The following is a 115,343-nucleotide window of genomic DNA, read 5'->3' on the forward strand; positions in this document are numbered from 1 at the left end:
GGCAGCCTGCAGAAGGCGCCTGCGCCCAACGGGTCGGCTTGCCCCGGCGAGCGCTCGGAGGTGGAGATTCGCCGAACCTGTACCACTGTCTCGCCGAGCCCCCGAGCCTCGTCCGCGGCCAGACCGAGCCCCGCGACGAGGAGTTCGACGGTACGCCGCTGCGGCTTGCGCGTACGGCCGCTCTCCAGGTAGCTGATCGCGCGAAGGCTGATTCCCGTGCGGTCGGCCAGCTCTTCCTGGGTCATGCGGCGGCGAATCCGGTAGAACCGCAGAACATCACCGAAAGCGGAACCGGTCGGCAGCTCCGGCTCTCCCCCTCCCAGAACCAGTGCCGTACGCGAATTTTCACAATCGTTGACAACACTCGTCACAAGCCCATCTCCAACCCTGACGTCACGCCTCGTCCCGGCTGCCGGTATTCAAGGGCCGCTCCTGGCAAAGCCGACCGACTCGCCGGCAAACCCTCGACGACGCTGACACTGGTCGTCGATTCCGGGAACTACCGGATCAGCGACGAAGCGCACTCCAGCCGCGAAAGCGCTTGTTTCCGGCCAGGTCGACGGTCTGCGCGCAACGACGCATGCCTGGATCACCGTCTATACGTAATCATTACCTTTCCTTTACCCTTACGGGCACGATTACATCACGCTGCCAGCCTGTGCCGCCACGCAGAAATACCGGCAGACTGGCGGCAGATCCGCAAGTTTGGACGTCAAACGCGTCAGCATGGGGGTGCAACGGTGCAGATGAGCCCCCGCCCGGATGAGTCCGCCGACCGGCAGCCGAGGGGCCTGTTACGGGTTCTCGCGCACCGAACTTCCTAGCAGATTCGGGGCCACCGAGCGCCCACTGGTTCGCACCTTCGAAGCAGGGTCCGGCCCGTTGACTCGTGATGCGACGAGGGAGAGAGTCCGCCATCCGCCGTGCGCTCACGCCGGCTGCTTCCAGTCACGCCTGCCGAACCGTCAAGTGCAGTTGTCTCGGCAATTCCCCATGGTGTTCGCGCTTGCTCGCTGTCTCTGTCGCGCTTCCGTGCCCAGTCCGATTCCGGAGGGGAGGTGACAGCTGGTGCCTCAGACGCGGATGCTCGCACGGTGAACGGGGCGAGAGGGCGCGAGAAATCGCCCTCGCTCCGCTGCCGAAGAACTCACCCGGAACTGCCCGGTCTCCCCGCTTGCGACAACGTCCGATCTGGACTGCTGAGACCCAGGTCAGCAGCAAGCAGGTGAGCAGTGCGCCGGACCGCCGGCGCGTCGTAACGCGAGCATTCGGCAAGGGCACGCATCCGGTGCTCACGGGCGCGGGCGGGCTCACCGCATTTCTCGCACAGCTTCGCCAACTGCACCAGTATCTCGATCCTGGTCTCCGACCAGCGCGCTTCTTCCAGTGCCGACATCAGCTGGTCCCTGGCCTCCTCCAGGCGGTCTGCCCTGGCCAGGGCCAGGCCGCGAAGGTGCCGCGCCCTGGCCACCCCGATGCTGGCCTGATGTTTCCGGTACAGCGATTCCGCCTCGTCCAGGAACTCGAGCGCGGTCGGCACGTCCCCCGAGACGGTCAGGCTCTCGGCGAGCCGGGTCAACAGGAGCGACAGCAGCTCGTCGTTGCCCGGAGTACTGGTGAGGCCGCGGTGGTGCGCGACAGCCTGCCGGTGCGCCGCCACTGCCTCGGTGTACTCACCCGCCGCGTGCAGCTGCTTACCCAGCAGCGACAGGGCCAGGTGGTACTCGTCGGGAAGCCGGGCCTCTTCGAACAGCTCGGCGGCACGCCTGCCGTGCCGGACGGCATCGCTGGCCGAACCGAGCCGCAGGTCGATGATGGACCGGTAATACCAGGCCCAGGCTTCGAGCACGAGATCACCGACTTCGTGCGCCGCAGCCACCGCGCGTTGGTGGACCACAAGCGCCTCACGCTGTTGCCCGCACAACGCGGACAGTGCCCAGCACAGATAGTTCGCCTGCTCGGCGACAGCACGGAGGTCTCTCAGCGCTTCCGCCGCTTTCAGACCGGTGCCATAGACTTCTAGCCACAGGTGGCCAGACCCGCGCAGATCCGAGTACCAGTGCAGGGCGGTGGCCAGATCGAGGACCCGCCGATGTTCCCCCTGCGCCTGGGAAAGGCGCAACGCGTGGCACCAGTTCGACTGTTCCCGCGCCAACCATCGCGCCGCGGAATCCCTGTCGTGCAGAGGATCCGGCCCGTCGATCTCGATCGTCGCTTCGGTCTGGCCGCGGTCGAAGTACCGGGCCGCCTTCGTCGCGACCGCGAGCAGCCAGTGCCGCGTCCGGTCGAGGGCGGCCCGCACGTCCTCCTCGCTCTCGCAGAGTTCCAGCTGTTCCTTGGCGAACACCCGGACCAGGTCGTGGCTGGTGTACCGGCCGCAGGTACCGCTGAGCCCGAGCAGGCTGGCATCAGCCAGCTTCTCCAGCATCGCCTCGGCGACGTCCGCCGTGTGCCCCGAGACCACGGCGGCCAGCTCGACCGAGATGTCCGGACCCTGCACGAGAGTGAGTCTCCGGAACATTCTCGCCACCGAGAGTTCCAGGTTGCGGTAGGAGATCTCGAACGCGGCGCGCACCTGAAGGTCGCCCGCGGTGAGGACCGAAAGCCTCCGGCGCTCGTCCTCCAGCTGGTCCGCCAGGTGCGCCACTGTCCACTGGCTCCGGCTGGCAAGCCGATTCCCCGCGATCGCCAGTGCCAGCGGCACCCCACCGCACATCTTCGCCACCCGCCGCACCGCCTCGGGTTCGGCCGCCACCCGCTCCTTCCCGACCGCCTGAGCCAGCAGTGCTACCGCGCATTCCTCATCGAGCAGCTCCACCGCCAACCGGTGCCGCGCATCGAGGCCGGCCAGCGTATTGCGGCTCGTCACTAACACCATCGAACCGTTGCTGGCGGCCAGCAACGACCGGACCTGCGCTTCGTCGGCGGCGTTGTCGAGGACGAGCAACACGCTCCGGTCCTGCTGCAGCGAGCGATACAGGGAAAGCCGGTCGTCGAGTTCGGCGGGGATCTTCCGCTCGTCGACGCCGAACGCGCGCAGCAATCGGTACAGCGCTCGGTCCAGCGACAACGGCTCCGGACCCATTCCCTGCAGATCGAGGAACAGTGCGCCGTTCGCGAACCGGCCGGCCAGTCGATGCCCCGCGGTCACCGCGAGCGCCGTCTTGCCCGCCCCCGGCAGACCGTGCACCACCGTGATCTGTAACCGGCAAGAAGAAATCGCGTCCTGGGCGTACTCGTCCAGGACGCTCAGCTCGGCGTCACGTCCGGTGAGTTCGGTCAGCGTCGGAGGCAATGCGCACCCTGCGCGCGCCTGCACCGCTCCGGGAAGCCCGGGCTTGTCGGCCATGGTCGCCATCCGCCGCCCGGCGCGCGCGGCGTCGGTGAACCGATCGGCCTCGTCCTCGGCCAACTCGAGACCGTCGCCCAGAAGTTCCACGGTGCGCCGCTGCGGATTACTGACCAGTCCGCGTTCCATATCACTGATCGCGCGTACGCTGATCTTCGTCCGCTTCGACAGCTCTTCTTGGGTCAGCGAGGAACGCAGCCGATAAAAGCGCAATAATTCACCGAAGTTCATAGTTGCGCTCACGCGGCCGAACTCCTCTCCAGGGCAGACGGGGTAATCCCGGCGACGAATCACCAGTACTGAGATCATCTTGCCACGAAGGTGTGACATCACCTCCCGATGAACGGGACGACCAGCTGCCGCAACCCGATCAGGTGAAATCTCGCGCCAACGGCGAAGCCCTGGAATCAACCAGATCTCACCTGGTGCTGTCGTGATTCCTGGGCGGCCGGTTTGCCGGCCTGTCCGGGAAGGGCCCCTTGCGGGAATCCAATTCCCGCAAGGGGCCCTTCGGGGACGAGACCAGCGAACCGTCCGGCGCGCAGCACCCGAGACAAGCTCTTGCGCCGCGTCAATCACCACGGGAGATACCCACATAAGGGGCGTGCGGCGGCGGCCGTTTTGCTCATCGAAATTGCCGGTGCTTCTGCCTGGTGCACACAGACGTCGGCGGTGTCTACTTCTCAACGTCAGACGCCCTCCTCCCGGCCCGACGCACCGGGAGGAGGGCGGCACTCACGGACGTGAAGATCGGCCTGGCCGGAAAGGTGCTCGACGGTTGCCGGGCCGATCCGCCCCGGTCGCTCGGATCATTCGCGACGCGATATGCGTCCGCCGAGAAGGAGCGTCGGTGCGAGTCATCGCCGTTCCGGCGGATGATCAGTTTTTGATGCAATGAGCTCGGCGTAATCGCCGGAAGGTGTATCGATGAATTCTGTCTTCAAGCGCAGCATAACTACGACATTGGCGGCAACCGGACTACTGGTCGGCCTCTCGACTGGCACGGCATCGGCGGACGACAACCCGCCGGGCATCAAATGCGATTACTCTATCACGACCAAAAAAATGCAGTGCGACGGCAGTTCGGATCAGGTGCGCGCACCCGGCGACGTCGTCGCGGCCGCACTTTTCAGTGCTTACAACTACGAAGGCTATGCAGTGCGGATCTGGGTGGATCAGAACTGCAAGACCGGTGCGACCTACTGGTTCCGTCCCGATCGGCGCTGGTACAAGAACGTCAGGTCGCTTCAGGCGTGGAACCAGTGCGGCGTGTTCCTCGTGGACGAGAACGGGCAGCGGGAAGGCCCGTACACCGAGAACCGTCCCACCGTCGGGCGGTTCGGCACCCAGACCGTGAAGATCGATCTCGAATGAGAGGTGGACAGGTGAATTTCAACCCCGGCCCTTCAAGGATTCTCGGCGCGCTCGCGCTGTCGGTCGCCGTCGCCGGCGGTGTGCTCGCCACCCCGGCGAACGCCGCACAGGCCGCGGACCCGACGCCGCAGCAGGTTCTGCGGTCGTGCGGCAGCGCGAAGTGGTGCAAGTTCCACCCCAAGGGCAGTCTGATCCCCTTCCTGGGCCCGGCCCAGTACATTGGCTACCACGAGAACTGCAGTTCTTCCGAAGCCACCAAGGTGTTCCGGAAGAACGTCTCATCGACCACCACGGACCGGTACAACATCGAAATCGGAGTCGAGGCCGGTCTCGAAGGCGTGCTCAAGGCCTCCGTCCGGGCCAGCTTTGGCCAGGAATGGTCCACCACCGACGAAACCACCCACGAGGTCCGGCAGAACATCGGGCCCAAGAAGAGGGTCGACCTGTGGGCGGTGAAGCACAAGACGAGAGTCACCGGCGACTGGGAGATGTGGCACGAAAAGCAATGGAACGGCCATAACCAGTGGTACGTGTGGGACGACGTCGTCGAAGGTCAGCTCTCCGGTGCGGAATGGAGCTCGAAGTCGTCCGAGCAGGCGGCTCGCTGCTGAAAACCTGAACGGGCCCCCGGTCACCCCCTTGCCGGGGGCCCGTTCTCCTTTTCGGCTGGTTCCCGCCCAGCCGTGATGTTCCGTAGCAAGGAGGTCCCGTGAAAGGGTTCGCCGCAGTTCTCGTGGCATTCGTGCTGGCTCTGTTGTCCGCCCCGCCCGCCACGGCCGACCCGGCGCTGGCCAGGTCTGTTCCGCAGGCCGGCTCGCGCGTCGCGGCGGCGCCGAGCGTCGTGCGCCTCGTGTTCGACCAGGCCGTGGGCGGCGGGGGACCCTACCGGGTGCGCGTGACCAGCGAGAGCGGCGAGATCTGGGACCGGTCGATGGCTGCAGTCGACGGCAAAGTGGTGACCGTGCCGCTGCGGGAGTCGCCGGGCAGCGGCGTCTACGAGGTCCAGTATCAGGTGACCCCGCCAGGTAAGGCCGCGCTGACCGGTTCGTACCGCTTCACCGTCGACCTTCCGGGCCCGACCCCGCCTTGGGTGTGGGTCGCGGTGTTCGTCGGCGTGGCGGGTCTGGTGCTGGCGGCAGTTCGGCTGGCGCGACGCTAGAGCCTGCCTCGGGTTAGCCCCGAGGCCGCCACGCGCGGCCCCGGACCGCCGCCAGTGACGAGCAGCGGGTGCGCGGCGCGGTGGAGCGGACATACCGGCTGCGGTGCGAGCGCGCGGTGATCGACCAGGACACTCCCGCCGAGTTCACCCCGGACGACCACCGGCGCGGGTTCGCCGCCGCGATGGCCGCCCTGGTCGCCGAGTTCGACGCCTATTTGGGCCGTGCCCAGGCGGATCCGGTCGACGATCTGGTCGGCTACCGGCAGCACGCGGTCTGGCTGAGCCGCGACGAACTGCTCGCGATGATCCAAGGCAGGCGGGAGGCGATCGCGCCGATGCTCGGCAGCGCGCCGGCTCCGGGCCGGGCCCGGTACCTGCTCAGTCCGATTCTCTTCCCCAGCGAAGACTGAGCCCGCGAACGCGCGACGCCGGGCGGGGAAGGTCCCCGCCCGGCGTCGCGTCCGTCTCGGTCAGGCCAGCGCGCGCAGCCGCGGCAGCACGTCCTCGGCGAACTGCGACAGATAGCGCTCCTGGTCGTGGCCGGGGCCGTGGAACACGAGGTGGTTCAAGCCCGCGTCCAGGTAGGGCTTGATCTGCGCGACCGCCTCGTCCGGGTCGGACGCGACGATCCACCGCTTCGCGACCTGCTCGATCGGCAGCTCGTCGGCCAGCCGCTCCATCTCCTCCGCCGAGGAGACCGTGTGCTTCTGCTCCGCGCTCAGCGACAACGGGGCCCAGAACCGGGTGTTGGCCAGCGCCTTCTCCGCGTCGCGGTCATACGACATCTTGATCTCGATCATCCGGTCCACGCCCGCCGCGTCCCGCTCCGCCGCCGCGGCTCCCTCGGCCATCGCCGGCATCAGCTTGTCGGTGTAGAGCTCCATGCCCTTGCCCGACGTGCAGATCATGCCGTCGCCCGCGCGACCCGCGTACTTCGCCACGACCGGCCCGCCGGCCGCGACGTACACCGGCACCGGCCGCTCCGGCCGGTCGTAGATCTTCGCGTTGACCAGCTGGTAGTAGTCGCCCTCGAAGTCGACGCTGTCCTTCGTCCACAGCTCGCGCATCAGCCGCACCGACTCGCGCAGCCGCGCGAACCGCTCCTTGAACTCCGGCCATTCCCGGCCCGACACCGCGATCTCGTTCAGCGCCTCGCCGGTGCCCGCGCCCAGGATCACCCGGTCGCCGGACAGCAGCGCCATCGTCGCGAACGCCTGCGCGATCACCGCGGGGTTGTACCGGAACGTCGGCGTCAGCACGCTCGTCCCGATCAGCACCCGGCTGGTCCGCTCGGCCACCGCCGGCATCCACGCCAGCGCCCACGGCGCATGCCCGCCTTCATGGCGCCACGGCAGGAAGTGATCCGACACCCACACCGAGTCCAGCCCCAGCTCCTCGGCGCGCACCGCGAACTCCACGAGCTCGCGAGGACCGAACTGCTCCGCCGACGCCTTGTACCCGACCTTCAGCTCCACGATCGCCCTTCCCCGTCCGCCTGAAACCACGCAGCATTTCCCGTGGCGAGTCCAACCGTACCCGGAGAGGCCGACACAGGACGGGTGTGCGCTAGGTCACCCGGCCAGGAGTCCACACGGGACGTTCAGCCGCGCGCGGACGATTCGGCGGTCCCGACCCTGCGCACCCCGGCGCCGACACCCGCACGATGCTGGCCCGGCGCGGCGTACGCCGGACACCAGCCGAGGACCTCGATCGTGAATGCGCTCCGAGAGCTGCTCGCCGGTCGTCGCGGACCCGTGGATCGTGCTCGGCTGGTGCGTCGGAAAACCAGGGGGTCGCGTTCATCAACGCCAGCCCGCTCGGCCGACAGCCCGGCCCCTTGTCGCCGCTGCCCGACCACTCCCGCGAGTACCGGTCGAAGTCGTTGCGGGAGTGCGCATACGCCGAGTCCGGCTGCCGCGTCAGGAAGCCGTGGTACGGCGCTCCGCCGACCGCGGCGTCCAATTCGGACACTCCGCGGACGAGGCCGGCACCCGGGACAGCGCGGTGAGGCCGGACATCAGCACGCCCTGGTTGTAGGTGTAATGGTTCCCTACCGGGGTGCAGCTGGCGCCGTCGACGCCGTCCACGACCAGCCCGTCCGCGCCGATGATTCCCTTGTCCCGGAACCAGTCCCGCCGTGTTGCGCCCGAGACCGGTAGCGGTGGTAGGCGTCGATCCACGCCATCGCCCACCAGCCGGTGTCGTCGGAGAACTCGTTGCGGAACTGGCCGCGGCCGGCGTTGACGTTCTTTTCGTACGTCGTGGAAATCGCGCAGTCGTAACTGCCCATCCCGGTGACCGCGGCATCGCGGATGACGCCGGTCAACGAGACCGCGCTCCCCCACCAGCCGGCACCGCGGAACTGACCGGTGCCGTTGTCGTACAACGCCATCATCGCGGTCGCGGCGGCTTCTGGGTGCGCCAGCCGCCGACCCCGGACGGCGCGGTGGTGACGCCGAGCCGGGCCCCGCCAGGGTAAGCGCCGACATCGTTGTCAGGGCCGCCGTGAGCATGATCCGCACCGCTGCCTCCTTGGGGTTCCCCGCCTTTCGGACGAAGATCCCGGCGGCGGCCGCGCGCCGTCGATGACAAAGACCTGGCGCGCGAATGCCGCCGAACGGCCGGGCCCGAGCATCGCAGGACCCGGCCGTTGGGCTCACTGCGCGGCGGGCAGGTCGTCGAACTCGACGACCTGGCGCACCTCGACCTCGATCTCCTCGAACAGCCCGGCGTACTCCTGCGCGTACGCCACCGCCTGGGCCCGGTCGTCCACGTTGATCAGCGCGAACCCGCCGATGACCTCCTTGGCCTCGGTGAACGGGCCGTCGGTCGCTACCGGCGTCGCGCCGCGCGGTTTGCGGACGATCGCACCCTTCTCCGACGGGTGCACTCCTTCCGCGGTGATCAGGATGCCGCGTGCGGACCAGTCCTGGATCATCCCGCCCATCTTCTCCATGAATTCCGGGCTCGGGTTCCAGGCTTCCGGGGCGCTCTCGTCCAGCCGGTGCATCATCAGGAAACGCATGACCGCTCCTCGGGTTCAGGCCGGGGCCCGGTCGGCTCCGGGCGCGTTCGCCGGCCTCTGGATACTCGTCGGGCGGGCTCGGCCTGCTTCGACATCGTGCGCCAAGAATTTTTCCGCACGCCTAGATCAGCACCGATGCGAGGGCGACTTTCGCGGCCTGACCAGGCAGGCAGCCGCGCCGACCGTCACGCCGGCGACCGCCAGCCCGGCGACCGGGCTGTCCATCAGCACCAGTCCGGTGAGGAACGCGGTGCCGGCAAGCAGGAGCACCGCCATCCGCAGCACGGGCGCCCAGACGAGGACGAAATCCGCCGCGAGGGACGTCCAGGGGTCGCGAGTGTCGGGCTTGCGGTGGCGACCGTGCCGATTGCGCGCGAGTACCTGCTTGGCGGAGGCGATCATCTCGTCCCGCGAGGCGATCCGCCGAGGCGGACGGGAGCAAGGCGTCCAGTCGACGATGACCCGGACCCGAGCCGGCGGCGCGGAGGAGCTGGGGTGGCGCGGGCTGGGTCGGCCGCGGACGACAGGGGCCGAGGAGGAGCGGGGCCGAGGCAGGCTGCCGGTCGAGGCGGGGTTCCGCGGGAGAGCCGGGGTGCCGCTCCGTCCCCCGGCAGCCGGATCTGCTGGAGCACCACCGTGAGCGTCGCCCGGGGCGGCACCGACGGCGTCGTCCGGCCGAGCAGGTTCGCGGCGGCCGCCAGCGGTCTCCGGCCCCGCTGCCCCGGCCGGTCGCGCCGACGTGCCCGGCGGCAACGCTGTCCTCGGCGGCCGCACCGGCGCGGCCGCCGTTTCCGCGCGGACCGGCTTCGCGTCCGGCCCGGCGCCCTCGTCCGGTCGGCGCGGCCCGGACGGCAGCGCGCTTCGAGGCGACTGGTCGGCGAGGCAGGGAAGTAGCGTCACGAAGATCGTCGTCCCTTTCTCTTCCGGCCCGGCGGACCGGCGCTGACAGATGTCCAGGCGTCCCGGCCGCCGCACGGGCGGCCTCGGATGCGGCCATCCTGGCGAAAACCGTGCGTCACCGACCAGCTCTACTGCCAGTGTCGCGGTGAACGGTCCTTCATCGTCGCCCAGCGGTTCGAGTGACGGCTTCCGTCACTCCCTGCGGTCGCCGTTGCGGCCGTTCCGGAGCCGAACCAGGAAATCTTGTCCAAACCACTAGGCACGTCCGGAGCCGTCCGGCCCCTGGCCGGAAACGGGAATATGCACGTTCATTCGCACGGTCATCCCGGACCGCCGCCCGGCGGCCGGCCTCGGGTCACGACGCTGTAGACACGGAGCGTCACTGCCAATGGTCGCTTCAGCTCACCCATACGAGTGACACGGAGAGTGATGATCGTTCGAGTGAATATCGATCGACGCCGGCCTGCGCTGGGGCGTCCGGAACGACGGTCGGCTGCCGGGCAGCACCGCGGCACGTCGCCGGGGCGAGGGTCAGAAGAGACGGCCCGCGTCCTCGGCCGGCGGTTCTTCCAGGTGCAGCAGGAACCGCTTCCGCTCGACGCCGCCCGCGTAGCCGGTGAGGCCGCCGCTGCTGCCGACCACGCGGTGGCACGGCACGACGATGCTGATCGGGTTCCAGCCGTTCGCGTTGCCCACAGCCTGCGCCGCGCCAGGTTCGCCCAGGTCGACGGCGAGGTCGCGGTAACTGCGGGTCTCGCCGTACGGGATGCGGGTCAGCAGCTGCCAGACACGGAGTTCGAACTCGGAGCCGCGCAGGTCCAGCTCCAGATCGAAGGTCTGGCGGCGGCCGGCGAAGTACTCGGCGAGCTGGCGGGTCGCGTCGGAGAAGCCTTCGTCGGTGCGCGGACCGAACTCGGGGAACCGCGGGGTGCGGCGGTGACCGTCGAAGTAGACGCCGACGAGCGCGCCGCCGTCCGCGACCAGCGTGAGGTCACCGACCGGCGAGGCGGCGACGGTGTGCCGGAAAGCCATCTGTCCTCCGTGATCGGTGCCACGGAACGGTATCCGGGCGGCTCGCGCGTGAGAGCATCGCCGTCCATGGACGACGGTTTCGCGGATATCCCGACCACGACGCTCGCCGACATCCTCGGCCGCGGCCAGGTGCTGGACCACGGCGTGCGCCCGCTGTGGGCGCCGCTGCCGCGGATCGCCGGGCCCGCCTATCCGGTCCGCTGCCCGCCGGGGGACAACCTGATGCTGCACGCGGCTATCCACCGCGCGCCGGCGGGCTCGGTGATCGTGGCCGAATCCGGCGACCTCGACTACGCGCTCGCGGGCGGCAACGTCTGCGCGACGGCTCAGCGCCGCGGCATCGCCGGGTTCGTGCTGGACGGCGTGATCCGCGACCTGATGGAGGTCCGCGAGATGCGGTTCCCGGTGTACGCGCGCGGCGTGATCCCGATCCCCGGCACGAAGGCCGCGGTGACCCCGCTCGGTGAACCGGCCCAGTGCGGCGGGGTGACGATCGCTCCCGGCGACATCGTGGTGGCTGACGAAGAGGGCGTGGTCGTGGTGCCGGCCGGGACAGCGGAGCAGGTGCTGGCCGACGCCCGCAAACGACTGGCGAAGGAAGAGGCGCAGACGCTGGACGACTGGGCGCAAGCGCACCGCGCGAAGGTCGACGCGGCGCTGGCGGCGGGCGGGTTCTCCGGCTGACGCTCAACGGCTCAAGCCGGTGAGCGGGCCGCCGGCTGACACCGCCGCCTCGCCCCGGCGAACGGTTCTCCGGCCGGAGCGCGCTGCGACAGCTCGCCGCCGACCGGACTGAATCGGTTCGTCGTTCAGCCCGATCGGCGCGCCCGGCAAGCGTTCACTCCGGCCGTAGAGTCCACATCGGACTGAATCCGGCGGGTCCCGGTTCCGAATCGGGCGGGGGCGGTTCCGGGTCGGGCAGCGGTCGATCCGGTGCCGGCGACGGCAGCACCGGGTCCGGATCTGCCGGATCGGCGGGCCCGGGCGGTACCGGTTCGGGCGGGGCGGGCGGCGCGGTCAGGCGGATGCTGGGCATCGACTGCTCCTTTCCTTCTTGATGGGCTGCCACGGACCGGCGGAGCCGAAACATCCGCCCCGGCCGGGCGAGGTCGGCTAGGGTCGATGACGGAGCCCACGACCGAGAAAGAGGCGAGACGATGAGCGCGGACAAGCCCGGCGAACAGGAACCTCTCGACGCCGAGATCGTGGAAAGCCCGGCCTCGCCGCGGGTCGCCCCGATGCCGGCCGCGCCGCCCGACCCGGCCGCTCTCCCCGAACCGGACTACAGCGACACCGGCGCGCCGTCCTTCGACTACGTGCGGGACCGGATCGAGAAGCGGTACACCACGTCGGTCGGCGCGCAGGAGCTCGCCGGGATCGGCGGTCCGGAGAACCTGGAGTCGCTGGACAAGAAAATCGCCGACCGCAAGGAAGCGGCCAAAGACAAGCTGGCCGAGATCCGCCGCGCGATGGGCAAGGACTAGCGGCTCGACACCATCCTGCCCGGGGCCTGGCCGGCCCGCTGCGAGGCAGTCCGCGCACGTGACCGGCGCGCTCACCGTCCACAATAGACTCCACGGGCAAACTGCCTGGCCCGCCGGCCGTGGATTCTGGTTGGATCGCGGACATGCCCAGCACCGTGCGCGTTCCCGGTCTCGTGCTCACCGAGCACAAGTTCTCCGTCCCCCTCGACCACGCCGATCCCGACGGCGCGAAGATCACCGTCTTCGCGCGGGAGGTCGCCGATCCGGACGGCCTCGACCGGCCGTTTCTCGTCTACCTGCAGGGCGGTCCCGGGCACGAGGCGCCGCGGCCGTCGGCAGGTGCGCCGGGATGGCTGCCGCGCGCGCTGCGGGAGTACCGGGTGCTCATGCTGGACCAGCGCGGCACCGGCCGGTCCACCCCGGTCGGCACGCTGCCGGGCACCCCGTCCGAGCAGGCCGGCTACCTGACCCACTTCCGCGCCGACGCGATCGTTCGCGACGCCGAGTTCATCCGGCGGGCGCTGGGAGTCGAGCGGTGGAGCGTGCTCGGCCAGTCGTTCGGCGGGTTCACCACGCTCGCCTACCTCAGCCAAGCCGCCGAGGGCCTGGCCGAAGCCTTCTTCACCGGCGGGCTGCCGCCGATCGGGCGGCATCCGGACGAGGTCTACGCGGCGACGTTCGTCAACCTGATCGAGCGCAACCGGCGCTACTACCTGCGCTATCCGGGCGACCGCGACCGGGTCGAGGCGCTGCTGCCGCTGCTCGACGACGGCGCCGTCGCGCTCCCCGACGGCAGTCCGCTGACCGCGCGGCTGTTCCGCCAGCTCGGCCACACCCTCGGTGCCAGCGGCGGCCAGGAAACCCTCCACTACCTGCTCGAACGTGACCCGCTGTCGCCAGCGTTCGCGCACGACGTCGCCAGCACGCTTCCGTTCACCGCCCGCAACCCGCTGTACTCGGTGATCCACGAGTCGTCCTACTCCGACGGGTTCGCCACCCGCTGGTCGGCCGAGCGGACGCTGCCGGAGGAGTTCCGCACCGACCGCACGCTCTTCACCGGCGAGCACGTGTTCCCCTGGCTGTTCGACGACCTGCGCGGGCTGCAGCCGATGAAGGAGACCGCCGAGCTGCTCGCCCAGCACGAATGGCCGAAGCTGTACGACGCGGACGTCCTGAGCAAGTGCACGGTCCCGGCGGCCGCCGCGATCTACGCCAACGACATGTACGTCGAGCGCGTGTTCTCCGAGGAGACCGCCCGCTTGATTCCGACGCTGAAGCCCTGGCTCACTGACGAATACGAGCACAACGGGCTCCGTGCCTCCGGCGACCACGTACTGGGCCGGCTGATCGACCTGGTGCGCGGCCGGGTCTGACCTGACCGGGAGGGGAGTCCCGGCGGGATTCCCCTCACGGCTGGGCCAGGATCACCGCCCGGACGGCCAGATGCAGCGCAAGCCGCTCGTCCGGGCGGGACAGATCCACTTGCAGCAGCTGCTCGATCCGGCCGACGCGCGCGGCCACGGTATTCCGATGGACTCCCAGCACCGTCGCGGTCTCCGCGAGCGAAGACTCCGCGTCGAGGTATGCGCCGAGCGTGCGGATCAGCTCGCCGGGCGCTGAAACCAGCGGAGCGAGCAGCGCCCGCGCCGCGGGCTCGAAGGTGTCCGTCCGGGTCCATTCCAGCAGCAGCTGCGCCATCCCGAGCTGGTCGACGTGCAAGAAGTACCCGGTCTCCGGCCGGGTGGCGGCCAGCCGTGCGGCATCCGCCGCTTCGGCGACAGTCGCGGCGAGACCGTCCGCGTGCGGACGCCCCACCCCCAGGTGCGCGTTCAACGTCCGGCGCAGGCTCCGATGCGCGGCACGCAATCGCGCGGACAACGCCCGCACCCGCTCCGCCGTCGGTTCCTGCTCGAACGTAACCCACCCGGTCCAGCCGTCGCCGTGTTCCACCGTGACGGCGTCCACCGACTCGGCGCGCAACGCACGAACCACCTCCCGCGTACGCGAAACGGTGTCGACGCCCGCCGGTACGCCGATCCGCAGACCGACGTGCCATCCGCCGAGCCGCCAGCCAGCGTCGGCGGCTCGGCGGCGCAGATCGGCTCCGGGTTCGGTGTCCTGCCGCAACAGATCGCCCAGCAGTGCCGTCCGAGACCGGGCATCGCGCTCCAATTCCAGCCGATGCGCCAGCAGCCACCGCTGCACCGCACCGGCGGCCACCGCGAGCGTCGCGGCGACCACGTCCGCCCGCGGCGCTTTTGCTCCGGTCAGCTCCGCCGCCAGCCACACCGACGGCTGCGGCACCACCGCCGGATGCGCGAGCAGCACGCCATCCGGAAGAGAAACCCGTTGCGGCACGGGCTCCTGGAACCGCACCCGGGCCGCCTCGGCGAGCTCCCCCGCCAGCACCTCGCCTCGATCGTCCAAGACCGCGACCGGGGCGTCCAGCAACCGCCGGAGCACGGTCACGATCTCTTCCGGCGGCCGCAACCGCTCCCCCAGCGCCCGATGCGCGACAAGCACCGCGTCGGCGCGAGCGGCGTCCGGCGCCGCCAGCGCAAGACGGGCGTCCACCAGCAGATCGAGCGGATCCGCGGCCGTCACCAGCAGCGGCACCGAAAGCCGGTCCGCCAGCAATCGGGACGCGGCAAGAGGTTCCTCGCCGGGCAACAGCACGCCGGCCGCCCGGCTGTCGGCACACCGCCGCAGGAGCGCATCGACCTGCCAGTCCCCCGACAGTGGCCGCACCAGCACCACCAACGCGCCCGCGGCCGGGGTGCCGGCCGCGTCCAACGCCGCCGTGACCATACTCAATGGACGGTCCAAACCAGACTCTCCGGCGCAGACCCGGACCTGATCTGTCCACGACGGCAAGGCCAGCAACCCGCGCAGAATCATCCCGCCACCACCGGATCGCAGTCGATTCCGTACGCCCGCGGCTCCAGCAACGGCCGCCGCCGCGGATCAGTCCAGAACGGCGCCGCCGCCAGGCACACCACATCGACCTCGACCCCGGCGCGAATCAAGTCGCACTGCAACGGCACCCCGGTGCGCCGGTCCAGTACCGACAAGATGTCCGGGGTGGACGCCACCGGCAGCCCGTCCCGCAACGCCAGCAGATATTCGTTCTCCATCTCAAGCCGCAGCAGCGCGCCGTCGCGGTGATCGGCCAGCGTCGCCGAGCCGCGGCCGAAGCCGGGCCGTCCGCGCTCGCCGGGGCCGACGTGACGGGACACTTCCAGCACCCGTCCCCTCGCCAGGACCCGGCCGCGTAGCGCCGTTTCCAGCGTCGGCAGGTCCGGATTCTCCCCGGCGGCCAGGGCGCGCCGGCCGAGAGCGAGGGCTTGGCTGGTCGTGGCCAGCACGGTGTTCTCCGCCAGTTCGCCCGCCGGGATCGGGGCCAGCGCGATCGCCGCCCAGCCGCCGGAGCTGACCAGGAACGCGCGAACGCCGTCCTCCACCGCCGCGTCGCTCGCCGAAGCCAGCACGACGACCTGGCCGCCGGGCTCGGCCATCGCGGCCGGGGCCATGCCGCGGCCGGTCGCGGCGACCGACGCCTGGTCCAGCCGGGGCAGGCCGCGGCCGCACAGGTCCGCGTCCGCATACGGCAGACCCAGCTCCGCGGCGGCGGCAAGCGGCAGCAGGCCGTTGAGCCCGCCGATCTCGATCGTCATCAGGGCTTGCGCGCGCTGCCCGGTCCACCGCTGGATCGCCGCCACCGCGGAGGCCATTTCGTCGCCGCTCGGCAGCTTTTCGGTCAGCGCGGCGGTCGCGCCGACGATGCCGATCGGCACGACCAGCGTGTCCGGCGGCAGGTCGGCGACCCCGACCACCGCCGGTTCGCGACCGGATTCGAGCAGCCGGCGCAGCAGCACCGCGACCGTGACGGTGTCGCCGCCTCCGCCGGAACCGAGCAGCGCGACCCCGCGTTCGAGGGCCGGCACGTCCGCGGCGGTGATGCGCATGGCTGGTCAGGGTATCAGCGGAAGCTGTATCCGCCGTCCGGATACAGCGTCGAAGCGGTGGGGTGAGCGCGGAGGCTCAGCTCGCGGGCGAGCCCAGCTCGGCCGCCGCCGCGCGCGGCTTGTCACCGCTTCTTCCCGCCGCCGAGCACCACGACCGTCCGGCCGTCGAGCGAAGTCATGAAGCCAGCTCCACCGGGACGAAATCATGCGCCAGCCCGAAGGCGGCCGGGCCGAACGTGGCCAGCGCCTCGGCAGTGCGCATGAGCGGCGGCGTCGAGATCCCGACCACGGTCACCCGCTGGCCGTAGCGCAGCGTCTCGGTGGTGATCGGTTCGGCGGACTCCGCCTCCAGCACGCAGATCAGGTCGGGCACCAGGCAGCGCATCTCGCCGTCCACGAACGCCACCAGGTTTTCGTTCTGGAACTGGATTTCCAGCTTGTGCTCCCCGTCGAACGACGTCGCGGCGGCACGCCCGCGGGCGAACCCCTCCTCGGTCCGGCGTTCCACATCGGACACTTTGCCGCGGAACAGCACCCGCAGATGAGAGTAGAGCGTGTCGCTCAGCGCGACCGCGAGCGCGGCCACCGGATCGGCATTCGCCTCGCGCGCCAAGCGAATCGCCCGTCCTACGCTCAAAGCGAGCGACAGCGTCCGCGGCACCGCGGTGCGTTTCACGTCCGCACCGCTCATCGAGTACTCGGCGATGTGCGCGACGCCGCCGAGCCGGATGGTGACCCCGCGCGCGAGCCATTCCATCCGCCGGTTGTCGGCACCGGTGTCGATCACCGTGGTCTCGCCGCGCTCGCCGGCGATCCCCATCGGCGAGCCGGGAACGCCGTAGACGCCGAAGGTCTCCATCTGCAGTTCCGGGAACGCCCGCCCCATCCCGTCCGCGTCCACCACCGGCAGCCCGAGCCGCGCGCCGACGACCAGCGGGATCATCGAGTTGATGCCGCCGCATTCGATCGGCATCGTCGCGTCGGCCTTCCGGCCGAGGTGCTTTTCCAGCGCCCGCAACGCGAGTTCCGGTTCCGCACCGTTCGGCAGCTTCTCGTGCACCACGGTCGGCGCGCCCATCTGCGCGGTCGGAATGACGAACGTGTCGTCGGCGAGGCCGGCCGGGTCGAGGATGGTGACCGGGCCGTGCTCGCGGATCGCCTCGCGCACCAGGAGGCGCCCGACGTAGGGATCGCCGCCGCCACCGGTGCCGAGGACCGCCGCGCCGCGCGCGAGGTCTTCGAGATGGTCCTCGGTCAACGTCCAGCTGCTCATTCCCGCACCGCCCGGAAAAGAGCTTCGCCGACGAACTGGAGGACAGCGCGGACCTCAGTCTCCGCGATCCGCTCGCGAGCTTCGCTCATGCGTTCACCCCGACCGGGTCGTGGTCGTAGCCGAAGTAGCGCGGACCGGCCAGCTCGATGCCTTCCGGCGTGTGCCAGCGCGGATCCGCCGGGGCGGCGATGACCGTCACCCGCTGGCCGTAGCGCAGGCCCTCGGTGGTCACCGCTTCGCCGGACTCGCGGTCGAGCGTGCAGATCAGGTCCGGCACCGAAGCCCGGACCTCGCCGTCGACCTCGGCCACCAAATGCTCGTTCTGGAACCGCAACATCATCTCCGAACCGGTGTCGCCGTCGGTTCCGGACAGCCGGGCATCGCCGCGAGCGAAGCCGGTCACGGTGCGGCGGGCGACGTCGACCACCTTGCCGCTGAACAGCTTTTTGCCGCTCAGCCGCGCCACGACCAAGTCCACCGGGTCCGCGTGTTCGGCGCGCGCCTGCCGCACCAGTGCGCCGAGTTCCGCGCACAGGCTCAGCGTGCCCGGCACCATCGACTCGCGCGCCTGCTCGCCGGACATCGCGTAGTTGCTGATCATCGCCGAGCAGCCCATGTCGATCGTCGCCGAGCGGGCCAGCCGCTCCGCCCAGCGGTTGTCCACAGTGTCCAGTACCCCGCGGTTGCCCTTCTCGTCCGCGATGGACATCGGGGTGGCGCGGATTCCGTACAGCGTCGGCAGAACCATCTGCAGTTCCGGGAACGCCCGCCCCATCCCGTCCGCGTCCACCAGCGGCAGGCCCAGCTGCGCCGCGGCGACGACCGGGATCAGCGAGTTCACCCCGCCCGCTTCGGCGCACGCGATGTGCGTCAGCTCCTTGCCCAGATAGGCCGCCAGCGTCCGGGCCGCCAGGCCGACCTGTTCGGCGGACGGCAGCTTCTCCACCATCACCGTCGGCGCGCCCATCATCGCGACCGGCAGCACCACCGCGTGGTCGTCCAGTTCGGACAGTTTCACCAGCGGCACCGGACCGTGCTCGCGAACCGCCGCGTGCGCCAGCAGCCGGCCGATGTAGGGGTCTCCCCCGCCGCCGGTGCCGAGGATCGCCGCGCCGCGGGCGATGTCGTCCAGGTCGTTCGCCGTGATCTCCGCCATCGTTCAGGCTCCCAGCTGCAGGTCGCCGACTGCCTTGGCCCGGATCCGGGTGGCATTGCCGGGCAGGTACGGAATGGGCACCTCGTCGAAGTCGACGATGGCCACCGACGACGGGCTCGCGCCCGCCGCGACCGCGCGGTCCACCGCCTCCTGCTTCGCCGCGGCCACCACCTCTTCGCGGCGGCCGGCCTCGATCACGTAAACCCGGTCGACCTCGCCGCCGATCTGCGCGATCGCCGCGCCGATCGCGTTGGCCACCGCGTAGTGGCCCGGCCGGTGCACCCGGCCGGAGCCGGCGAGTTCGTCCGGCAGCAGCACCGAGCCGCCGCCGACGGCGACCACCGGGAGCGGTTCGGACGACGTGCGCATCCGGTCCACGACGTCGGAGACGTCCGCGGCGATCTTGTCCAGAGCGGCCCGCACGAACGCCCGGTCGAGATGCGCGACCAGCGACGGGTCGCCGATCTCGGCGCGGCCGGCGGCGACCGCGATGTCGGTCGCGGTCACCGTGTCTCCGCCGAAGACGAGCGCCTTCGAGGTCAGTTCGTAGCCGACCGAATCCGGTCCGACAGTCACGTTCGCCGCATCGCCGCGGACCCGGCTGCCGCCGCCGATTCCGATCGAAAGGACGTCCGGCATCCGGAAGTTCGTGCGGATCCCGGCCACGCTCACGTCCGTGGTCGCCTCGCGCGGGAAACCCTGCCGCAGCACACCGACATCGCTGGTGGTGCCGCCGACGTCGACCACCGCGCAGGTGTCCAGGCCGGACAGCACGGCCGCGCCGCGCATCGAGTTCGTCGGACCGGAGGCGAAGGTGGCGACCGGGTACCGGCGGGCGAAGTCGACGTCCATCAGCGTGCCGTCGTTCTGGCTCAGATACAGCGGCGCGGTGATGCCCGCGCCGGTGACCGACGCGGCCAGTCCGTCCACGATGTGCGCCGCCAGCTCGCGCAGCGCCGCGTTGATCACGGTCGCGTTTTCCCGCTCCAGCAAGCCGATCCGGCCGATCTCGTGGGAGAGCGAGATCGCGACGTCCGGCAGCTGGGCGGAGATGATCTCCGCCGCCCGCGCCTCGAACTCCGCGTTGACCGGCGAGAACACCGAGGTGATCGCGACACTGCGGACGCCGGCCGCGCCCATGTCGTCGGCGGCCTTGCGCAGTTCGCTCTCGTCCAGCTCGGCGATGTGCCGTCCGTCGAACTCGTGGCCGCCGTGCACCAGGTAGCTGCGCCCGGACACCGCGTCGACCAGCCGCTGCGGCCAGTCCACCATCGGCGGCAGCGAAGCCCCGGCGGGCAGGCTGAGCCGGACCGCCGCGGTCGGGGCCAGCCGGTGCGCCTCGACCAGTGCGTTGATGAAATGCGTGGTGCCGATCATGACCGCCCGCACCGACGCCGGGTCGAACGCCCGTTGCCGCTGCAGGCCGTCGATCGCGGCGACGATGCCCGAGGTGACGTCCTCGGTGGTGCTGGTCTTGATCGAGGCGAGCACCTCGCGGCCGTCCAGAAGAACCGCGTCGGTGTTGGTGCCGCCGACGTCGATGCCGATGCGCACGAAGAAATCTCCTTCCAGGGGCTCGGGGGCGGCAAGGCCGGTTCCGACCTGCCTTGCCGCTCCCGAGGGATCAGGCGGCCGGGACCGGTTCGGCGTCCGCGGTGCGGCTCTTGCCGACCCCGCGGACCAGGCCGAGCTTCCCGGCGGCCACGTACAGGACGAACGCGACGACGAGCGAGTTGATGCTGGGCAGGCCCCAGCCGACGAACTCGCCGAACAGCGCGGCGGCGATCCAGACGACGATCGTCGCGGGCACCCACACCGGGGCCTCCTCCGGAACCGCGCCGCGGGCCCGGGCCTGCGCCAACGCGCCGCGCCACTGCTTCACGACGAAGTACTCGGCGACCATGATCCCGGCGATGGGCGGGAACGCGACCCCCAGCACGGTCAGGAAGTCGGTGAACTTCGAGAGGATCCCGGCCGCGGCCAGCAGGCTGCCCACCACGCCGATCACCGCCGTGACCAGGCCGCGGTGCGCCCGCTTGCCGGTCACCGTGCCGATGAAGTTCACGACGCCGAGGCCGGAGGAGTACAGGTTCCAGTCGTTGATCTTCATCGTGCCCGCGATGACAATCAGCAGCCCGATCCAGCCGACCGACGAGGTGACGATCGTGGTGATCTGCGCGGTGCCGACCGCGTGCGCGAGCAGCACGCCGGCCAGCCCGATCACGTACTCGCCGAGCGTGACCCCGACCAGCGTCTGTTTCACCACGTCGCCGGTGGTGCGGTTGAACCGGGTCATGTCCGGGGTGATGACCGCGCCGACGATGAACCCGCCGGCCACCAGCGTGGTGCCCTGCAGCAGGGACAGCGGCGGGCCGGGCGGCGCGGACGAGACCAGCGCGCCCAGATCGTGCCGGGTCAGCTCGGAGATCACCGACCAGCCGACCAGGACCAGGAACGCGGGCACCATCAGGTACGCGGTCCACGCCATCGAGTGGAAGCCGCGGACCACGACCGCGGTCACCACCAGGCCGAACACCAGCGCCCAGCCCCATTCCGGCAGGCCGCCGACCAGCGAGGCCAGGCCCTGCGCGGACACCGCGGACTGGATGCCGAACCAGCCGATCAAGCTGATCCCGATGGCCAGCCCGATGAGCGCGGAGCCGCCCCGGCCGAACCCGGTCCAGCGCGCGATCATCGAGGTGGTCAGGCCCTCGCGGACGCCGATGACGCCGACGAGGATGGTGATGAACTCCAGGATGACCGAGCCGAGGGTGAACGCCAGCACGGCGTTCCCGAAGCTCATCCCGAAGCCGATGGTGGCGCCGAGCAGGAACTGCGAAAGCGCGGAGACCTGGCCGAACCGCTGGACAGCGACCGACCACCACGAGTAACGAGCGGAGTCAGGCACTCTGGTAAGCGCGTAGTCGTCGACACCGACTGCTGAGGCCATGGCGACCTCCTAATCCGGGAGGGGGACGGGTTCCTCAGACCGTAAGCAGGGCTTACGGCGAGGTCACCGTGCGATCCGCACAGTCTGACCGGCAGCACTGTGCGAATCGTCCGGTCACCCGATCAAGGCATGGACCGCCTGGTACGCGAACGCAGCCGCGCCGACGCCCGCTGCGACGCTCACGACGACATTCGCCGCCGCCGCGAAGTAGGACCGGCGTTCGACCAGCCGGACCGTCTCGTAACTGAACGTGCTGTACGTCGTGAGCGCACCGCAGAACCCGGTGCCGAGCAGCGAATACACCGCTGGGGGCAGCGCGGTTCCGGCGCCGGCGAGGCCGCCGAGCAGAACACAGCCGATCAGGTTGACGGTGAAGGTCCCCCACGGGAACAGGCTTTGGTGCCGGGACTGGACGGCCCGGTCGGTCAGGTACCGCATCGGTGCGCCGACGGCGGCGCCCAGGAACACGAGAACGACGGTCATCAGACGGCCACCTCCACCGGGACGAGCTTGCGCGTGACCGCGTGCCCCAGCAGGACCGCCAGCAACGCGGCCAGGAGCGTTCCGCCGAGGTAGAGGAAAGCCAGCGGCACAGTATCCGGCTGCAGGAGATTGCGCGCTTCGACGGCGTAGGTCGAGAACGTGGTGAAGCCGCCCAGGATCCCGACGCCGAGGAACGGCCGGACCAGCCGGTGCGCCGACCACGCCTCGGTGACCAGCACCATCAGCACGCCGATGAGGAAACAGCCGGCCACGTTGGTCCAGAACGTCGCCCACGGGAAGCCGCCGGACGCGGCCGGTACCGCCTTCGCGAGGCCGTACCGGGCCAGCGCGCCGAGGCCGCCGCCGAGCGCGATCACGCCGAGGACCGAGACATGGTGGCGGACGAGTTCCCGTTGCTGCGCGGGATCCCTGAGGTCGACATCAGGGTCAAGAGGCTCTTCAGGCACAGTCTTCTCCTACTCCACGGACCCGGAGGTCGCAGTTCGAGTAGGGACTGTTGGCGGCCTCGACCACAGTTGCCCGGCACTATCTCCCGGAGCGGCGAGCCCCACCGCCGCGCTGACCCGAGCCTACCGGATCACTTTCCGGGCTCCCGCAAGGCGGCCAGCGCCGGGCCGAACATGGTCGACTTGATCGCCTGGAGGGTGCCGCGGTCCTTGCCGGCCAGCGGGGCGACCCGCTCGATCGCCGCGGCCGGGAGGTTCTCCAGGCTTTCCGTCGCGTCGACCAGGCCGAGCGCGGCGGCCTGCGCTCCGCCGAACCGCTGTCCGGTGGTCATCGACGCGACCGCGGCGGCCGGGGTGAGCTTGGCCTGGACCAGCGCGGCCATGCCAGCGCTGAACGGAAGGTTGAGATCGGCTTCCGGGAAGCAGAAGTAGCCGCGGTCCGCGCGCATCAGCCGGAAATCGTGCGCCATCGCGAGCATCGCGCCGCCGCCGAACGCGTGGCCGTTCACCGCGGCGACGGTCGGCACCGGGAGGGACAGCACGCGGGCGAGCAGGTCGTGGATCGAGGCGACGTACTTGACGGCGTCGTCCGGATGGCTGGTCAGCCAGTCCAGGTCGAGACCGTTCGAGTAGTACTTGCCGCTGCCGGTGGTGACAAGGGCGGCCGGCTCTTTGCCCGCGGTGACGGTGTCGAGGTGGACGTGCACTTCGTCGAGCCAGGCCGGGGCGAACCGGTTTTCGTCGGCGCCGAAGTCGAGAACGTGGACTGGGCCGGTGGTGGTGAGAGTGGGCATCGCTGCTTAGTCCTTCCTGCGGGGCGGTGGCGGCGGGTTGAGCGCGAGTACGCCGCGAACGGCGGCGGCCAGGCGGTCTCGGGCGTGCTGGCTGGCTGGTCCGGTGGCCAGCTCGCGGCGCAGGAGCGCGGTCGGCAGGTCGACGACGCAGGCGGTGACGACTTCGACAGCCGGTCCGTCGCCTCGGTCCCAGAGCTGGCGGGCGAGCCGGACGAGGAGGCGGACGAGGCGTTTGTCCAAGGCGTGCAGGGATTCCACGAGATCGTCGGGCAACTGCGGGCCGAGCACTCGCCGCGACGGGATCGCGACCATCATCCGCGCGGCGTCCGGGCGGGCTTCAGCCACGACCGCCGAGGTGTCCGCCGCCGCCACGACTGCCTCGATCGGGTCGGGCGCGGCGTCGGCCAGGCGCTCCTGCTCGTCGAGGAAGAAGGTCGCGGCTCGCAGCCAGGTGCGGCCGACGAGCGCGGGGAGCGAGGTGAAGGCGTGATAGATCGAGCTGTTCGGGACGCCCGCCTCCTGCGCCAGCCGCCGGACGGTGAGCGCCTCGGGCCCGACGTCGGCGAGGAGTCGCTCGGCGGTGTCGAGGATCAGCTCGGGGTCGTGGATCCGAGGACGGGGCATGACGCCGAGCATAATGGAGCGCGTGTTCCAAAACTAGAGGGCACGTTGTCCGTGAAGGGAACATTGCGGGACTCAGAGTCCCTCAATGTTCCCTTCACGGACAAACGGGAACTCCGGGCCGGGATCAGTCGGCGATGTAGAGGCAGTCTCGCCCGTCCCGGGCCGGGACCTCCGGGTCGTCCAGCCACCGGCCGCCGTCGGCCAGGTAGCGGAAGCGCAGGCGGGCGCCCGGCGAGACCTCCACCGCGGCGGAGCGGGTGCCGTTCGAGCGTTTGCGCAGTTCGTGCCGTCCGGGCTGCCAGTCGTTGAAGTCGCCGACCACGCTCACCGGTCCGGGCGGAGCGTCGAGCGGCAGCACGAACGTCACCCGGCGCACCTCGGGCCTGCGGCCCCGGCTGGTCTTGATCACGCGTTTCCCCTTCCGGCAGGTGCGGTCGTTCTGAATCGTTTCATGACCGCCGCCGGCCACCCGGACGCGGAACGTGCCGCGTCCGGGTGAAAACCGGGGTCAGGTGGTGGAGACGTCGTCCAGCTGCTCGGCCGCCGGGCGGACCGGGAACAGGTCCCCGCCGGGCGGGACCGGGATCTGGCCGATCGCCGCGCGGGCCTTCCAGTCGCCGGCGTCGGCGGCCGCGTGCACGCTGTCGAGCGCCGCGTACTGGATGAAGTGGATGTCCGGCAGCGGCCACTTCTCCTTGCCGGTCGCGGCAGGCAGCAGATGATCGACCGCGGCGAAGATGCTGCCGCCCTTCGGGTTCCGGTACGCCCACAGGTTCACGCCGAGATGCAGGCCCAGCTGCGCGAGCCGGGTCATCGCGACCAGGTTGAACGTGTGGTAGTGGTAGGTCCGGGTCCGGGTGGACTCCTCCGGCTGGCTGCCGTCGGCGTCGATCTGGTGGTCGATCCGGGCCTTGCCCGAGTCGCGGACGATCTGCCGGGCCAGGTCCCGCTGCCCGGCGTAGCTCGCGGTCGCCGCGGTGAGCAGGTCGTAGAACGTGCCGTGGTTGTTGGCCGCCTTGGCCTCGTCGGTCCCGTTCTTGCTGGTGCGCAGCCACGTCAGGAAGTCGCCGGACCAGTCGCGGAACGCCTTGGCGTCGGCGGAGGACCAGCCGGGCGCGCCGGCGTCGAGGATCCGGGCGGCGTCGAGCACCTGGGTGAAGGTGTAGGAGAACTCGATGATGCCGATTCCGCGTCCGTCGGTCTGGCACGGGATGCCCTGCGCGAAGTTCAGGTTCGGGTTCATCTTCGTGGCCGGGTCGAGGAACCAGGTGCGCAGGTCGAGTGCTGCGCGCTGGGCGTATTCCTTCTTGCCGGTGTAGAACCAAGCGAGCGAGAGCTGGTAGATCGCGTTGAACGCGACCAGCCGCGAAGCCTTGTCCGGGACGTTCTTCATCTCGGGATTGACCTCGCCGTCACGGCTGACGTAGGGGCAGCCCTGCGGATTGTCCGGCGTCTTCGGCTGGCTCGGCCAGTAGTACGGGGCAAGGCTCAGGTAGTCGTGCTTGTCGCCACTGGGCGGGATCCGGTCCTTGGCCATGACCGTCCAGGGCCCCTTGGCCATCGCGTCGTCGGCCTGCTTCAGCAGATTCGACAGCGACGTGCGCAGAGTCCGGTCCCCGGCCAGCAGGCCGATCTTGTTGCCTGCCAGGTGCAGGCCGTCGAGCACGACCGGGTCCGGCACGCAGACGAACGAGCACGATCTCGCCGCCGGAGCGGCCGTCGCCGCGCCCGCGGCGGACGCGAGCAGTCCCGCGACCGTCGCGAAGACCGTCGCGACCCGGCGCAGGCGGGAAGAACGGGAAGGAGGCAGCACTGCAACTCCGTTCAGGTATATGAATGCTCCACAGATATGTGAACCAAGCTTGAATAGCCGAATGGCCCGCCTCCGTCAAGAGCGGGTCAGCCGCGCCGGACCGGGTTGCGGAGGGTGCCGATGCCCTCGATCTCGATGGTGACCTCGTCATCCGCCGCAAGCGTGACGTCCGGGCCGGGCACCGCGGATGTCCCGGTGGCCAGGACGGCGCCTCGCGGGAAATCGTCGCCGCGGTAGAGCCAGGCCACGAGATCGGCGAGCCGGCGATGCAACCGCGCGGTCGTCGTCTGCCCTGCCCACCTCGGTTCGCCGGCTCGCCGGATCGACACCGCGATGGCGAGCGCGTGCGGGTCCGGGATCTCGCCGGCGGGCACGATCCACGGGCCGGCCGCACACGAACCGCGGTACGTCTTGGCCTGCGGCAGGTACAGCGGGTTCTCGCCTTCGATGCTGCGCGAGCTCACGTCGTTGACGATCGTGTAGCCGGCGATCTCGCCGGAAGCGGTGCACACCAGAGCCAATTCCGGTTCGGGAACGTCCCAAGCGGAGTCCTGGCGCACGCCGATCGGCTCGCCCGGCCCGCGCACCCGCCAGCCGATGCTTTTGAAGAACAGTTCCGGCCGCTCGGCGTCGTACACCCGCGCGTAGACGTCGGCATCGCCGCTTTCCTCCACCCGCGCCTCGCGCGACACCTCGTACGTGACCCCAGCCGCCCACACCTCGGTGTCGTCGTCGACCGGTGCGCGCACTTCGCCCGGCTTGCCCGGCCGGAGGGCGACCGCGGCGATGGTTTCGCCGAATTCCTTGGCGGACAGGGCAAGCAGCGAGCCGAGCGTGGTGCCGGGCGGGAGCGCGCCGGTCGCCTCGCCGTCGGTGACCTGCCAGCCTGCCGCGGTTTTCGCCAGGCGGCGCATCAGTGCGAGTCCCTCGGGACGGCGGAACCTCGGGCGCCGTGCAGGAAATCGAAGTCCGCGCCTTGGTGCGCCTGAGTGACGTGCTCGCGATACAGCCAGGTGTAGCCGCTGCGGTACGGGCTTTCCGGCGGCGTCCATTCCGCGCGGCGCGCGGCCAGTTCCTCGTCCGGCACGTGCAAGGTCAGCTCCCGTGCCGGGGTGTCGAGAGTGATCCGGTCGCCGGTGCGCACCAGCGCGAGCGGGCCGCCGACCGCCGACTCCGGGCTGACGTGCAGCACCACCGTCCCGTAGCCGGTGCCGGACATCCGGCCGTCGCAGATGCGCACCACGTCGGTCACTCCGCGGTCGAGCAGCTTCTTCGGAATCGGGACGTTCGCGACCTCGGGCATTCCCGGATAGCCCCTCGGGCCTGCCCCGCGGATCACCAGAACGGTGTCCGGCGTGACCGGCAGATCCGGGTCGTCGGCGACGCGATGGTAGTCCTCGGCGGTGTCGAAGACCAGCGCCGGGCCGGTATGCACGAGCAACTCCGGCGAGGCCGCGGACTGTTTCAGCACCGCCCCGTCCGGCGCGAGATTCCCGGTGAGCACGGCGGTTCCGGTGCCGGCCGGCTGGAACGGCTCGGCGACGGTCGTGATCACCTCGTCGTTCCAGCCTTCCGCGGGTTCGGCCTTTTCGCCGCTCACCGTGCGGACGTCCCGGTGCAGGAGCCCCGCTTCGGCGAGCCGGCTGAGAACGACCGGCACTCCCCCGGCGTAGCAGAAATCCTCCATCAGGAACCGGCCCGAGGGCATCAGGTTGACCAAGGTCGGCACCGCACGGCCGAGATCGTCGAAGTCAGCCATGGAAAGAGGGACGCCGACCCGGCCGGCGAGCGCGAGCAGGTGGACGATCGCGTTGGTCGACCCGCCGATCGCCGCGTTGACCCGGATCGCGTTCTCGAACGCCTCCCGGGTCAGGATCGCGGAGGGCTTGAGGTCTTCCTCGACCATCGCCACGATCCGCTGCCCGGCGGCCTGCGCGGTCTCGAACCGGCGCGCGTCGACCGCGGGCCAGGTCGCCGAGCCGGGCAGCTGCATGCCCAGCGCTTCGGCGAGACAGGCCATCGTGGAGGCGGTGCCCATCGTCATGCAGTGACCGTTCGAGCGGGCCATGCAGCCTTCGGCGAAGAAGCACTCTTCCTCGGTCATCCGGCCGGCTTTGAGCTCTTCCTCGAACTTCCAGACGTGCGTGCCCGAGCCGACGTCGGCGCCGCGGAACTTGCCGTTGAGCATCGGGCCGCCGGTGACCATCACCGCGGGCAGGTCGACGCTCGCCGCGCCCATCAGCATCGCCGGGGTGGTCTTGTCGCAGCCGGAGAGGAGGACGACGCCGTCCAGCGGGTTGGCGCGAATCAGCTCCTCGACCTCCATCGCCATCAGGTTGCGGTAGAGCATCGCGGTGGGCCGCATGAGAGTCTCGCCGGTGGCCATCGTGGGGAAAGCGAGCGGGAGCCCGCCCGCCTGCCAGACCCCGCGCTTGACCGCCTCGGCGACCCGGTCGAGATGGACGTTGCACGGGGCGAGCTCCGAGGCGCTGGTCGCGATCCCGATCACCGGGCGGCCGTCGAAGACCTCGGGGCCGAACCCCTGCGACCGCATCCAGGACCGGTGGATCATCCCGGCCCGTCCGGTGGCTCCGAACCAGGCGGTGCTGCGGCGCTCGGGCATCGGGTTCCTTTCGGCCGGCTCTGCCGTTCTTCGATACCGGAAACGGCGGCTCCTGGCAATCAGCTGAGAATTCCCGCGAACCGGACACTTCGCGACCGGTCCGGGCGTTGGACGAGGTGAGACGGTTCCCGGAAACGCGAGGTGTGCGATGAGCCTGATCGGGACGCTGGTCGGATGGGTGCTGACCCTGTTCATCCTGGTGCTGGTGGTGCGGATGGTGCTGGACTGGACCCGGCTGGCCTTCACCGGACCGCCGTGGCTGGCCGACGTGCGCCGGCTGAGCCACCGAGCGACCGAACCGGTGATCGCCCCGGTCCGGAAGGTGCTGCCGCCGGTGCGAGCGGGCGGGGTGGGCATCGACCTGGCGTTCACGGTGGTGTTCTTCGCGGCGCTCATCGTGCGGTCGGTGATGTTCGCGCTGTGACCGCGGCCCGGAGGCGGGGATCCTCGAGCCGCGCCGGGCGGCGGGACAGCTGGGCGTGGCCGGTCGATGCCGAGGCAGCGCGCGAGGCCAGCGGGCCGGTGCCGGGGTTCAGCCGGAGTTGCCCGCGGTGACCGGGGCCGGTTCGTCGTCCGGGCGGCGGCGGCCGGTCCAGGAGTCGTAGCCGCGCATGAGGAAACGGTGGGCCGGGCGTTCGACCAGACGGGTCAGCGCCCAGCCGAGGACCACGCCGGTCGCGATCATGCCCGCGGTTTGCAGCAGCGGGTCGATGCCGAGGCCGGACAGCCAGTGCAGCACGAGGTAGCCGATGGCCTGGTGGATCAGGAAGACGCCGTAGGAGACGCCGGCGAACCACTGGATCGCGCGGCGGGCGAACGGCGGGACGAAGCGGTCCCAGTCCGGGCCGGCGGCGGCCAGCGAGATCACAGCGACGCCGACCGCGATGCCGATCGTCGAGCCCCACTCGACAGTGATGCCGGACGGGGTGACGGTCGAGCCGTGCAGGGCGTGGGCGGTCACGCACACCAGCTCCAGCAGCACGAATTCCGGGGTGGAGAGCCGTTTCGTCGACCAGAGCCGGACAGCGACGCCGGCGACGAACAAGTGCCAGCGATGGAACCCGAAGCCGTCGACGACGAAGCGGTACCACTCCGGCGGACCGGCGACGCGGAACGGCCACTGCAGAAGCGGGACCAGTACCGCGGCCCAGAGCAGGCCGTGCAGCTTGCGCCCATGCCCCCAGCTGCCCCGGTACAGCAGCGCGGCGACGGTGAACGCCATGAGCTGCAGAGGAATCGTCCAGTGCGAACCGTCGAGGAACGGGTAGGCGGCGGGCTTCCAGTTCCAGAGCATCAGCAGGTTGGCGAAGAGGTCGCCGGCCTTGGGCACGAACCAGCCCTTCGGCGACAGGTAACGCAGCACGAAGAAGATCACCACGACCGCGGCGAGGAACGGCGGCAGCAGCCGCGCGATCCGCCCCCACCAGTACCGCCCCAGCGACCCGCGCCCGATCGTGACGGCGGCGAAGTACGCGGAGATGACGAGCAGCAGGCTCGCCCCGACCTGATGCGGGAACACCAGCCGCCGCGGCCCGAGCTCCGGGTGGAGGGCGACGCTCAGGAAGGTGGCGTGGTAAACGAGCACCAGCAGGACGCACCCCGCGCGCACCAGGTCCCAGCTGATTCGCCGGTTTCCCGAGGACACGCTAACCGGACGAAACGAGGACACGCGCGACACCGTAACTGGTGGACTTCCCTCCCCGGGAAGGGCCCCTCGGGGCGGCCGGGAGTCCCGAGGCCGGGTAGACGGGCCGACGCGGGGCGGGACGCCGGGAGCCGGAAAGCCGTGCCGGGAGGGGTTTTCTCGCCGGAAGGCGCTGGTCGGACCCGGGTTGGCGCAATGGGCGGCGAGCGCGTTCGGCCGACTGTTTTTGTGGTACGGGGCGGTCGCTTCCCGGCGAACGAGACGGTTTGGCTTGCCGGGCAACCAATATTTGACTTTTGAGTGTGACGACCAAGCGCCCGCTTGGTCTCGGGCGCGAAGTGTGGGCCAGGTGCGGGTTGAGCCAGGGGTGGACTGGGCCAGGTGCGGGCGACCGCCGGGCTGGCACCGATCGCAGGCTCGCGGCGGCGAGCCAGGCCGGTCCCGGGCCACCCCGGTGGCGGTCGCGGCGGCCGCGGTCCGCGCTAGCGGACGCGGGCACGGTGGCGGCGGACGCGCAAGCGGGCGCGGTGGCGGCGGCGCCCCGGTCGGCGGCGCATGCGTGAGCAGGCGCGAGCCGCCCCGATGGCGGCGCTCAACCCGGTACGGACAACAGGAGCGAGACCCGAAGGCCTGCGCTCGAACCTGCCTCTGCGGAGGACGGCGCAGAACGACACGGCGACCAGGGACGGGAGCCGGCATCGAGGGTCGGCGGACACCTCTCGACCGGAGCGGACGAGAAAGACCGGATTGGGTCAGTCAGGCACATCGCAGCCGCCCCGGGCGGTCGGGCTCGCATCCGCCGGCCCGACCGCCCTGCCGTCAGCCGAGTGCCGGGAAGCCGTTCACCCCGCTCCGGTGAAGTCGATCTCCTCCGTCGTCACCGTCCCGGCGGTTCGGCCCGGCGCGGACTGGTGGCTCCAGTACATGTTCGTGTGCGAGATGACCTGTGCGGGCGGCGGCGCGCCCCAGGTGGTCAGATCCTCCGTAGTGTGCGCATCGCTCACCAGGGTCGCGTCATAGCCGCGCGCCAAGGCGCCGTGCAGCGTCGAGCGGATGCACATGTCCGTCTGTGCGCCGCTCACCACCAGTTTGCCCACCTTCAGGTCCGCCAGCACCGACTCCAGCGTCGTGTCCTCGAACGAATCGCCGTAGGTCTTCTCCACCACCGGCTCGTTCTCCGACCTCACCAGCTCCGGGACGATCTCCCATTCGGCGCTGCCGGGCGCCATTCCCTCGTTCGAATGCCGCACCCACACGATCGGAACCTCGGCCTGCCGTGCCTTCGCCACCAGCGTCGCCACGTTCGCCACCACCGCGTCCCGCTCGTGATTTCCCGTCACGACGCCGTTCTGCACGTCCACCACCAGCAGCGCGGTATTCGGCCGGTCGGTCAGAGTGGTCATCGGCAACCCCTTTCTCCCAGGTAGCGTTCACGCTAGACCACACCCCCGACAGAAACCGGCGAATCAGTCCGGACGGAGGGCGTCGTGCGGGGACGCCGGGCCGAGTTCCGACTCGAAGCGGGACAGCACCAGCGCCAGCAGGGCGTTCAGGTCCGCCAGGCCCTTCTCCCCCAGTGCATCGGCGAACAACGCCCGCTCCCGCTCGGTCCGCTTCTTCGTCGCCGCCGCCCAGCGGGCCCGGCCTTTCCGGGTCAGCCGGATCGGCCGGCTTCGGCCGTCGGACGCGGTGGCGACGCGTTCGATCAAACCCGCTTGCTCCAGGCGGTTGATCCGCACCGTCACGGTGCCGGACGTGACGCTCAGCAGGTCGGCCAGCTCCTTCGGCGTCAGCACCGCGGCACCGGACCGATGCAGGGCCGAGAGCGCTTGCCAGTCCCCCGCACTGAAGCCGTACTCCTTGGCCACCTCGCGCAGCACCAGCTCGAACTGCCGCGACAGCCGGCCGATCCGCTGCCGCGCCGCTTCGACCGGCCCCTCCACGCCGCCGGGCATCGCGGCCAGCCAGGCGGACAGGCCGGCCCCCACCGAATCCGGTTCCACTGGACACTCCCTCGATACTCAAGGTAGTTTGATTTGAGTATCAAAGTAACTGATCCGGAGGAGGTTCGCATGCCCGGACGCGTCTGGTTCATCACCGGGGCGAGCAGCGGGTTCGGCCGAGTACTCGCGCAGACGGTGCTCGCGCGGGGCGAACGCGTGGCGGCGACGGCTCGCGACCCCGCGAAGCTCGCCGGCCTGGACACGTTCGCCACCCGGCTCGACGTCACCGATCCGGGCTCGGTCGACGCCGCGGTCAACGCCGCGGTCGCCGAGTTCGGGCGGATCGACGTGCTGGTCAACAACGCCGGGCACGGGCTGGTCGGAGCACTCGAAGAGCTCACCGACGCGCAAGCCCGCCAGGTTATCGAGACGAACGTGTTCGGCGTTCTCGCCGTCACTCGCGCGGTCCTGCCGCATCTGCGGGCTCAGCGCAGCGGGCACATCGTGCAGCTGTCGTCGGTCGGCGGCGTGGTCGGGAATCCCGGGCACGCGCTGTACGCGACGTCGAAGTTCGCGCTGGAAGGAATGTCCGAAGCATTGGCGGGCGAGGTGGGACCACTGGGGATCCGGGTCAGCATCGTCGAGCCGGGTCCGTTCCGGACGGACTTCGCGGGACGGTCGATGGCCTTCTCCGACCCCATCGACGACTACCGGGACACCCCGGCCGGGGCGATGCGCCGACGGTTTTCGCAGCAGGACGGCGTGCAGCCGAACGACCCGGCGAAAGCCGCCGAAGCGATCGTCAAGCTGGTCGATACGCCGGACGCGCCATTGCGGCTGCCCCTGGGGCCCGAAGCGGTCGGGCGGATCGGGGAGAAGCTGGAGCGGCAGCTCGCGGATCTCGCCGCGTGGGAGCAGGTTTCGCTGGACACGCGGTATCCGGACGACTGACCCGGCAGCCGTCCGGACAACCGGACACGAGTCAGCCCACCGGACCCTGCGCGGGCACGACCGTGACGTCGTGCTGCTGACCGCTCTGGTCGATCACTGTCAGCGTGAGCTTGTCGCCTGGGTGGTGCTGATCCATCAGAGTGGTCAGCGTGGTCGCCGAGTCGACGGTCTTGCCGTCCAGCGCGGTGATCACGTCGCCGGCGGTCAGACCGGCGTTGGCAGCCGCGCCGCCGGCGACGACCTGCTGGATCGCCGCGCCCTGACCGGAGCCGCCCTGCTGCTGTTGCTGCTGCTGCCCTTGCTGAGCCCGGCCGGCGTCGCTGACGGTCACGCCCAGGAACGCGCTCTGTCCGATGTGGACAGTGTTGGATCCGGCGCCGCCGACGATCTGGTGCGCGATGGTAACCGCCTGGTCGATCGGGATCGCGAAGCCCTGCGCGCCGCTCGAGCCGCCCTGCTGGCCGTTGCCCTGCGAGCCGTCGCCCTGCTGGCCGCTGCCCTGCGAGCCGTTCCCGTACCCGCCGGAGTAGCCGTTCCCGTGGCCGCCCTGGCCGCCGAACCCGCGCCGTCCGCCGCCGTTGAACTGGTAGCCGGCCGAGGCGGCGGTGTCCATGCCGATCACCTGACCCTGCGCGTTGACGAGCGGGCCGCCGGAATCGCCGGACTGGATGTTCGCGTCGACCTGGATCAGGCCGGTCAGCTGCTCGGACGAACTGCTCGATTCGTCGGAGGCGGTGATCGACTGGTCGAGCGCGCTCACCCGGCCGCCCGCCGGGATCGGGTCTCCCCCGGCGCCGCCGGCGTTGCCCAGCCCGACCACCGCGTCGCCGACCTTCACCGAGGACGAGTCGCCCAGCGAATCGGTGGTGAGGCCCGAGGCGTTGGCCAGCTTGAGCACCGCGACGTCGTGGCTGCGGTCGTAGCCGATCACCGACGCGGTGTAGGACTGCCCGTTGCCGATGTCGGTGACCTTGATCCTGGTCGCGCCTTCGACGACGTGGTTGTTCGTCAGCACCTCGCCGTCCGAGGTGAGCACGATCCCGGTGCCCGCCGCGGCCGCGCCCTGGTAACCGAGCTCCGTGTTGACGTTCACCAGGCCGGCGCTGACCTTTTTCGCGATCGCTTGCGGGTCGATGGCCGTGCTCGAAGGGCCGCCCGGGGTGGCGGTGGAGCCGAAGTTCTGGTTCCCGGACGCGCCGGACTGCGCCGACGGCGTCCACACGAAGTGTCCGACCCCGAGCCCGACGGCGACCGACAGCCCGATCGCGCCGAGCGCGATCCCGGCCGCCCGCAACGGGCTGCTCTGCCGCGGCCGGTGGTACGGCGTCGCGAACTGCTGCGTCGGATAGGGCTGGCCGGGCATTCCGCCGGATTGGCCGTAGCCGGGCGCCTCGCCGCCGGGGGCGGCACCGGGCGGCGGGGTCCACCCTTGCTGTGGCCCCCAGCCCTGCTGGTAGGGCTGCTGCCGGTAGGGGTACGGCTGTCCGCCGGTCTGGCCGTGGGCAGGCTGCGGCCCCTGGTCGTATCCACCCCGCTCGTGCTCGTTCATGGTCGGCTCCCGCGTCTCGTGACCTCCGCCAGTTCAGGAAACACCCGGTACCTGAGATTTTCCTTGCCGCTGTCAGTGGACAACCTGTGGAACGGGAAACGCCCTGCTCAGCAGGCTTGCCGGAACGGAAATCGACCGGCGGAAAAGCCCTGCCCGGCTCGGGTTCCGAGCCGGGCAGGGCCGCGGAGACCCGCGCCTTCTCCGCGCGCCGCCGGGAGGGCGGCGAGGATGGTCAGCTGACGTGCACGTAGTCGACCACGAGCTGCTGCGGGAACTGCGTGCTGCCGTCCGGGTCGCCCGGCCAGTCGCCGCCGACCGCGAGGTTGAGGATCAGGAAGAACGGGTGGTCATACACCCACTTCTTCCCGTTCAGATCGGCCGGGGTACGGGTTTCGTAGGCGTTCCCGTCGACCGACCAGACGATCTTGTTCGGCGACCAGTCCACCGCGTAGGTGTGGAAATCGTCGGAGAAGTTCGGGCCGTTGTACGGCGCGCCGATGCCGCCGGCTCCCGAGTAGCCGGGGCCGTGGATAGTGCCGTGCACCGTGTTCGGCTCCTTGCCGATGTTCTCCATCACGTCGATCTCGCCGGTGTCCGGCCACTGGTTGCCGCCGAGCATCCAGAACGCCGGCCACATGCCCTGGCCGCGCGGCAGCTTCATGCGCACTTCCACGTGCCCGTAGGTCTGGCTGAACTTGCCGGCGGTGTTCAGCCGCGCCGAGGTGTACTGGCACGCGCCGTACCAGCAGTTGTGGCCGGAATTCTCTTTCTTGGCGGTGATCACGAGGTGGCCCTGGCCATCCAGCGCCGCGTTCGCCGCGCCCGCGGTGTACCACTGCCGTTCGTGGTTGTTGCCGTTGTTGTCGCCGGTTTCGTAGGTCCACTTCGATCCGTCGGCGGGAGCGCCGGCCGGGCCGTTGAAGTCGTCGGCGAACCCGGCGGCCGGAGCGGCGGGAGCGGCCGGGGCCGCGTTGCCTGCCGGAGCCAGCGCGACCGCGCCGACGAGGGCGAGCGCGACGGGAACGGCGAGCAGGCGCCGGCGGGCGGAGGCGTGCTTGGACGTCATGGGCATCCCTCGATTGCTCGAGGGGCGGCCTGGCGGCGCCACCCCAGTTTGTTGTGGATGGCAACAAAGTATGCCGCCGGTCCCGTCCACCGACAACCCTCGCCGTCGGATATTTTCCGACTGAAGGTCCAGACGGGTGGATCCGCCGGGAATTCCGGGCAACCGGCGCGGTCCGGACGGGCAACCGTGAAGGGCCCCTTGAGGGAATCTGATTCTCTCAAGGGGCCCTTCACGGACGTTGCCGCAGACGGTGCCGCGGACGGTGCGGCGCGCTTCCGGTCACACTTCCGCGGCGCGTTCCTCCCGCAGCCACAACACTCCGCACGGCGGCAGCTGCAGCACCGCCGACGCCGGTTGCCCGTGCCACGGGTCGTCGGTCGCCTCCACCGCTCCCCAGTTGCCGACGCCCGAGCCGCCGAACGACTCCGCGTCCGTGTTCAGCACCTCGGCCCAGCGGCCGGCGGCGGGCAGGCCGACCCGGTAGTCGTGGTGCGGGATTCCGGCGAAGTTGGCGATGCACGCCAGCCGCGAGCCGTCCGAACCGATCCGCAGGAAGCTCAGCACGTTGCCGGCCGAGTCGTTCGCGTCGATCCAGCTGAAGCCGTCCGGCCGGACGTCCGCGCTGTAGAGCGCCGCTGTCTCGCGGTAGACCGCGTTCAGCTGCCGGGTCAGATCCCGGACGCCGCGGTGCAGCGGGGCTTCTAGCAGGTGCCAGTCCAGCGCGCGGGACTCCGACCACTCGCGCGGCTGGCCGAACTCGCCGCCCATGAACAGCAGCTGCTTGCCCGGGTGGGCCCACATGAAGGCCAGCAGCGAACGCACCCCGGCGGCCTTGTTCCAGTCGTCACCGGGCATCCGTTCCCACAGCGATCCCTTGCCGTGCACTACCTCGTCGTGCGAAAGCGGCAGGACGAAGTTCTCGCTCCACGCGTAGACCAGCGAGAACGTCATCTCGTTGTGGTGGTAGGCGCGGTGGATCGGCTCGTGCGACAGATACCGCAGCGTGTCGTGCATCCAGCCCATGTTCCATTTGAAGCCGAAACCCAGGCCGCCCAAGTGGGTCGGGCGCGTGACGCCTGGCCAGGCCGTCGACTCCTCGGCCACCATCACCACGCCCGGGTGCCGCTTGTAGACCGTCGCGTTCAGCTCCTGCAGGAACCGCACAGCGTCGAGGTTCTCCCGGCCGCCGTACTCGTTCGGCAGCCACTCCCCGTCCTTGCGGGAGTAGTCCAGGTAGAGCATCGACGCGACAGCGTCCACGCGCAGGCCGTCGAGGTGGAACTCCTCCAGCCAGTACAGCGCGTTCGCGACCAGGAAGTTGCGCACCTCGTTGCGGCCGAAGTTGAACACGAGCGTGCCCCAGTCCGGCTGTTCGCCGCGGCGCGGGTCCTCGTGCTCGTACAGCGGGCTGCCGTCGAAGCGGGCCAGCGCCCAGGTGTCGCGCGGGAAGTGCGCGGGCACCCAGTCCACGAGCACGCCGATGCCGCGCTGGTGCAGCCGGTCCACCAGGTGGCGGAAGTCGTCCGGCGAGCCGAATCGCGAGGTCGGCGCGTAGTACGAGGTGACCTGGTAGCCCCACGAACCGCCGAACGGGTGCTCGGCCACCGGCAGGAGCTCGACGTGCGTGAAGCCGGTTTCCTCGACGTAGTCGGCCAGCTGGTCGGCCAGTTCGCGGTAACCGAGACCGGGCCGCCACGAGCCGAGGTGCACCTCGTAGACGCTCATCGGCGCGTCGGCCCAGTCGGTCGCTTCACGACGGGCCACCCACTCCTCGTCGCTCCAGACGTACTCCGACTCGGTCACCTTCGACGCCGTCGCGGGCGGCACCTCGGTCGCGAACGCCATCGGGTCGGCCTTCTCGTGCCAGTGCCCGTCCGCGCCGAGGATGCGGAACTTGTAGCAGCTGCCGACCGCGACGCCGGGCACGAACAGCTCCCACACCCCCGAAGACCCGAGCGAACGCATCGGGTGGCCGCGGCCCTCCCACGCGTTGAAGTCGCCGATCACCCGCACGCCGCGCGCGGTCGGCGCCCACACCGCGAACGACACGCCTTCGACGGTGCCGTGCGAGGTGTCGTACCGGCGGACATGCGCGCCGAGGACGTCCCACAGCCGCTCGTGCCGTCCCTCGCCGATCAGGTGCAGATCCAGCTCGCCGACCGTCGGCAGCCATCGGTACGGGTCGTCGTCGACGACTGTGCGGTCCGGGTAAACCGTCTCCAGCCGGTAGTCGCCCGGATGGTCCGGCAGCGGCGCGGCGAACAGCGCGTCCGCGATCCGTTCCAGCGGATACCGGCGTTCCCCGGCCACCGCGGCCACCGCGGTCGCACCCGGGCGCAACGCGCGCACCGCCAGCTCGCCGTCGGCGGAGTGCACGCCGAGCACCGAATGCGGGTCGTGGTGCTCGCCGGCGAGCAGCCGGTCGATGTCGCGCGGGGACGGGGCCGCCGAGGGCAGATCCGAAGGTGCTGCGTTCACGGTCACTCGCTTCCGTCGGTGCTGCGGGCGATCGCCGCCAGCGGCACGGCCAGCCAGTCCGGCCGGTTCGCGTGCTCGTAGGCGACCTCATACACGGCTTTGTCCAGTTCGAAGGCACGCAGCAGCTCCGCGTGCGCCAGCGGGTCGCCGACCGGTCCCCCGGCACGGGCGTATCCGGCGCAGAACGCGTCGCGGTTGCGCCGCGCCCATTCCATCGCGTGGCGGGTCGCTTCCGGCGGTGCGTGCTGTCCGACGAGCCGCTGATGCGCCGCGTAATCGAACGAACGAAGCATTCCCGCCACGTCGCGCAGCGGCGAACTGGGCGCGTGCCGCTGTTCGACCGGGACGGCCGGCTCGCCTTCGAAGTCCAGCAGCAGCCATCCGCTGACGGTACGCAGCACTTGGCCGAGGTGCAGATCGCCGTGGATGTATTGCAGCGACATCGGCGACCCGTGCGCGCGCACTGCCTCGAAGGCGTCGCGCAGCGCGGGCGCGTACGCGGCCAGCTCCGGGACAGCCGCGGCGACCAGGTCGAGACGATCGGTCATCGCGCGCACCATCCGGTCCAGCTCGTCTGCGCCCGCCGGCTCGCTGCCGAACGCCCTGGCCAGGTCGGCGTGCACCTCGGCGACCGCGATGCCGAGGCGTTCGGATTCGGCGGCGAAGTCGCCGCCCGCCTCGCCCGGGGCCTGGTCCGGGTCGGCCAGCAGGTCGCGCACGCTCGTAGTGGCCATCGCCCAGCCGTCGACCGCGTCCGGCAGGAATTCCTGCAGCATCCCCATCGTGGCCGGGAGCCCGTCCAGCTCACCGCTGATCGAACCGACCACCCGCGCGACGTGCTTGCAGCCCGCTGCCTGCAGCCCGCGGTGCAGCAGCAGGTCTTTGTTGGTGCCCGGGCTGAGCTTGCGGAACAGCTTCAGGATGTACTGCCCGCCGTAGACCAGCGACGTGTTGCTCTGCTCAGCGGTGATCGGCCACGCGCGCAGCCCGGCCTGCAGCGTCGCTTCCGGCTCCGCCGCGAAACTCAGCGAGCCGGCCGTCGAACCGGCCGCGATCCGGTCCAGCAGTCCGGCGGTGAGGTCCGCGTCGCCGCTCGCCTCGTACAGTCCGTCGCCGAGCAGCGCCGCCGACGCGACCTCCGGCGTCTTGGACCGCCAGCCGATCAGCAGCTGATACGCCTCGGTGCGGTCGCCTTGCACGACGTCGACGATCGCGTGCACCAGCAGCGGGTCCGGTCCGGCCAGCACGGTGAGGGCGGCCGGGCGGACCGCGTCGATCGGCCGGTCCTTGCCAGCGAACCAGCGCTGGCCGGGCAGCCAGCCGGGCAGCACGGCGGCCAGCCGGCCGGGCAGTTCGGGCGCGGAACCGTGATCGGACAGCGGACTCACCTCATTCTTCCGGCTCGAGCAGCTGGAACCAGTAGAACCCATGACCGGGCAGAGTGAGCAGGTACGGCAGCTCGCCGATGCCCGGGAAACGCACCCCGCCGGTCAGCTCGACCGGTGTCGCGCCGCGATGCGCGGAAAGGTCCAGCTCCACCGGCTGCGGGAAGCGGGACAAGTTGTTCACGCAGACCACGACGTCTTCGCGGCCGTCCGGGCGCCGCCACCGGCGCTGGAAGGCCAGCACGCTCGGGTTCGAGCCGCCGAGATCGGTGAAGTCGCCGCGGCCGAAGGCCCGGTGCTGCTTGCGGACTTCGATCATCCGGCGGGTCCAGTTCAGCAGCGACGCCGCGTTGTCGTGCTGCGCTTCGACGTTCAGCGCCTGGTAGCCGTAGACCGGGTCCATGATCACCGGCAGGTAGATCCGGCCCGGGTCGCAGGCGGAGAACCCGGCGTTGCGGTCCGGCGTCCACTGCATCGGCGTGCGGACCGCGTCCCGGTCGCCCAGCCAGATGTTGTCGCCCATGCCGATCTCGTCGCCGTAGTACAGCACCGGCGATCCGGGCAGCGACAGCAGCATCGCGGTGAACAGCTCCTGCTGGTTGCGGTCGTTGTCCAGCAGCGGAGCCAGCCGGCGGCGGATGCCGATGTTCGCCTTCATCCGCGGATCTTTCGCGTACTCGGCGTACATGTAGTCGCGTTCTTCGTCGCTGACCATCTCGAGCGTCAGCTCGTCGTGGTTGCGCAGGAAGATGCCCCACTGCGTGCCGGACGGGATCTGCGGGGTCTGCAGCAGGATCTCCGAGATCGGGAACCGCGATTCGCGGCGCACCGCCATGAAGATCCGCGGCATCAGCGGGAAATGGAACGCCATGTGGCATTCGTCCCCGCCGATCGACTCGTCGCCGAAGTACTCCACCACGTCCGAGGGCCACTGGTTCGCCTCGGCCAGCAGGATCCGGCCCGGGTACTCGTCGTCCACGACCTTCCGGCAGCGCTTGAGGAAATCGTGCGTGCGCGAAAGGTTCTCGCAGTTGGTGCCCTCTTCCTCGAACAGGTAGGGCACGGCGTCCAGGCGGAACCCGTCGATGCCGATGTCCAGCCAGAACCGCAGCACGTCGACCATCGCGTCCTGCACGGCCGGGTTCTCGTAGTTCAGGTCCGGCTGGTGGGAGAAGAACCGGTGCCAGTAGAACTGGCCGCGCACCGGGTCGTAGGTCCAGTTCGAGGTTTCGGTGTCCACGAAGATGATCCGCGCGTCGGCGTAACGGGAATCGTCGTCGCTCCACACGTAGTAGTCGCCGTAGGGGCCTTCGGGATCGGTGCGCGACTGCTGGAACCACGGATGCGCCTCCGAGGTGTGGTTCAGGACCAGGTCGGTGATCACCCGGATGCCGCGCTGGTGCGCCTCGTCGAGCAGGTAGACGAAGTCCTCGACGCTGCCGAATTCCGGCAGCACGGCACGGAAGTCGCTGATGTCGTACCCGCCGTCGCGCAGCGGCGACGCGTAGAACGGCGGCAGCCACAGGCAGTCCACCCCGAGCCATTCGAGGTAGTCCAGCTTGCCGGCCAGCCCGCGCAGGTCGCCGGTGCCGTCGCCGTTCGAATCGGCGAACGCGCGCACCAGGACCTCGTAGAACACCGCGCTCTTGAACCACTCCGGGTCCTTCGGCGCGGCATGCGCGTGCTCGAAGTCGCCCGCCTGCGGCTCGACCAGCAGACCTTCGGCGGTGACCGCCTCACCGGTGTGCGGCACTCCCTCCAGGCCCGCCGCAGCGCTGGGCCGGCTCTCCTCGTCCATCCATTCCACCTTGTCGTCAGTGCGTGCTTAAGAGTGGCTACCCCGGTCGACACTGGGATAGCCACTTTCGAAGAGGTTTAGTCAGGCCGCAAGCCGGCGGCGCAGCGAGACGATGTGCGCGCACGCCCGCCAGGGCTCGAGCCGGACGAAGTTCGCCTGGCCCCAGTCCCAGGTCTCGCCGGTGACCTCGTCGTGCGCGATCAGCCGTTCGGACCAGTCGAAGCCCAGTGCGGGCAAGTCGAGCCAGAGCGTGCCCTCGTGCCCTGCTCGCGGGTCGAGGTTGACCACGGTGAGCACGGTGTCGCCGGTTGCCGGGTCCTGTTTGGAGTAGGCGATCAGCGCGTCGCTGTCGACGTGGTGGAAGCGCAGCGAGCGCATGCCCTGCAGCGCCGGGTGGGCGCGCCGGACGGCGTTGAGCCGGGTCAGCCACGGCTCCAGGGACCGGCCTTCGGCCAGCGCGGCGGCGAAATCGCGCGGGCGCAGCTGGTACTTCTCCGAGTCGAGGTATTCCTCGCTGCCCGGGCGCACCGGCTCGGACTCGAACAGCTCGTAGCCGGAGTACACGCCCCAGGTCGGCGACATGGTCGCGGCCAGCGCGGCGCGCAGCGCGAACATGCCTGGACCGCCGTGCTGCAGCGATTCGTGCAGGATGTCCGGAGTGTTCACGAACAGGTTCGGCCGGCCGTGGTCCCAGTGTTGGACCAGGTCGGAGCCGAACTCGGTGAGTTCTTCCTTGGTGGTGCGCCAGGTGAAGTAGGTGTAACTCTGCGTGAAGCCGAGCTTGGCCAGCCCCCACAGGCGGGCCGGGCGGGTGAACGCCTCGGCGAGGAAGAGCACGTCCGGGTGCGCGTCCTTGACCGACTGGATCAGCCAGGCCCAGAAGTCCGGCGGCTTGGTGTGCGGGTTGTCCACCCGGAAGATGCGCACCCCGTGCGACACCCAGCGCAGCACGACGCGGAGCACCTCGTCGTAGATGCCGCGCGGGTCGTTGTCGAAGTTGATCGGGTAGATGTCCTGGTACTTCTTCGGCGGGTTCTCCGCGTAGGCGATGCTGCCGTCCGGGCGGGTGGTGAAGAACTCCGGGTACTTGAGCACCCACGGGTGGTCCGGCGCGGCCTGCAGCGCGAGGTCGAGCGCGACCTCCAGGCCCAGTTCGTGCGCCCGCGCGGTGAACGCGTCGAAGTCCTCGAAGGTGCCCAGCCGCGGGTGGATCTCGTCGTGCCCGCCCTCGTCCGCGCCGATCGCCCACGGCGAGCCGACGTCGTCCGCCGTCGCGGCGAGAGTGTTGTTGGGGCCCTTGCGGTTCACCCGGCCGATCGGGTGGATCGGCGGCAGGTAGACGACGTCGAAGCCCATGCCGGCGACCCGGTCCAGCTCGCGCTCGGCGGTGCGGAAGGTGCCGTGCACCGCGTTGCCGTATGCGTCCACGCCCCCGGTGGAACGGGGGAAGAACTCGTACCAGGACCCGAAAGCGGCGCGTTTGCGGTCCACCCACAGCTTGAGCGTGCGTCCCTTGGTGATCAGTTCGCGCACCGGGTGCTCGTGCATGACCTGGCGGACTTCCGGCGAGAGCGCGGGCCCGACGCGCTCGGCGAGGTCCTGCTCGTCGTCGCGCAGCGCGGCCGCGGCGCCGGCGAGCAGCGCGCGCTCGGCCCGGCGCTCCGGGCGGCGGGAGACCCGGTCCAGCAGCAGTGCGCCGTTCTCCAGGTCGTTGGCCAGGTCGCCAGGCCCTTGCCCGGCCGCGATCTTCACCTCGACCGCGTGCTCCCAGGTGGCCCACGGATCGCTCCACGCGTCCACCCGGTAGGTCCACATGCCTTCGGCGTCCGGCACGATCACCGCGCCGAACTTGTCCAGCCCGCTGCCCTGCTCCGCCATCCGGGTCTGCCGCGCGGCCCGGTCGCCCGGACCGCGCCAGGCGACCGTCGCGGCGACCGCGTCGTGGCCTTCCCGCCAGACCGTCGCGGTGATCGGGAAATGTTCGCCCGCAACGGCTTTGGCCGGATATCGGCCGCAGCTGACAATAGGTGCGACGTCATCGATCCCGAGCCGGCCAGTCATGGCAATGCCCCTTTTTCACCGTGGATGGGAGTGTGGTCGGACTGCGCTGCCGCGAGTACGGACAGTGTGCCTGATTACGCCAAAGCCGTTGACAGCGGGGCCTTTTTCTGCGTTGCCCGCCACCCGGACGGGCGAACCCGACGCTCTCTCCCCGTCCGAAATCCGCATTCCGGTACCCGCCCGGTAACACGCGCGCAGAATTGCGTTCACATTCGCCCGCCCGTTCCGGTGATTACTCGCGAGTATCGGCGCTGCCGAGCCAACGCTTTCCCGGCGCGCACTCCCGACTCCCGCGAGTCCGCGAAGAGCCCCTCGACGGAATCGAAGTCCCTCAAGGACCCATCACGGACAAGCGGGCGAACCGTCACAGCTGCGGAATCTCGACCGTGTCGCGCGGTGCGCGCAGCAGCAACAGCGAGCGCCCTTCGACGGTGAGCCGCGCTTTCGGCTCCAGCACGCCGGGATGCGCCGGGCTGCCGTCCGCGGTGCTGGTGTCCAGCGTGGGCTTGAACGTCTCGCCGTACTCCGGCCCGGGCAGCACGATCTCGGCCGGTTCCGCGCCCGCGTGCAGCACGAGCAGCCAGGAATGATCGGTGACGAGCGCGCCCTCCCGGTTGCGGGCCTGGCTGTTCGACCCGTCGATCCACATGCACAGCGTGCGCCGGTCCTCGGCGAACCAGTCGACCTCGTCGAACTCTTCGCCGTCCGGACGAAACCAGGTCAGATCGGGTTTTCCGGTCACCGTCGTGCGCCCCTCGAAGAACTCCGGCTGGCGCAGCGCCGGGCTGTGCGCGCGCAGCCGGACCACCCGGCGCGCGAACGCGAGCATCGGCTCGGACAGTTCGGTCGGGCTCCAGTCGACCCACGAGGTTTCGTCGTCCAGACAGTACGCGTTGTTGTTGCCGTGCTGAGTCCGCCACATTTCGTCGCCCGCGGTGAGCATCGGCGTTCCAGTGGACAGCAGGAGCGTCGCGAACAAGTTGCGGGCTTGGCGGGTGCGCAGCGCGAGGATCGCCGCGTCGTCGGTCTCGCCTTCTTCGCCGTGGTTCCAGGCACGGTTGTCGTTCGTCCCGTCGCGGTTGTCCTCGCCGTTGGCCTCATTGTGCTTTTCGTTGTAGGACACCAGATCCCGCAGTGTGAAGCCGTCGTGCGCGGTGACGAAGTTGATCGACTGCCAAGGCCGGCGCAGGTTGTGGTCGTACAGGTCGGACGATCCGGACAGCCGGTAAGCGAGGTCGCGCACGCCGGTCGCGCCGCGCCAGAAATCCCGGACGGTGTCGCGGTAGCGGCCGTTCCATTCGGCCCACTGCGGGCCGAAATCGCCGACCCGGTAGCCCTCGCCGGTCGCGTCCCACGGTTCGGCGATCAGCTTGCAGCGCGAGAGCACCGGGTCGGTGGTGATCGCGGTGAGCATGGTCGACTCGCGGTCGAACATCCCGCCGCGCGGGCGGCCGAGCGTGCTGGCCAGGTCGAACCGGAAACCGTCGACGCCCATCTCCTGGGTCCAGTACCGCAGCGAGTCGGTGACCAGCCGGACCACCGTCGGCGAACCGGCGTCGAGGGTGTTGCCGCAGCCGGTGAGGTCGGCCATGTGCCCGCGCCGGGTGTGCAGGTAGTACGCCGGGGCGTCGAGACCGCGCAGCGACAGCGTCGGACCGTCCGGGCCTCCCTCGCAGGTGTGGTTGAACACGACGTCGAGAATCACTTCGATGCCCGCCCCGTGCAGTGCCGCCACCATCGTGCGGAACTCTTCGACCTCCCTGCCCGGCTCGCTCGCGTACCCGGTGTGCGGAGCGAAGTAGCCGAGCGGCGAGTAGCCCCAGTAATTGTGGCGGCCCGAGCGGATCAGCGCGGGCTCGTCGGCGAACGCGTGGACCGGCAGCAGCTCGACGGTGGTGACGCCGAGCCGGGTCAGGTGCTCGATCGCGACCGGGTGCGCGAGGCCGAGGTACGTGCCGCGCAGCGGCTCCGGGATGAACGGATGCTGCTGGGTGAACCCCTTGACGTGCAGTTCGTAGACCACCGACTCCTCGAACGGCACCTCCGGCTTGATCCCGGTGTCCGGCCCGCCCGGCGACGTGACCACCGAAAGCGGGACGCTGCCCAGCGAGTCCACGGTGGAGGTCGGACCGCGTTCCGGGTCGCCGGTGAACCCTTGCGCGGCGTGCAGGCTGGTGAGCCTGCCGCTGATCCGGCGCGCGTACGGGTCGACCAGCAGCTTCGCCGGGTTGCAGCGGAGGCCGCGGCCGGGTTCGTACGGCCCGTGCACGCGGTAGCCGTAGCGCTGTCCGACCGAGACGCCCGGGACGAGGCCGTGCCAGACGCCGAACGTGCGTTCGGTCAGCTCGATCCGCCGCTCGGCGCCGTCGTCGCCGACGAGGCACACCTCCACGGCGTCGGCGACCGCGGAGGTCACCGCGAACCGGACTCCGCCGCCCTCCGGGTGGGCGCCGAGCGGGAACGGCCGTCCGGCGAGGACCTGGCTGTCGGTTGCGGGTCGCTGTGCCATGGGCCGATCTTTTCAAACCCGGGCCGCCGAGTGCTCCGGCGCTTGGCTGAACTTCGGCGGCCCGGGCTCCGGCCGACCCGCGACGACCTGGGCGGACGTCCGGCGGGGCGGTTCCCGGATCCGGGGCCGGGCCGGGCGCGCCCCGGCTTTCCGGGCATTCGGTGTCAGCGGAGGAGGACAGGTCCGGCTGCGCTCGCGCCGGACGAGCCGCGCGACCAGGCGGGCTCGGCACCGGCGGCGATGCCCGGCCGGCACCGCTCGAAATTCGGGTGACTCGCCGGGCGTCGCCGGTTTACCGTCGCCGGCGATGATCGACGACGATCCCGCTGACGGATGGTTCCCCGAGAGCGTCGCCGCCCGGTACGACGCGCCCGGCGGCGCGAACGCGCCCGAAGTCGTGACCCCGGCGGTGGACGTCCTGGAAGAGCTGGCCGACGGCGGCGCGGCCCTCGAACTCGCAGTCGGCACCGGCCGGATCGCCGCGCCGTTGGCGGCCCGCGGCGTGCCGGTGCACGGCATCGAGCTGAGCCAGGCGATGGCGGCGCGCATCGCGGGCAAACCCGGCGGCGCCGCGGTCGAGGTGACCATCGGCGACATCGCCACGGCGCGGGTGCCCGGCGAATTCTCGCTGGCCTACCTGGTGTTCAACACGATCAGCAACGTGACCGCGCAGGACGGCCAGGTCGACGTCTTCCGCACCGCGGCGGCGCACCTGCGGACCGGCGGGTTGTTCCTGGTGGAGGTCGGCGTGCCGGACTTGCGCCGGCTGCCGCCCGGGCAGGACACGGTCCCGTTCGCGATGGCGGACGGTTATGTCGGGTTCGACCAGTACGACGTTGTCGCGCAGCAGTTCACGTCGAACCACGTCACAGTCTCGGCGGACGGCACCGGGCGGTTCCGGCGGATCCCGTTCCGCTACGTCTGGCCGGCCGAGCTGGACCTGATGGCGCGGATCGCGGGAATGCGGCGGAAGCACCGGTGGGCGGGGTGGGACCGGACGGAGTTCACCGCGGACAGCGGCTCGCACGTGTCGGTGTGGGAGAAGACCGCCTAGACCCCGGCTCAGCGCACCTCGACCAGCGCGAACGACTCCGACGGCAGCACCACCGCGCCTTCCCCGGCCACCGGCTTCCCCCACGACGCCAGCACCTGCGCCGGCTCCCCCTCCAGCGGCACCTCGACCTCGGCCGCGCCGAAGTTGCACGCGAGGCGCAGTCCGCCGCGGTGCAGGACGAGCCACGAGTCGTCCGGAGCGGAGTCCACGACGACCCGGTCCAGCCGTGGATCGGTCAGCTCCGGACGGGACCGCCGGAGCCGGATGAGCGTCCGGTACAGGTCCAGGATCTCCCGGTGCCCCGGCTGCGCGGGCTCGGTCCAGTCGAGCCGGGACCGGGCGACGGTCGCCGGGTCCATCGGGTCCGGGACGTCGGTCTCGCCCCAGCCGTGCCGGGCGAATTCGCGGCGGCGGCCGGTGCGCACCGCATCGGCCAGCGCCGGGTCCGGGAACGACGCGAAGAACTGCCACGGCGTTCCCGCCGCCCACTCCTCCCCCATGAACACCATCGGGGTGAACGGGGAGCAGAACACCACCGCGGCACCGCAGGCCAGCAGCCCCGGCGACACCGTGGCAGACAACCGGTCGCCGGTCGCGCGGTTGCCGATCTGGTCGTGGTCCTGCAGGTAGGCCAGGAACCGGTCGCCGGGCGTGACCCGCCGGTCCAGCGGGCGGCCGTGCGTCCGGGAACGGAACGACGACCACGTGCCGGCGTGGAAGAACGCCTCCCGCAGGGTCTTGGCGAGCGCGCCGGGCTCGGCGAAATCGGTGTAGTAGCCGGTGGTTTCGCCGGTGAGCCGGACGTGCAGCGCGTGGTGCAGGTCGTCCGACCACTGCGCGTGCAGGCCGTAGCCGCCCGCGTCCCGGGTCGTGACGAGCTTCGGGTCGTTCTGGTCGGATTCGGCGATCAGAGTCAGCGGCCGGTTCTCCGCGGCGGACAGCGCGGCGACCTCGGCGGCGAGCTCTTCCAGCAGGTGCACGGCGCGTTTGTCGACCAGCGCGTGCACCGCGTCGAGCCGCAGGCCGTCCAGCCGGAAGTCGCGCAGCCAGCCGAGCGCGTTGTCCACGACGTAGCGGCGGACTTCGTCCGAACCGGGCCCGTCGAGGTTGAGGCCGGCGCCCCAGTCGGTGTCGCCGGCGAAGTACGGGCCGAACCGGTCGAGGTAGGCGCCGGACGGGCCGAGGTGGTTGTAGACGACGTCCAGCAGCACCGCGAGCCCGCGCGCGTGGCAGGCGTCGACCAGCCGTTTGAGACCGTCCGGCCCGCCGTACGGCTCGTGCACGGCACCCCAGAGCACGCCGTCGTAGCCCCAGCCCGCGACGCCGTCGAAGGAGTTCACCGGCAGCAGCTCGACGTGGGTGACGCCCAGGTCGGCGAGGTGGTCGAGCCGCTCGATCGCGGCGTCGAACGTGCCGCCCTCGGTGAAGGTGCCGACGTGCAGTTCGTAGACCACGCCGCCGGCGAGCTGCCGACCGGTCCAGCGCTCATCGGTCCAGCCGAACGCCGCGTGGTCGTACACCCGGGACGCCTCGTGCACGCCGTGCGGCTGGCGCAGCGAACGCGGGTCCGGCAAGGGCGTGTCGTCGTCGCCGAGCAGGAAAGCGTAGTCAGTGCCGGTGACGTCGGCCCGCCACCAGCCCGCGGCCCCGGCGGTCATCTCGTGGTCGGTCCCGTCGACCCGGACGCGCACGCGGTCCGCCGCCGGAGCCCACACGCTGAACATCAGGAGTCCTCCCGCACCAGAAGCGCGACTGGGTAGTGGTCGAACAGCGCGGCCGCTCGCGGTGCGTCCCCGACCGCGCGGCCGGTCAGCACGTCGGTCCATTCGCCGGCGCGCAACGGCAGGACGGTGTCCCGCCAACCGCCCGCCCGTTCCAAGCCGAGCGGGAGCCGGGTGACCGCGACGGTCAGCCCGCAGCCGCGTTCGAAGGCCAGCAGGTGTTCTGCCGCAACGCCTTCGGCTTGCAGCGGGCGGTACCCGGCGAACAGTTCCGGCCGGTCTCGGCGCAGCGTCAACGCCCGGTGCACGACCAGCAGCTTCGCCGCGCCGGTCTCGTCGATTTCCGGCAGCTCCCCGGCTTGGACCCGCTCCAGCAACGAGCGGCGGGCGCGGTAGTCGACGGCTCGCCGGTTGTCCGGGTCGACCAGCGAGTAGTCCCACAGCTCGGTGCCCTGGTACACGTCCGGGACGCCGGGACCGGCCAGCTGCACCAGTTTCTGCCCCAGCGAGTTCGCCCAGCCCGCGCCGCGGACCCGCGCGACGAACCCCTCGACGTCCGCGGCCAGCGCGGCGTCGCCGAGCACCTCGTCCGGCCACGCCGCGACGGCGCGCTCGAACTCCTCGTCGTGGTCGGTCCAGGACGTGCGGAGTTTCGCTTCCTTCGCGGCCTTGTCGAGATAGTCCCGCAGCCGCTCCGGCGAGATCGGCCACGCGCCGACCAGCGTTTGCCAGGCGAGGAGATTCAGCGCCGGTTCGTCGATCCCGCGCACCGCGGACCACCGGCGCACCGCGGCGGCGAACTCCTCCGGCACCTCCGACAGCGCGACCATCCGCGCCCGGGTGTCCTCGGACCGTTTCGTGTCGTGCGTGGTCAACGTGGTCATCGTGGCCGGCGCGGCGGCGGCGCGGCCGGCTGCCAGCGAGTGGAATTCCGGCGTGCTCAAGCCGAACCGGTCCGGGTTGCCGCCGACCTCGTTGAGCGCCGCGAACCGGGTGAACCGGTAGAACGTGGTGTCCTCGGTGCCCTTCGCGACGACCATGCCGGACGTCTGCTGGATCCGGGTCGCCAGTTCGCCGTCCGGCGCGCCGCGGACCTGGCTGTCCAGCGCGTCGAGGGCCGGGGCCAGCTCCGGCCGCCGCTTGCGCGCCTGGCCGATCGCGGTGGCCCAGTGCTGCGCGCCTTCTGGCAGGTACGAGCGGTAAACCGGGAACGCGATCATCGCCTCGGCGACCGCCGCTCGCGCCGCGTCGGCGTCCACGCCGGGCAGCAGCGCGGCGATCCGGCGCACCTCGGCCACCAGGATGCCGTCGGTCACCAGCCGCCGCGCTCGTTCTTCCACCGCGTGGTAGTCAGTGCGCACGCCCTGTTCGGCGGCGAGCCGGGTGAAGACCGCAGCGGCCGCCGGGTCGACGAACACGCCCGTGATCTCGCGCAGCGCGTCGTACCCGGTGGTCCCGTCGACCGGCCAGCTCTGCGGCAGCGCCTCGCCCGGGTGCAGGATCTTCTCGGCCACCAGCCACGCCCCCGGCGCGCCCGCGCGGAGCCGCCGGAAGTAGCCGCCCGGGTCGGCGAGCCCGTCCGGATGATCCACCCGCAGGCCGGTGACGTCGCCTTCGGACACCCAGCGCAGCAGCTCGCCGTGCGTTTCGGCGAACACCTCCGGCCGCTCCACGGCGACCGCGGCCAGGTTCGTGATGTCGAAGAACCGCCGGTAGTTGAGCTCCTGGTTGCCGCGCCGCCAGCCGACCAGCTCGTAATGCTGGCGCGCGTGCACCTCCTGCGGCGTGCCTTCGCCGGTGCCCGGCGCGATCGGGAACCGGTGCTCGTAATAGACGAGTTCGTCCCCTTCGACCGACAGCGGGTCGTCGTCGCCGCCGAGCACCGGCAGCAGGAGGCGGCCGCGGCTCCAGTCGATGTCGAAGAACGGCGCGTACGCCGATTCCCGGCCGTGGCGCAGCACGTCCCACCACCACGCGTTCGCCTTCGCCACCTCGACGGACATGTGGTTCGGCACGATGTCCACCACGAAGCCGAGCCCGGCTTCTTTCAGCCGCGCCGCCAGGGTTTTCCGCGCTTGTTCGCCGCCCAGCTCCGGCCGCGCCCGGGTGGGGTCGGTGACGTCGTAACCGTGCGTGGACCCGGGAGTCGCGTCAAGCATCGGCGAGCCGTACAGCGCACCGGCGCCCAGCTCGCGCAAGTAGTCGACGATCTCCGCGGCTTCGGCGAACCCGAACTCCGGTCGCAGCTGCACCCGGTACGTCGAGGACGGCGTGCTCACGCGTCCTCCTTGGCGGTGCGCTGCAGGACTACAAGCGATCGCGCGGCCAGGGTGAACTTGCCGCCGCCCTCGACCGGTTCGGCATCGTCCGGCGCGACGCTGCCGGTCGCGGTGTCCACCACGACTGTCCATTCGCGACCGTAGCCGTTGCCGGGCAAGGTCATCGCGATGTCCTCCCAGTGCGCGTTGAAGGCGAGCAGGAACGAATCGTCCTCCACCGGCATGCCGCGCGGGTCGAGGTCCGGGATCCCTTCCCCGTTCAGGAAGATCACCACCGACTTGCCGAACGCGTCGTCCCAGTTCTGCTCGGTCATCACCTCGCCGGCCGGGGTGAACCAGGCGATGTCGCCCAGCTCCTCCCCCTTGCCCACCGGCTTGCCCTGGAAGAACCGCCGCCGCCGGAACACCGGGTGCGCCTTGCGGAACGCGGTCAGCGCGGCGGTGAACTCGACCAGGCCGGCGTTCTCGGTGGCGAGTTCCCAGTCCATCCAGGACAGTTCGGTGTCCTGGCAGTAGGCGTTGTTGTTGCCCTGCTGGGTGCGGCCGAGCTCGTCGCCGTGCAACAACATCGGCACGCCTTGCGACAGCAGCAGGGTGGCCAGCAGATTCCGTCGCTGACGGGCGCGCAGCGCGAGGACCTCGGCGTCGTCGGCGGGGCCTTCGACGCCGCAGTTCCACGACCGGTTGTCGTCCGCGCCGTCGCGGTTGTCCTCGCCGTTGGCTTCGTTGTGCTTTTCGTTGTAGGAAACCAGATCGGTGAGGGTGAAGCCGTCGTGCGCGGTGACGAAGTTGATCGAGGCGAACGGCCGGCGGCCGTCGTCCTGGTACAGGTCCGACGAGCCGGTGATGCGCGACGCGAACTCGCCCAGAGTGGACGGTTCGCCGCGCCAGAAGTCGCGCACCGTGTCGCGGTACTGGCCGTTCCACTCGGTCCACAACGGCGGGAAGTTGCCGACCTGGTAGCCGCCCGGCCCGACGTCCCACGGCTCGGCGATCAGCTTGACCTGGCTGACGATCGGGTCCTGCTGCACCAGGTCGAAGAAGGTGGACAGCCGGTCCACGTCGTAGAACTCGCGGGCCAGCGCCGAGGCCAGGTCGAACCGGAAACCGTCGACATGCATCTCGGTCACCCAGTACCGCAGGGAATCCATGATCAGCTGCAGCGTGTGCGGACTGCGGACGTTGAGCGAGTTGCCGGTGCCGGTGTAGTCCATGTAGTACTGCGGATCGTCCTCGACCAGGCGGTAGTACGCCTCGTTGTCGATGCCGCGCATGGACAGCGTCGGGCCGAGGTGGTTGCCCTCGGCGGTGTGGTTGTAGACGACGTCGAGGATCACCTCGATGCCGGCCTCGTGCAGGGCGCGGACCATGCCCTTGAACTCCTGCACCTGCCCGCCCTGGCCCTGCATCGCGGCGTACCCGTCGTGCGGCGCGAAGTACCCGATCGTGTTGTAGCCCCAGTAGTTCCGCAGGCCCTTTTCGTCCAGTCCGTGGTCGGTGACGAACTGGTGCACCGGCATCAGCTCGACCGCGGTGACGCCGAGTTTCTTCAGGTGCTCCACGACCGCCGGGTGCGCGAGCCCGGCGTACGTGCCGCGCAGCCGCTCCGGGACGAACGGATGCGTCATCGTCATGCCGCGCACGTGCGTCTCGTAGATCACCGTTTCGTGATACGGCGTGCGCGGCGCGCGGTCGTTGCCCCAGTCGAAGAACGGGCTCACCACCAGCGAGTACGGGACGTGCCCGGCCGAATCCTCGTCGTTGCGCTGCTCCGGGTCGTCGAAGCGGTAGCTGAACAGCGCCTCGGACCAGTCGACGCCCCGCGAGAGCGCCTTGGCGTACGGGTCGATCAGCAGCTTGCTGGGGTTGCAGCGCTGGCCGCGTCCGGGGTCGTACGGGCCGTGCACGCGGAAGCCGTACCGCTGCCCCGGGCCGACGCCGAGCAGATAGCCGTGATGGACGAATCCGTCGACTTCCTCCAGCCGCGCGCGGGTTTCGTTGCCCTCGTCGTCGAACAGGCACAGGTCGACGTGCTCGGCGACCTCGGAGAACAGCGCGAAGTTGGTCCCCACGCCGTCGTAGGTCGCGCCAAGCGGGTAGGGCTTTCCGGGCCAGGGCCGCACGGGGCTCTCCTCGGGCTTCGGTTTCGGTGTCCGGACAGGGTTTTCGCGCCGCCGCGGTCAGCGCAGCGGCCGCGCCGCCGCCAGCGGGGCGACCGCCGCCCGCACCCGCGGGTCGGCGAAGAACCCGTCGACGGTGACGGGCAGCGGGATGCGCCAGTTAGGGTACTCGTCCACGGTGCCCGGCAGGTTCGGCTGGCGCCGTTCGCCGACCACGTCCGCGGGTGCGGTGAGCACCAGCCGGGACGCCGCCGAGGCGAGCAGCGCGTGCAGCGCGACCACCAAGTCGTCGTCCGGAATTCCTTCGCTGGCAACCATTTCGAGCAGTGCCGATCGATCTTCGGCCGCCTCGGCGTACTCCTCCCGCACCGGACGGCCCAGCAGCCCGAGCCGGGCGCGGACCCGCACGTGCTCGGCGTCGAGCCAGCCGGTCACGGTCGGCAGGTCGTGGGTGGAGATGCTGGCCATCGCGTCCGGATCCCAGCGGTCCGGGCGCACGAACGGCTTGCCGGGCGCCTCCCAGTCGCGCTGGAACCACAGCACCGCGGAGCTGAGCAGCCCGCGTTCGTGCATCGTCTCGGTGACGACGTCCTCGACGGTGCCGAGGTCTTCGCCGACCACGACCGCGCCCGCCCGATGCGCCTCCAGCGCGAGCACGCCGAGCATCGCTTCGGCGTCGTAATGCACGTACGTGCCGCGGCCGGCAGGCTCGCCCGGCGGGATCCACCACAGCCGCCACATCCCGGCGACGTGGTCCACCCGGATGCCGTCGGCGTGCCGCAGCACTCCGCGCACGACGTCGCGGAACGGCGCGTAGCCAGCCTCGGCCAGCCGATCCGGCCGCCAGGGCGGGAGATTCCAGTCCTGGCCTTGCTGGTTGAACGCGTCCGGCGGCGCCCCGACGCGCACCCGCGCGGCGAAGACCTCCCGCTGTGCCCAGGTGTCCGCCCCGCCCGGATGCACCCCGACCGGCAGGTCGTGCACCACCCCGACCGGCATTCCCGCTTCCCGCGCGATCCGGCGGACGCGGTCGAGCTGCTCGTGGCACAGCTGCTGCAGCCAGCCGTGGAACTCGATCCGCTCAGCGAGTTCTTCGCGCGCCGCAGCGACTTCCGCACTCGCCGGGTCGCGCAGCGGCGCGGGCCACTCGCGCCAGTCGCTGCCGTGCACCTCGGCGAGCGCGCCGAACGCGGCGAAGTCGCGAAGGTCGTCATCCAGCTCGACCGGACGCGGATGATGCCGGCGCAGCAGCTCCAGCGCCGCGCACTTGGCGGTCCACACTGCGTCGTAGTCGATCAGCTCGCCGGTCGGTTCCGGTGCCAGCGCCAGCACTTTCCGCTGGACCTCTTCGCTCGCGCAGGCGAACGCTTCGGTATCGGCGACTCGCAAGTACAGCGGATTCGCATAGCGCCGGCTGGACGGCGAGTACGGCGACCGCTCGACCGGATGCGCCGGGCTGATCGCCTGCACCGGGTTGACGAGCAGCACGCCCGCCTGGAGCTCCTTCGCCGACCGCTCGGCCATGGTGGCGAGGTCTCCGAAATCGCCCATCCCCCACGACTGCCCGGAATGCAACGCGTACAGCTGGAGCATCCAGCCCCAGGCGGGAGGCACCTCGGGCAGCCGGTCCGGGACGACAGCGAGCGGCACGCGCTGCTCCGCGGTCACCACCTCGTGCCAGCCGAGCGGCAGATCCGCCGGGAGCACCGACCCGACCTCGCGAGTCGTGCCGTCCTCGAGTTCGACCGTCGCCGCGATGCCCAGTTCACGGGATTGCCCGCCGCGGACAACGAGCGTCGGCGGCAGCTTCCGCGCGGCCCGGGCCTCGCGCACCGCGGTCAACGCCCGCTGGACGGCCTCGGCACTGGACGCGTCGACGTCGAGCTGCGCCAAGACCGCGACGACGACGTCGGCATCGACGGTCACCTCGACCTGATCAGCGTTTTCGTAACGGGTGGCGACTCCGTGGGCGGCGGCCAGCTCGGCCAGCTCGGGAGTCACGTCTCGGTCCGGGGAAGGGGAATGCGCACGGGCCCAGTCTCGCCGCCCGCGCCGCCCGCCGCCAATCGCCTCGCCGCCGTGGACGAGCGAAGCGGTGACCGGCCGGTCGGGGGGCGTGCCGGCCGGTCACCGCCACGACAACAGAGAGGGCAAGCCGCCGCGGGAATGACGCGCGACCCGGGAGTTCACCCGTTCAGGGCCTTTTCGGGCACTCACCAAGCAGAACTCTCCAACCGGCGCTAAAGCTCCCGCCCCTCCGCCGGTGGTCCGTGAAGGGCCCCTTGAGGGACTTGGCTTGGGTTCTAGTGGTGGTTGCAACGCCTGAGTTGTTGAGGGGTTGCCGTGGCGGGGGTCCGGGAGGTTGCAGCGTCGCGGGGTCGGGGGAGGTTGGCGGCGGAACGCCGCCGGTATTTTGATCTTGTGGCGGAAGGCGTGGGAACGGTCGAGGCGTGCCGGGTTGTCGGGGTCGACCGGCGGACCGGGCACCGGTGGCGGCACGGGCGGCCGAGCCGGGCGGGGCGGACGGCCGTGCGGTCGCCGGCCCCGCCCTCGCGTCCGGCCCCCGTCGCCGATGCCCGCCCCGAGGCGCAGTCGCGGTTCCTGACGCAGCAGGAACGGCTGGCGATCGCCGACCTGCGCCGGGCAGGGGCCGGGGTCCGCGCGATCGCCCGGGAACTGGGCCGCGATCCCGCCACGATCAGCCGCGAACTGGCCCGCAACGCCCGTCCCGGCAGCCGCGGCTACCGGCCCTACGCCGCCCAGGCCCGCGCCGACGCGCGCCGCAAACGGCCCAAGACCGGCAAGATCGCGGCCTGTCCCGAGCTGCGCGACCTCGTGCAGGGCATGCTGCGCAAGAAGTTCAGCCCGGAGCAGATCAGCCAGCGGCTGCGCCGCGACCACCCCGACCGCCCGGAGCTGCACGTGACCCCCGAAACCGTCTACCAGGCCCTCTACGTCCAAGGCCGCGGCGAACTGCGCCGCGAACTGCACCGCGCGCTGCGCACCGGCCGCGCCGTGCGCAAACCCCGCCGCACCGGCGAAGCCCGCCGGCCCCGCTTCGCCGAACCCATGGTCATGATCAGCGAACGCCCCGCCGAAGCCGCCGACCGCGCCCTCCCCGGCCACTGGGAAGGCGACCTGATCATCGGCAAGGACGGAGCCTCCGCCATCGCCACCCTGGTCGAACGCGCCACCCGCTACACGCTCCTGGTCCCCCTGCCCCACGGCCGCGCCGCCGACGCCGTCCGCGACGCCCTCGTCACCGCCATGCACACCCTGCCCGACCACCTGACACGGTCCCTGACCTGGGACCAAGGCTCGGAAATGGGCCGCCACCGCGAATTCACCATCGCCACCGGCATCCCCGTCTACTTCTGCGACCCCCACAGCCCCTGGCAACGCGGCAGCAACGAAAACACCAACGGCCTGCTGCGCCAGTACTTCCCCAAAGGCACCGACCTCTCCCTCCACAGCCCCGAACACCTCGCCGCCGTCGCCGCAGAGCTCAACTGCCGCCCACGCAAAACGCTCGGCTGGGACACCCCAGCCGAACGCCTCGCTACACTCCTCACCGAAACCAGCTAATCCAGCCTGTGTTGCGACGACCCCTCGAATCCGCCTGGATTCCCTCAAGGGGCCCTTCACGGACCACCGCCCGAATCGCGCCGCCGGTCAGGCCGCCGGTCAGGTCGACGCGACCTGTCCCAGCTTTCCGGCCAGCCGGTCCAGCCAAGCCTCCACTCCCGCCGCGTCCCGGTCCGGCAGCCCGAACACCACCTCGGTGACCCCGGCCTCCGCCAGCCGGGCCAACCCCTCCGGATCCGGCCGGGGCCCCAGCGCCACCACTTCCGGCTGCCCCCGCCGTCCTTCCTCCGCCCACAACTCCCGCAACCGCCCGACCTTCCCGGCGATCTCCTCGACCGAACCCTCCCCCGGCGTGGTCATCCACCCGTCGCCGTTGCGCGCGATCCACCGGAACGTCCGCTCCGTCCCGCCCGCCCCCACCAGCACCGGGACCTTCTCCTGCACCGGCTTGGGCCAAGCCCAGCTGGGCCCGAACTCCACGAACTCCCCCGCGTAGCTGGCCTCGTCCTCGGTCCACAACGCCCGCATCGCCTCGAGATACTCCCGCAGCGCGGTACGCCGCCGGTTGCCCGGAACACCGTGGTCTGCGAGCTCGTCGGTGTTCCACCCGAAACCGACTCCGAGCGTCACCCGGCCGCCGGAAAGATGGTCGAGCGTCGCGATCGTCTTGGCGAGCGTGATCGGATCGCTCTCCACCGGCAGCGCCACCGCCGTCGCCAGCCGGATGGTGGAAGTGACCGGCACCGCGCTGGCCAGCGCGACCCACGGGTCCAACGTGCGCAGATAGCGGTCGTCCGGCAGCGAAGCGTCGCCGGTGCGCGGGTGCGGAGCCGTCCGCCGCACCGGGATGTGGGTGTGTTCGGGCACGTAGAAGGTGGCGAATCCGGCCTCTTCGGCTGCCTGTGCGGCGGCCGCCGGGCAGATTCCCCGGTCGCTGGTGAACAGCACGATCCCGTATCTCACCCCCAGCACGTTATTAGAACGTGTTTCAGTTTGCAACGGTGCGGCCGCTCCCGCCGAAACCCAGGCTTGACGTGGGCGTGCGCGGGTACTCCACTAGTAACTGCGATCACCGGCCCGTCCTGCCCGAGGAGGGGATCATGCTGCCCCATCGCGACCGCAGCGCCCTGCGGAAGATCGAAGAAGAACTCGCCGCGAGCGACCCCGAGTTCGCGGCCGCGCTGAGCCAGGACGTGCCCCCGGCGCAGTCCCGGTTCTGGCTGGCCACCCTCGTCCTGGCGGACATCACCGTCCTGCTGATGATCGGCTTCGGCCTGATGGCGGGCGAGACCGGCTGGTTCCTGTCGGGCCTGGCCGCCGCGGCGGGCCTGGGCTGGGTGCACCGCACGCTCCTGCGACGCCGGCGCGAACGCCAAGCCGAGGACCGCGCGTAGGGTTCAGCGCCGCGCGGCGCGTTCGAGCAGCGGCGTGATCCGGTACGGAACCATCTCGCGCATGACCAGCGCGTTGTTGGTGCGCTCGACGCCGGGGATCTCCAGGATTTCGCCGGCGATCCGGTACAGGTCGTCGGCGTCGGTCGCCACCACGTGCACCAGCAGGTCCTGCGCGCCGGTCAGCCCGCGCACCTGCAGCACCTCCGGCACCGCCGCCAGCGCGCGGCCGACCTCGTCGAGGAGCCGCTGCCGCGCCTGCACCGTCACGAAAGCGGTGAGCGGGTAGCCCAGCGCCGCCGGGTCCACCCGATGCTCGGCCGAGCGCAGCGCGTCCCCCTGTTCCAGCCGGGCCAGCCTGCTTTGCACGGTATTGCGCGAAAGACCCAGTTCGTCGGCGATCGCGACCGCGGTGGCCCTCGGATTGCGGCTCAGGGCGAGCAGGATCCGGGCGTCGGTCGCATCGAGCCGCTGGTCGTTGGGCATGATGCGCAGTCCTTTCCGCACCGGACGGTACCGCCTTGGGCGTTCTGCGCAACGTTTGGCGCACTGGTTGTGCACCTTACCCAGCTCTGCTGGACTGGCGGGAACGTTCCGCCCAAGAAAGGCCCGACCCCGTGGTGAGCAGCGCTGCCCCCGAACGCCTTCCGGACAACGACACGGTGACCGTCCTGCGCGAGGTGCAGGACCGGGTGCTGTGGCTGTCGGCCGCGATCATCGACCACGCGAACCGGGTGCGGCCCAACCCGACCGGACTGAAGGTCGGCGGGCACCAGGCGTCCAGCGCCTCAATGGTGTCGATCATGACCGCGCTGTGGTTCGCCCGGCTGCGCGCCGAGGACCGGGTTTCGGTGAAACCGCATGCCTCCCCGGTGCTCCACGCGATCAACTACCTGCTCGGCGACCTGGACGAGAAGTACCTGACGACGCTCCGCGAATTCGGCGGCCTGCAGAGCTACCCGTCGCGCTCGAAGGACCCGGACCGCGTCGACTACTCGACCGGTTCGGTCGGCATCGGCGCGACCGCCCCGATCTGGGGCGCGCTGGCGCGCCGCTACGTCGAGTCGCACGGCGGCGGCGCGGGCACCGGACGGCAGTACTCGCTGGTCGGCGACGCCGAACTGGACGAGGGCGCCTGCTGGGAGGCGATCCTCGACCCGAACGTCGCGGAGCTGGGCGAGGTCGTGTGGATCGTCGACCTCAACCGCCAATCGCTGGACCGGGTGGTGCCGAACATCGGCGCGACCAGGCTGCAGGGCATGTTCGAGGCGGCCGGCTGGCAGGTCCTGACCGTGAAGTACGGCCGCCTGCTGCAGGACCTCTTCGCCCGGCCCGGCGGCGACGCGCTGCGGCGGCGCATCGACGAGATGCCGAACCCCGAGTACCAGCGCCTGCTCCGCTGCACCCCCGCGCAGCTGCGGGAACGGCTGACCACGGCGGAACTGGCCCCGCTGCTGGACACCCTGGACGACGAGACGCTGCACGCCGCGATCCGCAACCTCGGCGGCCACGACCTGTCCGCGCTGCTGGACGCGTTCGACGCCATCGAGGACCACCGGCCGACCGTGGTTTTCGCCTACACCGTCAAGGGATTCGGGCTCGCGAGCGAGGGCCACCCGCAGAACCACTCGTCGCTGCTGACCGCCGACCAGCTGGGCGCGCTGGCTTCGCGGGTCGGGACCTCGCTGGACAATCCGTGGCAGAGGTTCGCCCCGGATTCCGCCGCGGCCCGGCTCTGCGCCTCGACAGCCGCCCGCCTGGAACGGGAACCGGTCTCCCTGCAAGCGGTTCCGGCGCTGCCCGAGGACATCGGCCGCACCCCGTCCGGACGCACCACGACGCAAGCCGCGCTCGGCCGGGCCCTGCTCGACCTCACCCGGGAAGCCCCGGAAGCGGCGGAACTCGTCGTGACCCTCTGCCCGGACGTCTCGTCCAGCACCAATCTGGGCGGCTGGGTGAACAAAGTCGGCGTGTGGTCGCCGCAGGAGCGGGTCGACTGGTTCGCCGACGACCCGGAGACCATCCTGCACTGGCGCGAACAGCCCAGCGGGCAGCACCTGGAGCTGGGCATCGCCGAGGTGAACCTGGTGAGCGCACTCGGCGAGCTGGGCACCACCTGGTCGCGCTGGGGCCGTCCGCTGCTGCCGATCGGGGTGCTCTACGACCCGTTCGTGGAGCGCGCGCTGGAACCGTGGTCGTTCGGCATCTACGGGGGCGGGCAGTCCATTCTGGTCGGCACCCCGTCCGGCATCACGCTGGCTCCGGAGGGCGGCGCGCACCAGTCGGTGACGACGCCGTCGGTCGGTCTCGAGCAGCCGGGCTGCATCACTTACGAGCCCGCGTTCGCACTGGACGTCGAGTGGACGCTGCTCGCTTCGCTGGCCCGCCTCGGCCGCCCGGACGGCACGTCCGCCTATCTGCGGCTTTCGACCCGCCCGGTGGACCAGAGCCTCGCCGCGGTGCCGACCGATCCAGCCGCCCGGGAACGCCGTCGCCGCCAGGCAGTCGCCGGCGCGTATCCGATCCGGACGGCCGCGGTGGCACGCCCGGACGTCACCCTCGTGACGATGGGCGCGATGGTGACCGAGGCGCTCGAAGCGGCCGATCGGCTGGACGCCCTCGGCAAGCACGCGGACGTCGTGTGCGTCACCAGTCCCGGGCTGCTGTTCCGAGCTGTCCAGGCGCGGGCCGGCCAGGACACCGCGGACACTTGGGTGCTGGAGTCGGCGCTGCCTTCGGAACGATCCGCGCCGATGGTGACCGTCCTGGACGGGCACCCGCACACGCTGGCGTTCCTGGCGAATGTGCATCGGGTGCGAGCAGCGCACCTCGGCGTGACGCGGTTCGGCCAGTCCGGGGATCTGGAGAGCGTGTACCGGCATCACGGGATCGATGCGGACAGCATCATCCGCGCCGCGCTGGATGTGGCTGACTGATTCTTCGGCCGTTTCCCTTTCCGGGCACGGGCCGCCGAGCTTCCCAGAGCTTGGCGGCCCGTTTTCTCTTGTACTGCAACAAGTTCTCCGCACGGTCGACCTGCTGCCCCGGCTTTGCCGATCCACAGCCCCGCCTCGCTCGATGTGACACCGGTCACGTTTCTCCGTTTTGAGAACCTTCGCCCGGGTCCGCCCCGACTACCCGGACGAACCCCCGCCCAGGAGGTTCGCCAGGTGTCCTCAATGGACACACGAGGGAGGAGAACAGAATGTCGTCGAAGACCCGGATTTCGGCCCGGACCCGGCTCGCCGCGGGCACGGTCGCCGCGGCCGCGGCCGTGATCGCAGGCGGAACGCTCGGAATCGCCGCCGCATCCGCGTCCCCCGCCGTGCCTGCCGTGTCGGCCGTGTCGGCCGCATCCGCAACGGCCGGCACCCCGGCAGGCCTCGCCGCGACCCCGAAGCCGCCGGCCGGCGCGCGGGCGGTCGTAAAGGTCGCCCCGAACCCGGCGACCCCCGGCGGAGAAGTCACGATCACCGGAAATTGCGGCGGCGGAAAGGGATTGAAGGCGGTGCTGGGCGGCTTCCCGGACAACCCGGCCCTGACCGACGTGCAGATCGTCGACGCGGGCCCGGACAAGTTCGAGGCGAAAGCCAAAGTCAGCCCCACGATCGGCGACGGAGTCGGCCCAGTCCTGGTGGACTGCGACGGCGAAGCCGGCGTGACCCTGATGGTCACGCACACCCAGCCGGGCAATGGCTGACCCGAGCCGCGCCGCGGCCGCCGCGGCAGCGGGATGACACGGCGCTGACGTCACCGACCCCAGCGGAACTGAGCCTGGCACCGGATCTGTTACGCCGCTTCAGGTTCGCAGGCTGATCCGCAGGCCGGACGCCTGCGCCCAGTCTCCCAACGGGTTCGAAGACGCGTGCCCGGCCGGCCTCGCGTCGGCCGGGCACGCCCGCTATCCCTGCGGTCCGTCCTGAACGCGCACCGGAGCCCACCCCAGCGAGACGCCGGTAGCTCGACGACCAGGGCCGCGACTTCCCTGCCGCACCACAGCCTTGCCGCCCACAGTCTTGCCGCAACACAGCCCTGCCGCGCCACAACCCTGTCGCAGCACTGCCCTGCCAGCATTCAGCCCGCGCGGCCTCCATCGCCGAACCCGCCGGACTCCGCCGACTCGGCCTGCGGCAGTCCACGGCGGCCCCGGGCAGCCAGCTTGTTCTCCCTCGCTGCTCGCCGCTCGATTAAGGCTGGTGCCGCGCCCTCTCGCCTCATTTCTCCTTAGCTGTGAGGCGATGTGCAGGCGCTGTGAGGTTGCTGTGGATCCCCCTTCCCGGGGTGCTTCCCGGCCGTCCGCGTGGTCATCTAGATACGTGAAGGTGACCGTTTCCCGTACCGCGCTCGTGGTCTGCGCCGCAGCCGTGCTCGTCGCGACCGGCAGCGCCAACGCCGTCGTCACGACTGCTGACGTGACCGGCACGGCGGAGGCCGCGCCGAGCAAGGCGGGCAACGCCAGCGCCTCCCCGTCGCCCACCACCACCGCGCCCAGCACCTCGGGAACCGCGACCACCGCTCCGTCGGCCACCGCTCCGTCCGCCGCCGGCACTCCGAGCCCCACCAGCTCCTCCCCCGCCAGCGCTCCGAGCGCCCCCGTCGCCAACGCGGACAGCGCCCCGGTCGCGAGTGCGGCAGTCGGCGCGTTGTTCTCCGGCGGCAAGCACTTCTGCTCCGCAAGTGTCGTGCACAGCCCCGGTGGCGACCTGATCCTCACCGCCGCGCACTGCGTCAACGGGGACGTCACCGCCATCAGCTTCGAGCCCGGTTACCACGACGGCATCGCGCCTTACGGCAGCTGGCAGGTCACCGCCGCGACGATCGCGGACGGGTGGACCTCCTCGGCCGACCCGGACCTGGATTTCGCGTTCCTCAAGGTCGCCCAGCCCGGTCCGGCGAGCCTCGAAAGCCTGACCGGCGCCAACCTGCTCGGCACCGACCAAGGGTTCTCGCACACCATCACCCTCACCGGCTACCCCGACGGCTCCGAACGGCCCGTCGTCTGCACTGGCACCACCACGCAGTCCGACACCTACCAGCAACGCGTCGCCTGCCCCGGCTTCCCGGACGGCACCAGCGGCGGCCCCTGGGTGATCAACGCCGACCCGAACACCGGCCTGGGCACCGTCGTCGGCGCGATCGGCGGGTACCAGACCGGCGGCGACACCGCGGATGTCTCCTACAGCGCCTACTTCGACGGCGACGTCGCCCAGCTGTACAACACCGCCATCAGCTGACCCTCCGCGAGGCAGCTCGGCCGAGCACCTCGATTGGACCGGACCAGCAGCACGCGCCGAGCGCACGGCCGGCTCCGGTTCCCCACCCGAACCGAGCAACCGCTCGCCCTGCCCGCGGAGCGACCTCGATCAGAGAATCCGCGGCTGCCTCCAGCCGAACTCCGCGCCACCAGCAAGCTGACCGGCTCGTCGAGCGCTCGGCTGAGCGCGCGGCGGAATCCGCCCTCAGGTCGAGCTGGGCGGCGCAACAGGCGCCTGATGCAGCGAAAGATTTTGTCCGGCGTGCTCGTCCGCGGCCCACGCGCCCGAGTCCGCTGTCCAGGTCTGGCCGGCGAAGCTCACCTTGTCGATGCCCAGTTTCGCCGCGCGGCCGACCAGCCAGCTCGCGATCCGCCAGCCTTCCGCCGGCGGGTGCGCACCGCTCAGCCGTGCGGTGCCGAGTTCGGCGCTGGCTGCCGCCACCAGGTCCGCGGGCGGGCTCAGCGTCAGATTCCGGCAGGTAAGGGCGGCCGGGTATTGGCCGGTCAGCGCACCGCCCAGGGCTGCGGCCTCGTCTTCCCACTGTGCGTACGCGTCCGGCGCGCCGGAGCGCTGCACCGCCTGTGCGGCTTCCGTGATCGGGAGGGTCTGCCAGTTGTCGAGTTTCGCGAGCTTCTTGTAGAACTCCGTCGCCGCGTAAACCGGGTCCTGCAGCTGGGCGGGCGTGCCCCAGCCCTGGCTCGGACGCTGCTGGAACAGACCGACCGAGTCGCGGTCGCCGCCGCTCAGGTTGCGGAGTTTCGATTCCTGCAGCGCGGTCGCCAAGGCCACCGTGACGGCGTGCGCGGGCAAGCCCTGCTTGACGCCGACGGCGGCGATCGTCGCGGCGTTGCCCATCGCGTCCGGTTGCAGCGTGTACTGCGGGGCCGATGCGTCGTTCGGGCCCTTCGGCAGGGCGACGGTGCAGCCGGGGGTCTTCACCGCGTTGTTGCTGGAAAACATGACCACTACGACGACCACGGCCGCGAGAGCCACGACGACCGCTGCGATCGCCGCCTTCACGCCAAACCCGCGCACCCGCTGCCCGCCCTTCCCCTGCACACTTCCGGTGCGCACAGTCTGCCCGGCAGGTCCGGCAGCGGGGCGTGCGGGTCGGCTCATCCGGCGTCGGGCGCGCCCAGGAAGATCGGGTTCGACATGGCGACCATCGCGTTCGGCGTAGTCGTCTTCGGGCCGCCCGACGGACGCCGGACCTCGACGCGCACCCAGCGGCTGTAGCGCGGGTATGTCGTCCACGCGACGGTCGCGGCACCGGACTCCGGCACCGTCTCGCTGTGCTCCGGGCCGAGCTGGTCGAGGAAGGTCACGGTGGTGCCTGGCACGCCGCGGACGACCGCGCGCACCTCGACCGGAGTGCCAGTGCCCGCGACCAGCCGGCCGCCGATGCCCGCGGTGCGGCCCGCGCCGGAGACCGAGAAGTCCAGCTGCACGTCTTTCGACTCGGCGAGCCACGACCGCCCCGCCTTGAGCCCGGCGAGCAGCTCCGCCCGGCCGAGCCGGTCCGCCTGGACGACCGTGTGCGGCAGCGCGACGGTCTGATCCGGGTTGTGCGCGTCCGAGTCGCCGATCGCCGGGATCCAGCGGCCGCCGCGCAGCAGTCCGTCCCAGTGCGTGACGCTCGCTTCGTCGTCCGCCGTCCACGGACCGTTCCAGACCTCGACCAGGTCGGCGATCTCGTAGGCGAACTCGTACGTGCAGCCGAAGCAGTTCGCGAACGGATGCGCGGCGGTGACCAGGCCGCCCGCCCGGTGCACCTGGTCGGTGAACCGGCGGAAGTCGGCCGGGTCGGCCGCTCGGTAGCGCCAGTCGATCCAGGTGCCGGCCGGCAGGCCGATGGCCGGCCAGTGCCCGGACCGCGTCGTGACCTCCTCGCCGTTCAGGATGAGCAGATCGTCGGTCGCGTAGTTGCCCCACACCAGCTGCGAGCTGGACGTGTTGTGGTCGGTGGACACGATGAAGTCCAGCCCGGCCGCTCGGGCGTCGGCCACCAGCTGCTCCGGGGTGCGCCGGCCGTCGGAGTAGACGGTGTGCAGGTGCGAGTCGCCGCGGTACCAGGAGCGGCCGCGATCGCGCGCGGGCGCCGTGAGCGGCGCCGGGTTCGGCTGGAACGGCGCGGCGGTGTCGCGGCCGAACGTCAGCGTGATGTCGACGCGGTAGTTGAGCCCCTGCGGCGCGACGGTGTACGGGCCGAGGATCACGTGCCAGCGCCCGGGCGTGATCGGCCCGGCGAGATACCCGGGGGTCGCCTCCGCTGCGCTGATCGAAAACCGGTCGCGGAATCCGCCCGACCAGCCCCGGAATCCGCGGCGGTTGCCGAGTTCGTACCCTTCCGGGCCGAACATCCCGATATCGCAAGCATTCCCGCGAGTGCCGGCGGGCACCGACGGCCGGTCGTAGGAGTAGACGACGTCGATCTGCTTCACGCCGCGCGGCACGTCGACCGGCAGGTAGTACCAGTCCGGCACGTCCGGCTGGAGGGTGCCGGTCACCGTTTTCGTCTGCTGCCCGGCGCCGGGCGCGGGCGCCGCGAACGCGACGCCCGGCAACATGCCCATCGCCGCCCCGGCCGCGACGACGCCGCCGGCCCGGAACAGGTTGCGCCGATTGAGTTCCCCAGTGGACATGCCTACCTCCGCGGATGAGAAGTCGCGCCGACGCTAGCCCCAGTCAGCACGGGCTTCAACGCCGTTCGGGTGAACAGTCGGCAACCCGGCTTTGGCCTGGACGGTCCGCGGGGCGGCGGTGAGCGCTGGCCGCGGTCACCTGTCAGTTCACGGTCAGCACCCAACCCGACCTCACCGCCCAGCACGCCCACGTCCTGCACGCCCTCGCCGCCCAGGACGCCCTCGCCACTCACCCGCCCTCACCGCCCCTCACCGCTCAGCCCGCCCCGCCGCTCGCCTCCGCGACCCGGTCCAGCCACTCCTCCACCAGTGCCTCGAACAACGCCGGCTGCTCGAACTGCAGGTTGTGCCCCGCCCGGTCCAGCACCGCGTAACTCGCCCTCGGGTAGTGCCCCAGCAGCGCGTACTGCTCCGCGAACCCGGTCGACGCGTCCTGCCGTCCGCAGACGATCAGGGCCGGTTTCCGGTACCGCGGGCCGCTTTCCGGGTCTTCGGCCAGCGGCCACGCGGTCCGCATCCGGTCCAGTGCGGCGAAATCCGCTATCGCCAGGCCGGGCGCGACGTCGGCGCGGAACCGGGCCAGCGTTTCCGCGGACTGGACCACCGCCAGGCCCCCGTACTCCTCGGCCTCCGCCGGGTCGAGCGCCGCCAGCAGGCCCGGGTCCGCGCGCACGACCGTGTGCTCGGGCACGTCCCGCTCCAGCGTCGGCACCGGGCGCCCGACCGGGCAGACCAGCGCCAGCCCGGACACCTGCGCTGGCCGCGCGTGCGCCAGCCCGCGGGCCAGATAACCCCCGTACGACTCGCCGACCAGGAGGAACGGCTCGTCGCCGAGCACCTCGTCGACCAGTCCGCTCAGCGCGGCGAGCAGGTCGTCCGACCCGCGTGCGGACCCGGCCGGCGACCGCCCCATCCCGGGCAGGTCCGGGTACAGCCGCCGGTAGCCGGGCCGCCGCTCGAAGACCGGTTCCAGGCAGCCGGTCATCAAGCGGTGATCCGGCGTCCAGCCGTGGACGGCCAGCACCGGCGTGCCGGTGCCGTGTTCGACGTAGTGCATGAACTCCCCATCGTCTCGACCTCGCGATCCGGTCGGCACTGGTGTACCCCAGGGCACCGACAGTTTCGGGACGAACAGCCGGAGCACCCGACGGGAAGAACTCGCCGGCGGCAAGCCAAACGCATTTCCGGGAGAATTGACCGGACTGTTATCCGCGTGAGCTGATCAATTCTCTTTCCGATTCCGGGCGGCCTTCGGCCGGCCGGCGCGGAACACAAGCAAGCAGAAGAATCCCTGCCACGACGCCCAGGAGCACGTGGCCGGCGACGGCACACAATCCGCACAATGCGGTCCATAGGACGATCTTCATTCACCGAGTGTAGGGCGGCGAACAATCGACGTCCGGATACTTGGGAAAGACTTAGGGTTGGCCGGCGCCGGATTCCGGACCCGTCCGGAACGGAAAGGGTTGCCTTTCCTTTCCCGGCGGAGGCGGGACTGTCCGCGCGGCGGGCGGCGGCGTCCGGCAGGATCGGGAACGTGCCCACGCCCGGAACCAGCGCCCTCGTCGTGACGCTCCCGTCCGCCGTCGTCCTGCTCGAAACCGCGGCGGCCGTCGACCCCGGTCTCGTCCGCCCCGGCCTCCCGCCGCACGTCACCGCCTTGTACCCGTTCCTGCCCGCGGACCGGCTCACCGAGCGGATCGACGCCGAGGTGCGCCAGCTAGCCAGCGAGTTCCCGCAAACCGACGTGCCGCTGACCGACCTGGTCACCGCCCCCGGGTTCGTCGCGGCCGCGGCGCCGGCGCTCCAGCCCCTCGCGGACGCCGTTTGCGATCACTGGCCGGGCGTGCCGCCGTACGGCGGCCGTTTCGGACCTCATCCCCCAGCGCACCTGACGATCGCTCTTGGCGGCACTGACGAACAGCGCGCCGAAGCGGCCGACAGGGCCCGCGCAGCGCTGCCGCTCACTGCGTTGGCGGACACGCTGCATCTGGTCGTGCTCACCGAACAGGGCTGGCAGCTCCGGGTGTCGGCGAACCTCGGAATGCCTGCGCGATAGCCCGCAGCCGTGCGACGTCAGCGGCGAAGGCGGTCTCTTCGGACAGTTCCGGCACTTCGTCCGACGCAGTGTTCGCGGAGCTGCGAAGCACCTGTACAGCCGCAGCGGGCGACAGGGAAGGACCGACGCCAGACAGCAGCAGACCATCGTTGATCTCGCTCATCATGGTCAACAGTCGTTCCCTGCCAGTGCCCGCGACGTCCTCGAGCCGTACGACGTCCGGGTAACGCGCGGCCAGGTATTCGCGCAACGGCCGCAGCTTCGCCCGCGTCCGCGCGTCGCGCACGGCGCGCCCTGCGGCAGGCAACGCGGGCACGACCAGGCCGACGACGATCAGCAAGACCGAGACCGCCGGAAAGCCCACTGCCAGGGAACATCGGACCGTCGAGAACGCTCCGCGACACAGTTTCATGACCGGATGCGCCGCCGTCACGTCAGCGACCAGGTCGACCAGTTTGCCTGCCAGGTAGGCAAAGGCGAAGGCACACGCAACAAGCAGGATGCCCAGCCCGGCCCGCAGCGCGCCGGTACCTGCGCGTACCGCGCCCGCGGACACGACAGCGATGTCCGCGACCGCGAAGCCCAGGTACAGCGTGTACACGGCGATGTAGACCACGAGCGTCGGATTTGACCGGTAGAGCGTGTCGAAGAGGCCTACGCCGGTTGGCAGCCCTCGTGTCGCGAAGAAGGACGCCGTCAGCACGACGAGCGCCGTGACCAACGCCCCGAGCCGCGCGCGCCGTCGACGCTCCGCTACGCCGCCGATCTCCGCGACAGTCACTTCGATGCCGTACGCAGCCACCATTGTCGCGAGGTTGGACAGCAAGCGGCCAAGGCTCGGGTACAGCTGACTCTCGACCGCCTGCGCGCTGTCGGCGAGCAGGCAGAAGGCAACCCCGAGTGCGATCAGGCTGGTCGCCAGACCGGCGCCAGCGCCAGACCGGCGCGCTCGCACCGCGCGCCAGATACCGACGGCGAGAGAGAACAGGCCGACCCCAAAGAACAGCGCGTCGATCATCCGCGCGCTACCCGAGCAGCGACGCGAAGCGCCGCGCGCGATCGGCAGCCGGACCAGACGCGCCCGGCCGCAGCTGCGCGTCTTCCGAGGTGGCGGCGCTCATCAGGAACACGGCAATGAGCTCCGCTTCGTATTCGTCCGCATGAGTCGTGACGCGAGTCAGCAAGTGCGACAGCAGGTGCGCGCTGAGGTCAGGAGCAACAGCAGCCGCTTCCGCCTCGGTGAGCACGCACTCGCCGCGGTGCTCGCACAGCAGGTGGGCGATCTCGTGCGCGATGATGTGGTCCTGATGCAGCGGTGAGGTCCCCGCCGCGTATGCGATCAGGTCGAAGTCCTCGTGCCGCTGCCACGCCCCGGACGGCTGACCGGGCGCGTAGTCCACGGCGACCAGGTCGATGTCCCGTCCGCGATGCTGCTCCAGCCGGTCGATCCACGCGTTCATCGACCACGGCCGCGGCGCCGGCACGTGCCGCAGCAGGTCGCGCACCCGCGTACGGGCGCGTACACGCACGCTTGGATCGATGTCCCCTCCCGAGGAGATCGGCGGCTGGACCAGCCGTGTGCACCAGGGCGCATCCGGCACTCCCAGCATAGCCGTCTGGATCACTCCGGCTTGCGCCCGCGCCGGGTGCGCTCGCGTCCCGCGGTGTAGCTGCCGAGCTGGTCCATCAGGGCGGAAACGGTCTCCCGATCGCGCGGGGACAGCCGCATCGCGCGCTGCGCCAGGTCGCGAGCCTGGGTGTCGCGCCAGGCGACGACGTTGGCGACCTGCTCGTCGACCTGGCCGGCGACCTCGTCGTCGAAGAAGTAGGTGACCGGCACGCCGAAGAACTTGGCGAGCGCCTGGATGTGCGAGCGCTTCGGGTCGCGGCGGGCGCCGACGGCGAGCTGCTGCACGTGGGTGGCGGACATGGTTACCCCGGTGACGTCGGCGACGCCCTGGGCGATCTCCCGGTAGGAGTACGGCTTGCGGTCCGGGGGATGCACCGTCGCGATGAGGTGCGCGAGCCGCCGCGCGAAGCTGCTCTCCTCCGCTTGCTCGGCCATGCCGTCCCCCAACACCGTCTTGTCCGCGTGACAGGAGTCAGCATAACCGTCACGGAAACTTGACACCAGGTGTCCTGTTACGGATACACTCTCCTCGCGCATCGTTTAGAAAACTAAACACCGGGATCCGCGTGCGGCCGCTGGGGGTGACCGCACGCGGTCCCACCCTTGTCCGCACATGGCATACACAGGGTGCGGCGGTAGGTTGTGCGCCATGGCACTCCCCCAGAGTCCCGATAGGACGCCAGTCGTGGTCACCGGCGGCAGCGGATTCATTGGCCGCGCGGTCGTGCGGGCGTTCCGCGAGCACGGCTATCCGGTCACTGTCGTGGATCGCGTGCGGTACGAGACGTCGGACGAGGGCGTGCGCGTTGTCGAAGGCGACCTTCGCGACGCTGAGACGCGCGAAGCAGCTGTCACAGCGGGCGTCGGCGGGGTCGTGCACCTCGCCGCACTCACTTCGGTGCTCAAGTCGGTGGAGCTGCCACGCGACACGTACGCGGAGAATGTCGCTGTCACGCACGAACTTCTCGAGCTGTGCCGCGAACGCGGCGTACCGCGGTTCGTACTCGCGTCGACGAACGCAGTGATCGGCGATGTCGGCACGGACACCATCACGGTCGACCTGCCGACGAAGCCGCTCACGCCGTACGGTGCCACGAAGGCGGCCTGCGAGATGCTGCTGTCGGGTTACGCGGGCGCGTACGGGATGACGACCTGCGCGCTGCGGTTCACCAACGTGTACGGCCCCGGCATGTCGCACAAGGACAGCTTCGTGCCGCGCATGATGCGCGCGGCGTTGAACGGCGAAGGCGTCCGCGTGTACGGCACGGGCAAGCAGCGTCGGGATCTTGTGCACGTAGACGACGTCGTACGCGCCATCGTGCTCGCATACGAGAGCGGTTACACCGGCCGTGCGATCGTCGGCGCCGGACATTCCGTGTCAGTGCTGGAAATGGTCGAGACCGTGCGCGAGGTGACTGGCGCGGAGCTGCCGGTCGAACACGTTGCCGCCCCGGCCGGCGAGATGCCCGCGGTGGTCGTGGACGTGTCGGCGAGCGCGGAGACGATCGGCTACCGGCCGCAGATCGGCCTCGCCGAAGGACTGGCGACCGCCTGGAAATACTTCTCCGGGCTGGACCGGGCCGGGGCGCGGTGACCGCTTTTCTCCGCCGCCACGCGTTCCTGCTGGTGCTCCTCGCCGCGGGAACCACGTTGCGGGTGCTGGCCTGGGTCGCCTACCAGCCCGCCCTGCTGTACATCGATTCCTTCCGCTACCTGGACAACCTGCACGCGCTGCGCGCCGACGGCCTGAACCCGATCGGCTACGACCTGCTGCTGCGGCCGCTGCTCGCGGTGGGCGGGCTGTCGCTGGTCACCGCGATCCAGCATCTCGGCGGACTCGCGATCGCGGTGGGGAGCTACGCGCTGGCCCGCCGGCTCGGCGCGCGGCATTGGGTGAGCGCGCTGGCCGCCGCGCCGCTGCTGCTCGACGGCTACCAGGTACAGATCGAGCAGAACATCATGGCCGAGCTGCTGTTCGAAGCCCTGCTGCTCGGTCTGCTGTGGCTGCTGCTGGCGAAGGGCACGCCGAACTGGCGGCGGATCGCGCTGGCCGGCCTGGTCATCGGCTTGAGCGTGCTGGTACGGCTGATCGGCATCACGCTGGCCGTGCCGTTCCTGCTCTACGTGCTCGCGGCGGGCAACGCGTGGCGATCGTGGCGCGGCTGGCGCAATGCCGCCGCCGGACTCCTCGCGATGCTCGTCGTCGTAGTGCCGTATGCGGCGGAAGTCAAAGCACAGACCGGGAAATGGGGGCTGTCCGGCCCGTCCGGCAGCATGCTCTACGGCCGCACCGCCGCTGTCGCGGACTGCGCGAACCTGCGCCTCGACCCGGCGCTGATGAGGTTCTGCCCCACCGAGCCGGTCGAGAACCGGCTGGTGGACAACTACACGCACGCCGACCTCGACCCGGCCTGGCCCGGCCCGCTGCCGCCCGGCGCGGACAAGGGCGCGCTGGCGCACGAGTTCGCGATCGACGTGCTCAAGGTGCAGTGGCCGGACGTCGCGGCGTCGATCCTCGGCGACTTCGCGAAGAGCTTCCAGTTCACTCGCGACACCGCGGTGACCGACGTGCCGATCGACCGGTGGCAGTTTCAGCTGACCTATCCGGAATTCGCCGAACCCGGGGTGATTTCGGCCGTCACCCAGCAGTACGACGGAAGAAACCCCAAGGTCGACGAACCGATCGCGGTGTTCCTGCGCGACTACCAGATCAACGGCGGTTTCGTGCCCGGCGCGGTACTCGGCTTCTTCGCGTTGCTCGGCCTGCTTACCGTGCTTCGCCGGAAGAGACCGCGCGACAAGGCGCGCAGCGGCGCGCTGTTCGCCGCGGGCACTGGCTTGTTCCTGCTGTTCGCGTCTGCGGTCTTCGAGTTCTCCTGGCGGTACCAACTGCCCGCGCTCGTCCTGCTGCCCGTTGCGGGCGCGCTCGGCTTCACAACGCTCACCGCGGCGAGCCGTCGCCGCCTGGGCAGTTTTCCCGACGCCGTCGACGAAGGCGCACTTGCCGACTTCCACGGCCGGCACCCGGGCGCGAAGCTGTCCGAGCTGACTGTCGTGATCGCGGCGTACAACGAAGCAGGCGGCATCGGGCAGGTGCTCGAGAAGATGCCCGACGAATGCCTCGGGCTGCCGGTTGACGTACTGGTCGTCGTAGACGGCGGTACGGATGACACTGCGGCCATCGCGGAAGACCATGGCGCGTACGTGTGCGTCGCGCCGACTAACCGCGGCCAGGGCGCCGCGCTGCGGCTTGGCTACCACCTTGCCGCGGAGAACGGCGCGAAGTACATCGTCACCACTGACGGCGACGGCCAGTACGACAACAGCGAAATGGCCGATCTGGTCGCGCCGCTGCTGGAAGACACCGCGGACTTCGTAACGGGTTCCCGGCGGCTGGGGCACGAAGAAGCCGACAGCCGGATGCGCTGGCTCGGCGTACGCGTCTTCGCCTGGCTCGCGTCGCTGCTGACCTGGCGGCACATCACCGACACGTCGTTCGGCTTCCGGTCGATGCACGCGAAGCTGGCTTGCGAAATCCCGCTCAACGAACCGCAGTACCAGTCATCGGAACTGATGCTGGGCGCCACCGCCCGCGGCGCGCGCGTGCTCGAACGGCCGATGAGCATGCGGCTGCGCAAAGCCGGGAAGAGCAAGAAGGGCGGCAGTGTCGTGTACGGCGCGAACTACGCGCGCGTCATGACAGGGACGTGGTGGCGGGGGTACGTGCTGCGCCGCGGTCGAAAACGAACCGGTCGAGCATCGTGAACTTCGCGAGGAACACCAGTGCGTAGCTGAGTACGTACGCCGCGTCGAGCAGCACCACCCACCAGAAGTGCGACAGGTGCATCGGAGCGAGCAGGTGCCCGGTGAGAGTGGTCAGGCCGACCGAGGCGAGGCCGCCGAGCGAGATGACGAGGACGTACGGCAGCAGCTCGCGGCCCAGCTCGGGGCGGCCGCGTCGGCCCCACACCCAGCGCCGGGTGAGGAAGAAGTTCAGCACCGCGCCGGCCGCGAACGCGCTCGCGCTGGCCAGCCACGGGGCGCCGTCCGCGGCGAGCACCGCGATGAGGGTGACCTGGCTCAGCAGCGTCGCGGCCACCGAACTGGTGGCCGCGCGGGCGAAGCGCACCAGGCCGCGGCGGCGCGGCGTGGGCGTTTCTTCCGTCGTGCGAGGGTTCGCCGGGTTGGTTACCGTCGTCATGTACCCCAGTGTCCCCTCGGGCGGCCGGCTTCGCCGTCCCGCCCCCCGGCCCACAGCGGATTCACAGCTCGCTGCCAGGTGCTGATCAGCGCTCGGCGATTAGCTTGGATCTGCCCCAGCGACGCCGGGCTCCCGCACAACGGGAGGCCGTGCCCGTCGCGAAACCGAACGGAAAGGGTGCTCCGGATGCGAGTGCTGGTTCTCGGCGGTGACGGCTACCTCGGGTGGCCGACCGCGCTCCACCTGTCGGACAACGGCCACGAGGTGGCGGTCCTGGACAATTTCGCCCGCCGGCAGTACGACGTGGAGCTCGGCGCCGAAAGCCTGGTCCCGATCGAGGACCTGAGCACCCGGCTCGACGCGTGGCAGGCGGCGTCCGGCAAGCGGATCGCCAGCTACGAGGGCGACCTGCTGGACGCCGCGTTCCTGTTCGGCGCGGTGCGCGAGTTCAAGCCCAACGCCATCGTGCACTTCGCCGAGCAGCGGTCCGCGCCGTACTCGATGATCGACCGCGAGCACGCCGTGTACACCCAGCACAACAATGTGGTCGGCAACCTGAACCTGCTCTACGCCATCGCCGAGATCGACCCGGACATCCACCTGGTCAAGCTGGGCACGATGGGCGAGTACGGCACCCCGAACATCGACATCGAGGAAGGCTGGCTGGAGGTCGAGCACAACGGCCGCAAGGACCGGATGCTCTACCCGAAGAAGCCGGGCTCGTTCTACCACCTGTCGAAGGTGCACGACTCGCACAACATCGAGTTCGCGTGCCGGATCTGGGACCTGCGCGCGACCGACCTCAACCAGGGCGTCGTGTACGGCCAGCAGACCCCGCAGACCGCGCTCGACCCGCGGCTGGCCACCCGGTTCGACTACGACGCGGTGTTCGGCACGGTGCTCAACCGGTTCGTCATCCAGGCCGTGCTGGGCCAGCCGCTGACGGTGTACGGCAAGGGCGGGCAGACCCGCGGGCTGATCGACATCCGGGACACCGTGGAGTGCATCCGGCTGGCCGTGGAGAACCCGGCGGGCCGCGGCGAGTTCCGCGTGTTCAACCAGATGACCGAGAGCATGTCGGTGCGCGAGATCGCCGAGGTCGTCGCGGACCGCTTCCCCGGCCCGGTGCAGATCGAGAACCTCGAAAACCCGCGGGTGGAGCAGCCCGAGCACTACTACAACGTGAAGCACACCGGGCTGGTCGGGCTCGGCCTGGATCCGCACCTGCTGTCGGACACGCTGATCGAGTCGCTGTTCGACCTCGTCGGCGCCAACAAGCACCGGGTGGACGACGCCCGGCTGCGCCCGACGGTGCGCTGGCGCGGGGCCGTCGAACCCTCCTGACTCCCGCGTCGCGGATTCCTTCGCCGCTCTCGCCGCTCCGCCGCCGAAAATTGTCGGTGCCGGATGGGATGCTTCTCCAGTCAGCCCCGGAAGGGGACGGAACCGGAAGAGCGGCAAGGAAAACGTGGGGGACCAAGCAGCGGCGCGGTGGAGCCCGGAGCGGGTGCTCGAGCTCGCGCCGGACCCCGGGTCGGCGAAAGCCGGGCGCGGGCAGGCGGCGCCGGCGAAGTGGTCGGGCGCCGGCGCGTCGGCCCGCGCCGTCTGGGGCGCATGCCAAGGCAGCGGGAAACGGCCGTACCTGACGACCGTGGAGACGGCGGGGCCGGCGTTCAAGTGCAGCTGCCCGAGCCGGAAGTTCCCGTGCAAGCACGCGCTGGGGCTGTTGCTGCTCTGGTCAGGCGGGCAGCTCCCCAGCGCGGCGGAGCCCGGGTGGGTGCGCGAATGGCTCGACGGGCGGGTTTCGCGCGCGGAGAAGAAGCCGGCCGCGCCCAAGGATCTCGAAGCCGCGGCGAAGCGGGCCGAGGAACGGCTGGCCCGGGTCACCGCCGGTGCCGCGGAGCTGCGCGGATGGCTCACCGACCGGGTGTCGGCCGGGTTCGCCGCGTTCGAGCGCGGCGGTGCCGAAGAGCTGTACACGGTCGCCTCGCGGATGGTCGACGCGCAGGCGCCGGGCCTGGCGAACGGGTTGCGCCGGGCGGCCGCGCTGATCGGCCGCGGCCGCGATTGGCCGGACCGGCTGCTGGCCGAGCTGTCGCTGGTCTACCTGCTCGCGGACGCGGCGGACCGGCTCGCCGAGCTGCCCGCCGGGCTCGCCGATTCGGTCCGCAGCCGCCTCGGGTTCTCGATGGGCAACGCGCAGGTGCTGGAATCCGGCGAGCGGGTGCCGGATCAGTGGCTGGTCACCGGCGCGATCGACGAGGAACAGGAATCGTTGCGCAGCAGGCGCACCTGGCTGCGCGGGAAGCGCAGCGGCCGGGACGCGCTGGTGCTGTCCTTCGCGCCTCCCGGGCGGCCGCTGGACAGTTCGCTGCCGCCGGGGTCGGTGGTCGCGGGCGAGCTGGTGTTCCATCCGGCCGCGGTGCCGCAGCGCGCGGTGTTCGACCATCGTGAGGAACCTGTTGCGGCCGCACCGGAATCCGTGCCGGCGGGCGGGACGTTCGCCGCCGCGCTCGCCGAGCACGCCGCCGCGCTCGCGGCGGATCCTTGTCTCGACCGGTGGCCGATGCTGCTGTCCGATCTCCGGCCGGCCCGGCACGGCGACGGCTGGGCACTGTCCGATGTAGACGGTTCAGCGCTGCCGCTGTCCCCGTCGGCGGATCCGTGGCCGTTGCTGGCGCTCGCCGCCGAGCGGCCGGTCACGGTGGCCGCGGAGTGGACGACGGCCGGGTTGCGGCCGTTGAGCTGCTGGCACCGGGACGGGATGGTGCGGCTGTGACTGCCTGGAACGACCTCGTCGGCACCGTCCTGCTCGGCACTCGCCGCCGGCCGGTCGACATCGCCGCGCTGCCGGCCGGCGTCCGGGATCTCGCCGGGCAACGCACTGACCCCGCCGACCAGGCGCTGGTCGCCGCGGCCGCGCTCACCGGATACTTGCGTGCTGGCCGGCAGCCGCTCGCCGGCGTCGAACCGGAGCCCGCGGCCGCCGAGGACACCCGGCCGCTGGTGCGCACCGTCGCGCGGGCCCGGCTCGGGCATCTGCTGTCCGCCAACCGGCCCGAGTTGCTGGAGGAATGGCTGAACGCCGTGGCGGACCGGGGATTCCGGATTCCTCCCGGCCGGTTGCCCGCGCTCGCCGACGCGGCCCGCACCCGGGTTTCGCTGCGTGCGCCGCTCGCCGCCGTCGCCGGTCCGGTCGGCGTCTGGCTCGGCGAACGGAACCCGGACTGGGCGTTCCTGGTCGCCGCGGACGACGACACCAGCGACAACGCTTGGCAGTTCGGCACGGCTGCCCGGCGGCAAGCCTGGCTGGAACGCGTGCTCGTCGCCGACCCGGCGCGAGCGCGCGCGGCGCTGTCCGCCGCCTGGAGCAGCGAACCGGCCGAGATCCGGGCGACCTTCCTGACGTTGCTCGGCGAACACCTCGCCGAGCAGGACGAGGCGTTCGTCGAAGCCGCACTCGGCGACCGGGCCGCCGGCGTCCGGGACATCGCGCTGCGGTTGTTCGGCCGGTACCCGGATTCGGAGTTCGGCAAGCGGATGATCGAACGGCTGCGCGCGTGCGTCACCGTCCGCAGCCGTCCACTGCGAGCGGACGTGCTGGAGTTCTCGCCCCCGGAAGCCGACGACAGCCTGGTGCGCGACGGCATTCGCGTCCCGGCCGGGCCGGGACAGGGCACCGCGCAGCTGCGCGCGATCATCGCCGCCGCTCCGCTGCGGTTCTGGGCCGAGTACGGCACTCCGGGCGAGCTGGCCGGGATGCTGGTCGACGGCCCGCCGCTGAACGTGGTGCGGGAAAGCTGGGCCACCGCCGCGCTCCGGCAACGCGACGAGCAGTGGGCGCAAGCGCTCGTCGAGGCCGAACCCAGCGGCCGCGGCACCGCCGCGTTGATCGGAGTGCTGTCCCCGGACCAGCAAGCGGCCACGGTCGCGAAACTGACCCGGCGGCTGCCGGTCGAGGCGCTCACCCGGCTCATCCTGGACCTGCCCCAGCCGTGGCCGGCCCAGCTCGGCACGGTGCTGCTCGACTGGATCGCCGGGCAGCGCGACCACCGGCTCGTCGCGCACGCGGCCGCGCTGGTCGCGAAAGCCGTTCCGGTCCCCTGCCTCGGCCACCCGCTGGCCGAGATCCCGCTTCCGGGCGAGGCCGCCCCGTGGCGGCGCGCGGTCGCCGAAACCCTGTCCTTCCGCCGCGAAATGCACAAGGAGCTCGCATGACGTCCCCCGTCCTCCGGCCGCACGCCGAACAGGAATACGCCGGCGAACTGGCTGCCCTCGCCGCGGCCGACGACCGGGCGCGGCCGCCGTCCTGGCGGTTGTCCCCGTGGGCGGTGGTCACCTACCTGCTCGGCGGGAAGCTCGGCGACGGCACTGAGATCACCCCGAAGTACGTCGGTCCGCGGCGGCTGATCGAGGTCGCGGTCGCCACCCTGGCCACCGACCGGGCGCTGCTGCTGCTCGGCGTGCCGGGCACCGCGAAGACCTGGGTGTCCGAGCATCTCGCGGCCGCCGTCAGCGGCGATTCCACACTGCTGGTGCAGGGCACCGCGGGTACCGCCGAGGAGCAGATCCGCTACGGCTGGAACTACGCGCGGCTCATCGCCGAAGGGCCGAGCGACCAGGCACTGGTGGAAAGCCCGGTACTGCGCGCGATGCGCGACGGCAAGGTGGCGCGGCTCGAAGAACTCACCCGCATCCCGGCCGACGTGCAGGATTCGCTGATCACCATCCTGTCCGAGAAGACGCTGCCGATCCCCGAACTGGGCGCCGAGGTCCAGGCCCGGCCCGGGTTCACCCTGATCGCCACCGCGAACAACCGGGACAAGGGCGTCAACGAGCTGTCCAGCGCGCTGCGGCGGCGGTTCAACACCGTCGTGCTGCCGCTGCCGGACACCGCCGAGGCCGAGGTGGAGATCGTCCGGCGGCGGGTCGACCAGCTCGGGACGGCACTGTCGCTGCCCGCCGAGGCCGCCGATCTCGCGGAGATCCGCCGCGTGGTCACGGTCTTCCGCGAGCTTCGGTCCGGCCGGACAGAGGACGGGCGCACCGCGGTGAAGACACCGTCTGGCACGTTGTCCACCGCGGAAGCGATCAGCGTCCTCACCGGCGGGCTCGCGCTGGCCGCGCACTTCGGCGACGGCGTGCTGCGCGCGCCGGACGTCGCGGCCGGGATTCACGGCGCGGTCGTGAAGGATCCGGTGGCGGACGGTGCGATCTGGAGCGAATACCTGGAGACGGTCGTGCGCGAGCGGGAGGGCTGGGCCGACTTCTACCGCGCGGGCCAGGAGATCGCCGGATGACCACTCACCTCCTCGGGATCCGGCACCACGGTCCTGGTTCGGCCCGGGCGGTCGCCGCCCGGCTCGCCGAGCTGGAGCCGGACGTAGTGCTGATCGAGGGACCGCCGGAGGCGGACCAGCTCGTCGGTCTCGCCGCGGACGAGGGAATGCGGCCGCCGGTGGCCCTGCTGGCGTACGCGGCCGACGATGTGTCGCGGGCGGCGTTCTGGCCGTTCGCGGTGTTCAGCCCGGAATGGCAGGCGCTGCGGTACGCGGCCGGCGCCGGCGTGCCGGTGAAGTTCTGCGATCTGCCTGCGGCGCACCAGTTCGCGATCGACGACGAGCGGACCGCGCCGCGCGCCGACCCGCTCGCCGAGCTCGCCGCGGTCGGCGGATACGACGATCCGGAACGCTGGTGGGACGACTTCGTGGAATCCCGCCGCGGCGCGGAATCGCCGTTCGAGGTGATCGCCGACGCGATGACCGCGCTGCGCGAGGGCGACCGTCCGGGTGATCTGCACGAGCAGCGCCGCGAGGCGTACATGCGGAGCGTGCTGCGCCGGACCCGCAAGGAAGGCTACAAGCAGATCGCCGTCGTGTGCGGTGCCTGGCACGTGCCCGCGCTCGCCGATCCGCTGCCGCCGGCCACCCGCGATCAGGCTGTCCTGAAAGGACTTCCGAAGCGCAAGGTGGCGTGCACCTGGGTGCCGTGGACGCACGGCAGGCTCGCGTCCGGCACCGGCTACGGCGCGGGCGTGCGCTCCCCGGGCTGGTACCACCACCTGTTCACCACGACCGGCGACGTCACCGGCCGGTGGCTCACCGCGGTCGCCGGGGTGCTGCGCGAGGAAGACCTTCCGGTGTCCACCGCGCACGTCATCGAAGGCGTGCGGCTGGCGGAGACGCTGGCCGCGCTGCGGGGCCGGTCGTCGGCAGGACTCGCCGAAGTCGACGCCGCCACCCGGGCCGTGTTGTGCGGCGGCGACGACGTGCAGGCCGACCTGGTCACCCGCCGGCTCGTAGTCGGCGAACTGCTCGGCGAGGTCCCGGAAAGCGTGCCGCAGGCTCCGTTGGCCGCAGACCTCGTCGCCACCGCACGGAGGCTCCGGCTCAAACGCGAACCGCGGGCCCGCGAACTCGACCTGGACCTGCGCACGCCGAACGGCCTCGACCGATCCCGGCTGCTGCACCGGCTACAGGTGCTGGGCATCCCGTGGGGCGAGCCGGAGCGATCGTCGGTCCGGAACAAAGGCACCTTCCGCGAAACCTGGACACTGTGCTGGGAGCCCGGTTTGGAGGTCGACCTCGTCGCGGCGGCCGTGCACGGAACCACCGTGCCCAGCGCGGCGGCGGCCGTAGTGCGGGAGGCGGTCGCCGACGCTCCGTCGCTCGGCGACATCACCGCGGCGGTGGAGAGCTGCCTGCTGGCCGATCTCGGCGACGCGCTGCCGGAAACCCTTGCCGCGCTGGACACCCGGGCCGCCGCGGACGCCGATGTCGCGCACCTCATGACCGCCCTGCCCCCACTGGCGCGGGCAACCCGCTACGGCGATGTCCGGGGCACGGACACGGCGCGGCTGCGGGAGGTCGCGGACCGGATCCTGACCCGGGTGTGCGCCGGCCTGCCGCCCGCCGTGCACGGGCTCGACGAGGACGCCGCCGGTCAGTTCTGCGGCCTGGTCGACACCGTGCACGAGGCCACCGACCTGCTCGGCGAGGCGGCCCGCGAACGCTGGTTCGCCGCGCTGGCCAAGCTCGCCGAGCGCGCCGGTCTGCCGCCGCTGCTGGCCGGCCGGATCGTGCGCCTGCTGCACGACGCCGACCTGCTCGGCAGCACCGAAGTCGAGGTCCGGCTGGGCCGGATGCTGACTGCGGGCATCGAGCCGAACGCCGGGGCCGGCTACGTCGAAGGCTTCTTCGCCGGCGGTGCGCTGCTGCTCGTGCACGACGAACGCATGCTCCGGGTCGTCGACACCTGGCTGAGCTCGATCCCGCCCGAGACGTTCACCGAGGTGCTTCCGTTGCTGCGGCGCACTTTCGGCGCGTTCGCCGGACCGGAGAAACGCGCTGTCGGCGAACGCGCCGCGGCCCTGTCCGGCGGCCGCCCGCCGGACAGGGCCGAAGCCGAAGAGCTGGACGAAATCCGCGCCGCGAACGCCCTCCCGGTGTTCGCCACCCTCCTGGGAGCCACCCGATGACCGAAAACCCGGAACGCCTCCGCCGCTGGCGGCTGGTGCTGGGCGGGGATTCCGACGGCACCGGGCACCCTCTGTCCACAGCGGACAGTGGCGTCGACAGTGTGCTGGCCGCGCTGTACGACGAAGGCGCGAACACCCGCGGCAGCGGCCAGCGCAGCGGCGGGCTGCAGGCGTCCGCGCCGAGAGTCGCCCGCTGGCTCGGCGACATCCGGCGGTACTTCCCCGGCTCGGTCGTGCAGGTGATGCAACGCGACGCCGTGGACCGGCTCGGGCTCACCCGGATGCTGCTGGAGCCGGAGCTGCTGAGCGCGGTCGAGCCGGATGTCCACCTGGTCGGGACTCTGCTGTCGCTCAACAACGTCCTGCCCGAGGAGACGAAGGAGACCGCGCGCACCGTCGTCCGCACGGTGGTGCGCGAACTGGAGGAACGGCTGGCCGAACGCACCCGCGCGGCCGTGCGCGGCGCACTGGACCGCGCGACCCGCACCCACCGCCCGCACGGCGCGGACATCGATTGGGCCCGGACCGTCCGGCGCAACCTGCGGCACTACTCCCCTGAGCTGAAAACTATCGTCCCGGAACAGTTTTTCGGCTACGGCCGGCGAGAGCACAGCGTCCGGCGAGAGGTCATTCTCGCCGTGGACCAGTCCGGCTCGATGGCGGAATCGGTGGTGTACTCCGGTGTCTTCGGCGCCGCGCTGGCCTCGATGCGGGCGTTGAGCACCAAGTTCGTCGCCTTCGACACCGCGGTCGCCGATCTCTCCGACCACCTGGACGACCCGGTGGACGTCCTGTTCGGCACCCAGCTCGGCGGCGGAACCGACATCAACCGGGCGCTGGCGTACTGCCAGGGCTTGGTCGAACGGCCGGAGCAGACGCTGCTGGTGCTGATCAGCGACCTGTACGAAGGCGGGGTGCGCGACGAGCTGCTGCGCCGGGTGGCAGACCTGGTCGCGTCGGGGGTGCAGGTGGTGACGCTGCTGGCGCTGTCCGATTCGGGGGCGCCGTTCTACGACCGCGAGAACGCGGCCGCGCTGAGCGAACTGGGGGTGCCGGCGTTCGCCTGCACGCCGGACCTGTTCCCGGACCTGATGGCCGCGGCGTTGAAGAGGGAGGATTTGAGCCGCTGGGCCGCGGCTGCTGCGGAGTGACGGGCGATCGCGCGCGGCTCAAGGCCCGGCGGGACTATTCGCGGGTCCGCCGATGTTCACCATGACGCAGGCGCGGTGCGGAATCCGCGCCCCGATCCCGGAGAGGACGGAAAGGCATGAAGGTGCGCACGTCCGTTCGTTCCCTGGCCCGGCAGCCCGGCGCCCAGGTGATCCGCCGGCACGGGAAGGTGCTGGTGATCAACCAGGCGAACCCGCGGGGCAAAGCCCGGCAGGGCTGACCCGGAAGTCCGCCCGAGCCGAACTCGGCCCGGGCGGCGCCAGCGGTCTGCCGAGGTGGCACTCGGCCCCTCGGATGACTCCAGCCGGCCCAGGCCGAACTCGGCGCAGGCCGGGCAACCCAGTCGAGCAACGGTGAAACGGTGCCCGGCGGTCCGCTCGGATCGCCGGGCTGTCGTATGTCTGCGGGCAGGTCCGGGCGGCGAGCACCGAAACCTGCCCGAGCCTGCCCGAACAACTAGGCTAACCCGCCCGGACCCCGGCTTCCGCCCGCGCCCGCCGCCGGAAGCGCATCACTCCGTCGTCGAGGCGGCGCAGCCGCAGGTCGGCCGCGTCCAGCAGGTAGTTCTGCCGCATCAGCCAGGGCCGCCGGTCGCCCTGCCTCGGCAGCACCGACGCGGCTCGCGTCAGATATCCCGATGTCAGCCCCATGATCGGGCGGCGCTTCGACTCCGGGATCGCCGGCGGAGCCGGTTCGCACGTGTCGTATCCGCGGCGCGTCATGTGGTTCAGCAACCGGCACACGTACTGCGACACCAAGTCCGACCGCAGCGTCCAGGACGCGTTCACATACCCCACGCACCACGCCAGATTCGGCACCCCGGCCAGCATCATTCCCTTGTACACCAGCTGTTCCGCTGGAGTCACCGGGCGACCGTCCACGCTCAGGGCGATGCCGCCGAACGCGGTCACCCGCAGGCCGGTCGCGGTGACGATCACGTCGGCCGGCAGCGAGCGGCCGGACGCCAGTTGCACCCCGTCGGCGGTGAAGCGGGCGATCTGGTCGGTGACGATGTCCGCTTTGCCGCTGCGGAAGGCGGCGAACAGGTCGGCGCCTGGAGTCAGGCACAGCCGTTGGTCCCATGGCCGGTACTTCGGCACGAAATGAGGATCGACCGGGATCGACGGCGGCAGTTGCTTCGCGACTCCGCCGCGCAGGGCGGCCGCGGCACGTTCGGGCTGACGGCGGGCGAACTGGTAGAGCGCGGTCGTCAGCAGAATGTTCTTGCCTCGCACCAGGCGATACGTCACCTCGGCGGGCAGCACGCCCGCCAATCGGTCGGCGAGCTTGTCGGTCCAGGGGCGGGCCAGGACGTAACTCGGCGACCGTTGCAGCATCGTCACCGACGATGCTTGCTCGGCCAGCGCGGGCACCAGGGTGACCGCGGTGGCGCCGCTGCCGATGACGACGGCTCGCTTGCCCGTGCAGTCCAGGTCGTCCGGCCAGAATTGCGGGTGGACGATCTCGCCGCGGAAGTCCTCGCGGCCCGGGAAGTCGACGACGTGCCCGCTTTCGTAGCTGTAGTAACCGCTGCACAGATACAGGAACGAGCAGGTGAACTGGACCGGCTCGCCGTCGTGCTCCGCCGAAACGGTCCACTGCGCGTCGGCGGAGGACCATTCGGCCCGCACCACGCGATGACCGAACCGGATGTGCGCGAACACCCCGTGCTCCTCCGCGGTTTCGCGGAGGTACTGCAGGATCTCCGGGCCGGACGCGATCGCGTCCGGCTTGCGCCACGGGCGGAACGGGTAGCCGAGGGTGAACATGTCCGAGTCGGACCGCACGCCGGGGTACCGGAACAGGTCCCAGGTGCCGCCGATCGAGTCCCGGGCTTCGAGGATCGCGTACGTGCGCCCGGGCGACTGCTGCCGCAGCCGGCAGGCCGCCCCGATGCCGGACAGCCCGGCTCCGACGATCAGTACGTCAACGTGCGGCACATTCGCCTCCACCGTTCCGCCGGCGCGAGTGGGGCCCCGCCGGGCCGGGTCGGGAATCACCGGCCCAGCGGGGAGGACCGTACTCTCATCCCCAGGGGATGATCTTCGTGGCGCCGCAGGACCCGCTGAGCGGTACGTCCACCGTGCGCCGGCGCACTGTCACGCGGACGCTGTCCTGCAGCTGCGTCGGGTCCGAAACGGCGAGCTGCCAGCCCTTGCCGGTCCGTCCGACCGCCACCGAAGCCGGTCCTGAGACAGTTACGTCGTCCACCGTACCCGCAGTGTAGAAATTCGCCAGCAGCGTGTTGTCCCACAGTCGCAGCGCCTGCACCTCGGCGGTGTTCGCCCGGACACGCCAGGCGAGCGCCGAGGCGACCGTGCTGACCACCGAAGCCCCGGGCAGCACCGCGTACGCGTACTTCGCGTCCGTCGGATTGGCACCGTGTTCGATCACCAGCTTCTGGTACCGCCGGGTGTTCGGCGTGGTGGTGCCCTTCGTGTTGGCACCGGTGTCGATGTCGCGCCAGGCGCCGACGCGGTCCTCGCGCAGCGCGGTGACCTCGGAGTTGTCCAGCAGGACGTACCCGCCGACGTTGTCCAGGTGCAGCCAGCGCGGCCGGTGCAGTGTGCTCGCCCGGCCCGGCACGGTGCCGACGACGCTGCCGTCGGCCAGCAGCATCCCGCGTCCGTTCTCGCCGAGGTTGCGGTTCTCGATGGCGGTCCGGACCGCCTGCCCGGACGCATCGGTGATGCCCGCGCCGAGGCACACCACGCCTGCCGGAGTGAAGAACCAGGACTTCTTCGCGGTCAGCGAACCGTCTTCGGAGGCGAAGTCCATCGCGTACGCGCCGTGCCGGGCGTCCCAGCGCACGCCGCCGACATGCGCTTTCGTCGTCACCGGCGTACCCGACGGCGGTCCGGACGGGCCGGCCTTGGCCGTGGTGCCGGGCAGCAGCGCCGGGTCGACAGTCGGCCAGTAGGCGTCCGAGTAGTGCCCCTTCGCGTTCGGCAGGAAGACGTACAGCACCCCGTCGCCGACGTGCCAGCCGTGCAGGTTCATCCCGTTGATCGCCTCGTACCGCGAGATCCGCGCGGAGCCGACGCCGAGGGAGGCGGACCAGCCCTCGGTGACGTGCACCATCCGGTCCTGCTGGCCGAAGATCCGGTGCGCGGCGACGATCGGGGTCGGCCGGACGCGCCGCGCGAGCATCTCCTGCGCCAGCTCGATGCCGGGCGTCGCGACCAGGTCCGGCCCCGGCGCGAACCGTTCCGGATCGGGGATCTCCAGGAACGGCGCGTAGCTGCCTTCCTTGATCCACTTCGCGGCCAGCCCGGACAGCTCGGCCTGCACCGTCCCGGTCGCCGAGCGCGCGAGAACCAGCGTCGCGACGGTCAGCTGGTGGCCGATGTCGTGCCCGGTCTCGCCCTGTCGCGAGAGCATCCGCCCGCGCACCGGCTCCATCAGCGCGCCCGCGTACACGAAGGGCGCGTACGTGTCGCCGACCAGCGCGTAGATCTTCTGCTTGAGGTCGTCCGGCAGCGCGTACTCGGTGCCTTCGGTGACGTGGACGGTGCCGGCCAGCGCGGTCAGCAGCACGATGCCGTAGTGCCCGGGGTACGGGATGGTGTCGTGCTGGATGAACGAACCGTCGACGTGGAAGCCGTCGCCGGCGGCGCGGTCCAGCTTCGCCAGGACGCTCGCCGCACCGCCGCCGGCGACGTCGGTGATCGCGTCGAGGCCGGTGCGGATCCAGGCGGGGTCGCCGATCAGCGCGCCGGCCACGATGGAGATCAGCGCCTTGTCCGCGCGGTTCGCGCCGGTCTCGACGACCTTCGGGTTGTTCGCGCGCAGGTTCGGGTTGCCGACGAACCGCTTGATCGGGCTGACGTATCGCGCCAGCTCGTCCGCGGTCAGCTGGTCGGCGACGGTGACCAGGGTGTGCAGCAGGTAGTACGGCACGCCGATCTCGTAGGTGTACCAGTTGCCGATCTCGCCGACCTGCGGGTTGTACTGGCTGGTGTAGATCAGCTCCAGCGCTTTCTTGATGCTGTCCAGCACCTGGGGGTCGCCGCACAGGGTGGCGCCGGGAGTCCCCCAGTCCACCGCGATGGCGCGCAGCCGGGCGTACATCGACGTGGTGTAGTCGCTGCCCGGGCCGAGCGGCAGATCGGTCCACAGCGGACCATTGCCGGCCACCGACATGCTGTCGTAGTAGGACTTCGCGACCCGGCCGAGGTTCTTCAACGCGGCAGCCCGCTCCGGCGACGGCCGGTTGATGCCGGTCTGCAGCTCGCGGTAGCCCGCGACGATCGCCTTGAGCGGATCCGGCGAGGCAGAAGCGGCGAAAGCCGGACGCGCGGTCGCGACGAGCGCGGCCGACGCGGCGGCGAGGGCACCGCCACGCAGTGCGGTTCTGCGGTTCACGGGCATGACGGTGCCTCCCAGGGGTTGGTTGCGAGTGGCTGGGCCGGCAAGAACCGGCTCAGCCACTCGCCAGAGGGTTGTTCAGCGAGCCCCGTCGACGCGGCGGGGAAGAGACCACGGGTTCGCTTCGCGCAGGGCTTCCGGCAGCAACGCGTCCGGGAAGCTCTGCCACGCCACCGGGCGCAGGAAGCGCTCGATGGCGGCGGTGCCGACCGAGGTGGTGGTCGGCGCGGTGGTCGCCGGGTACGGGCCGCCGTGCTGCTGCGCCCAGCTGACCGTGACGCCGGTCGGCCAGTCGTTCCACAGCAGCCGTCCGGCCAGCCGGGTCAGCGAGGGCAGCAACGGACGCACGAACTCCGCGTCGCTCTCCTCCCCCTGCACCGTCGCGGTGAGACCCGGTTCGAGGCTGTCCAGCACCTCGATCAGCTCGGACTGGTCGGAGTAGGTGACGATCAGCGACGCCGGGCCGAAGTGCTCCTCGCGCACGGCTTCGCCGCCGGCCAGGAACTCCTTCGCGGTGGTCGCCAGCAACGACGGCGTGAACGCGTCACCGTTCTGCTCGCCGGCCACCAGCGACTCGACGCCTGGTGCCGCACGCAGGTCCGCGAGTTTCTGTGCGAACCCGGCCGCGATGCGGTCGTTCAGCATCTCCTGCTGCGCGACGTCGCCGACCGCCGCGCGCAGCGTGTCCTCGAGGCCGTGGCCCTCCGGCAGGAACAGCAGGCCCGGCTTGGTGCAGAACTGACCGGCCCCGAGGCTGAACGATCCGGCGTAGCCCTTCGCCACGTCCTCGCCGCGCGCGGCCAGCGCGCCTGGCGTCACGACCACCGGGTTTACGCTGCCCAGCTCGCCGTAGAACGGGATCGGCGTCGGCCGCGAGACCGCGATGTCGAACAGCGCGCGCCCGCCCGGCACGGAACCGGTGAACGCGGCCGCCGCGATCCGGGGGTCCTTGAGCGCGGTGACGCCCTGCTCGAAGCCGTGGATGACGGCGAACGCACCTTCCGGCGCACCGGCCGCCACGAGCGCCTGCGCGACGATCTCACCGGTACGGGTGGACAGCTCCTCGTGGCCGGGGTGCGCCTTCAGCACCACCGGGCAGCCGGACGCGAGCGCGGACGCGGTGTCGCCGCCCGCGACGCTGAACGCGAACGGGAAGTTGCTCGCCGCGAAGACGAGCACCGGGCCGATCGGCACCAGCACGCGGCGCAGGTCCGGCCGGGCGCCCATCGGCCAGGCCGGGTCGGCGTGGTCGACGGTCGCGCCGAGGAACTCGCCGTCCCGCAGCACCTCGCCGAACAGCCGCAGCTGGAACGTGGTGCGGGCCAGTTCGCCCTTCAGCCGCGGGGCGGCCGGCAGGTGAGTTTCCTGGTGCGCCAAGGCGATCAGTTCTTCGGCGGCGGCGTCGAGCGCGTCCGCGGCGGCGGCCAGCCAGCTCGCGCGCTCGGCCGGGGTGCTCTCCGCGAACGGCCGGGCGGCCGCCGCCGCGGCAGCCAGCACCCGGTCCAGTTCCGGAGCAGAGGTTTCGCTCATGGGGTTCTCCTCAAAGCAGGTTCAGGGCGCCGAGTGCGCGGCCGCGGTAGCGGCGTGCAGGTCGCTCCAGCGGGCAGGCCCGGCGAGGCCCAAGTGGTACAGGTGCAGTTCGGCCGCGCCGGCCTCGGCCAGCTCGGTCACGTACGACTCGATGTCCGGGACCGGGCTCGCCGCGACGGCGGTGATGTAGCTGCCGATCGCGACCTGCTCCGGCAGCGCCTGACGCGCGGCCTTGACCGCGTCGACGCTGCCCTGCCCGGGCGCCCAGTTCTGCAGCACCACAGTCGCGGCGTCGTCCGCTGCGGTCGGGGTCAGGCCGGGCAGCGCGCCGGTGACCCACGGGTCCAGCGCGCCGTGCAGGACGATCCGGGTGCCCGGCTCGAGCACCGCGAGCACCGCGGCGCGCAAGGCATCCGTCGACTGCTGGCGTCCGGCCAGCAGCACGTCGGACAGCTTCGCCGGAAGCCGGTCCTCGGTCACCGACAGATCCGCCGTCGCGATGATCCGCTGGACTTCCGCGCACAAGGTTTCGCGCACTTCCTCGGCGTCGAAGCCGGTCCAGTTCTCCGCGCACGCGTCGCAGCAGCAGATCGACAGCAAACGCGCGGCGGCCGGGGCCCACACGCCGTCGGTCTTCTCGTGCTGGTGCTGGTGCACGCCGCCGAGCGGGCCGCACGCCTCCAGGATCACCGAGGCGAGGTCAAGCCCGGCAACGGATTCCGCGGTCAACGTCGCCGCGAACTCGCGCACCGCGGGCTGGGCCGGGCAGAGCGCCCACGGGTACGACTCACCGAAACTATTGCGCACCGCGTACTGCGGGAACTGCGTGCCCAGCTGCGAGTTGTGCGTGAGCACGATCCACGCCGCCGCCGGGATGCCCGCCCCATTCAGCCGCCGGACCGCGTCGCCGCCGCTGTCGGACTGGGAAACCCACTCCGGCACGGCAGGGACGAGCTCGCCCCATGGTTGCGCGCGCACCGGCCGGTAGAGCGCGGCAGTCCGCGCGATCACCGAGGTGCGCTCCGCCGACCACGGCGTGGCCGCTCGCGCGCTGTGGTACGCCAGCGCCACCGCCACCTCGTCGATCCCGAGGTCCTGCACCCGTTCGACGAACGCGTCGTCGCCGAGCACGTCCCACGGATAGGCGTATCCGGTCACCTTCACCGCGTCACCACCTCGCCGTGTTCGGCTCGAATCCGGGAGTGTAGTTCCGCATGTACGTCACGTCGTCCCGTTTGGTCAGTCCACATCGGACATAGTCTTCGTGCGCCCTGGCGAGCGCGTCCTGGTCCAGCGCGATCCCGAGGCCGGGCCGGTCCGGCACGGCGACCGCGCCGTCGGCGAACTCCAGCGCACCGGGCTCGATCACGTCGGCGGTCTTCCACGGCCAGTGCGTGTCGCACGCGTACGTCAGGTGCGGGGTCGCGGACGCGACGTGCACCATCGCGGCGAGGCTGATGCCGAGGTGGCTGTTGGAATGCATCGACAGGCCCACGCCGAAACTCTCGCAGGCCACCGAAAGCGCCTGGGTATCCCGCATTCCGCCCCAGAAGTGGTGATCGGACAGCAGCACGCCGATCGCGCGCGCCCGGAACGCGGGTTCCAGGTCGCCGAAGTTCACCACGCACATGTTGGTGGCCAGCGGCATGCTCGCCTCGCGCGCGACCCGGGCCATGCCCTCGATGCCGGGCGTCGGGTCCTCCAGGTACTCCAGCACGCCGTCGAGCTCGGCCGCGACCCGGATGCTCGTCTCCGGCGTCCACGCCGCGTTCGGGTCGATCCGCAGCGGGTGCCCGGGGAACGCCTCGGCGAGCGCGCGAATGCCCTCGATTTCCTGCTCCGGCGCGAAAACCCCGCCCTTGAGCTTGATGGAGCGGAAGCCGTACTCGTCGATCATCCGCTTCGCTTCGCCGACCAGCGCCTCCGGCGTGACGACCTCGCCCCAGCTGTCCTCGCCGGCGCCGATGTGCGCGCCGTACTTGTAGAACAGGTACGCGGAGAAGTCGACCGCGGCGCGCGCCTTGCCGCCGAGCAGATCGGCGACCGGCCGGCCGAGGAAGTGCCCCTGCGCGTCCAGGCAGGCGACCTCGAACAGCGAGTACACGCTGGCGATGGTCTTGCGGATGGAGAACCCGCCGATCAGGCCGTGCTCGTCGGTCAGCACGGTGCCGGCCAGCGTGCGCGCGACGATCCGCTTCAGCCCGGGCAGGTCGAACACGTCGTGCCCGGCCAGCTCCGGCAGCACCTTGCGCACTTCGCCGAGGAACGCCGCGTCGCCGTAGGACTCGCCGAGGCCGACCACCCCGTCGTCGCAGACCAGCTGGACCACGCTGCGCAGCGCGAACGGCTCGTGCACGCCCATCACGTTGAGCAGCGGCGGATCCGCGAACGCGACCGGGGTCAGCACCACGTCCCGGATCTTCATCGGCTGCCGAGTCCCTTCAGCACCGCGAACCCGTCCTCGACGACCTTGCCGAGCCGGTCGATCTGGTCCGCGGTCGGCTCGACCAGCGGCGGGCGGACGGTGCCGACCTTGTCGCCGCGCAGCCGCGCGGCCGCCTTCACCAGCGACACCGCGAAGCCGGGCGTCTCGTCCCGCAGCGCCACCAGCGGCAGGTAGAAGCCGGCGAGCAGCGCGTCCATCGTCTCGTTGTCGTTCTCCGCGAGCGCGCGGTGGAAGCGGTGCGCGATCTCCGGTGCGAAGCAGTGCACTGCCGAGGAGTAGCGGGCCACGCCGACTGCCGCGTACGCCTTCGCGGACACCTCAGCGGTCGGCAGGCCGTTGAAGAACAGGAAGTCTTCGGCGCGCTGGGTGCCCAGCGCGCGGATGGTGGTGACGATCCGGGTCATCGCCTCTACGTCGCCGTAGCCGTCCTTGAGGCCGACCACCGACGGGATGTCGAGCAGCTTCGCCGCGGCCGGCGCGGAGTACACGCCGGTGCTGCGGTGGTAGACGATCACCGGCACCGTGGTGTCGCCGACCGCGTAACGCACGTGGTCGACCAGTCCGTCCTGCGGCCCGGTGACCAAGTACGGCGGCAGCAGCAGCACGCCGTCCGCGCCGCCCGCCTGCGCCGCCGCGATGCCCGCGCGTGCGCCCGCCGCGCCGCCGCCCGCGCCGACCCACACCGGCACCCGGCCGTTCGCGACCTCGCGCGCCTTCGCCAGCAACGCCGCGACCTCGTCGACCGACAGCGAGCTGAACTCGCCGGTGCCGCAGGCGACGAACAACGCGCCCGCACCGGCGGCCACGTGGCTTTCCACGTTCTCCGCGAACCCGTCGAGGTTCACCTCGAGGTCGTCGGTGAACGGGGTCAGCGGGAACGCCAGCAGGCCGTCCAGCTCGATCTCGGTCTGTGCCATCTGTTTCTGCTCCAATGTTCACATTCTTGAATGGAGTCTGGTATCGTGACTATGTTCACCCACAAGAACGTTGTTCGCGACGCTAATATGGCCGGACTCACAAGTCAACGGCCCGGTCGGAGGACGCGCATGGCGCAGCAGCTGGACACCGCGGCACCCGGCACTCCCGCCGAGTCCGCCGGCGTGAAGTCGGCGCGGCGCGCCATCGACCTGATCGAGACGTTCGCCGCGAACGATGTGTGGCTGTCGCTTTCCGATCTCCATGCGCGCACCGGCTTCCCGCGTTCCAGTCTGCATGGGTTGCTGCGCACTCTGCTGGACGCGGGCTGGCTTGAAGCGGACGCGAACTCCGCGCGCTACCGCCTCGGCGTGCGCGCGCTGATCTGCGGAACCGCGTACCTCGACCGCGACGCGATCGTTCCCTACGCCACCGAAGCGCTGGAGCGCATCCGCGAGAACACCGGTTTCACCGCGCACTTCGCGCGCCGCAACCGCACCGAAGTGGTGTACCTGGAGACGCGCGAGTCGCAGCACTCCACACACCTCATCTCGCGGGTCGGCCGCACCCTCCCCACGCACGCGACCGCGCTGGGCAAGGCGCTGCTCGCCGAGCTGACGCACGACGAGGTCGAAGCGCTGATGCCGGACAAGCTGGCCGCGCTCACTCCGAACACCATCACCACGCTGGACGCGCTGCACGCCGACCTCGCGCGCACCCGGGAACGCGGGTACGCCGCCGAGATCGAAGAGGGCACCCTCGGCGTGCGCTGCGTGGCCGCGGTGATCCCGTACCGCATCCCCGGCACCGACGCGATGAGCTGCTCGATGCCGCTGGGCAAGGTCACCGACGCCGACGTGGAACGCGTCGGCCGGCTGCTGGCCGAGACCACCGCCGAGCTCGGGCAGCAGCTGCGCCGGGCCGGCATCCGCTGACCGCCGCCACCGCCCTGTCCCCTCGTGCGCGGCCGCGCCGGTGCTGACCGGCGCAGACACGCACGAGGCTTTCGCGAGAGGAACTCCATGCCAGACCAGCGTGTGCTGATCACCGGATCGGCCGGCGTCGTCGGCACCCTGATGCGGACGAGGCTGAGCCGTCCCGGCCGCGTGCTGCGGCTGCTCGACCTCGCCGAGCAGCCCGCCGCCGCGGACGGCGAGGCCGTCGAGATCGTGACCGGCTCGGTCACCGACCCGGAAGCGATGGCCGCTGTCTGTGCCGGCGCGGACGCCCTGATCCACCTGGGCGGGCTCAGCCGCGAGGCGTCCTGGGAAGACACCCTGGACGTCAACATCAACGGCACGCACACCGTCCTCGAAGCCGCCCGCGAAGCCGGCATCCGACGGGTCGTGCTGGCGTCGAGCAACCACGCCGTCGGCTTCCGCCGCAACGACGAGGGCGGCCCGGACGGCCACCCCGCCGACTCCAGCGCCCGGCCGGATACCTATTACGGCGTCAGCAAGGCCGCCATCGAAGCGCTGGGCAGCCTGTACGCGTCGCGGTTCGGCATGGACGTCATCGTCATCCGCATCGGCTCCTGCTTCGAGACGCCTCTGCCGCTCGGCCCGCGCGGCCTGGCCACCTGGCTGTCCCCGGACGACGGCGCCCGGCTGTTCGAGGCGTGCCTGAGCACTCCGTCGCCGGGCTACCGGATGATCTGGGGCGTCTCGGACAACACCCGCCGCGTCTACTCGCTGGCCGAAGCCGAAGCGCTGGGCTACAAGTCCGAGGACAACGCCGAGGCGTACGCCGAGCAGCTGGCCGGCAAGCCGTCGCCGACCGGGATCGCCGGCGAGCACTTGGGCGGCCCGTTCTGCACCGCGCCGCTGGGCGTGTTCAACCCGCTCTGACGGGTACCCTCGCCCCCGGGACCTCGAGGGCGAGGAGGACGCAGTGGGCGAGCTGGGCCCGGCCGACACGAACGGCATCCTGTCGCTGCCGTGGATCCGCCCGGAACGCACCAGCGCGGGCCTCGGCTGGGACCGGATCTACCTGTCCAAACAGCGGGAACGCCCGTACCGGGCTTCGTTCGGTCCCGCGCGCACGCACCAGCTGATCCTGCACCTCGCCGGCCCGGTCACCGTCCGCCGCGGCATCGGGTCGGCGAGCGAGCACTCCCGCCGGGTCCCGGCGGGCGGCCTGTTCCTTCAGCCGTCCGGCCGGGAACTGTCGGTGGAGCTGGGCGGAGCGCTGGAGACGCTGCACGTGTACCTGCCGGATTCGGCGGTGCAGGAGGCGGCCGGGGCGCCGGTCCGGCTGGCGGACGAGCTGGGCAGCGTCGATCCGCTGCTGGAGCAGCTGGTGCTCGCGCTGGACGGCGTCGTGCGGGACTGGGAGCCCGGGGCCCGGGCGTACGCCGATCAGCTCGGCGCGCTGGTGGCCGCGCAGCTGGCGCGCCAGCACCGCGACGGCCGTTCGGCACCGGCAGAGCCGCGTCCGGCGGAGGCGCTGACGGACCGGCAGTTCGCGCAGGTCCGGGAGCTGATGGACGCGCGGCTGGCGGAGCCGCTGGGGCTGGCCGAGCTGGCTGCCGCGACGGGGTTGAGCGTCAGCCGGTTCTCCCGGCGGTTCAAGGCGCGCACCGGGCTGCCGCCGCACCGGTATCTGCTGCGTTTGCGGGTGGATCAGGCCGGGTTGCTGCTGCGCACCGGCACCGAGCCGATCGCGGAGATCGCGGTGCGGTGCGGGTTTTCGCATCAGGAGCATTTGACGCGGGTGCTGCGGGCGCAGCTCGGCACGACGCCCGCGGCCCTTCGCCGCGACGGCTGACGCGCGCGTTTCGTGCAGTCCGCGCAGCACGTCTGTGCAGGCGCGGGTTCCGGTCCACCCGGATACTCGACGTACCCGCGTGGAAGGACCGTCGATGTTCACCTACACCGCCAACCCGGCTCGCGTCGTGTTCGGCAGCGGCACGCTCTCCGCAGTCCCCGACGAGGTGCGGCGGCTCGGGGCCAGCCGGGTCCTGCTGATCGCCGGGAGGTCCGCGGCCACCGCGGCCGACCGCACCGCCGCGGCGCTCGGGCCGCTGCTCGCCGCGAGGTTCGGCGAGCCCGCGATGCACACGCCGGTCGAAGTCACCGAGCGCGCGCTGGAGCTGGTCGGCGAGCACGCCGTCGACTGCCTGGTCGCTATCGGCGGCGGCTCCGCGACCGGGCTGGCCAAGGCGCTCGCTCTGCGCACCGATCTCCCTCAGATCGTCGTGCCGACCACTTACGCCGGATCCGAGATGACGCCGGTGATCGGCCAGACCGAACACGGGCGCAAGACCACCCAGTCGTCGCCGAAGGTGCTGCCCGAGGTGGTCGTCTACGACGTCGACCTCACCCTGGGCCTTCCGGTGCCGACCTCCCTGACCAGCGGCGTCAATGCGCTGGCGCACGCGGTCGAGGCGCTCTACTCGGCGCAGGCCAACCCGATCGTCGACCAGTTCGCGCTCGAGGCGATCCGCCTGCTCGCGTCGGCGCTGCCGCGCATCGCGCACGATCCGTCCGATGCGGACGCTCGGACCGAGGCGCTGCGAGCGGCGTGGCTGGCCGGTTCGTGCCTCGGTTCGGTCGGGATGGGCCTGCACCACAAGCTGTGTCACACCCTCGGCGGCAGCTTCGGCTTGCCGCACGCGGAAACGCACACCGTGGTCCTCCCCTACGCCATGGCGTACAACGCGCCGAGCGCCCCGGACGCGATGCGGCGGATCGCCGAAGCACTGGGCGCACCGGACGCGCCGACCGCCGTCTTCGACCTGGTCGCCGGGCTGCCGGTGCCGCATTCGCTGGCGGAAATCGGCCTCGCGGAAGGAGATCTCGCCAAGGCCGCGGAGCTGGCGACCGCCCAGCCGTACCCGAACCCGCGCGAACTCACCCGCGACGGCATCGAGAACTTGCTGCGCCAAGCCTGGGCCGGAACGCGCCCGGCGCCGGCCGAGGGCACGCCGCCGGATCTGCGCGGGCTCACCCAGGAAGTCGTGGACAGCTTCGCCGCCACCCCGGACCCGCGGCTGCGCGAACTGCTGTCCGAGCTGGTCCGCACTCTCCACTCCTACGTGCTGCGCACCGATCTCACCCAGGCCGAGTGGGAGTACGCGATCGGTTTCCTCACCCGCACCGGCCAGATCAGCTCGGACACCCGGCAGGAGTTCATCCTGCTGTCCGACACGCTCGGCGTCTCCAGCGTGGTCGACGTCCTGGCCAACTCGCGCACGCCGGACACCACCCCGTCCGCGGTGCTGGGACCGTTCTACGTCGAAGGACCGCCGGAAACCGAGCAGGGCGCGGATCTCGGCGAAGGGCTGCCGGGCACTCCGCTATGGGCCGACATCCGGGTGACCGAGCCGGACGGAACCCCGGTCCCGGACGCGGTGGTGGACGTCTGGCAGTCCAATGAGGACGGTTTCTACGACGTCCAGCTGCCCGAGGTCGAGGGCCCGGTGCTGCGCGCCCGGTTCCGCACCGACGCCGAGGGCAGGCTGCGGTTCGCGACGATCGTCCCGTCCGCGTACCCGATCCCGGACGACGGCCCGGTCGGCAAGATGCTCGCCGCGGTCGGCCGGCATCCCTACCGCGCCCCGCACGTGCACTTCATGATCGCCAAACCGGGCTACCGCACGCTGGTGACCCAGCTGTTCGTCCGCGGCGGCGAGTACCTCGATTCGGACACCGTGTTCGGCGTCAAAGACGGCCTGATCGTCGATTTCGCCGAGCAGGACGGCCCCTCCCCGGACGGGCGCGCACCGTGGCGCCGTCTCGATTTCACCTTCCGCGTCTCCCCCGCCTGACTCCCCGGGAACCCACCATGACCCGTTACGACACCGATGTCCTCGTGGTCGGCAGCGGCCCGGCCGGCGGATCCGCCGCGCTGCTGCTCGCCACCTACGGGGTGCGCACTGTGCTCGTCACCAAGTACGGCTGGACCGCGCACACCCCGCGGGCGCACATCACCAACCAGCGGACGATGGAGGTCCTGCGCGACCTCGGCCTCGAAGACCAAGCGCTCGCCCAGGGCACTCCCCCGGAGCTGATGGGCGACACGGTGCTCTGCACCTCGCTGACCGGCGACGAGATCGGCCGCATCGCCAGCTGGGGCACCGCCGACCGTTCCGCGGCCGAGTACGGCGCGGCCAGTCCGTGCCACCTGATCGACCTGCCGCAGACCTACCTCGAACCGATACTGGTCGGCAACGCCGCCGCGCGCGGCGCGAAACTCCGGCTGGACACCGAATTCCTCGACTTCGTGCAGGACGCCGACGGCGTGACCGCGCGGCTGCGCGACCGGGTCCGCGGCGACGAGTTCGCCCTCCGCGCCCGCTACCTGATCGGCGCGGACGGCGCGCGCAGCAAGGTCGCCGAGCAGGCCGGTCTGCCGATCGACGGCCAGTCCGGCAAGGCAGGCAGCATGAACATCACGTTCACCGCGGATCTTTCCCGGCACGTCGCGCACCGGCCGAGCGTGCTGTATTGGGTGATGCGGCCGGGCGCGCACCTCGGCGGCATCGGGATGGGGCTGGTCCGGATGGTCCGGCCGTGGAACGAATGGCTGCTGACCTGGGGTTACGACATCGCGCAGCCGCCGCCCGAAGTGTCCGTGGAGGAGGCCGCCCGGATCGTGCGGGACCTGGTCGGCGACCCGGAGCTGCCGGTCGAGATCACCTCGACTTCGCTGTGGACGGTCAACCACAGTTACGCCACCGCCTATTCCTCCGGCCGCGTGTTCTGCGCCGGCGATGCGGTGCACCGGCATCCGCCGTCGAACGGCCTCGGTTCCAACACGTCGGTGCAGGATTCCTACAACCTCGCGTGGAAGCTCGCGATGGTCGTCCGGGGCGAGGCGGGCGAGGAACTGCTGGACAGCTACAGCGCGGAACGCGCGCCGGTCGGCAAGCAGATCGTGGACCGGGCGAACCTCAGCCGCGACCAGTTCGGGCCGATCTTCGCCGCGCTCGGCATCGACGGCGACACCGATTCGGACGCCATCGCCGCCGGCCTCGCCGCCTGCGCCGAGCCGACCGCCGACGGCGCGCGACGGCGGCGGCAGCTGCGCGAAGCCATCGAGCTGAAGAACTACGAGTTCAACGCGCACGGCGTCGAACTCGATCAGCGCTACGTCTCCGGCGCGGTGCTCCCGGACGGCGAAGAGCCGGCCGCCCAACGGGATCCCGAGCTGTACCACCGGCCCAGCACCACGCCGGGCGCGAAGCTGCCGCATGTCTGGCTGGTCGGGCCGGACGGCCGTCGAGTGTCCACTCTGGACCTCGTCGGCGGTGGCAAGTGGAGTGTCGTCACCGGGCTCGCCGGCGGTTCCTGGCGGGAGAGCGCCGCCAAGGCCGGTGCGGACCTCGGGCTGGATCTGCGCCTCGTCACCGTCGGCTCGCCCGAGGCCCGCGACTCTTACGGCGATTGGGCGCGGATCAGCGGCCTCTCAGAAGACGGCTGCCTCCTGGTCCGGCCGGACGGGTACGTCGCCTGGCGCAGCCGCACCGCCGGATCCGGTCTCCCCGAAGCTCTGCGGACTCTGCTCTTCCGTTGACTCACGGCATTCCCCACGGATCGCTCGCCCCCGCCCGACGCGACCCAGTCCGTGAAGGACCCCTTGAGGGAATCTGAGTCCCGGAAGGGGCCCTTCCCGGCAGCTCCACCGGAAAGCGGACTCTGCTCTTCCGCTAGCTCACGGCATTCCCCACGGATCGCTCGCCCCGCCCGGTGCGACCGGCCGGACCGCGAAGTCCGGCCGGTCGCCGCGGCGGTACACGAACGCGTCCTCGCCCCGGCCCAGCTCGACCTGCACGTCGCCGTTCGCCAGCCGCCGCCACCGCCGGGGACGGCCGTGCGCGTCGGTCACCGTCAGGTCGCCGTCGATACCCGGCCGCAGCACACACGGCGCACCGGCCTCGCTATGCACTTTCAGCCAGCGCGTCTTGCCGGCCGAGCGCGAGGCGCTGAGCAGGAACGCGCCTTCGGTGCGAAAATCGCGCAGCGCGATGTCGCTCCACGATTCCGGTGCCGCCGGGAACAGCCGGAGCACGCCGCCCCAGCTCTGCACGAGCATGTCCTGCATCGATTTCGCGGCGGACAAAGGAGTTTCGATGACCGGACCGGACTCCTTGTACATCGTGTTCGGCTGGATATAGCGCTTCTGCAGCTCGCCGAGGTAGAACGCCGCCTGGTCGCCGCGCAGCATCTGCGCGGACATGGAGGCCGCCCCGGTGAAGGTGTAGCCCTGCAACGCGCCCTCGAAGCCGACCCAGTGGTTGAGCGAGGTTTCGATGATCTTCCGGTGTTCCGGTTGCTCCCAGGTGATTTCGTAGAGCGGATAGATCTGCAGCAGGTGCGAGTAGTGCCGGTGCGACTTGGCGAACGGCACGCCCGCGCCGATCATGTACCCGTTCTCGTCCGCCGGGTAGCCGGTGAGCGTCGAGAGCACCTGCTGCCACTTCGCGGCGAGCGGATCGGCGATGCGCAGTTCGCGCGCGCTGTCCAGCAAAGTCTTGCAGCCCCACCGGATCAGCGAGAGGTCGTAGTTGGTGTCCGGCGCGTTCACGCCGTACTCCGGCGAGAAGGTCGCCGGGAGGTGCAGCTTCCCGTCCGCTCCCGGGGCGAGGAAGTGCAGGTAGTAGTTGATGGCCCGACGCAGCAACGGGAACAGCGTGTCCCGCAACAGCTGCCGGTCCATCGTGTGCCGATAGGACAGCCAGACGTTGTGCAGCGCCCAGGTGAGGTTGCCGACCTCCGGGGTCGGCGTCTCCTTGCCCGGGATGCCGACCGGGTAGCCGCTGGTCGAGTCGGCGAGCCCGTTGAGCAGCGTCATGTCGGTGGTGCGCGGGATGCCCGCGGAATCGGACTGGTACGGCTGCGCGACCTGGCTGGCGAGCCGGTCGCGGTACTTGCCGAGCGCGTAGCTGACCGCATCCAGTTCGAGGTGGTTCGAACCCTGGATCAGCCAGTACTCCAGCTGCACGTTCAGGTTCCACCAGGTGGCCGGCCAGGGCGTGTTCTCCAGCCACGGCCCGGAAGTCGCCATCACCGGCGCTTCCCGGCGCGCCGCCGAGGCGACCTTGTACAGCTGGATCCAGTAGAAGCTCTGCAGCCGGGTGTCCGGAATGGACAGGAAGCTGCGCCGGTAGAAGTCGTGCCACCAGCGGCGGTGATCCCAGGCCAGCACGTCCAGCGCGCCCGCCTGGCGCACCGTGCGCAGCGCCCTCGGCGCCGAGTTCCGTTCCGGATGCGACCACGCGACCGAGGTGTACAGCGTCCGCGCGCTGCCTCGGCTGACCTCGCGCCACGCTGTCACGTGCTCGCCGCCGGCCAGCAGCGGCTGCACAGCGAGCTGCGCGTCGCCGGCTTTCCGCAGCTGCACCGGCGGATTGTCCAGGTACCCGTCGGGCGGCGGCTTGTTCCACAGCGGGTCGGCCCGCGGGCTGATCGCCTTCGCCGGGTGGAACACCCACTGGAAGCCGCGTTCGCCCTCCGAGGGCTGGACTTCCACCGCGAGCAGCGACTGTCCGGTGTGGACGATCGCGCGCAGCTGAAGGCTGCCTGCCGCGGTGGTGATCGTGCCGGTCAGCTCGGCGTTCCAGACGTCGAGCCGCCAGTCGAGGCCGGTGATCGCGCCGACCGGTTCGAGCGTGAAGTACCCGATCGGCAGCCGGGCCAGCCCGAACAGCGACCCGAACTGCGGACGGTGGTCCTGCACCTGGCTGTGCTGCACGTTGAACCGAATCGCGTTGCGGCCGGGTTCGGCGTAGATGCCGGAGCCGAGGAAACCGTTGCCCAGGAACGGTCCCTCGTACCAGGTCTTCGGCATTCGCCGCCAGCGCAGGTCCGCGGCGGAAAGGAAGTCCGCCCAGTCGAAGCTGTCGCCGCCGCGCACCTCCGCCGCCGCCGCGACCGGGGGCAATCCGGCTGCTCCCACCGCCCCAGCGGCGATGCCCGCGAGCGTCCCGCCGAGCACTGTCCGGCGCGAGATGTCCATGTCCGCCAACCTCCTCGTTGAAGCCGGTTTCAGCTCGGCAGTCCCCAGGCCGGCACTGTGCCGAGCGCCGGAACGTCGCGCGGCCCGAAGTCGGGTCGCCCGCCCCGCGGCGTGACCGTGACCGTGCCGCCGCGCCGCAGCGACAGCGAGATCCGCCGGGCACCGGCCTGCCGCCAAGGCAGTCGCCGTCCCCGTTCGTCCCGGACGTCGATCTCGCCGTCGATGCCGTGGTCCAGCACCAGCGGCGCACCCGCTTCGCTGCGCACCCGCACGAACTCGGTCGCCCCGCCCCGCCTCGACGCGTCCACCAGGAACGCCCCTTCGGCGCGCAGCCCGGCGATCGACGCGTCCGGCCAGCTGGACGAGACCGACGGGAACGCCTTGACCACGCCGCCGTGCCCCTGCAGCAGCATGTCCACCACCGACTGCGCGGCGGTGAGCGGGCTCTCGATGGCGAGATTCGAGCCTTCGCGGTACATCGTGTTCGCGGTCAGCTCGGTGTCCGCGACGACGGTGCGGTCGAGGAAGACCTTCAAGTACCGCAACGCTTCCTCCGGCTGGTCCATCACCGAGCTCATCGACGACGCGGCCGCGTAGCTGTAGCCGTGCCACGCCGACTGATCTGCCGACCAGTGCCGGAACGTGCGCGTCATGAGGTCCCGGTCGGCCGGGCGTTCCCAGTCGCGCTCCCGCAGCGGGTACAGCCACAGCAGGTGCGAGAAGTGCCGGTGCGAGTCGGCGAGCCGGACCCCGTCGCCGATCAGCACGCCGTCGGCCGGATCCTCGTGGTAGGGCACGAGCTTGGCCGCGATCTCCCGCCATATCGGCACCCGCGGTTCGTTGATCCGCAGGATCCGCGCGGAGTCGGCCAAGGTGTTCGCGGCCCACCGGATCAGCGACAGGTCGTAGGTGCAGTCCGGCGCGTCGGCGTATTCCGGCGAACGCGTCAGCGGCAGGTGCAGCAGCCCGTCCGGACCGGTGAACAGGAAATGCCGGTAGAAGTTGAGTGCCTTCGCCAGCGTCGGGTAGAGCACGTCGCGCAGCACCGCCCGGTCGAGGTGATGCCGGTAGGCCAGCCAGACGTTGTGCAGGCCCCACAACAGGTTCCCGGTCTGGTCAGTCTTGGACGGCGTGCCCGGCACCCCCACCGTACGGACGCCGCCCGGCCGCAGCCGCCAGTCGCCCGGGTGCGACAGCGCATACGTGTCGCCGTCGCGATAGGCCGGCGGCACGGACGTTTCCAGATTCGCGTGATCGCGCCGGAAGGTCTCGGTGACCGCGTCCAGCTCCGGATGGTTGCTGCTGTTCACGATCGGATAAGCGACCTGGACGTTCAGGTTCCACCACACCGCCGTCCAGCTGTTGCCGACCTCCGGGAACCACGGCCCCCACTCGGCCGTCACCGGCCCCTCGGCGCGAGTCGCCGAGGCGATCTTGTACAGCTGGATCCAGTAGAATCGCTGCACCTGCTTGTCCGGCACGGAAACAAAACTGCGCTGGTGGAAGGTGTTCCACCAGCGGCGGTGCCAGGAGAGCAGGTAGTCCGGGTTCATCGCGACCGTGCGCCCGACGAGCGAGATCGCGTCGCGGGTGTGCGTGGACTTCGGGAACGAGTACGCGACCGCTGCCGCGAACAGCCGCTTCGTGCCGATTTTTCTTTCCCGCCACGCGGTCGTGTACCCGCCGCCCGCCGTCATCGGCTGCGCGCAGCAGCCGTCAGTCTGCTCCGGAGCAGGGTTCGCGGTGTACTCCGGCGGCTTGCGCACGGTGCGGGTCGTCGCGGACACCAGCGGCGAGAAGCCCCATGCCGCACCGGATTCGCCCGCACTCGGGTCGAGCGAAACGAGCAGCACACCAAGATCATTGTGCACCACCGCGGAGAACGCGACCTGCCCGCAGGTGGTGGTGATGGTGCCGCCGAGCTCCGCGTTGTACAGGTCGAGCGTCCAGTCGACCGCTGTGATCGCGCCCGCGAACGTCAGCGTGACGGCCCCGATCGGCAGCCGGGACAGCCCGATCCCGGCCTCCCACTGGATGCGCTGGTCCTGCACCTGAGTGTGGCTCAGCATGAACTTCAGCACCTGCGGCGATTCCCCGGCATACGCCTGCACGCCGAGATAGCCGTTGGCCAGGAACGGCGCTTCCTGCCAGTTCTTCGGCAGCCGCTGCCACCGCATCCGCGCGTCCATGGCGACGTCCCGGTGCGGAGTGCGCGATCCCCCGCGCCCCAGTGGCTCTGCCGCCAGGCCGGGCGACGCCCCGTCCGCCCACAGCCCGCCGAACGCGGCCGCCGCAGCGGCGACCGAGACCGAGCGAAGGACCGTCCTCCGGGACAGTTCACCCATGCCGACTCCGGATTCATACTACGTTTCGCCCCGCGCGGCGCGGGAGCGAGCGGAATATATCCAGACAGAGACGGCAAAAGCCAGCAAGGTTCACCCGGAAAGCGGCAAAGACATCCGATGAATGGGATCCGGATGGCAGCGCGTTCAGATACGTGAAGATCCGGGCCGAGCCGATCAAGCAAATCGCGTCAGACGGACGGCGGACCTTCCGGCGAGTATGGCGACGGGTTCTGTGGCGGGTACGGCATCCCGTACGGCATCTGCGGAACCGGCGGCTTCGCGGACACGAGCGTGACAATGCCGGTCACCGATGCGGCGACCAGCGCGAAGAACACCGCCACCGCGGCGGCCAGGTACACGACGCGGAAGTTGAGAACGTCACTCACCAGCTCGCCGAGGAACGGCGCGATCACCAAGGACAGGACGCCGAGGCCCGCCGCAACCCCGGCTGCGACGCCACGGCCAGCGCGGAGTCCCCGGATCAAGGCGACGGTGCCGCCGATGACCGCACCGGCACCGAGTCCGCCGAGCACTCGCCCGACCGAGAGCAGGAAACCGTTCGGCGTGAACGCGACCGCCAGCACGCCCAGCAGCATCAGGCAGATCGCCGGCACGGACACCGCCGTCGGGTAGCGCCCGCCGAGCAGCAGCCCGAGCGGCAGCGCGAGCAGGAGCGCGACGAGGTACGCGACGACGCCGCTCAACAGCAAAGACTGCCGGGACAGGCCCAGGTCGAGCTGTATCGCCGACCGGCCGCCGAACTGGTAGATCGCGGTGAGCAGGAACAGGCCGATCAGCGCGGCGAACCCGGGTCCGATGATCAGCCAGGCCGGCTTGGCAGCCGCCTGTGAGGTGCTCTGCATCGGCGGTGTCACATACATGTGCGTACCGTACCGACCCGGCCCACGAGGACGGGCGCTTTCGCACCGGATGCCGCCAAATCACGGCAAGGCAGGCAACGGCCCCCGCTCCAGCCATCCTTCGAAGAACCCCGCCAGCGACCGCCCGGCATACGCCTCCGCCGTCTCCACGAAGCCCGCCGTCGTCACCGTCCCGTGCCGGTTCTCCACTGCCCAAGCCTTCACCAGCGCGAAAAACGCCGGATCGCCGATCTCGCTCCGCAGCGCGTGCAGCGTCAATCCGCCGCGCTTGTACACCTGCTCGTCGAACATCCGGACCACCCCCGGGTCGCGGATCGCGACGTCCGCCGGTTTGCCTCGCAGCCGCGAGTGCCACAACCGCGCCAGCGCCGCCGCCGGCTCTCCCCCGGACGCCTCCGACCACAGCCACTCAGCGTAGGTGGCAAACCCTTCGTTGAGCCAAATGTGGCGCCAGTCCGCGACCGTCAGGCTGTTGCCGAACCACTGATGCGCGAGTTCGTGCACGACCAGCCGCTCGTGCGTCCGCTTCCCGTCCACGTGGTTGGCCCCGAATACTGCCATCCCTTGCGCCTCGATGGGATCGTCCAGCTCGTCGTCCGCCACGACCACCACGTACTCGCCGAACGGGTACGGCCCGAACCAGTCCTCCAGCGCCGCCATCATCCGTCCCTGGCGGCCGAAGTCGCGGGAAAACGCCCGGCGCAGCCGCAGCGGCACCGCGGCCCGCTGCACGACCCCGCGCGGATCGTCGGCCGACACCTCCGGGACCCAGGCGCCGTCCGAGGACAGTTCGAGATCCTCGTACCGGCCCACCTGCACGCTCATCAGGTACGTCGACGTCGGCTCCGGCCGCTCGAACACCCACTTCGTCGTGCTCGCCGACTGGTACCGCGACACCAGATTCCCGGTCACTGCCACCAGATACGGCGAAGACGCGGCCACCGCGACCCGGTAGCTCGCCTTGTCCGCCGGATGGTCGTTGCACGGGAACCAGGACGGCGCGCCGACCGGCTGGCTCGCCACCAGCGCGCCGTCGGTCAGCTCGTCCCAGCCGATGTCGCCCCAGCGGCTCGGCACCGGCCGCGGATTGCCCGCATACCGGACCTCCACCCGGAACCGCGCACCGGCCGGCACCGACCGCGCCGGCTTGACCTGCAGCTTCAGCCCACGCCGCAGGTACTTCGCCGGTTTTCCGTCGACCAGCACCCGCGACACCTTGAACTCGCCGAAGTCGAGCGACAGCCGGGACAGCGCCTGAGTCGCCTCACAGGTCAGCACCGCCGTCGCGGACAGCCGGTTCGGCCCGATCCGGTAGTCGAGATCCAGGTCGTAGTGGCGGACGCGGTAGCCGCCGTTGCCGTGCCCCTGGAGATACGGGTCGCCCGAGGTCTCCGCGCCAGGAGCGGCCGCTTTCCCGTTCACCCGCACCGAAACCCGCTTTCGCCCGTAGCCGTGATCCTTTCCAGGATGAGGCGCTCGGACAGGGTCCGCAACGGTCGTGCCCTCACCGCCGCCAGGCCGAGATCGGATTGCCCAGCCAGCGGGTGTCCGCGGGTACCGCGTCGCCGCGGGTCACCAGCGAACCGGGGCCCACCGTGGTGCGCGCGCCGATGCTCGCGCCGGGCAGCACGATCCCGTGCGGGCCGAGCGTCGCGCCCTCGCCCAGGGTCACCTTCGACATGGTCATGATCCGGTCGTGGAACAGATGGGTCTGGACCACGCAGCCGCGGTTGATGGTCGCGCCGTCGCCTAGTTCGACCAGGTCCGACTCGGGCAGCCAGTAGGTGTCGAGCCACACGCCGCGGCCGATCTTGACGCCCATCGTGCGCAGCCACGCGGGCAGCAGCGGGGTGCCGCCCACCGAGCCGATCAGCCACGGCACCGCGAGCGCTTCGACGAACGTGTCGGCCAGCTCGTTGCGCCAGACGAACGAACTCCACAGCGGGTGGTCGATCTCGCGGAACTTCCCGACCAAGAGCCACTTCGCGGCGGTCGCGGTCAGCGCAGCGACGATGCCGGCAGCCAGCAGCACCGGCCCGGCCAGCAGCGCGGCGGCCCAGAAGCCGCCCCAGGACGCGAGCGCCAGCAGCGCGAACGCCACGCCGACGGTCAGCGCGACCGCGCACATCACCGGCAGGATCCGGCACAGCTCGACCAGCGCGCGGGCCGCCTTGAGGTGCAGCGGCGGCGTATAGGTGCGGGTGGTGTCGCTCTCCTCCACCGCGCGACGCACCGGCAGCGGCGGCATGCCCAGATACGACGAGCCCTTCTTCGCCCGCGCCGGCGTCGAGGACAGCACCCCGACCAGCCCGCGCTTGGGCACCGAACGCCCCGGCGCGGTCATCCCCGAGTTGCCGAGGAACGCTTGCTTGCCGATCCGGGCCGGGGCGGCGTGCAGCCAGCCGCGGCCCAGCTCGTAGGTGGCGACCATGGTGTCGTCGGCCAGGAACGCGCCACTGTCCACTTTGGTCATCTTGGGCAGCGCGAGGACGGTGGACGCCTCCACGTTGCGGCCGACCTTCGCGCCGAGCAGCCGCAGCCACACCGGCGTGAACAGGCTCGCGTACAGCGGGAACAGCCCTTCGCGAGCCATGCCCATCAGCCGTTCGGTCGCCCAGACCTGCCACGCAACGCGGCCGTGCACCGGGTGGTAGCCCTCGACCATGCCGATGCTCAGCGCACGCACGCCGGCCAGCACGAGCAGCAGGTACGCGAGGAAGTACGCGACGGTGGCGACCGGTGTGAACAGCAGTGCCTGGCCGAGCGCGGAGCCGAGGCTCGTGGTCCCGGCGACCGCGCGGCCGATCACCACGACGCCCGGCAGCGCGGCGATCCCGGGCAGCAGCCCGAGGAACACCGAGGTCGCGCCGTACACCGACGCCCAGAAGTGCGAACGCGGCGGGCGGCTCGACGGCCACTTCAGCGCGTCCTTCTCGTCCTTGCCCGAGCGCACCGCGGGCGAACCCGCCCAACGCTGGCCGGCCGGGACCGCGCCGCGCACCGTCGAACCGGCGGCGATCTCCGCACCCTTGCCGATCCGGGCGCCGGGGAACAGCGTGCTGCGCGCGCCGACCCGGGCCTCCGCCCCGATCCGCGTCTTGCCGATGTGCACGACGTCGCCGTCGACCCAGTGGCCGGTCAGGTCGACCTCGGGCTCCACTGCGGCGCCGCGGCCCAGTTTCAGGAAGCCGGTGACCGGCGGCGGCGAGTGCAGGTCGACGTCCTTGCCGATGCGCGCGCCCAGTGCCTTCGCGTACGTGGTCATCCACGACGCGCCGGCCACGCTGTCCGCGCCGCTGAACTCGGCCAGCTTCTCCGCGGTCCACAGTCGCAAGTGGACACTGCCGCCGCGCGGGTAGGTGCCCGGGCGGACCCCGGACAGCAGCACGCGCGCGCCGCCGGCGGCGATGGCGATCCGGCCGGCCGGCGTGAACAGCACCAGCCAGGCCGCGACCAGCCACGCCCAATTCAGCGTGGGCGCCCAGGAGACGCCGAGCAGCGAGAGCACGTTGGAGCAGGCGGCGGCGAGCGTGGCCCAGCGCAGCCCGACGAGGCCCATCAGCGGGATCATCAGCAGCGTCTGCACGACCCCGGCACGGCGCGGCGTCGGCGCGACCTCGCGGCGCTCGGTCTCTTCGGTGCTCAGCGCGTCCAGCTTCGCGGCCAGCGCGCCGAGCTTCGGGTTCTGGTAGATGTCGCTGACCGACACCCCGGGGTGGCGGGTGCGGATGCGCGCGATCAGCTGCGCGGCGGTGAGGCTGCCGCCGCCGTGGGTGAAGAAGTCGGCGTTGGGGTTGCTGACCGACACGCCGAGAATCTCGCTCCAGCCTTCGGCGAGCCAGACCTCGGTCGGCGACAGGCCGGCCGAGGTCGCGTCCACAGTGGACAGCGGCCAGGGCAGCGCGTTGCGGTCGACCTTGCCGGACGTGCGGGTCGGCAGGTCGTCGATCACCGCGAGCAGCGGCACCAGCGCGGCGGGCAGCTGCGCGCGCAGCCGGGTGGCGGCGTCGTCGGAATCGACGGTCGCGCCCTCCTCCGGCACCAGGTAGCCGACGAGCACCTGGTTGCCTGCCTTCGTGCGGCGGACGGCCGCGGCGGCGCCGCGCACGCCGGGCAGCGCCTGCAGCGCCGCGTCGACCTCGCCGAGCTCGATCCGCCGGCCGCCGAGCTTGATCTGCTCGTCCATCCGGCCGAGGAACAGCAGGCCCTCCGGCTCGGCGCGGACCATGTCTCCGCTGCGGTAGGCACGCTCCCAGCCCATCGACGGCAGCGGTGCGTACTTCTCCGCGTCCTTTTCCGCGTCGAGATAACGAGCGAGCCCGGCACCGCCGATGACCAGCTCGCCGCTCTCGCCCATGGCGACCGGCTCGCCCGCTTCGTTCACCACGACGAGCTGCCAGCCGGCCAGCGGCAGGCCGATCCGCACCGGGCCGTCGCCGGTCATCTGCGCGGCGCAGGCGACGACGGTGGCCTCGGTGGGGCCATAGGTGTTCCAGACTTCGCGGCCTTCGACGGCGACCCGCTCGGCCAGCTCCGGCGGGCAGGCTTCGCCGCCGAAGATCAGCAGGCGGACGTCTTCCAGCGCGTCCGCCGGCCACAGCGCGGCCAGTGTGGGCACTGTCGAGACGACGGTGATGCCTTGCGCGACCAGCCATGGGCCGAGGTCCACCCCGGTGCGCACCAGCGCGCGCGGCGCGGGCACCAAGCAGGCGCCGTGCCGCCAGGCCAGCCACATCTCTTCGCAGGAGGCGTCGAACGCGACGCTCAGGCCGGCCAGCACCCGGTCGCCCGGGCCGATCGGCTCGTCGGCAAGGAAAAGCCGCGCTTCGGCGTCCACGAAGGCCGCCGCCGAGGCGTGCGTGACCGCGACGCCCTTCGGCTTGCCGGTGGAACCGGAGGTGAAGATGATCCAGGCGTCGTCGGCCGGCCCGGGGCGGCCTTCGCCGCCGCCCGGCGCACCGGCGGCGGCGATCTCGCCGTCGGTGGCGATCGCGGCCACGCCGGCTTCGCCGAACACCAGCTCGGCGCGTTCTTCGGGGTCGTCCGCGTCGACCGGCACATAGGCGGCGCCGACGGACAGGGTCGCGAGGATCGCGATGTACAGCTCAGCGGTGCCGGACGAGATCCGGATGCCGACGCGATCGCCGAGGCCGACGCCGTGCTCGCGCAGCTTCGCGGCGTAGCCGTCGATCTCTTCCATCAGCCGGCGGTAGCTCAGCACACCGGCGCCGTCGTCGAGCGCGGCGGCGTTGGGGTGCCGCTCCGCGGTGGCGGCGATAATGTCCAGGAGAGTGCGCTCGGCGGCCGCGTGCCCGGTCTCGAAAAGAGCCGGAGCGAACGCGGCCTCTACTGCGCGGGTCAGGGCGTCGGTGCTGCCGGAGTCGGCGGTCAGCGTCACCCGGCCACCTCGGCGGTCAGGTGCCCCCCGGTATTCCGGAACGGTGCGGGCAAGATCGAATTCTGGGCACGCAAGCCCATCACTCACCTTTCGCGAGCCTCATTCGGGCTTGCCGTCCGAATGAGGGCGCCCGTAGCGACCGTCCACTTTACGCGTCAATCAACCGCAGGTCGCGCTAGGGTCACAGCCGCGTGTCGGACATCACCGTCCGCAGGTCCGGTAAGGAATAACCCCAATGTGGCATTGGGTGCATGTGATGCACCCAATGCCACATTGGGTGCGTGGCACGCACCCAATGTGGCATTGGGGTCGCCGCAAAAGGGTCAGCGGGTTTTCGCCGCTTTCCCGCCGATCTTCTGCTTCGGCTTCTTTTCCCGGACGCGCACATTCACCCGGACGGGGCTGCCTGCGAAGCCGAACTGCTCGCGGAATTTGCGCTCGATGAACCGGCGGTAGCCGGCCTCGAGGAACCCGGTGGTGAACAGCACCAGCGTCGGCGGCCGGATGCCGGCCTGGGTCGCGAACAGCACCTTCGGCTGCTTGCCGCCGCGCACCGGCGGCGGGGTGGCCGCGACGAGGTCGGACAGCCAGCCGTTGAGCTGGCCGGTGGACACGCGCTGGTCCCAGGACGACAGCGCGGTGCGCAGCGCGGGCGCGAGCTTGCGCACCGCCCGGCCGGTGAGCGCGGAGATGTTCACCTTCTCCGCCCACGGCACCCGGACCAGGCCGCGGTCCAGCTCGCGCACCATGGCATGCCGGCGGTCCTCGTCGACCAGGTCCCACTTGTTGAACGCGAGCACGCACGCGCGGCCCGCCTCGACCACCATCGTCAGCACCCGCAGGTCCTGCTCGGTCAGCGGCTCGGAAGCGTCCAGCAGCACGATCGCCACCTCGGCCGCGTCGATCGCGGTCTTGGTGCGCAGCGAGGCGTAGTACTCCGCGCCGTCCGCGAAGTTGACCCGCTTGCGCAGTCCCGCGGTGTCCACGAAGCGCCAGACCTCGCCGTCCAGCTCGACCAGCGAGTCGACCGGGTCGACGGTGGTGCCGGCCACCGAGTCGACCACCGAGCGCTCTTCGCCGGACAGCCGGTTGAGCAGACTGGACTTGCCGACGTTCGGCTTGCCGACCAGCGCGACGCGGCGCGGCCCGGCGGTCGCCGTGCCGCCTTCGCGCGGCGCCTCGGGCAGCGCGGCCATGATGGCGTCGAGCAGGTCGCCCGAGCTGCGCCCGTGCAGCGCACTGACCGGGTACGGCTGGCCGAGGCCCAGCGACCACAGCGATGCGGTGTCGGCCAGCAGCCGGTCGTCGTCCACCTTGTTCGCGGCCAGCAGCACCGGCTTCTTCGAGCGGCGCAGCACCCGCGCGACCGCTTCGTCGGTGGCGGTGGCGCCGACCGTCGCGTCGATCACCAGCAGCACCGCGTCCGCGGTCTGCATGGCCATCTCGGCCTGCTGCGCGACCGAAGCCTGCAGCCCGGTGGCGTCCGGCTCCCAGCCGCCGGTGTCGACCAGCGTGAACCGGCGCCCGGCCCAGAACGCGTCGTAGGCGACCCGGTCGCGGGTCACCCCCGGCACGTCCTGCACGACCGCTTCGCGGCGGCCGAGGATGCGGTTGACCAGCGTGGACTTGCCCACGTTCGGCCGGCCGACCACGGCGAGCACCGGCTGCGCGGCGGCAGCCTGGCCCTCGGCTTCCGCGGCCTCGATCCGCGCGTCGAACGCGGCGAACTCGGACTCGTCGGCCCAGGTCCCGTCGATCTCGCCCAGCCCGTCCACCGATCCGTCGGCGGCGTCAAACCCTGTCATCGTTTCCCACTTCACCTACGACGCGGCGAACCCGTGTTCGCCGCGCCAGTCGTCCAAAGACTGCACGAGCGCCGCGAGCTGCCTGCGCAGCTCCTCGGTGCCTTGGTCCAGGCCCTTGCGGCCCGGACCGACCTTCAGCGCGAACGGCTCCCCGTAGAGGAGGTCCACGCGCGGGCGCCACCGGCGTTTGCCGTCGGCGGGCTTGCGCGTCCCGCGAATCGCGATCGGCAGCACGGTGGCTCCCGACGCGCGCACGAGCCATGCCGCGCCGCGTTCGGCCGCTCCGACGTCGCCCTCGCCGCGGGTGCCCTCCGGGAAGACCCCGACCGCGCCGCCCGCCTTGAGCACTCCGACCGCCGTGGTCAGCGGCGTCCGGTCGATCTCGCCCCGGCGCACCGGGATCTGCCCGATCCCGCGCAGGAACCAGCCGCCGATCCCCTTGAACAGCTCGGCCTTGGCCAAGAACGCGCTGCGCCGCGGAAGCATTCCGATCACCAGCTGCGGATCGACATTCGAACTGTGGTTCGCGATCACCAGCAGCGGGCCGTCCGCGGGCACCCGGTCGCGGCCGTGCACCCGGATCCGGAACGCCGGACGCAGATAATACCGTCCGGCGAATCGCCCGACGTCATGCAGGAGGCCGTTCGCGCCCTCGGGGAGGGCGCCCGCGTTCACGAGAGGACCCCGGCCCCGGCGGCGACCGGCTCGGCCGGGCAGTCGCCGAGCAGCCCGCGGCTGCGGGCGAGCTCGGTCACCGCGACAAGCACCTGGTCGAGGCTCAGCTCGGAAGTGTCCACCTGGACCGAGTCCCCGGCCGCGCGCAGCGGCGAGGCGGCGCGGGTGGAGTCGATCCGATCGCGCCGCTCGACGGACTCGCGCGCCGATTCGACGCTCGACTCGCGGCCCGCGGCGGCGTCCTGGTTGTTCCGCCGCGCGGCGCGGACCTCGGCCGAGGCGGTGAGGTAGACCTTGAGCGGGGCGTCCGGGGCGACGGTCGTGCCGATGTCCCGGCCCTCCACGACGATCCCGCCGTCGCGCGCGACCGCGTCGGCGATCATCCGCCGCTGCCGGGCGACCAGCACTTCGCGCACCTGCGCGACCGCCGAAACCGGCGACACCGCCTTGGTCACCTCGGGTCCGCGGATCTCGGCCGCGACGTCCTCGCCGCCGAGCCGCACGTCCGGAGATTCCGGGTCGGTGCCGAGCGCGAAGTCGACCTCGTGCGCGAAGTTGCCGACCGCGTGCTCGTCGGCCAGGTCGATTCCGGAGCGCAGCACGGCCAGCGTGACCACGCGGTACATCGCACCGGTGTCGAGGTAGCGAGCGCTCAGCCGGCCGGCGAGCTTGCGCGCCACCGTGGTCTTGCCGGTTCCCGACGGGCCGTCCAGCGCGACCACCCCACGTAGGGCTCCCGTCACCGATTCTCTCCTCGCGTAGTGGCGTGCAGTCCGGCCGATGGGCCGCCGCTCATTGTGCCCGCAACCGGTCCCGGCGGCTCAGGCGGTGCCCCGGGCCGGACCGCGCTCGCCGTTCTAGCGGCGCTAGACAATATAGCGCCGCACTGTTAGCGTTGCCCTCGTTCCTAGCAGTGCTAGATTTCCTGGAGGGCCCCATGCTCGTCACCGCCTACGTCCTCACCGCCCTGCTCGCGCTCGGCATCTTCTACATCGGACTGCTGTACCTGTTCGCACCGGAGAAGAACGCCGCCGGCTTCGGATTCACGACCGTCCCGGCCGGCCCGAACCCGCTCTACACCATCAAGGGCGTCCGAGACCTCGGCCTCGGACTGGTGCTGGTCGTCGCACTGCTCGCGGGCGGACCGCACATCGCCGGCTGGGTCCTGCTGGCCGAGGTGTTCATGCCGCTCGGCGACCTGACGGCGATCCTGCTGCACAAGGGAAAGAAGGCGATCGCGTTCGGCGTGCACGGGGCCACCGCCGTCGTCATGGCCGTCGTGTCCGTGCTGCTCCTGCTGGTCTGAACACCGCGAAACGGACAATGAGTTACGGTGAAACGGTGAACGTCGAAGTCACCCCTCTTCCCGGAATCGGTGTCCGCAAGGACTTCGCCACGCGCGCGGGACGCCGCATCGGCGTCGTCACCCAGCGGGACGGCAAGATCGAGCTGATCGTCTCGAAATCGGACGACCCGGACGCTTGCCTCGCGTCGCTGCCGCTGACCGCGGACGAGGCAGGCGCCCTCTCGAACCTCCTCGGCGCGCCGCAGCTGGTGGCGCAGCTCAACGAGGAGCACCGGGAGCTGCCGGGCATCAACACCAAGCAGCTGGCGATCACCGCGGACAGCCCGTTCGACGGCCGTTCGCTGGGCGACACCGCCATGCGCACCCGCACCAGCGTCTCGATCGTCGCGGTGATGCGGGCCGGCCAGGTGCACCCGTCGCCGGCGCCGGACTTCCTGTTCACCGCGGGCGATCTGCTCGTCGTGGTCGGCACGTCCGAGGGACTGGAAGCCGCCGCCAAGATCCTCAAGCACGGCTGATGGACCACACCGCACTCTCGCTGATCGAGCTCGGCGCCGTCTTCTTCGTGCTCGGCGCGCTGGGCAGGCTCGCCGGCAAGATCGGCCTCTCCCCCATCCCCCTGTACCTGCTGGGCGGCCTGTGCTTCGGCCAAGGCGGGCTGATCCCGCTCGGCGACATCGGCGACTTCACCCACCTGGCCAGCGAGATCGGCGTGGTGCTGCTGCTCCTGCTGCTGGGACTGGAGTACTCGGCGGCGGAGCTGTTCACCGGCCTGCGCCGCTCGTGGACCGCCGGCCTGGTGGACATCGTCCTGAACGCGGCCCCCGGCGCGGCGGTCGCGCTGATCCTCGGCTGGGGCCCGATCGGCGCGATCGTCATGGCAGGCGTCACCTACATCTCGTCGTCCGGAATCATCGCGAAGGTCCTGGGCGACCTGGGCCGGCTCGGCAACCGGGAAACCCCGGTAGTGCTGTCGATCCTGGTGTTCGAAGACCTGGTGATGGCGCTGTACCTGCCGATCCTCACCGCGATCCTGGGCGGTGTGAGCCTGCTCGGCGGCCTGGAAGCGGTCGGCATCTCGCTGCTGGTGATCACCGTGGTCCTGGTGATCGCCCTGAAGTTCGGCCGCTACGTGTCAGCCTTGGTGGACAGCGACGACCGCGAGGTCTTCCTGCTCAAGATCCTCGGCGCGGCGCTGCTGGTGGCCGGACTCGCGTCGGCGATGCAGGTGTCGGCCGCGGTCGGCGCGTTCCTGCTGGGCATCGCGGTCTCCGGCTCGACCGCCCACAACGCGACCCGTCTGCTGGAGCCGCTGCGCGACCTGTTCGCCGCGGTCTTCTTCGTGGTCTTCGGCCTCAACACCAACCCCGCGTCGATCCCGCCGGTCCTGGGCTGGGCCGTGGTCCTGGCCGTGGTGACCACTGTGACCAAGGTTGCCACCGGATGGTGGGCCGCGCGAAGGCAAGGCATCGGAAAACTGGGCCGGGCCCGCGCGGGGGCGGCTTTGGTGGCCCGGGGCGAATTCTCGATCGTGATCGCCGGCTTGGCCGTGGCCGCGGGCGCGGTAACCGGCGAACTGGCCGCGCTGGCAACGGCATACGTGCTGCTGATGGCGATCCTAGGCCCCACCGCCGCCCGCGTGGTCGAACCCATCGCACAAGCGCTGCACCGCAAGGCAACCGCAAAGGCAACAGTCACCGCCGGCTGACCTCGCCCCCGCAGTCCGTGAAGGGAACATTGAGGGACTCAGAGTCCCTCAATGTTCCCTTCACGGCTTCAGCGGAACTCAGGCCGCGCACTCGCCGGAACATGCGCCAGCTCCCCGCCCGGCACCGCGCCGCCGACGGCCTGCCCCGGAACAACCCCGGCCAGCGAAACCTGAGCCGAGGTCTTCCCGAGATCAATCGTCAGCTTCCCCGGATCGGCGGGCCCGGCGAGGAACCCCGCATCCGTCCCGCCGATCACCAGCGCCAGCCGATGCCCGGCCGGAACCACGTGATCCGTGCTGGCCAGCCGGAAGGTCATCGAGTACGCCTTCCCCGGCGTCAACGTCGCTTCCCGGCTCAACGACTGGTAGTTCGCCAGATCAGCCCACCCGCGACTGATGATCGTGTAGTCCACGTTCTTCTTGTCCGCGCTGGTGACCAGATAGCAAGCACTGTCCGAAGCGGTACTGGCCCCCCAGCAGTTCCGCTGAGTTCCGGTGACGATCCCTTCCCCGGCCCCGGCGAAGTTGCGGATCGTCGCCGGACCGTAGTCCACCAGCATCGCCGACA

The 115,343-nt window shown here is 70.9% G+C and carries 91 protein-coding genes and 1 pseudogene (2 of these 92 running past the window's edge); 33 read left to right on the plus strand and 59 right to left on the minus strand.

Features of this window, described 5'->3' with window-relative positions:
* Positions 1-329, minus strand: partial view of a helix-turn-helix domain-containing protein gene (locus AMYBE_RS41735; RefSeq protein ID WP_342663934.1) — the 5' portion only. 2,008 nt of this gene lie to the left of the window's left edge; 329 of the gene's 2,337 nt are visible here — the first part of the coding sequence; it begins with the start codon at positions 327-329; its stop codon lies beyond the left edge, outside the window.
* A gap of 818 nt (positions 330-1,147) precedes the next feature.
* Positions 1,148-3,592 (minus strand): helix-turn-helix domain-containing protein, encoded by a 2,445-nt coding sequence (locus tag AMYBE_RS0115035; RefSeq protein WP_245573197.1) that lies wholly within the window; start codon positions 3,590-3,592, stop codon positions 1,148-1,150.
* Positions 3,593-4,276: 684 nt separating this feature from the next.
* Here AMYBE_RS0115035 and AMYBE_RS0115045 point away from each other — a divergent pair.
* The 4 genes from AMYBE_RS0115045 (at position 4,277) to AMYBE_RS41745 (ending at position 6,292) form a co-directional block, all read left to right on the plus strand.
* A complete protein-coding gene (locus AMYBE_RS0115045; protein ID WP_154676212.1) occupies positions 4,277-4,723 on the plus strand; it encodes a hypothetical protein in 447 nt (148 codons plus the stop codon).
* 11 nt (positions 4,724-4,734) lie between these two features.
* Positions 4,735-5,334, plus strand: a complete 600-nt coding sequence (locus tag AMYBE_RS0115050) for a hypothetical protein (protein ID WP_020660217.1) — start codon at positions 4,735-4,737, stop codon at positions 5,332-5,334.
* 98 nt (positions 5,335-5,432) lie between these two features.
* Positions 5,433-5,882, plus strand: coding sequence for a copper resistance CopC family protein (locus AMYBE_RS41740; RefSeq protein WP_020660218.1), 450 nt, complete (start codon positions 5,433-5,435; stop codon positions 5,880-5,882).
* Positions 5,883-5,950: 68 nt separating this feature from the next.
* Positions 5,951-6,292: a hypothetical protein gene (locus AMYBE_RS41745; protein ID WP_020660219.1), complete on the plus strand. Its 342-nt coding sequence runs from the start codon at positions 5,951-5,953 to the stop codon at positions 6,290-6,292.
* 60 nt (positions 6,293-6,352) lie between these two features.
* Here AMYBE_RS41745 and fgd read toward each other — a convergent pair whose 3' ends face one another.
* The 5 genes from fgd to AMYBE_RS0115095 all read right to left on the minus strand — a co-directional run bounded on the left by fgd (position 6,353) and on the right by AMYBE_RS0115095 (position 10,839).
* Positions 6,353-7,357: a glucose-6-phosphate dehydrogenase (coenzyme-F420) gene (fgd, locus tag AMYBE_RS0115065; protein ID WP_020660220.1), complete on the minus strand. Its 1,005-nt coding sequence runs from the start codon at positions 7,355-7,357 to the stop codon at positions 6,353-6,355.
* A 575-nt stretch (positions 7,358-7,932) separates the two neighbouring features.
* Positions 7,933-8,277, minus strand: coding sequence for a hypothetical protein (locus AMYBE_RS0115075; protein ID WP_020660222.1), 345 nt, complete (start codon positions 8,275-8,277; stop codon positions 7,933-7,935).
* Between the two features lie 261 nt (positions 8,278-8,538).
* Positions 8,539-8,907 (minus strand): YciI family protein, encoded by a 369-nt coding sequence (locus tag AMYBE_RS0115080; RefSeq protein ID WP_020660223.1) that lies wholly within the window; start codon positions 8,905-8,907, stop codon positions 8,539-8,541.
* 126 nt (positions 8,908-9,033) lie between these two features.
* A complete protein-coding gene (locus AMYBE_RS0115085; protein ID WP_020660224.1) occupies positions 9,034-9,309 on the minus strand; it encodes a hypothetical protein in 276 nt (91 codons plus the stop codon).
* Between the two features lie 1,029 nt (positions 9,310-10,338).
* A complete protein-coding gene (locus tag AMYBE_RS0115095) occupies positions 10,339-10,839 on the minus strand; it encodes a methylated-DNA--[protein]-cysteine S-methyltransferase (protein ID WP_020660226.1) in 501 nt (166 codons plus the stop codon).
* Positions 10,840-10,905: 66 nt separating this feature from the next.
* Here AMYBE_RS0115095 and AMYBE_RS0115100 point away from each other — a divergent pair, with 66 nt between their 5' ends.
* From AMYBE_RS0115100 to AMYBE_RS0115115, 3 genes are all read left to right on the plus strand, one after another.
* Positions 10,906-11,523 (plus strand): RraA family protein, encoded by a 618-nt coding sequence (locus tag AMYBE_RS0115100; protein WP_027927665.1) that lies wholly within the window; start codon positions 10,906-10,908, stop codon positions 11,521-11,523.
* Positions 11,524-11,996: 473 nt separating this feature from the next.
* Complete coding sequence (locus AMYBE_RS0115110; protein ID WP_020660229.1) at positions 11,997-12,323, plus strand: hypothetical protein; 327 nt, start codon at positions 11,997-11,999, stop codon at positions 12,321-12,323.
* A gap of 143 nt (positions 12,324-12,466) precedes the next feature.
* Positions 12,467-13,696 carry an alpha/beta fold hydrolase gene (locus AMYBE_RS0115115; RefSeq protein WP_020660230.1) on the plus strand — a complete coding sequence of 410 codons (1,230 nt, stop codon included), beginning with the start codon at positions 12,467-12,469 and terminating at the stop codon, positions 13,694-13,696.
* 34 nt (positions 13,697-13,730) lie between these two features.
* On the opposite strand, the gene AMYBE_RS0115120 is transcribed toward AMYBE_RS0115115, so the two are convergent.
* The 14 genes from AMYBE_RS0115120 to AMYBE_RS0115190 form a co-directional block, all read right to left on the minus strand.
* The gene (locus AMYBE_RS0115120) at positions 13,731-15,131 is read right to left on the minus strand and encodes a PucR family transcriptional regulator (RefSeq protein WP_020660231.1); all 1,401 of its coding nucleotides are present in this window, start codon (positions 15,129-15,131) and stop codon (positions 13,731-13,733) included.
* Positions 15,132-15,217: 86 nt separating this feature from the next.
* Positions 15,218-16,288, minus strand: coding sequence for a DUF917 domain-containing protein (locus tag AMYBE_RS0115125; protein WP_020660232.1), 1,071 nt, complete (start codon positions 16,286-16,288; stop codon positions 15,218-15,220).
* Between the two features lie 175 nt (positions 16,289-16,463).
* Positions 16,464-17,561 carry an S-methyl thiohydantoin desulfurase family protein gene (locus AMYBE_RS0115130; RefSeq protein WP_020660233.1) on the minus strand — a complete coding sequence of 366 codons (1,098 nt, stop codon included), beginning with the start codon at positions 17,559-17,561 and terminating at the stop codon, positions 16,464-16,466.
* A gap of 85 nt (positions 17,562-17,646) precedes the next feature.
* Positions 17,647-18,717 (minus strand): S-methyl thiohydantoin desulfurase family protein, encoded by a 1,071-nt coding sequence (locus AMYBE_RS0115140; RefSeq protein WP_020660235.1) that lies wholly within the window; start codon positions 18,715-18,717, stop codon positions 17,647-17,649.
* A gap of 3 nt (positions 18,718-18,720) precedes the next feature.
* Complete coding sequence (locus tag AMYBE_RS0115145) at positions 18,721-20,271, minus strand: hydantoinase/oxoprolinase N-terminal domain-containing protein (protein ID WP_020660236.1); 1,551 nt, start codon at positions 20,269-20,271, stop codon at positions 18,721-18,723.
* A 70-nt stretch (positions 20,272-20,341) separates the two neighbouring features.
* Positions 20,342-21,667 (minus strand): purine-cytosine permease family protein, encoded by a 1,326-nt coding sequence (locus AMYBE_RS0115150; protein WP_020660237.1) that lies wholly within the window; start codon positions 21,665-21,667, stop codon positions 20,342-20,344.
* A 114-nt stretch (positions 21,668-21,781) separates the two neighbouring features.
* A complete protein-coding gene (gene crcB / locus AMYBE_RS0115155; RefSeq protein ID WP_020660238.1) occupies positions 21,782-22,150 on the minus strand; it encodes a fluoride efflux transporter CrcB in 369 nt (122 codons plus the stop codon).
* The gene (gene crcB / locus AMYBE_RS0115160) at positions 22,150-22,617 is read right to left on the minus strand and encodes a fluoride efflux transporter CrcB (RefSeq protein ID WP_084470019.1); all 468 of its coding nucleotides are present in this window, start codon (positions 22,615-22,617) and stop codon (positions 22,150-22,152) included. The genes crcB (AMYBE_RS0115155) and crcB (AMYBE_RS0115160) overlap by 1 nt, the downstream gene beginning before the upstream one ends.
* A gap of 131 nt (positions 22,618-22,748) precedes the next feature.
* Positions 22,749-23,411, minus strand: a complete 663-nt coding sequence (locus AMYBE_RS0115165) for an enoyl-CoA hydratase/isomerase family protein (protein WP_020660240.1) — start codon at positions 23,409-23,411, stop codon at positions 22,749-22,751.
* Positions 23,412-23,417: 6 nt separating this feature from the next.
* Complete coding sequence (locus AMYBE_RS0115170) at positions 23,418-24,035, minus strand: TetR/AcrR family transcriptional regulator (protein WP_027927667.1); 618 nt, start codon at positions 24,033-24,035, stop codon at positions 23,418-23,420.
* 124 nt (positions 24,036-24,159) lie between these two features.
* Positions 24,160-24,444 carry an isoamylase early set domain-containing protein gene (locus AMYBE_RS0115175; RefSeq protein WP_027927668.1) on the minus strand — a complete coding sequence of 95 codons (285 nt, stop codon included), beginning with the start codon at positions 24,442-24,444 and terminating at the stop codon, positions 24,160-24,162.
* A 99-nt stretch (positions 24,445-24,543) separates the two neighbouring features.
* Positions 24,544-25,848 (minus strand): alginate lyase family protein, encoded by a 1,305-nt coding sequence (locus tag AMYBE_RS0115180; RefSeq protein ID WP_020660243.1) that lies wholly within the window; start codon positions 25,846-25,848, stop codon positions 24,544-24,546.
* A gap of 86 nt (positions 25,849-25,934) precedes the next feature.
* On the minus strand, positions 25,935-26,762 hold the full coding sequence (locus AMYBE_RS0115185; RefSeq protein ID WP_020660244.1) for a fumarylacetoacetate hydrolase family protein: 828 nt from the start codon (positions 26,760-26,762) through the stop codon (positions 25,935-25,937).
* Positions 26,762-28,471: an IlvD/Edd family dehydratase gene (locus AMYBE_RS0115190; RefSeq protein WP_020660245.1), complete on the minus strand. Its 1,710-nt coding sequence runs from the start codon at positions 28,469-28,471 to the stop codon at positions 26,762-26,764. Before AMYBE_RS0115190 ends, AMYBE_RS0115185 begins: the two co-directional genes overlap by 1 nt.
* A gap of 148 nt (positions 28,472-28,619) precedes the next feature.
* Between AMYBE_RS0115190 and AMYBE_RS0115195 the strand changes: the two genes are divergently transcribed.
* Positions 28,620-28,895, plus strand: coding sequence for a YggT family protein (locus AMYBE_RS0115195; RefSeq protein WP_020660246.1), 276 nt, complete (start codon positions 28,620-28,622; stop codon positions 28,893-28,895).
* 108 nt (positions 28,896-29,003) lie between these two features.
* Here the strand turns inward: AMYBE_RS0115195 and AMYBE_RS46145 are convergent, their stop codons facing one another.
* The 3 genes from AMYBE_RS46145 to AMYBE_RS0115210 all read right to left on the minus strand — a co-directional run bounded on the left by AMYBE_RS46145 (position 29,004) and on the right by AMYBE_RS0115210 (position 32,119).
* The gene (locus AMYBE_RS46145) at positions 29,004-30,140 is read right to left on the minus strand and encodes an acyltransferase family protein (protein ID WP_245573198.1); all 1,137 of its coding nucleotides are present in this window, start codon (positions 30,138-30,140) and stop codon (positions 29,004-29,006) included.
* Positions 30,141-30,958: 818 nt separating this feature from the next.
* Positions 30,959-31,519, minus strand: a complete 561-nt coding sequence (locus AMYBE_RS0115205) for a cysteine hydrolase family protein (RefSeq protein WP_020660248.1) — start codon at positions 31,517-31,519, stop codon at positions 30,959-30,961.
* 63 nt (positions 31,520-31,582) lie between these two features.
* Positions 31,583-32,119 (minus strand): MarR family winged helix-turn-helix transcriptional regulator, encoded by a 537-nt coding sequence (locus AMYBE_RS0115210; protein WP_020660249.1) that lies wholly within the window; start codon positions 32,117-32,119, stop codon positions 31,583-31,585.
* Between the two features lie 69 nt (positions 32,120-32,188).
* Between AMYBE_RS0115210 and AMYBE_RS0115215 the strand changes: the two genes are divergently transcribed.
* Positions 32,189-33,010 (plus strand): oxidoreductase, encoded by an 822-nt coding sequence (locus AMYBE_RS0115215; protein WP_020660250.1) that lies wholly within the window; start codon positions 32,189-32,191, stop codon positions 33,008-33,010.
* Positions 33,011-33,041: 31 nt separating this feature from the next.
* Here the strand turns inward: AMYBE_RS0115215 and AMYBE_RS0115220 are convergent, their stop codons facing one another.
* The 7 genes and pseudogenes from AMYBE_RS0115220 to glgX (AMYBE_RS0115250) all read right to left on the minus strand — a co-directional run bounded on the left by AMYBE_RS0115220 (position 33,042) and on the right by glgX (AMYBE_RS0115250) (position 45,856).
* Positions 33,042-34,559 (minus strand): S1C family serine protease, encoded by a 1,518-nt coding sequence (locus AMYBE_RS0115220; protein ID WP_020660251.1) that lies wholly within the window; start codon positions 34,557-34,559, stop codon positions 33,042-33,044.
* Between the two features lie 235 nt (positions 34,560-34,794).
* Positions 34,795-35,625 (minus strand): annotated as a pseudogene (locus AMYBE_RS0115225) (glycoside hydrolase family 16 protein); the annotation flags it as partial.
* Positions 35,626-35,904: 279 nt separating this feature from the next.
* Positions 35,905-38,103, minus strand: coding sequence for a 1,4-alpha-glucan branching protein GlgB (gene glgB / locus AMYBE_RS0115230; protein WP_027927670.1), 2,199 nt, complete (start codon positions 38,101-38,103; stop codon positions 35,905-35,907).
* Between the two features lie 2 nt (positions 38,104-38,105).
* Positions 38,106-39,491 carry a maltokinase N-terminal cap-like domain-containing protein gene (locus AMYBE_RS0115235; protein WP_020660254.1) on the minus strand — a complete coding sequence of 462 codons (1,386 nt, stop codon included), beginning with the start codon at positions 39,489-39,491 and terminating at the stop codon, positions 38,106-38,108.
* A gap of 1 nt (position 39,492) precedes the next feature.
* A complete protein-coding gene (treS, locus tag AMYBE_RS0115240) occupies positions 39,493-41,286 on the minus strand; it encodes a maltose alpha-D-glucosyltransferase (RefSeq protein ID WP_020660255.1) in 1,794 nt (597 codons plus the stop codon).
* An 81-nt stretch (positions 41,287-41,367) separates the two neighbouring features.
* Positions 41,368-43,347, minus strand: a complete 1,980-nt coding sequence (locus AMYBE_RS0115245; protein WP_020660256.1) for an alpha-1,4-glucan--maltose-1-phosphate maltosyltransferase — start codon at positions 43,345-43,347, stop codon at positions 41,368-41,370.
* Positions 43,348-43,711: 364 nt separating this feature from the next.
* The gene (glgX, locus tag AMYBE_RS0115250; RefSeq protein WP_020660257.1) at positions 43,712-45,856 is read right to left on the minus strand and encodes a glycogen debranching protein GlgX; all 2,145 of its coding nucleotides are present in this window, start codon (positions 45,854-45,856) and stop codon (positions 43,712-43,714) included.
* Positions 45,857-46,163: 307 nt separating this feature from the next.
* Here glgX (AMYBE_RS0115250) and AMYBE_RS0115260 point away from each other — a divergent pair, with 307 nt between their 5' ends.
* Complete coding sequence (locus AMYBE_RS0115260; protein ID WP_020660258.1) at positions 46,164-46,910, plus strand: methyltransferase domain-containing protein; 747 nt, start codon at positions 46,164-46,166, stop codon at positions 46,908-46,910.
* 8 nt (positions 46,911-46,918) lie between these two features.
* Here the strand turns inward: AMYBE_RS0115260 and treZ are convergent, their stop codons facing one another.
* Genes treZ through malQ form a run of 4 tightly spaced genes read right to left on the minus strand, consistent with a single transcriptional unit; the run spans position 46,919 to position 55,031 of the window.
* Positions 46,919-48,637 carry a malto-oligosyltrehalose trehalohydrolase gene (treZ, locus tag AMYBE_RS0115265; RefSeq protein ID WP_027927671.1) on the minus strand — a complete coding sequence of 573 codons (1,719 nt, stop codon included), beginning with the start codon at positions 48,635-48,637 and terminating at the stop codon, positions 46,919-46,921.
* Entirely contained in the window at positions 48,634-50,910 is a 2,277-nt protein-coding gene (gene treY, locus AMYBE_RS0115270) for a malto-oligosyltrehalose synthase (RefSeq protein WP_020660260.1), read from the minus strand. Before treY ends, treZ begins: the two co-directional genes overlap by 4 nt.
* On the minus strand, positions 50,907-53,033 hold the full coding sequence (gene glgX / locus AMYBE_RS0115275) for a glycogen debranching protein GlgX (protein WP_020660261.1): 2,127 nt from the start codon (positions 53,031-53,033) through the stop codon (positions 50,907-50,909). The genes treY and glgX (AMYBE_RS0115275) overlap by 4 nt, the downstream gene beginning before the upstream one ends.
* 57 nt (positions 53,034-53,090) lie before the next feature.
* Complete coding sequence (gene malQ, locus AMYBE_RS0115280) at positions 53,091-55,031, minus strand: 4-alpha-glucanotransferase (RefSeq protein WP_020660262.1); 1,941 nt, start codon at positions 55,029-55,031, stop codon at positions 53,091-53,093.
* A gap of 420 nt (positions 55,032-55,451) precedes the next feature.
* Here malQ and AMYBE_RS0115285 point away from each other — a divergent pair, with 420 nt between their 5' ends.
* A complete protein-coding gene (locus tag AMYBE_RS0115285; protein ID WP_020660263.1) occupies positions 55,452-56,615 on the plus strand; it encodes an IS30 family transposase in 1,164 nt (387 codons plus the stop codon).
* A gap of 99 nt (positions 56,616-56,714) precedes the next feature.
* On the opposite strand, the gene AMYBE_RS0115290 is transcribed toward AMYBE_RS0115285, so the two are convergent.
* Positions 56,715-57,578 carry an LLM class F420-dependent oxidoreductase gene (locus AMYBE_RS0115290; RefSeq protein WP_027927672.1) on the minus strand — a complete coding sequence of 288 codons (864 nt, stop codon included), beginning with the start codon at positions 57,576-57,578 and terminating at the stop codon, positions 56,715-56,717.
* A 137-nt stretch (positions 57,579-57,715) separates the two neighbouring features.
* On the opposite strand from AMYBE_RS0115290, the gene AMYBE_RS41750 reads away from it, so the two are divergent.
* Positions 57,716-58,009, plus strand: a complete 294-nt coding sequence (locus AMYBE_RS41750) for a DUF3040 domain-containing protein (protein ID WP_020660265.1) — start codon at positions 57,716-57,718, stop codon at positions 58,007-58,009.
* A 3-nt stretch (positions 58,010-58,012) separates the two neighbouring features.
* Here AMYBE_RS41750 and AMYBE_RS0115300 read toward each other — a convergent pair whose 3' ends face one another.
* On the minus strand, positions 58,013-58,492 hold the full coding sequence (locus AMYBE_RS0115300) for an Lrp/AsnC family transcriptional regulator (protein WP_020660266.1): 480 nt from the start codon (positions 58,490-58,492) through the stop codon (positions 58,013-58,015).
* Positions 58,493-58,623: 131 nt separating this feature from the next.
* On the opposite strand from AMYBE_RS0115300, the gene AMYBE_RS0115305 reads away from it, so the two are divergent.
* The 3 genes from AMYBE_RS0115305 (at position 58,624) to AMYBE_RS0115315 (ending at position 63,240) form a co-directional block, all read left to right on the plus strand.
* A complete protein-coding gene (locus AMYBE_RS0115305) occupies positions 58,624-60,942 on the plus strand; it encodes a transketolase-like TK C-terminal-containing protein (RefSeq protein ID WP_020660267.1) in 2,319 nt (772 codons plus the stop codon).
* A gap of 269 nt (positions 60,943-61,211) precedes the next feature.
* Positions 61,212-61,706 (plus strand): hypothetical protein, encoded by a 495-nt coding sequence (locus tag AMYBE_RS0115310; protein ID WP_020660268.1) that lies wholly within the window; start codon positions 61,212-61,214, stop codon positions 61,704-61,706.
* 616 nt (positions 61,707-62,322) lie between these two features.
* On the plus strand, positions 62,323-63,240 hold the full coding sequence (locus AMYBE_RS0115315; RefSeq protein WP_020660269.1) for a trypsin-like serine peptidase: 918 nt from the start codon (positions 62,323-62,325) through the stop codon (positions 63,238-63,240).
* Between the two features lie 225 nt (positions 63,241-63,465).
* On the opposite strand, the gene AMYBE_RS0115320 is transcribed toward AMYBE_RS0115315, so the two are convergent.
* The 3 genes from AMYBE_RS0115320 to AMYBE_RS0115330 all read right to left on the minus strand — a co-directional run bounded on the left by AMYBE_RS0115320 (position 63,466) and on the right by AMYBE_RS0115330 (position 66,960).
* Positions 63,466-64,335, minus strand: coding sequence for a hypothetical protein (locus AMYBE_RS0115320; RefSeq protein ID WP_245573200.1), 870 nt, complete (start codon positions 64,333-64,335; stop codon positions 63,466-63,468).
* Positions 64,336-64,376: 41 nt separating this feature from the next.
* A complete protein-coding gene (locus tag AMYBE_RS0115325) occupies positions 64,377-65,903 on the minus strand; it encodes a CehA/McbA family metallohydrolase (protein WP_020660271.1) in 1,527 nt (508 codons plus the stop codon).
* Between the two features lie 256 nt (positions 65,904-66,159).
* Entirely contained in the window at positions 66,160-66,960 is an 801-nt protein-coding gene (locus AMYBE_RS0115330) for an alpha/beta fold hydrolase (RefSeq protein ID WP_020660272.1), read from the minus strand.
* Positions 66,961-67,440: 480 nt separating this feature from the next.
* Here AMYBE_RS0115330 and AMYBE_RS0115335 point away from each other — a divergent pair, with 480 nt between their 5' ends.
* Positions 67,441-67,962 (plus strand): 2'-5' RNA ligase family protein, encoded by a 522-nt coding sequence (locus AMYBE_RS0115335; protein ID WP_027927673.1) that lies wholly within the window; start codon positions 67,441-67,443, stop codon positions 67,960-67,962.
* Here AMYBE_RS0115335 and AMYBE_RS0115340 read toward each other — a convergent pair.
* The 3 genes from AMYBE_RS0115340 to AMYBE_RS0115350 form a co-directional block, all read right to left on the minus strand.
* Complete coding sequence (locus AMYBE_RS0115340; protein WP_020660274.1) at positions 67,904-68,980, minus strand: hypothetical protein; 1,077 nt, start codon at positions 68,978-68,980, stop codon at positions 67,904-67,906. The two genes, AMYBE_RS0115335 and AMYBE_RS0115340, sit on opposite strands and share 59 nt — an antisense overlap.
* A 7-nt stretch (positions 68,981-68,987) precedes the next feature.
* Positions 68,988-69,491, minus strand: coding sequence for a hypothetical protein (locus AMYBE_RS0115345; protein WP_154676214.1), 504 nt, complete (start codon positions 69,489-69,491; stop codon positions 68,988-68,990).
* Positions 69,492-69,583: 92 nt separating this feature from the next.
* Positions 69,584-70,027, minus strand: coding sequence for a hypothetical protein (locus AMYBE_RS0115350; protein ID WP_020660276.1), 444 nt, complete (start codon positions 70,025-70,027; stop codon positions 69,584-69,586).
* A gap of 214 nt (positions 70,028-70,241) precedes the next feature.
* Between AMYBE_RS0115350 and AMYBE_RS0115355 the strand changes: the two genes are divergently transcribed.
* Both AMYBE_RS0115355 and AMYBE_RS0115360 read left to right on the plus strand, forming a co-directional pair.
* On the plus strand, positions 70,242-71,186 hold the full coding sequence (locus AMYBE_RS0115355) for an NAD-dependent epimerase/dehydratase family protein (protein ID WP_027927675.1): 945 nt from the start codon (positions 70,242-70,244) through the stop codon (positions 71,184-71,186).
* On the plus strand, positions 71,183-73,357 hold the full coding sequence (locus AMYBE_RS0115360; RefSeq protein ID WP_020660278.1) for a glycosyltransferase family 2 protein: 2,175 nt from the start codon (positions 71,183-71,185) through the stop codon (positions 73,355-73,357). Before AMYBE_RS0115355 ends, AMYBE_RS0115360 begins: the two co-directional genes overlap by 4 nt.
* Here AMYBE_RS0115360 and AMYBE_RS0115365 read toward each other — a convergent pair.
* Complete coding sequence (locus tag AMYBE_RS0115365; RefSeq protein ID WP_034287015.1) at positions 73,287-73,793, minus strand: GtrA family protein; 507 nt, start codon at positions 73,791-73,793, stop codon at positions 73,287-73,289. The two genes, AMYBE_RS0115360 and AMYBE_RS0115365, sit on opposite strands and share 71 nt — an antisense overlap.
* Before the next feature lie 186 nt (positions 73,794-73,979).
* Between AMYBE_RS0115365 and AMYBE_RS0115370 the strand changes: the two genes are divergently transcribed.
* The 7 genes from AMYBE_RS0115370 to rpmJ all read left to right on the plus strand — a co-directional run bounded on the left by AMYBE_RS0115370 (position 73,980) and on the right by rpmJ (position 82,660).
* A complete protein-coding gene (locus AMYBE_RS0115370; protein ID WP_020660280.1) occupies positions 73,980-75,137 on the plus strand; it encodes an NAD-dependent epimerase/dehydratase family protein in 1,158 nt (385 codons plus the stop codon).
* Between the two features lie 124 nt (positions 75,138-75,261).
* The gene (locus AMYBE_RS0115375; RefSeq protein WP_034287018.1) at positions 75,262-76,572 is read left to right on the plus strand and encodes an SWIM zinc finger family protein; all 1,311 of its coding nucleotides are present in this window, start codon (positions 75,262-75,264) and stop codon (positions 76,570-76,572) included.
* A complete protein-coding gene (locus AMYBE_RS0115380) occupies positions 76,569-78,011 on the plus strand; it encodes a DUF5691 domain-containing protein (RefSeq protein ID WP_020660282.1) in 1,443 nt (480 codons plus the stop codon). The genes AMYBE_RS0115375 and AMYBE_RS0115380 overlap by 4 nt, the downstream gene beginning before the upstream one ends.
* Positions 78,008-79,093: an ATP-binding protein gene (locus tag AMYBE_RS0115385; RefSeq protein WP_020660283.1), complete on the plus strand. Its 1,086-nt coding sequence runs from the start codon at positions 78,008-78,010 to the stop codon at positions 79,091-79,093. Before AMYBE_RS0115380 ends, AMYBE_RS0115385 begins: the two co-directional genes overlap by 4 nt.
* Positions 79,090-81,270 (plus strand): DUF5682 family protein, encoded by a 2,181-nt coding sequence (locus AMYBE_RS0115390; protein ID WP_020660284.1) that lies wholly within the window; start codon positions 79,090-79,092, stop codon positions 81,268-81,270. Before AMYBE_RS0115385 ends, AMYBE_RS0115390 begins: the two co-directional genes overlap by 4 nt.
* Entirely contained in the window at positions 81,267-82,421 is a 1,155-nt protein-coding gene (locus AMYBE_RS0115395; RefSeq protein ID WP_020660285.1) for a VWA domain-containing protein, read from the plus strand. Before AMYBE_RS0115390 ends, AMYBE_RS0115395 begins: the two co-directional genes overlap by 4 nt.
* A 116-nt stretch (positions 82,422-82,537) precedes the next feature.
* Positions 82,538-82,660 carry a 50S ribosomal protein L36 gene (gene rpmJ / locus AMYBE_RS0115400; RefSeq protein WP_020660286.1) on the plus strand — a complete coding sequence of 41 codons (123 nt, stop codon included), beginning with the start codon at positions 82,538-82,540 and terminating at the stop codon, positions 82,658-82,660.
* Between the two features lie 241 nt (positions 82,661-82,901).
* Here the strand turns inward: rpmJ and AMYBE_RS0115405 are convergent, their stop codons facing one another.
* The 6 genes from AMYBE_RS0115405 to AMYBE_RS0115430 form a co-directional block, all read right to left on the minus strand.
* Positions 82,902-84,380, minus strand: coding sequence for a flavin-containing monooxygenase (locus tag AMYBE_RS0115405; protein ID WP_027927677.1), 1,479 nt, complete (start codon positions 84,378-84,380; stop codon positions 82,902-82,904).
* An 85-nt stretch (positions 84,381-84,465) separates the two neighbouring features.
* Complete coding sequence (locus tag AMYBE_RS0115410; protein ID WP_020660288.1) at positions 84,466-86,811, minus strand: polysaccharide lyase 8 family protein; 2,346 nt, start codon at positions 86,809-86,811, stop codon at positions 84,466-84,468.
* Between the two features lie 75 nt (positions 86,812-86,886).
* Complete coding sequence (locus AMYBE_RS0115415) at positions 86,887-88,338, minus strand: aldehyde dehydrogenase (NADP(+)) (protein ID WP_020660289.1); 1,452 nt, start codon at positions 88,336-88,338, stop codon at positions 86,887-86,889.
* Positions 88,339-88,359: 21 nt separating this feature from the next.
* Complete coding sequence (locus AMYBE_RS0115420; RefSeq protein ID WP_020660290.1) at positions 88,360-89,502, minus strand: hypothetical protein; 1,143 nt, start codon at positions 89,500-89,502, stop codon at positions 88,360-88,362.
* A 4-nt stretch (positions 89,503-89,506) separates the two neighbouring features.
* Complete coding sequence (locus AMYBE_RS0115425) at positions 89,507-90,763, minus strand: glucarate dehydratase family protein (RefSeq protein ID WP_020660291.1); 1,257 nt, start codon at positions 90,761-90,763, stop codon at positions 89,507-89,509.
* The gene (locus AMYBE_RS0115430; RefSeq protein WP_020660292.1) at positions 90,760-91,701 is read right to left on the minus strand and encodes a 5-dehydro-4-deoxyglucarate dehydratase; all 942 of its coding nucleotides are present in this window, start codon (positions 91,699-91,701) and stop codon (positions 90,760-90,762) included. Before AMYBE_RS0115430 ends, AMYBE_RS0115425 begins: the two co-directional genes overlap by 4 nt.
* Positions 91,702-91,830: 129 nt before the next feature.
* On the opposite strand from AMYBE_RS0115430, the gene AMYBE_RS0115435 reads away from it, so the two are divergent.
* The 5 genes from AMYBE_RS0115435 to AMYBE_RS0115455 all read left to right on the plus strand — a co-directional run bounded on the left by AMYBE_RS0115435 (position 91,831) and on the right by AMYBE_RS0115455 (position 98,215).
* A complete protein-coding gene (locus AMYBE_RS0115435) occupies positions 91,831-92,634 on the plus strand; it encodes an IclR family transcriptional regulator (protein WP_020660293.1) in 804 nt (267 codons plus the stop codon).
* 87 nt (positions 92,635-92,721) lie between these two features.
* Positions 92,722-93,546 (plus strand): NAD-dependent epimerase/dehydratase family protein, encoded by an 825-nt coding sequence (locus AMYBE_RS0115440; RefSeq protein WP_027927678.1) that lies wholly within the window; start codon positions 92,722-92,724, stop codon positions 93,544-93,546.
* Positions 93,547-93,589: 43 nt separating this feature from the next.
* Complete coding sequence (locus AMYBE_RS0115445) at positions 93,590-94,465, plus strand: helix-turn-helix domain-containing protein (RefSeq protein WP_020660295.1); 876 nt, start codon at positions 93,590-93,592, stop codon at positions 94,463-94,465.
* Positions 94,466-94,559: 94 nt separating this feature from the next.
* Entirely contained in the window at positions 94,560-96,467 is a 1,908-nt protein-coding gene (locus AMYBE_RS0115450; RefSeq protein ID WP_020660296.1) for a maleylacetate reductase and hydroxyquinol 1,2-dioxygenase domain-containing protein, read from the plus strand.
* Between the two features lie 17 nt (positions 96,468-96,484).
* Complete coding sequence (locus AMYBE_RS0115455) at positions 96,485-98,215, plus strand: FAD-dependent oxidoreductase (RefSeq protein ID WP_020660297.1); 1,731 nt, start codon at positions 96,485-96,487, stop codon at positions 98,213-98,215.
* 138 nt (positions 98,216-98,353) lie between these two features.
* On the opposite strand, the gene AMYBE_RS0115460 is transcribed toward AMYBE_RS0115455, so the two are convergent.
* The 8 genes from AMYBE_RS0115460 to cmk form a co-directional block, all read right to left on the minus strand.
* On the minus strand, positions 98,354-100,657 hold the full coding sequence (locus tag AMYBE_RS0115460) for a glycosyl hydrolase family 95 catalytic domain-containing protein (protein ID WP_020660298.1): 2,304 nt from the start codon (positions 100,655-100,657) through the stop codon (positions 98,354-98,356).
* Between the two features lie 29 nt (positions 100,658-100,686).
* On the minus strand, positions 100,687-103,002 hold the full coding sequence (locus AMYBE_RS0115465; protein WP_020660299.1) for a glycosyl hydrolase family 95 catalytic domain-containing protein: 2,316 nt from the start codon (positions 103,000-103,002) through the stop codon (positions 100,687-100,689).
* A gap of 188 nt (positions 103,003-103,190) precedes the next feature.
* Complete coding sequence (locus AMYBE_RS41755; protein WP_051124707.1) at positions 103,191-103,883, minus strand: multidrug transporter; 693 nt, start codon at positions 103,881-103,883, stop codon at positions 103,191-103,193.
* A 60-nt stretch (positions 103,884-103,943) separates the two neighbouring features.
* Positions 103,944-105,305 carry a M1 family metallopeptidase gene (locus AMYBE_RS0115475; protein ID WP_154676216.1) on the minus strand — a complete coding sequence of 454 codons (1,362 nt, stop codon included), beginning with the start codon at positions 105,303-105,305 and terminating at the stop codon, positions 103,944-103,946.
* A gap of 82 nt (positions 105,306-105,387) precedes the next feature.
* The gene (locus AMYBE_RS0115480; RefSeq protein ID WP_020660301.1) at positions 105,388-109,281 is read right to left on the minus strand and encodes a Pls/PosA family non-ribosomal peptide synthetase; all 3,894 of its coding nucleotides are present in this window, start codon (positions 109,279-109,281) and stop codon (positions 105,388-105,390) included.
* Positions 109,282-109,604: 323 nt separating this feature from the next.
* The gene (der, locus tag AMYBE_RS0115485; protein ID WP_034288636.1) at positions 109,605-111,086 is read right to left on the minus strand and encodes a ribosome biogenesis GTPase Der; all 1,482 of its coding nucleotides are present in this window, start codon (positions 111,084-111,086) and stop codon (positions 109,605-109,607) included.
* 15 nt (positions 111,087-111,101) lie between these two features.
* Positions 111,102-111,761: a lysophospholipid acyltransferase family protein gene (locus AMYBE_RS0115490; RefSeq protein ID WP_020660303.1), complete on the minus strand. Its 660-nt coding sequence runs from the start codon at positions 111,759-111,761 to the stop codon at positions 111,102-111,104.
* Positions 111,758-112,483: a (d)CMP kinase gene (gene cmk / locus AMYBE_RS0115495; protein WP_020660304.1), complete on the minus strand. Its 726-nt coding sequence runs from the start codon at positions 112,481-112,483 to the stop codon at positions 111,758-111,760. The genes AMYBE_RS0115490 and cmk overlap by 4 nt, the downstream gene beginning before the upstream one ends.
* 215 nt (positions 112,484-112,698) lie before the next feature.
* Here cmk and AMYBE_RS0115500 point away from each other — a divergent pair, with 215 nt between their 5' ends.
* Genes AMYBE_RS0115500 through AMYBE_RS0115510 form a run of 3 tightly spaced genes read left to right on the plus strand, consistent with a single transcriptional unit; the run spans position 112,699 to position 114,775 of the window.
* Positions 112,699-113,067: a DUF4267 domain-containing protein gene (locus tag AMYBE_RS0115500; protein WP_020660305.1), complete on the plus strand. Its 369-nt coding sequence runs from the start codon at positions 112,699-112,701 to the stop codon at positions 113,065-113,067.
* A 35-nt stretch (positions 113,068-113,102) separates the two neighbouring features.
* The gene (locus tag AMYBE_RS0115505) at positions 113,103-113,585 is read left to right on the plus strand and encodes a cation:proton antiporter regulatory subunit (RefSeq protein WP_027927680.1); all 483 of its coding nucleotides are present in this window, start codon (positions 113,103-113,105) and stop codon (positions 113,583-113,585) included.
* Positions 113,585-114,775: a cation:proton antiporter gene (locus tag AMYBE_RS0115510; RefSeq protein ID WP_020660307.1), complete on the plus strand. Its 1,191-nt coding sequence runs from the start codon at positions 113,585-113,587 to the stop codon at positions 114,773-114,775. Before AMYBE_RS0115505 ends, AMYBE_RS0115510 begins: the two co-directional genes overlap by 1 nt.
* Before the next feature lie 68 nt (positions 114,776-114,843).
* Here AMYBE_RS0115510 and AMYBE_RS0115515 read toward each other — a convergent pair whose 3' ends face one another.
* A protein-coding gene (locus AMYBE_RS0115515) for a Xaa-Pro dipeptidyl-peptidase (protein WP_020660308.1) crosses the window boundary here: on the minus strand, positions 114,844-115,343 show its 3' portion. 1,402 nt of this gene lie beyond the right edge of the window; only the last 500 of its 1,902 coding nucleotides appear in the window; its start codon lies beyond the right edge, outside the window; it ends in the stop codon at positions 114,844-114,846.

Source organism: Amycolatopsis benzoatilytica AK 16/65, assembly GCF_000383915.1.
In the GTDB taxonomy this organism is placed as follows: Bacteria; Actinomycetota; Actinomycetes; order Mycobacteriales; family Pseudonocardiaceae; genus Amycolatopsis; species Amycolatopsis benzoatilytica.

Coding starts and splice junctions, on each gene's coding strand:
- AMYBE_RS0115045 (WP_154676212.1), top strand. CDS start 4,277: ATGAATTCTGTCTTCAAGCGCAGCATAACTACGACATTGGCGGCAACC.
- AMYBE_RS0115075 (WP_020660222.1), bottom strand. CDS start 8,277: ATGATGGCGTTGTACGACAACGGCACCGGTCAGTTCCGCGGTGCCGGC.
- AMYBE_RS0115080 (WP_020660223.1), bottom strand. CDS start 8,907: ATGCGTTTCCTGATGATGCACCGGCTGGACGAGAGCGCCCCGGAAGCC.
- AMYBE_RS0115085 (WP_020660224.1), bottom strand. CDS start 9,309: ATGATCGCCTCCGCCAAGCAGGTACTCGCGCGCAATCGGCACGGTCGC.
- AMYBE_RS0115095 (WP_020660226.1), bottom strand. CDS start 10,839: ATGGCTTTCCGGCACACCGTCGCCGCCTCGCCGGTCGGTGACCTCACG.
- AMYBE_RS0115100 (WP_027927665.1), top strand. CDS start 10,906: ATGGACGACGGTTTCGCGGATATCCCGACCACGACGCTCGCCGACATC.
- AMYBE_RS0115110 (WP_020660229.1), top strand. CDS start 11,997: ATGAGCGCGGACAAGCCCGGCGAACAGGAACCTCTCGACGCCGAGATC.
- AMYBE_RS0115115 (WP_020660230.1), top strand. CDS start 12,467: ATGCCCAGCACCGTGCGCGTTCCCGGTCTCGTGCTCACCGAGCACAAG.
- AMYBE_RS0115120 (WP_020660231.1), bottom strand. CDS start 15,131: ATGGTCACGGCGGCGTTGGACGCGGCCGGCACCCCGGCCGCGGGCGCG.
- AMYBE_RS0115125 (WP_020660232.1), bottom strand. CDS start 16,288: ATGCGCATCACCGCCGCGGACGTGCCGGCCCTCGAACGCGGGGTCGCG.
- AMYBE_RS0115130 (WP_020660233.1), bottom strand. CDS start 17,561: ATGAGCAGCTGGACGTTGACCGAGGACCATCTCGAAGACCTCGCGCGC.
- AMYBE_RS0115140 (WP_020660235.1), bottom strand. CDS start 18,717: ATGGCGGAGATCACGGCGAACGACCTGGACGACATCGCCCGCGGCGCG.
- AMYBE_RS0115150 (WP_020660237.1), bottom strand. CDS start 21,667: ATGGCCTCAGCAGTCGGTGTCGACGACTACGCGCTTACCAGAGTGCCT.
- crcB (WP_020660238.1), bottom strand. CDS start 22,150: ATGACCGTCGTTCTCGTGTTCCTGGGCGCCGCCGTCGGCGCACCGATG.
- AMYBE_RS0115165 (WP_020660240.1), bottom strand. CDS start 23,411: ATGCCCACTCTCACCACCACCGGCCCAGTCCACGTTCTCGACTTCGGC.
- AMYBE_RS0115170 (WP_027927667.1), bottom strand. CDS start 24,035: ATGCCCCGTCCTCGGATCCACGACCCCGAGCTGATCCTCGACACCGCC.
- AMYBE_RS0115185 (WP_020660244.1), bottom strand. CDS start 26,762: ATGCGCCGCCTGGCGAAAACCGCGGCAGGCTGGCAGGTCACCGACGGC.
- AMYBE_RS0115190 (WP_020660245.1), bottom strand. CDS start 28,471: ATGCCCGAGCGCCGCAGCACCGCCTGGTTCGGAGCCACCGGACGGGCC.
- AMYBE_RS0115195 (WP_020660246.1), top strand. CDS start 28,620: ATGAGCCTGATCGGGACGCTGGTCGGATGGGTGCTGACCCTGTTCATC.
- AMYBE_RS0115205 (WP_020660248.1), bottom strand. CDS start 31,519: ATGACCACTCTGACCGACCGGCCGAATACCGCGCTGCTGGTGGTGGAC.
- AMYBE_RS0115215 (WP_020660250.1), top strand. CDS start 32,189: ATGCCCGGACGCGTCTGGTTCATCACCGGGGCGAGCAGCGGGTTCGGC.
- AMYBE_RS0115220 (WP_020660251.1), bottom strand. CDS start 34,559: ATGAACGAGCACGAGCGGGGTGGATACGACCAGGGGCCGCAGCCTGCC.
- treS (WP_020660255.1), bottom strand. CDS start 41,286: ATGGACGAGGAGAGCCGGCCCAGCGCTGCGGCGGGCCTGGAGGGAGTG.
- AMYBE_RS0115245 (WP_020660256.1), bottom strand. CDS start 43,347: ATGACTGGCCGGCTCGGGATCGATGACGTCGCACCTATTGTCAGCTGC.
- glgX (WP_020660257.1), bottom strand. CDS start 45,856: ATGGCACAGCGACCCGCAACCGACAGCCAGGTCCTCGCCGGACGGCCG.
- AMYBE_RS0115260 (WP_020660258.1), top strand. CDS start 46,164: ATGATCGACGACGATCCCGCTGACGGATGGTTCCCCGAGAGCGTCGCC.
- AMYBE_RS41750 (WP_020660265.1), top strand. CDS start 57,716: ATGCTGCCCCATCGCGACCGCAGCGCCCTGCGGAAGATCGAAGAAGAA.
- AMYBE_RS0115300 (WP_020660266.1), bottom strand. CDS start 58,492: ATGCCCAACGACCAGCGGCTCGATGCGACCGACGCCCGGATCCTGCTC.
- AMYBE_RS0115310 (WP_020660268.1), top strand. CDS start 61,212: ATGTCGTCGAAGACCCGGATTTCGGCCCGGACCCGGCTCGCCGCGGGC.
- AMYBE_RS0115325 (WP_020660271.1), bottom strand. CDS start 65,903: ATGTCCACTGGGGAACTCAATCGGCGCAACCTGTTCCGGGCCGGCGGC.
- AMYBE_RS0115330 (WP_020660272.1), bottom strand. CDS start 66,960: ATGCACTACGTCGAACACGGCACCGGCACGCCGGTGCTGGCCGTCCAC.
- AMYBE_RS0115340 (WP_020660274.1), bottom strand. CDS start 68,980: ATGATCGACGCGCTGTTCTTTGGGGTCGGCCTGTTCTCTCTCGCCGTC.
- AMYBE_RS0115350 (WP_020660276.1), bottom strand. CDS start 70,027: ATGGCCGAGCAAGCGGAGGAGAGCAGCTTCGCGCGGCGGCTCGCGCAC.
- AMYBE_RS0115355 (WP_027927675.1), top strand. CDS start 70,242: ATGGCACTCCCCCAGAGTCCCGATAGGACGCCAGTCGTGGTCACCGGC.
- AMYBE_RS0115365 (WP_034287015.1), bottom strand. CDS start 73,793: ATGACGACGGTAACCAACCCGGCGAACCCTCGCACGACGGAAGAAACG.
- AMYBE_RS0115370 (WP_020660280.1), top strand. CDS start 73,980: ATGCGAGTGCTGGTTCTCGGCGGTGACGGCTACCTCGGGTGGCCGACC.
- AMYBE_RS0115385 (WP_020660283.1), top strand. CDS start 78,008: ATGACGTCCCCCGTCCTCCGGCCGCACGCCGAACAGGAATACGCCGGC.
- AMYBE_RS0115390 (WP_020660284.1), top strand. CDS start 79,090: ATGACCACTCACCTCCTCGGGATCCGGCACCACGGTCCTGGTTCGGCC.
- AMYBE_RS0115395 (WP_020660285.1), top strand. CDS start 81,267: ATGACCGAAAACCCGGAACGCCTCCGCCGCTGGCGGCTGGTGCTGGGC.
- rpmJ (WP_020660286.1), top strand. CDS start 82,538: ATGAAGGTGCGCACGTCCGTTCGTTCCCTGGCCCGGCAGCCCGGCGCC.
- AMYBE_RS0115410 (WP_020660288.1), bottom strand. CDS start 86,811: ATGCCCGTGAACCGCAGAACCGCACTGCGTGGCGGTGCCCTCGCCGCC.
- AMYBE_RS0115415 (WP_020660289.1), bottom strand. CDS start 88,338: ATGAGCGAAACCTCTGCTCCGGAACTGGACCGGGTGCTGGCTGCCGCG.
- AMYBE_RS0115425 (WP_020660291.1), bottom strand. CDS start 90,763: ATGAAGATCCGGGACGTGGTGCTGACCCCGGTCGCGTTCGCGGATCCG.
- AMYBE_RS0115430 (WP_020660292.1), bottom strand. CDS start 91,701: ATGGCACAGACCGAGATCGAGCTGGACGGCCTGCTGGCGTTCCCGCTG.
- AMYBE_RS0115435 (WP_020660293.1), top strand. CDS start 91,831: ATGGCGCAGCAGCTGGACACCGCGGCACCCGGCACTCCCGCCGAGTCC.
- AMYBE_RS0115440 (WP_027927678.1), top strand. CDS start 92,722: ATGCCAGACCAGCGTGTGCTGATCACCGGATCGGCCGGCGTCGTCGGC.
- AMYBE_RS0115450 (WP_020660296.1), top strand. CDS start 94,560: ATGTTCACCTACACCGCCAACCCGGCTCGCGTCGTGTTCGGCAGCGGC.
- AMYBE_RS0115455 (WP_020660297.1), top strand. CDS start 96,485: ATGACCCGTTACGACACCGATGTCCTCGTGGTCGGCAGCGGCCCGGCC.
- AMYBE_RS0115460 (WP_020660298.1), bottom strand. CDS start 100,657: ATGGACATCTCGCGCCGGACAGTGCTCGGCGGGACGCTCGCGGGCATC.
- AMYBE_RS0115465 (WP_020660299.1), bottom strand. CDS start 103,002: ATGGGTGAACTGTCCCGGAGGACGGTCCTTCGCTCGGTCTCGGTCGCC.
- AMYBE_RS41755 (WP_051124707.1), bottom strand. CDS start 103,883: ATGTATGTGACACCGCCGATGCAGAGCACCTCACAGGCGGCTGCCAAG.
- der (WP_034288636.1), bottom strand. CDS start 111,086: ATGACAGGGTTTGACGCCGCCGACGGATCGGTGGACGGGCTGGGCGAG.
- AMYBE_RS0115500 (WP_020660305.1), top strand. CDS start 112,699: ATGCTCGTCACCGCCTACGTCCTCACCGCCCTGCTCGCGCTCGGCATC.
- AMYBE_RS0115510 (WP_020660307.1), top strand. CDS start 113,585: ATGGACCACACCGCACTCTCGCTGATCGAGCTCGGCGCCGTCTTCTTC.